This is a genomic window from Williamsia sp. z34, from assembly GCF_059553395.1.
Genome location: NZ_JCANWW010000002.1, coordinates 57,672 through 173,014, shown reverse-complemented (window position 1 = coordinate 173,014; position 115,343 = coordinate 57,672). Strand labels below are relative to the sequence as shown.

The 115,343-nt window shown below is 64.9% G+C and carries 105 protein-coding genes and 3 tRNA genes (2 of these 108 cut by a window edge); 32 read left to right on the top strand and 76 right to left on the bottom strand.

Annotated features, from left to right (window positions below):
• Positions 1-1,946: the 3' portion of an AfsR/SARP family transcriptional regulator gene (locus AC51GT_RS05125; RefSeq protein ID WP_496328096.1), read on the top strand. The gene continues 967 nt to the left of window position 1, outside the view; only the last 1,946 of its 2,913 coding nucleotides appear in the window; the start codon falls outside the window, past its left edge; its stop codon occupies positions 1,944-1,946.
• Here the strand turns inward: AC51GT_RS05125 and AC51GT_RS05120 are convergent.
• On the bottom strand, positions 1,875-2,960 hold the full coding sequence (locus AC51GT_RS05120) for a class I SAM-dependent methyltransferase (protein WP_496328095.1): 1,086 nt from the start codon (positions 2,958-2,960) through the stop codon (positions 1,875-1,877). The genes AC51GT_RS05125 and AC51GT_RS05120 overlap by 72 nt on opposite strands.
• A 109-nt stretch (positions 2,961-3,069) precedes the next feature.
• Positions 3,070-4,179 (bottom strand): dual-specificity RNA methyltransferase RlmN, encoded by a 1,110-nt coding sequence (rlmN, locus tag AC51GT_RS05115; protein ID WP_496328094.1) that lies wholly within the window; start codon positions 4,177-4,179, stop codon positions 3,070-3,072.
• A gap of 85 nt (positions 4,180-4,264) precedes the next feature.
• Between rlmN and AC51GT_RS05110 the strand changes: the two genes are divergently transcribed.
• Positions 4,265-4,657, top strand: a complete 393-nt coding sequence (locus AC51GT_RS05110) for a LapA family protein (protein WP_496325321.1) — start codon at positions 4,265-4,267, stop codon at positions 4,655-4,657.
• 40 nt (positions 4,658-4,697) lie between these two features.
• On the opposite strand, the gene AC51GT_RS05105 is transcribed toward AC51GT_RS05110, so the two are convergent.
• The 5 genes from AC51GT_RS05105 to rpsB all read right to left on the bottom strand — a co-directional run bounded on the left by AC51GT_RS05105 (position 4,698) and on the right by rpsB (position 8,853).
• Entirely contained in the window at positions 4,698-5,570 is an 873-nt protein-coding gene (locus tag AC51GT_RS05105) for a phosphatidate cytidylyltransferase (protein WP_496328093.1), read from the bottom strand.
• Between the two features lie 52 nt (positions 5,571-5,622).
• Positions 5,623-6,180, bottom strand: a complete 558-nt coding sequence (gene frr, locus AC51GT_RS05100; protein ID WP_496325323.1) for a ribosome recycling factor — start codon at positions 6,178-6,180, stop codon at positions 5,623-5,625.
• A 50-nt stretch (positions 6,181-6,230) separates the two neighbouring features.
• Positions 6,231-6,962, bottom strand: a complete 732-nt coding sequence (gene pyrH / locus AC51GT_RS05095; protein ID WP_496325324.1) for a UMP kinase — start codon at positions 6,960-6,962, stop codon at positions 6,231-6,233.
• Positions 6,963-7,128: 166 nt separating this feature from the next.
• Entirely contained in the window at positions 7,129-7,953 is an 825-nt protein-coding gene (gene tsf / locus AC51GT_RS05090; protein ID WP_496328092.1) for a translation elongation factor Ts, read from the bottom strand.
• Positions 7,954-8,010: 57 nt separating this feature from the next.
• Complete coding sequence (rpsB, locus tag AC51GT_RS05085; protein WP_496325326.1) at positions 8,011-8,853, bottom strand: 30S ribosomal protein S2; 843 nt, start codon at positions 8,851-8,853, stop codon at positions 8,011-8,013.
• Positions 8,854-9,185: 332 nt separating this feature from the next.
• Between rpsB and AC51GT_RS05080 the strand changes: the two genes are divergently transcribed.
• Positions 9,186-9,740 carry a M23 family metallopeptidase gene (locus AC51GT_RS05080; protein ID WP_496328091.1) on the top strand — a complete coding sequence of 185 codons (555 nt, stop codon included), beginning with the start codon at positions 9,186-9,188 and terminating at the stop codon, positions 9,738-9,740.
• A gap of 5 nt (positions 9,741-9,745) precedes the next feature.
• Here the strand turns inward: AC51GT_RS05080 and AC51GT_RS05075 are convergent, their stop codons facing one another.
• Positions 9,746-10,645 carry a tyrosine recombinase XerC gene (locus AC51GT_RS05075; RefSeq protein WP_496328090.1) on the bottom strand — a complete coding sequence of 300 codons (900 nt, stop codon included), beginning with the start codon at positions 10,643-10,645 and terminating at the stop codon, positions 9,746-9,748.
• Positions 10,646-10,776: 131 nt separating this feature from the next.
• The gene (locus AC51GT_RS05070; protein WP_496328089.1) at positions 10,777-11,613 is read right to left on the bottom strand and encodes a siderophore-interacting protein; all 837 of its coding nucleotides are present in this window, start codon (positions 11,611-11,613) and stop codon (positions 10,777-10,779) included.
• A 133-nt stretch (positions 11,614-11,746) separates the two neighbouring features.
• Here AC51GT_RS05070 and AC51GT_RS05065 point away from each other — a divergent pair, with 133 nt between their 5' ends.
• Positions 11,747-12,586 carry an SDR family NAD(P)-dependent oxidoreductase gene (locus AC51GT_RS05065; RefSeq protein WP_496328088.1) on the top strand — a complete coding sequence of 280 codons (840 nt, stop codon included), beginning with the start codon at positions 11,747-11,749 and terminating at the stop codon, positions 12,584-12,586.
• 25 nt (positions 12,587-12,611) lie between these two features.
• Here AC51GT_RS05065 and dprA read toward each other — a convergent pair whose 3' ends face one another.
• From dprA to AC51GT_RS05045, 4 genes are all read right to left on the bottom strand, one after another.
• Positions 12,612-13,754 (bottom strand): DNA-processing protein DprA, encoded by a 1,143-nt coding sequence (gene dprA, locus AC51GT_RS05060; RefSeq protein WP_496328087.1) that lies wholly within the window; start codon positions 13,752-13,754, stop codon positions 12,612-12,614.
• Positions 13,755-13,764: 10 nt separating this feature from the next.
• Entirely contained in the window at positions 13,765-15,321 is a 1,557-nt protein-coding gene (locus AC51GT_RS05055) for a YifB family Mg chelatase-like AAA ATPase (protein ID WP_496328086.1), read from the bottom strand.
• 1 nt (position 15,322) lies between these two features.
• A complete protein-coding gene (locus tag AC51GT_RS05050) occupies positions 15,323-15,718 on the bottom strand; it encodes a YraN family protein (protein WP_496325333.1) in 396 nt (131 codons plus the stop codon).
• A 152-nt stretch (positions 15,719-15,870) separates the two neighbouring features.
• Positions 15,871-16,824 carry an alpha/beta hydrolase gene (locus tag AC51GT_RS05045; protein ID WP_496328085.1) on the bottom strand — a complete coding sequence of 318 codons (954 nt, stop codon included), beginning with the start codon at positions 16,822-16,824 and terminating at the stop codon, positions 15,871-15,873.
• A gap of 363 nt (positions 16,825-17,187) precedes the next feature.
• Between AC51GT_RS05045 and AC51GT_RS05040 the strand changes: the two genes are divergently transcribed.
• Positions 17,188-18,762, top strand: coding sequence for a condensation domain-containing protein (locus AC51GT_RS05040; RefSeq protein ID WP_496328084.1), 1,575 nt, complete (start codon positions 17,188-17,190; stop codon positions 18,760-18,762).
• Positions 18,763-18,773: 11 nt separating this feature from the next.
• Positions 18,774-20,507: an MFS transporter gene (locus AC51GT_RS05035; RefSeq protein WP_496328083.1), complete on the top strand. Its 1,734-nt coding sequence runs from the start codon at positions 18,774-18,776 to the stop codon at positions 20,505-20,507.
• Here AC51GT_RS05035 and AC51GT_RS05030 read toward each other — a convergent pair.
• Complete coding sequence (locus AC51GT_RS05030) at positions 20,485-21,426, bottom strand: alpha/beta hydrolase (protein WP_496328082.1); 942 nt, start codon at positions 21,424-21,426, stop codon at positions 20,485-20,487. The two genes, AC51GT_RS05035 and AC51GT_RS05030, sit on opposite strands and share 23 nt — an antisense overlap.
• 470 nt (positions 21,427-21,896) lie before the next feature.
• Here AC51GT_RS05030 and AC51GT_RS05025 point away from each other — a divergent pair, with 470 nt between their 5' ends.
• Both AC51GT_RS05025 and AC51GT_RS05020 read left to right on the top strand, forming a co-directional pair.
• Complete coding sequence (locus AC51GT_RS05025) at positions 21,897-23,333, top strand: condensation domain-containing protein (RefSeq protein WP_496328081.1); 1,437 nt, start codon at positions 21,897-21,899, stop codon at positions 23,331-23,333.
• Positions 23,327-25,036, top strand: a complete 1,710-nt coding sequence (locus AC51GT_RS05020) for a DHA2 family efflux MFS transporter permease subunit (protein ID WP_496325338.1) — start codon at positions 23,327-23,329, stop codon at positions 25,034-25,036. The genes AC51GT_RS05025 and AC51GT_RS05020 overlap by 7 nt, the downstream gene beginning before the upstream one ends.
• Here the strand turns inward: AC51GT_RS05020 and AC51GT_RS05015 are convergent.
• The 14 genes from AC51GT_RS05015 to AC51GT_RS04950 form a co-directional block, all read right to left on the bottom strand.
• Positions 25,033-25,356, bottom strand: coding sequence for a DUF2469 domain-containing protein (locus tag AC51GT_RS05015; RefSeq protein ID WP_496325339.1), 324 nt, complete (start codon positions 25,354-25,356; stop codon positions 25,033-25,035). The genes AC51GT_RS05020 and AC51GT_RS05015 overlap by 4 nt on opposite strands.
• A gap of 92 nt (positions 25,357-25,448) precedes the next feature.
• Positions 25,449-26,114: a ribonuclease HII gene (locus AC51GT_RS05010; protein WP_496325340.1), complete on the bottom strand. Its 666-nt coding sequence runs from the start codon at positions 26,112-26,114 to the stop codon at positions 25,449-25,451.
• 2 nt (positions 26,115-26,116) lie between these two features.
• Complete coding sequence (gene lepB, locus AC51GT_RS05005) at positions 26,117-26,983, bottom strand: signal peptidase I (protein ID WP_496325341.1); 867 nt, start codon at positions 26,981-26,983, stop codon at positions 26,117-26,119.
• 17 nt (positions 26,984-27,000) lie between these two features.
• Positions 27,001-27,342 (bottom strand): 50S ribosomal protein L19, encoded by a 342-nt coding sequence (gene rplS / locus AC51GT_RS05000; protein WP_496325342.1) that lies wholly within the window; start codon positions 27,340-27,342, stop codon positions 27,001-27,003.
• A 96-nt stretch (positions 27,343-27,438) separates the two neighbouring features.
• Positions 27,439-28,359, bottom strand: a complete 921-nt coding sequence (locus tag AC51GT_RS04995; RefSeq protein WP_496328080.1) for a hypothetical protein — start codon at positions 28,357-28,359, stop codon at positions 27,439-27,441.
• A 9-nt stretch (positions 28,360-28,368) separates the two neighbouring features.
• Positions 28,369-28,803 carry a hypothetical protein gene (locus AC51GT_RS04990; protein ID WP_496325344.1) on the bottom strand — a complete coding sequence of 145 codons (435 nt, stop codon included), beginning with the start codon at positions 28,801-28,803 and terminating at the stop codon, positions 28,369-28,371.
• Positions 28,800-29,801 (bottom strand): hypothetical protein, encoded by a 1,002-nt coding sequence (locus AC51GT_RS04985; protein WP_496328079.1) that lies wholly within the window; start codon positions 29,799-29,801, stop codon positions 28,800-28,802. Before AC51GT_RS04985 ends, AC51GT_RS04990 begins: the two co-directional genes overlap by 4 nt.
• Complete coding sequence (locus AC51GT_RS04980; protein WP_496328078.1) at positions 29,795-30,124, bottom strand: hypothetical protein; 330 nt, start codon at positions 30,122-30,124, stop codon at positions 29,795-29,797. The genes AC51GT_RS04985 and AC51GT_RS04980 overlap by 7 nt, the downstream gene beginning before the upstream one ends.
• Positions 30,121-30,501 (bottom strand): YbaB/EbfC family nucleoid-associated protein, encoded by a 381-nt coding sequence (locus tag AC51GT_RS04975; RefSeq protein WP_496325347.1) that lies wholly within the window; start codon positions 30,499-30,501, stop codon positions 30,121-30,123. Before AC51GT_RS04975 ends, AC51GT_RS04980 begins: the two co-directional genes overlap by 4 nt.
• A gap of 29 nt (positions 30,502-30,530) precedes the next feature.
• On the bottom strand, positions 30,531-31,292 hold the full coding sequence (trmD, locus tag AC51GT_RS04970) for a tRNA (guanosine(37)-N1)-methyltransferase TrmD (protein ID WP_496325348.1): 762 nt from the start codon (positions 31,290-31,292) through the stop codon (positions 30,531-30,533).
• Positions 31,289-31,813 (bottom strand): ribosome maturation factor RimM, encoded by a 525-nt coding sequence (gene rimM, locus AC51GT_RS04965; RefSeq protein WP_496325349.1) that lies wholly within the window; start codon positions 31,811-31,813, stop codon positions 31,289-31,291. The genes trmD and rimM overlap by 4 nt, the downstream gene beginning before the upstream one ends.
• Before the next feature lie 12 nt (positions 31,814-31,825).
• Positions 31,826-32,068: an RNA-binding protein gene (locus AC51GT_RS04960; RefSeq protein WP_482139001.1), complete on the bottom strand. Its 243-nt coding sequence runs from the start codon at positions 32,066-32,068 to the stop codon at positions 31,826-31,828.
• Positions 32,065-32,520 carry a 30S ribosomal protein S16 gene (rpsP, locus tag AC51GT_RS04955; protein ID WP_496328077.1) on the bottom strand — a complete coding sequence of 152 codons (456 nt, stop codon included), beginning with the start codon at positions 32,518-32,520 and terminating at the stop codon, positions 32,065-32,067. The genes AC51GT_RS04960 and rpsP overlap by 4 nt, the downstream gene beginning before the upstream one ends.
• 257 nt (positions 32,521-32,777) lie before the next feature.
• Positions 32,778-33,737 (bottom strand): NAD(P)/FAD-dependent oxidoreductase, encoded by a 960-nt coding sequence (locus tag AC51GT_RS04950; protein WP_496328076.1) that lies wholly within the window; start codon positions 33,735-33,737, stop codon positions 32,778-32,780.
• Between the two features lie 79 nt (positions 33,738-33,816).
• On the opposite strand from AC51GT_RS04950, the gene AC51GT_RS04945 reads away from it, so the two are divergent.
• Positions 33,817-34,389, top strand: coding sequence for a helix-turn-helix domain-containing protein (locus AC51GT_RS04945; protein ID WP_496325352.1), 573 nt, complete (start codon positions 33,817-33,819; stop codon positions 34,387-34,389).
• A gap of 8 nt (positions 34,390-34,397) precedes the next feature.
• On the opposite strand, the gene AC51GT_RS04940 is transcribed toward AC51GT_RS04945, so the two are convergent.
• From AC51GT_RS04940 to ftsY, 6 genes are all read right to left on the bottom strand, one after another.
• Positions 34,398-35,474, bottom strand: coding sequence for an amidohydrolase family protein (locus AC51GT_RS04940; RefSeq protein ID WP_496328075.1), 1,077 nt, complete (start codon positions 35,472-35,474; stop codon positions 34,398-34,400).
• A 14-nt stretch (positions 35,475-35,488) separates the two neighbouring features.
• On the bottom strand, positions 35,489-37,075 hold the full coding sequence (gene ffh / locus AC51GT_RS04935) for a signal recognition particle protein (RefSeq protein WP_496325354.1): 1,587 nt from the start codon (positions 37,073-37,075) through the stop codon (positions 35,489-35,491).
• A 4-nt stretch (positions 37,076-37,079) separates the two neighbouring features.
• The gene (locus tag AC51GT_RS04930) at positions 37,080-39,599 is read right to left on the bottom strand and encodes a [protein-PII] uridylyltransferase (RefSeq protein WP_496325355.1); all 2,520 of its coding nucleotides are present in this window, start codon (positions 39,597-39,599) and stop codon (positions 37,080-37,082) included.
• Positions 39,600-39,603: 4 nt separating this feature from the next.
• Positions 39,604-39,942: a P-II family nitrogen regulator gene (locus AC51GT_RS04925; protein ID WP_495516783.1), complete on the bottom strand. Its 339-nt coding sequence runs from the start codon at positions 39,940-39,942 to the stop codon at positions 39,604-39,606.
• A 50-nt stretch (positions 39,943-39,992) separates the two neighbouring features.
• Positions 39,993-41,339, bottom strand: a complete 1,347-nt coding sequence (locus AC51GT_RS04920) for an ammonium transporter (protein ID WP_496325356.1) — start codon at positions 41,337-41,339, stop codon at positions 39,993-39,995.
• Positions 41,340-41,571: 232 nt separating this feature from the next.
• Positions 41,572-43,071 carry a signal recognition particle-docking protein FtsY gene (gene ftsY / locus AC51GT_RS04915; RefSeq protein ID WP_496328074.1) on the bottom strand — a complete coding sequence of 500 codons (1,500 nt, stop codon included), beginning with the start codon at positions 43,069-43,071 and terminating at the stop codon, positions 41,572-41,574.
• A 153-nt stretch (positions 43,072-43,224) separates the two neighbouring features.
• Between ftsY and egtB the strand changes: the two genes are divergently transcribed.
• The gene (gene egtB / locus AC51GT_RS04910; protein WP_496328073.1) at positions 43,225-44,457 is read left to right on the top strand and encodes an ergothioneine biosynthesis protein EgtB; all 1,233 of its coding nucleotides are present in this window, start codon (positions 43,225-43,227) and stop codon (positions 44,455-44,457) included.
• Positions 44,454-45,419 (top strand): L-histidine N(alpha)-methyltransferase, encoded by a 966-nt coding sequence (gene egtD, locus AC51GT_RS04905; RefSeq protein WP_496328072.1) that lies wholly within the window; start codon positions 44,454-44,456, stop codon positions 45,417-45,419. The genes egtB and egtD overlap by 4 nt, the downstream gene beginning before the upstream one ends.
• Here egtD and smc read toward each other — a convergent pair.
• The 10 genes from smc to rsmD all read right to left on the bottom strand — a co-directional run bounded on the left by smc (position 45,404) and on the right by rsmD (position 54,876).
• Entirely contained in the window at positions 45,404-49,042 is a 3,639-nt protein-coding gene (smc, locus tag AC51GT_RS04900) for a chromosome segregation protein SMC (RefSeq protein ID WP_496328071.1), read from the bottom strand. The genes egtD and smc overlap by 16 nt on opposite strands.
• A gap of 17 nt (positions 49,043-49,059) precedes the next feature.
• The gene (locus AC51GT_RS04895) at positions 49,060-49,350 is read right to left on the bottom strand and encodes an acylphosphatase (RefSeq protein WP_496328070.1); all 291 of its coding nucleotides are present in this window, start codon (positions 49,348-49,350) and stop codon (positions 49,060-49,062) included.
• 31 nt (positions 49,351-49,381) lie between these two features.
• Complete coding sequence (locus tag AC51GT_RS04890) at positions 49,382-49,828, bottom strand: OsmC family protein (RefSeq protein ID WP_496328069.1); 447 nt, start codon at positions 49,826-49,828, stop codon at positions 49,382-49,384.
• A 45-nt stretch (positions 49,829-49,873) separates the two neighbouring features.
• Entirely contained in the window at positions 49,874-50,518 is a 645-nt protein-coding gene (locus AC51GT_RS04885; RefSeq protein WP_496328068.1) for a nitroreductase family protein, read from the bottom strand.
• 42 nt (positions 50,519-50,560) lie between these two features.
• Entirely contained in the window at positions 50,561-51,418 is an 858-nt protein-coding gene (gene mutM, locus AC51GT_RS04880) for a bifunctional DNA-formamidopyrimidine glycosylase/DNA-(apurinic or apyrimidinic site) lyase (RefSeq protein WP_496328067.1), read from the bottom strand.
• Entirely contained in the window at positions 51,411-52,145 is a 735-nt protein-coding gene (gene rnc, locus AC51GT_RS04875; RefSeq protein WP_496325365.1) for a ribonuclease III, read from the bottom strand. The genes mutM and rnc overlap by 8 nt, the downstream gene beginning before the upstream one ends.
• Complete coding sequence (locus AC51GT_RS04870; RefSeq protein ID WP_496325470.1) at positions 52,142-52,633, bottom strand: YceD family protein; 492 nt, start codon at positions 52,631-52,633, stop codon at positions 52,142-52,144. The genes rnc and AC51GT_RS04870 overlap by 4 nt, the downstream gene beginning before the upstream one ends.
• 176 nt (positions 52,634-52,809) lie before the next feature.
• A complete protein-coding gene (locus AC51GT_RS04865) occupies positions 52,810-53,583 on the bottom strand; it encodes a DivIVA domain-containing protein (protein ID WP_496328066.1) in 774 nt (257 codons plus the stop codon).
• Positions 53,584-53,810: 227 nt separating this feature from the next.
• Positions 53,811-54,293: a pantetheine-phosphate adenylyltransferase gene (gene coaD, locus AC51GT_RS04860; protein ID WP_496325367.1), complete on the bottom strand. Its 483-nt coding sequence runs from the start codon at positions 54,291-54,293 to the stop codon at positions 53,811-53,813.
• Positions 54,294-54,327: 34 nt separating this feature from the next.
• A complete protein-coding gene (gene rsmD / locus AC51GT_RS04855) occupies positions 54,328-54,876 on the bottom strand; it encodes a 16S rRNA (guanine(966)-N(2))-methyltransferase RsmD (RefSeq protein ID WP_496328065.1) in 549 nt (182 codons plus the stop codon).
• A 190-nt stretch (positions 54,877-55,066) separates the two neighbouring features.
• Between rsmD and ectA the strand changes: the two genes are divergently transcribed.
• The 4 genes from ectA (at position 55,067) to AC51GT_RS04835 (ending at position 58,575) form a co-directional block, all read left to right on the top strand.
• A complete protein-coding gene (ectA, locus tag AC51GT_RS04850; protein WP_496328064.1) occupies positions 55,067-55,588 on the top strand; it encodes a diaminobutyrate acetyltransferase in 522 nt (173 codons plus the stop codon).
• Between the two features lie 180 nt (positions 55,589-55,768).
• Positions 55,769-57,046, top strand: a complete 1,278-nt coding sequence (gene ectB / locus AC51GT_RS04845; protein WP_496325370.1) for a diaminobutyrate--2-oxoglutarate transaminase — start codon at positions 55,769-55,771, stop codon at positions 57,044-57,046.
• Positions 57,047-57,084: 38 nt separating this feature from the next.
• The gene (locus AC51GT_RS04840; protein WP_496325371.1) at positions 57,085-57,483 is read left to right on the top strand and encodes an ectoine synthase; all 399 of its coding nucleotides are present in this window, start codon (positions 57,085-57,087) and stop codon (positions 57,481-57,483) included.
• Positions 57,484-57,663: 180 nt separating this feature from the next.
• Positions 57,664-58,575: a Sir2 family NAD-dependent protein deacetylase gene (locus AC51GT_RS04835; protein WP_496328063.1), complete on the top strand. Its 912-nt coding sequence runs from the start codon at positions 57,664-57,666 to the stop codon at positions 58,573-58,575.
• On the opposite strand, the gene proB is transcribed toward AC51GT_RS04835, so the two are convergent.
• The 11 genes from proB to mobA form a co-directional block, all read right to left on the bottom strand.
• A complete protein-coding gene (proB, locus tag AC51GT_RS04830; protein WP_496325471.1) occupies positions 58,548-59,654 on the bottom strand; it encodes a glutamate 5-kinase in 1,107 nt (368 codons plus the stop codon). The two genes, AC51GT_RS04835 and proB, sit on opposite strands and share 28 nt — an antisense overlap.
• The gene (obgE, locus tag AC51GT_RS04825) at positions 59,648-61,114 is read right to left on the bottom strand and encodes a GTPase ObgE (protein WP_496325373.1); all 1,467 of its coding nucleotides are present in this window, start codon (positions 61,112-61,114) and stop codon (positions 59,648-59,650) included. Before obgE ends, proB begins: the two co-directional genes overlap by 7 nt.
• Before the next feature lie 103 nt (positions 61,115-61,217).
• The gene (gene rpmA, locus AC51GT_RS04820) at positions 61,218-61,481 is read right to left on the bottom strand and encodes a 50S ribosomal protein L27 (protein WP_496325374.1); all 264 of its coding nucleotides are present in this window, start codon (positions 61,479-61,481) and stop codon (positions 61,218-61,220) included.
• Positions 61,482-61,511: 30 nt separating this feature from the next.
• Entirely contained in the window at positions 61,512-61,823 is a 312-nt protein-coding gene (rplU, locus tag AC51GT_RS04815; RefSeq protein ID WP_496325375.1) for a 50S ribosomal protein L21, read from the bottom strand.
• A gap of 171 nt (positions 61,824-61,994) precedes the next feature.
• Positions 61,995-65,303: a translation initiation factor IF-2 N-terminal domain-containing protein gene (locus AC51GT_RS04810; protein ID WP_496328062.1), complete on the bottom strand. Its 3,309-nt coding sequence runs from the start codon at positions 65,301-65,303 to the stop codon at positions 61,995-61,997.
• Positions 65,304-65,646: 343 nt separating this feature from the next.
• Positions 65,647-66,060, bottom strand: a complete 414-nt coding sequence (gene ndk / locus AC51GT_RS04805) for a nucleoside-diphosphate kinase (protein WP_496328061.1) — start codon at positions 66,058-66,060, stop codon at positions 65,647-65,649.
• A 32-nt stretch (positions 66,061-66,092) separates the two neighbouring features.
• Positions 66,093-66,488 carry a hypothetical protein gene (locus tag AC51GT_RS04800; RefSeq protein ID WP_496328060.1) on the bottom strand — a complete coding sequence of 132 codons (396 nt, stop codon included), beginning with the start codon at positions 66,486-66,488 and terminating at the stop codon, positions 66,093-66,095.
• A 141-nt stretch (positions 66,489-66,629) separates the two neighbouring features.
• Positions 66,630-67,061, bottom strand: coding sequence for a DUF4233 domain-containing protein (locus AC51GT_RS04795; protein WP_496325379.1), 432 nt, complete (start codon positions 67,059-67,061; stop codon positions 66,630-66,632).
• Positions 67,058-68,485 carry a bifunctional tetrahydrofolate synthase/dihydrofolate synthase gene (gene folC / locus AC51GT_RS04790; RefSeq protein ID WP_496325380.1) on the bottom strand — a complete coding sequence of 476 codons (1,428 nt, stop codon included), beginning with the start codon at positions 68,483-68,485 and terminating at the stop codon, positions 67,058-67,060. Before folC ends, AC51GT_RS04795 begins: the two co-directional genes overlap by 4 nt.
• The gene (locus tag AC51GT_RS04785; protein ID WP_496328059.1) at positions 68,482-71,157 is read right to left on the bottom strand and encodes a valine--tRNA ligase; all 2,676 of its coding nucleotides are present in this window, start codon (positions 71,155-71,157) and stop codon (positions 68,482-68,484) included. The genes folC and AC51GT_RS04785 overlap by 4 nt, the downstream gene beginning before the upstream one ends.
• 77 nt (positions 71,158-71,234) lie before the next feature.
• On the bottom strand, positions 71,235-71,840 hold the full coding sequence (mobA, locus tag AC51GT_RS04780) for a molybdenum cofactor guanylyltransferase (protein WP_496325382.1): 606 nt from the start codon (positions 71,838-71,840) through the stop codon (positions 71,235-71,237).
• 67 nt (positions 71,841-71,907) lie between these two features.
• Here mobA and AC51GT_RS04775 point away from each other — a divergent pair, with 67 nt between their 5' ends.
• Both AC51GT_RS04775 and fdhD read left to right on the top strand, forming a co-directional pair.
• Positions 71,908-74,205, top strand: coding sequence for an FdhF/YdeP family oxidoreductase (locus AC51GT_RS04775; RefSeq protein ID WP_496328058.1), 2,298 nt, complete (start codon positions 71,908-71,910; stop codon positions 74,203-74,205).
• Entirely contained in the window at positions 74,205-75,026 is an 822-nt protein-coding gene (gene fdhD, locus AC51GT_RS04770) for a formate dehydrogenase accessory sulfurtransferase FdhD (RefSeq protein ID WP_496328057.1), read from the top strand. The genes AC51GT_RS04775 and fdhD overlap by 1 nt, the downstream gene beginning before the upstream one ends.
• 13 nt (positions 75,027-75,039) lie before the next feature.
• Here fdhD and clpX read toward each other — a convergent pair whose 3' ends face one another.
• The 5 genes from clpX to AC51GT_RS04745 form a co-directional block, all read right to left on the bottom strand.
• Positions 75,040-76,317 carry an ATP-dependent Clp protease ATP-binding subunit ClpX gene (gene clpX, locus AC51GT_RS04765; protein ID WP_496325385.1) on the bottom strand — a complete coding sequence of 426 codons (1,278 nt, stop codon included), beginning with the start codon at positions 76,315-76,317 and terminating at the stop codon, positions 75,040-75,042.
• 188 nt (positions 76,318-76,505) lie between these two features.
• The gene (locus AC51GT_RS04760) at positions 76,506-77,135 is read right to left on the bottom strand and encodes an ATP-dependent Clp protease proteolytic subunit (RefSeq protein WP_496325386.1); all 630 of its coding nucleotides are present in this window, start codon (positions 77,133-77,135) and stop codon (positions 76,506-76,508) included.
• A gap of 40 nt (positions 77,136-77,175) precedes the next feature.
• Entirely contained in the window at positions 77,176-77,784 is a 609-nt protein-coding gene (locus AC51GT_RS04755; protein WP_496325387.1) for an ATP-dependent Clp protease proteolytic subunit, read from the bottom strand.
• A 164-nt stretch (positions 77,785-77,948) separates the two neighbouring features.
• Positions 77,949-79,310, bottom strand: a complete 1,362-nt coding sequence (tig, locus tag AC51GT_RS04750) for a trigger factor (protein ID WP_496325388.1) — start codon at positions 79,308-79,310, stop codon at positions 77,949-77,951.
• A 32-nt stretch (positions 79,311-79,342) separates the two neighbouring features.
• Positions 79,343-79,416: transfer RNA gene (locus tag AC51GT_RS04745), tRNA-Pro, on the bottom strand.
• 204 nt (positions 79,417-79,620) lie between these two features.
• Between AC51GT_RS04745 and AC51GT_RS04740 the strand changes: the two genes are divergently transcribed.
• The 4 genes from AC51GT_RS04740 (at position 79,621) to AC51GT_RS04725 (ending at position 83,466) form a co-directional block, all read left to right on the top strand.
• Positions 79,621-79,694, top strand: a tRNA-Gly gene (locus AC51GT_RS04740).
• Positions 79,695-80,137: 443 nt separating this feature from the next.
• Positions 80,138-81,292, top strand: a complete 1,155-nt coding sequence (locus tag AC51GT_RS04735) for a lipase family protein (RefSeq protein WP_496328471.1) — start codon at positions 80,138-80,140, stop codon at positions 81,290-81,292.
• A 50-nt stretch (positions 81,293-81,342) separates the two neighbouring features.
• Complete coding sequence (locus AC51GT_RS04730) at positions 81,343-82,587, top strand: lipase family protein (protein ID WP_496328056.1); 1,245 nt, start codon at positions 81,343-81,345, stop codon at positions 82,585-82,587.
• Between the two features lie 198 nt (positions 82,588-82,785).
• Positions 82,786-83,466, top strand: a complete 681-nt coding sequence (locus tag AC51GT_RS04725) for a L,D-transpeptidase (protein WP_496325390.1) — start codon at positions 82,786-82,788, stop codon at positions 83,464-83,466.
• A 70-nt stretch (positions 83,467-83,536) separates the two neighbouring features.
• Here AC51GT_RS04725 and sthA read toward each other — a convergent pair whose 3' ends face one another.
• From sthA to AC51GT_RS04705, 4 genes are all read right to left on the bottom strand, one after another.
• Positions 83,537-84,973: a Si-specific NAD(P)(+) transhydrogenase gene (gene sthA / locus AC51GT_RS04720; protein ID WP_496325391.1), complete on the bottom strand. Its 1,437-nt coding sequence runs from the start codon at positions 84,971-84,973 to the stop codon at positions 83,537-83,539.
• A gap of 107 nt (positions 84,974-85,080) precedes the next feature.
• Entirely contained in the window at positions 85,081-85,938 is an 858-nt protein-coding gene (locus tag AC51GT_RS04715; RefSeq protein ID WP_496328055.1) for a PE-PPE domain-containing protein, read from the bottom strand.
• 70 nt (positions 85,939-86,008) lie between these two features.
• Positions 86,009-86,806, bottom strand: coding sequence for an Fpg/Nei family DNA glycosylase (locus AC51GT_RS04710; RefSeq protein ID WP_496328054.1), 798 nt, complete (start codon positions 86,804-86,806; stop codon positions 86,009-86,011).
• A 16-nt stretch (positions 86,807-86,822) separates the two neighbouring features.
• On the bottom strand, positions 86,823-87,296 hold the full coding sequence (locus tag AC51GT_RS04705; protein ID WP_496325394.1) for a ribose-5-phosphate isomerase: 474 nt from the start codon (positions 87,294-87,296) through the stop codon (positions 86,823-86,825).
• Between the two features lie 103 nt (positions 87,297-87,399).
• Between AC51GT_RS04705 and AC51GT_RS04700 the strand changes: the two genes are divergently transcribed.
• Entirely contained in the window at positions 87,400-88,350 is a 951-nt protein-coding gene (locus AC51GT_RS04700; RefSeq protein ID WP_496328053.1) for a M48 family metallopeptidase, read from the top strand.
• Between the two features lie 4 nt (positions 88,351-88,354).
• Here AC51GT_RS04700 and AC51GT_RS04695 read toward each other — a convergent pair whose 3' ends face one another.
• Entirely contained in the window at positions 88,355-88,966 is a 612-nt protein-coding gene (locus tag AC51GT_RS04695) for a mycothiol-dependent nitroreductase Rv2466c family protein (RefSeq protein ID WP_496328052.1), read from the bottom strand.
• Between the two features lie 174 nt (positions 88,967-89,140).
• On the opposite strand from AC51GT_RS04695, the gene pepN reads away from it, so the two are divergent.
• The gene (pepN, locus tag AC51GT_RS04690; protein WP_496328051.1) at positions 89,141-91,708 is read left to right on the top strand and encodes an aminopeptidase N; all 2,568 of its coding nucleotides are present in this window, start codon (positions 89,141-89,143) and stop codon (positions 91,706-91,708) included.
• 66 nt (positions 91,709-91,774) lie between these two features.
• Here the strand turns inward: pepN and AC51GT_RS04685 are convergent, their stop codons facing one another.
• The 3 genes from AC51GT_RS04685 to AC51GT_RS04675 form a co-directional block, all read right to left on the bottom strand.
• Positions 91,775-92,248, bottom strand: coding sequence for a DUF5130 family protein (locus tag AC51GT_RS04685; protein WP_496325398.1), 474 nt, complete (start codon positions 92,246-92,248; stop codon positions 91,775-91,777).
• Entirely contained in the window at positions 92,235-92,486 is a 252-nt protein-coding gene (gene ctaJ, locus AC51GT_RS04680) for an aa3-type cytochrome oxidase subunit CtaJ (RefSeq protein ID WP_496325399.1), read from the bottom strand. The genes AC51GT_RS04685 and ctaJ overlap by 14 nt, the downstream gene beginning before the upstream one ends.
• A gap of 120 nt (positions 92,487-92,606) precedes the next feature.
• Complete coding sequence (locus tag AC51GT_RS04675; RefSeq protein ID WP_496328050.1) at positions 92,607-93,296, bottom strand: HNH endonuclease; 690 nt, start codon at positions 93,294-93,296, stop codon at positions 92,607-92,609.
• A gap of 175 nt (positions 93,297-93,471) precedes the next feature.
• Between AC51GT_RS04675 and AC51GT_RS04670 the strand changes: the two genes are divergently transcribed.
• Positions 93,472-93,876, top strand: a complete 405-nt coding sequence (locus AC51GT_RS04670) for a globin (RefSeq protein ID WP_496325401.1) — start codon at positions 93,472-93,474, stop codon at positions 93,874-93,876.
• Positions 93,877-93,940: 64 nt separating this feature from the next.
• Positions 93,941-95,590 (top strand): glycoside hydrolase family 13 protein, encoded by a 1,650-nt coding sequence (locus AC51GT_RS04665; RefSeq protein WP_496328049.1) that lies wholly within the window; start codon positions 93,941-93,943, stop codon positions 95,588-95,590.
• Positions 95,591-95,605: 15 nt separating this feature from the next.
• Here AC51GT_RS04665 and AC51GT_RS04660 read toward each other — a convergent pair whose 3' ends face one another.
• The 6 genes from AC51GT_RS04660 to AC51GT_RS04635 form a co-directional block, all read right to left on the bottom strand.
• Positions 95,606-96,298 (bottom strand): DUF8185 domain-containing protein, encoded by a 693-nt coding sequence (locus tag AC51GT_RS04660; RefSeq protein WP_496325403.1) that lies wholly within the window; start codon positions 96,296-96,298, stop codon positions 95,606-95,608.
• Entirely contained in the window at positions 96,298-101,112 is a 4,815-nt protein-coding gene (locus tag AC51GT_RS04655) for an NAD-glutamate dehydrogenase (RefSeq protein WP_496328048.1), read from the bottom strand. Before AC51GT_RS04655 ends, AC51GT_RS04660 begins: the two co-directional genes overlap by 1 nt.
• 87 nt (positions 101,113-101,199) lie before the next feature.
• Positions 101,200-102,873, bottom strand: coding sequence for an energy-dependent translational throttle protein EttA (ettA, locus tag AC51GT_RS04650; protein ID WP_496325405.1), 1,674 nt, complete (start codon positions 102,871-102,873; stop codon positions 101,200-101,202).
• Between the two features lie 300 nt (positions 102,874-103,173).
• The gene (locus AC51GT_RS04645) at positions 103,174-103,467 is read right to left on the bottom strand and encodes a transposase (protein WP_496328047.1); all 294 of its coding nucleotides are present in this window, start codon (positions 103,465-103,467) and stop codon (positions 103,174-103,176) included.
• A gap of 63 nt (positions 103,468-103,530) precedes the next feature.
• Complete coding sequence (locus tag AC51GT_RS04640) at positions 103,531-104,826, bottom strand: cutinase family protein (RefSeq protein WP_496328046.1); 1,296 nt, start codon at positions 104,824-104,826, stop codon at positions 103,531-103,533.
• Between the two features lie 935 nt (positions 104,827-105,761).
• On the bottom strand, positions 105,762-107,867 hold the full coding sequence (locus AC51GT_RS04635) for a bifunctional copper resistance protein CopD/cytochrome c oxidase assembly protein (protein WP_496328045.1): 2,106 nt from the start codon (positions 107,865-107,867) through the stop codon (positions 105,762-105,764).
• Between the two features lie 88 nt (positions 107,868-107,955).
• On the opposite strand from AC51GT_RS04635, the gene AC51GT_RS04630 reads away from it, so the two are divergent.
• A tRNA-Arg gene (locus AC51GT_RS04630) sits at positions 107,956-108,032 on the top strand.
• A 42-nt stretch (positions 108,033-108,074) separates the two neighbouring features.
• On the opposite strand, the gene AC51GT_RS04625 is transcribed toward AC51GT_RS04630, so the two are convergent.
• Positions 108,075-108,302, bottom strand: a complete 228-nt coding sequence (locus tag AC51GT_RS04625) for a hypothetical protein (protein WP_496325408.1) — start codon at positions 108,300-108,302, stop codon at positions 108,075-108,077.
• Between the two features lie 177 nt (positions 108,303-108,479).
• Here AC51GT_RS04625 and AC51GT_RS04620 point away from each other — a divergent pair, with 177 nt between their 5' ends.
• Complete coding sequence (locus tag AC51GT_RS04620) at positions 108,480-108,878, top strand: DUF6188 family protein (RefSeq protein ID WP_496328044.1); 399 nt, start codon at positions 108,480-108,482, stop codon at positions 108,876-108,878.
• Between the two features lie 20 nt (positions 108,879-108,898).
• Here AC51GT_RS04620 and AC51GT_RS04615 read toward each other — a convergent pair whose 3' ends face one another.
• Positions 108,899-109,591: a lysophospholipid acyltransferase family protein gene (locus tag AC51GT_RS04615; RefSeq protein ID WP_496328043.1), complete on the bottom strand. Its 693-nt coding sequence runs from the start codon at positions 109,589-109,591 to the stop codon at positions 108,899-108,901.
• A 333-nt stretch (positions 109,592-109,924) separates the two neighbouring features.
• On the opposite strand from AC51GT_RS04615, the gene AC51GT_RS04610 reads away from it, so the two are divergent.
• The 5 genes from AC51GT_RS04610 to orn all read left to right on the top strand — a co-directional run.
• The gene (locus AC51GT_RS04610; protein ID WP_496328042.1) at positions 109,925-111,205 is read left to right on the top strand and encodes an HNH endonuclease; all 1,281 of its coding nucleotides are present in this window, start codon (positions 109,925-109,927) and stop codon (positions 111,203-111,205) included.
• An 89-nt stretch (positions 111,206-111,294) separates the two neighbouring features.
• On the top strand, positions 111,295-111,840 hold the full coding sequence (locus AC51GT_RS04605; RefSeq protein ID WP_496328041.1) for a PadR family transcriptional regulator: 546 nt from the start codon (positions 111,295-111,297) through the stop codon (positions 111,838-111,840).
• A gap of 48 nt (positions 111,841-111,888) precedes the next feature.
• Positions 111,889-113,934, top strand: coding sequence for an FAD-dependent oxidoreductase (locus AC51GT_RS04600; RefSeq protein WP_496328040.1), 2,046 nt, complete (start codon positions 111,889-111,891; stop codon positions 113,932-113,934).
• A 24-nt stretch (positions 113,935-113,958) separates the two neighbouring features.
• Entirely contained in the window at positions 113,959-114,762 is an 804-nt protein-coding gene (gene cmrA / locus AC51GT_RS04595; RefSeq protein ID WP_496328039.1) for a mycolate reductase, read from the top strand.
• Between the two features lie 24 nt (positions 114,763-114,786).
• Positions 114,787-115,343, top strand: the 5' portion of a protein-coding gene (gene orn / locus AC51GT_RS04590; RefSeq protein ID WP_496325415.1) for an oligoribonuclease. 43 nt of this gene lie beyond the right edge of the window; 557 of the gene's 600 nt are visible here — the first part of the coding sequence; it begins with the start codon at positions 114,787-114,789; its stop codon lies beyond the right edge, outside the window.

Below are 115,343 nucleotides of genomic sequence, written 5' to 3'. Positions count from 1 at the left end.
TCGGATTGACCAGCGACGCCGGCGATCCCCTGGAGACCTTGCGTCAGGCCCGCGACCTCGATCTGCTCGTGCTCCTCGACAACTGCGAACATGTACTGGACGCGGTCTGCGCGGTGACCGCAGCATTACTCGGCGGTGGCGGCGGTTCGCTGCGCATCATCGCCACCAGCCGTGAGCTACTGGGGATGCCCGGCGAATACGGATGGCCACTGCGGCCATTGGGCACCGACGGCGTCGATCCCGCCGCACAACAGTACTTTTCCATACGCGCGGCCGCGGCCCGCCCGGGGGCGCTCGACGAGGCCGACCCCGCGATCGTCGACCGGATCGTCCGAGGTCTCGACGGTCTGCCCCTGGCCATCGAATTGGCCGCCGCCAGACTGGCAACGCTGGGGGTCGCCGACCTGGCCGACCAGATCTGTTCCGGCACAACGGGGTCCACAGACGCGGCGCCTTTGGCACGTCGCGGCGGCGAACCCAGGCACCGCACCCTCAAGGCTGCCATCGATTGGTCTCGTGCCCTGCTGCCCACCGACGCCCGCGAGGCCCTCGATCAGTGGACTGTGTTCGCGGGATCGGTCCGCGCCGATGACGCCGCCGCCATCCTCCGGGTCGACCCGGCGACGATCGATCTGCTGGCCCGGCAATCGTTGCTGTCCACCGAGATCCGTACCGGCCGAACCTACTACCGCATGCTGCGGACGGTCCGGTCGGTGATCGGGCAGCCGAACGAGGAGACACTGCGAGCGCACCTGCGCCACTACGGCGGCGTCGCGGCAGAGTGTGCACGGACCCTGCACACCGCCGATGAGCGCCGCGCACATATGCGCCTGACCGGGTTGATCGACGAACTGCGTGTTGCCCACGGCCGGGCCCGGGTTCTCGACATCGAAGCCGCCGTGGCCCTGTCGGTGGATCTGCATTGGTTCGGGGTCTCACGTCTGCACACCGAGCTGCTCGGCTGGGCCGGAAAGCTCACTCCGCTGGTCCAGGACCGGCCCGAACTCGCCGCCGCCGTCGACGCCACCTCGGCCTACCGGCTGGTGATCGCCGAGCAACTCGATTCGGCGCGGGCACGAGCCGAATGCGCCTTGCGCACGGGCACCGACGCCCGCACCCGCATGCACGCGCTCGAAGCCCTGGGCGACTGCGACCTGTTCGAGGGTGACCTTCACCCGGCGAATGACCACTATGGCGAATTGGTGGACATCGGTGCCGCAGCCGGCGACGTGTACTACGAACTGATCGGACGTGCCGGACAGATCATGACCCTCGCGTACGGCGGCCGACGGGCCGACGCCGTCGCCGGAGTGCACGCCCTCGACGAGGCCCTGGCCCACCGCGAACTCAGTCCCACGCAGTCCAGCTGGCTGCACTACATCCACGGTGAAGCCGTCCTCGACGATGATCCGAGAACGGCCGGGATGGCATTCGACCGGGCGATCGAGCTCGCGGACTCCGTCGAGAGCCGCTACGTGGCCGGAGTCGCGAGAGTATCTGCGGTCAGTCTGCAGGCCCGTACCGGCGATCCGGCATCGGCGTTGAGGCGGTATGCCGAGGTCATCGAACACTGGCTCGGCACGGGGTCGTGGTCACATCTGCTGACAACCATGCGCAACCTGGCGTCCACGATGGGCGCCATGGGCGCCGACCGTGCCGCCGCCCAGCTCATCGGCGCGTTGTCCGGCCCCGACCTGACCCCGTCTTACGGGAGCGAGGCCACCCGACTCGGGGACGCGGCCACGGCCCTGCGCAGTGCGCTCGGCGCGGAGGCCTTCGACACCGAATACGCGGCAGGCGCGGCCCGCGATCTGGCGACTGCGGGCCGGATCGCGGTCACCGAGATCCGGCGCCTGCTCGATCACCGGACGCCGTCACTGGAGCCGGTAGAACCGGAACAGGTCGTGTTCGATGTCGATGACCGACGCCCCATCGAATCCGGCTGAGCGAGCGTAACTTTCGAGCGTCGAATGTCGCATCACCGTCCCGGTCGCGGCGCTGTCCGGGTCGGACATGCCGTCGGGCAGGCAGCACAGGATCGAGAATCCGTAGAGAAGCTGTTCGACGGGTCCGGCATCGGCGGAGAAGGTTTCCGCGGTGCGCTCGTCCATGATCACCACCGGCGCGGCCTGCGCTGCGATCCGTCGCGCCGTCGCGAGAAAGGCCACCGGGTCGGACAGGTCGTGGACGCATTCGAACGCGAAGACCGCATCGTATCGACCGGACAGCTCCGATTCCCGGAGGTCGGCGATCCGGAACTGCACCCGGTCCCCCACGCCGTGGGCCGCGGCATTACGGGTGGCCGCAGCGATCGACGCGGCGTCGACGTCGAAGCCGTCGACCGTGATCTCCGGGTAACCCAACGCCAAGGCGATCGCCGACCACCCTTCACCGCAACCGATGTCGGCCACCCGGCCGGTCGACTGCAACCGATCGTGCAGGTCGGGCACCTTCGGAATGAACTCCTGCGCCAGCCGGCCGAGGAACAACGGCCGATTGGCGTAGGCCTGCGCCTCTCGGGCATCGGCGCCGAGTTGCTGCCACGACACGCCACCACCGTGGCGGTACGCCTCGATCAGAGCCGGCAGAGCCGCGCCGGTGGCGGCGAAGAAACGTGACATCGACGCCATGTAACTCACGCTGTCCTGGTTCACCAGGACCTCTGCGTGCGCCGGGGGCAGCGCGAACCGGACGGGTTCGTATTCGGTCGACGCGGTGATGTATCCGGCGACGCTTTGATGTTCGAGCCATTCGCGGGCGTACCGGGCGACGGTGCCGGTGCGGTGGGCGAGCTCGTCGGCGGTCATCGGCCCCTCGGCCGCAAGTGTCCGGTACCAGCCGAGTCGATCACCGAGATAGAGCGCAGAGATGTTCTGCGCGCCCAGCAGATCTGCGAACACGGCGTCGGCGAACCGGTCGACCGTTGGATCGGACGTGTCGGGTGAGGCGGTGCTGGTCATGGCGTGACTCCTGGACTCGGATCGGTAATGATTCGAGTTCAACGATCGCGCCGGGAGGTTGCAGCCCGGATGCAGCTCGGTTGCACCCGGCGGACCCGGATGCCGCTGCTCACTTCTCTTCGGCCGCCAACTGTCCGCAGGCCGCGGCGATCTCCTGGCCCCGGGTGTCGCGGACCGTGCACGACACACCCTGGGCGAGAACTCGCCTGACGAACTCTCGCTCGGCGGGTTTCGGGCTGGCATCCCACTTCGAACCCGGTGTCGGATTGAGCGGGATCAGGTTCACGTGGACCAGCGGGCCCAGAGCCTTGCGCAGCTTGTCGCCGAGCATGTCGGCGCGCCACGGCTGATCGTTGATGTCGCGGATGAGGGCGTATTCGATCGACACCCGGCGACCGGTGCTGTCCGCGTAGTAGCGCGCGGCGTCGAGTACCTCTTTCACCGACCACCGGTTGTTCACCGGCACCAGCGTGTTGCGCAGTTCGTCGTCCGGCGTGTGCAGGGACACCGCGAGCGTGACGGTGAGGCCTTCGTCGGCCATCCGGCGGATCGCGGGAGCCAGGCCCACCGTGGACACCGTCACCGACCGCTGGGAGATACCCAGACCGTCGGGAGCAGGCGAGGTGATCTTCCGGACCGCATCGATCACGCGCTTGTAGTTGGCCAGCGGCTCACCCATGCCCATGAACACCACGTTCGACAGGCGGCCGGGCTCGCCCAGCTCTCCATCACGCATCGCCCGGGCCGCCGACCGGACCTGATCGACGATCTCGGCGGTGGAGAGGTTGCGGTCCAGACCACCCTGCCCGGTGGCACAGAATGGGCAGGCCATGCCGCAGCCGGCCTGACTCGAGATACAGAGCGTGGTGCGTTCGGCGTAGCGCATCAGCACCGATTCGAGCATGGTGCCGTCGTGCAGCCGCCACAGGGTCTTGCGGGTCGTGTTGTCGTCGCAGGCCACATGCCGGACCACGGTCATCAGCCGGGGAAACAGCGCCTGACCCACCGGTTCGCGCATCGCCGCAGGTAGATCGGTCATCTCGGCCGGATCGGCGTTGAGCCGTACGTAGTACTGACGGGCCAGCTGGTCGGCACGAAACTTCGGCAAACCGAGTTTTGCGACCGCGGCGATCCGTCCTTCGGCGTCCAGGTCTGCAAGGTGTTGTGGAGGCATGCCGCGTTTGGGCGCGTCAAACACCAGCGGAAGTGGAACTGTCATGGTTAAAGCGTGACGTAGATCGGTCGCAGATGCCAATTTCGACACTGTGATTGTCGTCGGACAAAAGACAGAGGACCATAGACATATGACGCAGCCGACAGATGGATACCAGCAGGAACCCGCGGGTTACGTGAGCCCGGACCACACTCCCCCGGACACGGGGCCGGTGGGCGGGGACGTCCCCGTCGCCGATCACCGGGAGGAACTGCGCCGTCAGGCCCTGGACGACGTGAAGCACACCCGTACCCGCGCCGCCTGGGTCGGCCTGATCGTCGGCGCGGTGATCACTCTGATGTTGCTGGTGTTCATCGTGCAGAATCTCGACAGCCAGAACATCGACCTGTTCTTCTGGACGGTCAATCTGCCTCTCGGGGTCAGCCTGCTGATCGCAGCCATTCTGGGTGCGGTGATCACCGCGATCGTCGGCAGCCTGCGGATGTTGCAGGTCCGCCGGGCCGTCAAGAGGTCGCAACCCTGAGTTCCGGACAGTTCTGAGTCCCGGGCGTCCCTGGCTTCGACTACAGCAGGGCGCCCAGGATCGCCCACACCACAAATGCGGAGGGCAGCAGCGAGTCGAGGCGGTCCATGATGCCGCCGTGGCCTGGCAGCAGGGTGCCCATGTCCTTGATCCCGAGGTCGCGCTTGACCTGGGATTCGACAAGGTCGCCGAGGGTGGCGCAGATGACCAGGACCGGCCCGAGGATCAGTCCGATCCACCACTGGGCGTCCACGACGAACACGATGGTCAGTACGGCCCCGACAACACCGAAGACCAGGGAGCCGGCCATCCCTTCCCACGACTTCTTGGGACTGATGGCCGGCGCCATCGCGTGCTTGCCCAGCAGGACACCGAACACATAACCGCCGACGTCCGAGCAGACCACCACGATCATCAGGGTGAACACGCGGGCGGCGCCGTTGTCTTCGAGGACCATCGACGCACCGAACGACCCCATCAGCGGAAGCCAGCACAGCACCAGTGTGGTGCCGGCAAGATCTTGCAGATAGTTCGTCGGAGCAGCCTGCAAGCCCTGTTCGAGCAGCTTCCAGATCATCGAGACCAGAACGGTCGCGGCCAACGCGACGATCGACGCGGTGACGCCCCAGGGCCAGCTCACCCACATCATGGCCTGACCGCCGACGAGGATCGGGATCAGCGCGACGTTGATGCCGCTCTCGCGCAGCCGCTTGGTGACCTCCCAGCTGGCGATTCCGATGGCCACGGCGACAACCGGGAACCACACCTCGGGCACGAAGATCAGGATCAGGATCAGCGACACACCAAGCGTTCCGCCCACGCCGATGGCTGCGGGCAGATCACGTCCCGCCCGGGACGTGGAGCCCTTGGGCTGCGGGTCCGGTATGCCCTGCGGCCGATTCGTATCGGTCACCTGATGCCCTGCTCCTTCAGTCACCGCCAGAGGTACGTCACCGGTGGGTGACTCAGACCTCAAGCAGTTCCGCTTCTTTGTGCTTGACCAGCTCGTCGATCTGGTTGACGTAGGACGCGGTGGTCTTGTCGAGATCCTTTTCCGCGCGGGTCACTTCGTCTTCGCCGGCTTCACCGTCTTTTTGAATGCGCTTGAGCTCGTCGACCGCCTTGCGGCGCACGTTGCGGATCGAGACCTTGGCGTCCTCGCCCTTCGACTTGACCTGCTTGACGAGCTCGCGTCGACGCTCTTCGGTCAGCTGCGGGATCGAGATCCGGATGATGTTGCCGTCGTTGGTCGGGTTGACGCCGAGATCCGAGTTGCGGATGGAGGTCTCGATGGCCCCCAGGCTGCTGGCCTCATACGGCTTGATGACCACCATGCGGGCTTCGGTGGTGTTGATGGAAGCAACCTGCGTGATGGGGGTCGGCGAGCCGTAGTAGTCGATGGTGACCCGGTTGAACATCGCCGGATTGGCCCGTCCGGTCCGGACCGAGCCCATGTCGTCACGCGCGACACCGACAGCTTTTTCCATTTTTTCCTCGGCGTCCAGGAGCGCGTCGTCGATCATGGTGTCCTCCGTTGTCGTGTGCTGGTGCTGGTGTGGGGTATGGCGACCGGTCAGCTGCTGACCAGTGTTCCGATCTTCTCACCTGCGACCGCTCGGGCGATGTTGCCCTGCTCCAGCAGATTGAACACCAGCATCGGCATCTGGTTGTCCATACACAGACTGAAGGCTGTCGCGTCGGCCACCTTGAGGCCCTTTTCGATGACCTCGCGGTGGGTGATCTCGCGGTAGAGCGTGGCGTCGGGGTCGACCCGCGGGTCGGCGGAGTAGACACCGTCGACGCCCTTGGCCATCAGTACGACCTCGGCCTTGATCTCGAGGGCGCGCTGCGCGGCGGTGGTGTCGGTGGAGAAGTAGGGCATGCCCATACCGGCGCCGAAGATGACCACGCGCCCCTTCTCGAGGTGCCTTTCGGCCCGCAGCGGGATGTACGGTTCGGCGACCTGACCCATCGTGATGGCGGTCTGCACGCGTGTGACGATGCCGCGCTTCTCCAGGAAGTCTTGGAGCGCAAGGCAGTTCATGACGGTGCCGAGCATGCCCATGTAGTCCGAACGTGAGCGCTCGAGGCCCCGCTGCTGAAGTTCTGCTCCGCGGAAGAAGTTGCCGCCCCCGATGACAACTGCCACCTGGACACCCGAGTTGACCACTTCGGCGATCTGGTCGGCAACGGTCGAGACAACATCGGGATCGAGTCCGACCTTGCCGCCGCCGAACATCTCGCCACCGAGCTTGAGAAGCACGCGCTTGAATCCGGTGCGCTCGGGCGTGATGTCCTCGGTCATGTGGGGTGTCCCTTCGTCGTGCCGGTGTGCGTCAACATTGATTCTTGCGCCCCACACATTGTGATCTGCATCTGGGTGATCTGCGTCGGGCTCGATCGTAACGGGACCCTCGCGCAAAAGAACCCCGGCGAATCAGATGATTCGCACGGGGTTCCTTGCACAAAAATCAGGCCTGTCCGACCTCGAAACGGGTGAACGACACTACCTGTGCGCCCGCCTCGTCGAGAACAGCCTTGACGGTCTTCTTCGACTCGGTGACCGAAGCCTGATCGACGAGAACGACGTCCTTGTAGAAGCCGTTGACGCGACCTTCGACGATCTTGGGGAGCGCAGCCTCGGGCTTGCCCTCCTCACGAGCGGTCTGCTCGGCGATGCGACGCTCGGAAGCGATCACATCCTCGGGGACCTCGTCACGGGTTGCGTACTTCGCCTTGAGCGCGGCGACCTGCATCGCAGCGCCGCGAGCGGCCTCTGCAGCAGCTTCGGAGTCACCGGTGTACTCGACCAGGACACCAACGGACGGCGGCAGATCCGACGCGCGCTTGTGCAGGTACGAGGCAACCTTGCCGCCGTGGAAGGCGACGCGACGCAGGACCAGCTTCTCGCCGATCTTGGCCGCAAGCGCCTGAACGAGCTCGTCGACCGTTTTGTCGCCGACCTTGGCGGCCTTGAGGACCTCCACGTCGGACGTCTTCGCGGCAACGGCAGCGTCGAGGACCTGGGCCGCGAGGGCCTGGAACTCGTCGTTCTTCGCAACGAAGTCGGTCTCGGAGTTGATCTCGATCATCGCGCCATCTTTTGCGGCGATCAGACCTTCGGCGGTGGACCGCTCGGCACGCTTGCCGACGTCCTTGGCGCCCTTGATACGCAGCTCTTCGACGGCCTTGTCGAGATCGCCATCATTGGCGGCCAGAGCATTTTTGCAATCGAGCATTCCCGAACCGGTCAGTTCGCGGAGCCGCTTGACGTCAGCGGCGGTGTAGTTCGCCATGGGTGGGCGAGCCTCCTGTTGTCGAATGTTCCTGGAAGTTGTTGGACCAGAAGTGGATCAGGCCTGGGCAGGGGTTTCCGCGTCAGCGGCGGGAGCCTCTGCTGCCGGAGCCTCTGCGGCGGGGGCGGTGGCCTCCGTCAGCAGTTCCTGCTCCCACTCGGCGAGGGGCTCGCCGGCTGCGTTCTCGGGCTTGGTGTCAGACGAACCCTGGCCGGCGCGTGCCTGCACACCCTCGGCAACCGCAGCGGCGATCACGTGGGTCAGCAGTGCGGCGGAACGGATCGCGTCGTCGTTACCCGGGATCGGGTAGTCGACCAGGTCGGGATCGCAGTTGGTGTCCAGGATCGCGATGACCGGGATGTTCAGCTTGCGAGCCTCGGAGACCGCGAGGTGCTCCTTGTTGGTGTCGACGACCCAGATGGCCGACGGAACCTTGGCCATGTCCCGGATACCACCGAGGGTGCGGTCCAACTTGGTCATCTCACGCGTGAGCATGAGGATTTCCTTCTTGGTGCGACCTTCGAAGCCACCGGTCTGCTCCATTGCCTCGAGGTCCTTCAGGCGCAGCAGGCGCTTGTGGACGGTCGAGAAGTTGGTGAGCATTCCGCCGAGCCAGCGCTGGTTCACGTACGGCATGCCGACGCGGGTGGCCTCTGCGGCGATGGATTCCTGAGCCTGCTTCTTGGTACCGACGAAGAGGATGGTGCCACCGTGGGCAACCGTCTCCTTGACGAATTCGTACGCCTTGTCGATGTAGGTCAGCGTCTGCTGCAAGTCGATGATGTAGATGCCGTTGCGATCGGTGAAGATGAATCGCTTCATCTTCGGATTCCAACGACGGGTCTGATGCCCGAAATGAGCGCCGCTGTCCAGCAGCTGCTTCATGGTTACGACAGCCATGTGTTCACTTTCATGTGCAGTTTGACGTCGGCATCCGGTTGGTTGCCGACCCTGGCACCTGTCAGGTGTGGAACCCTCTGCGAAGAAGGACTGCCCACACCCCGTGTCGGACGGACTGACGTCAGCCGACCGCAGGCGCGCGAAGTCACTCCCGCCGAGGCGAGAGCGCCATCTGAGTCTACGCGCGCCGGGCCGGTAGGAGAAATCGCCTCCACGCTTCCCGTACCGCCGGTTGTCAAGACCCTTCGCGCAACTGGGGATGATCACTCCCGTTCTCCCCAAACGGGTCTCTGACCTGGCGCTATCCCCTGCCGCCGGTCAGGCTCGTCACCATGGGCTTCTGGGGGCGACTGCGTAGGGCGGCAGTGTCGACGGGCGCTGTCTTGGCCCTCGTCTCACTGCTGAACGCGCCGTTCACGCCCGCCGCGGCCGGCGCTCCGACCGTCGGCCGCGATCTGGCCTACGGCTGGCCGTTGTCCCCCGTGCCGTCGGTACTGCGCAGATTCGAACCGCCCGCCGAGCGCTGGCTTCCCGGACACCGGGGTGTGGACCTCGCAGCCGTCCCCGGCGCAGTGGTCAGATCCGCGGGTGCCGGGGTCGTGCACTTCTCGGGTCCGGTCGCCGGCAAACCGGTGGTGTCGATCCGGCATGCGGACGGTTTGCTGACCACCTACGAACCGGTTGCCGGCTCGGTGCGGGCCGGCGCCGTGGTCGGGCGGGGATCACCGATCGGGGTCCTCGAATCCGGACATGCCGGATGTCGCACCGGGTGCCTGCACTGGGGTGCCCGCCGGGGCGCCGGGTCCTCAGCGGTGTATCTCGATCCCCTGGCCCTGCTCGGCCTGGTGCGGGTGCGCCTCAAACCGCTGCAGCCGGGCGACGGTTGAGCGCCTCAGGCCCTCGGGTGCGCCTGGTCGTGAACTTTCCGCAGGCGCTCGACGCTGACGTGCGTGTAGAGCTGGGTGGTCGCGAGGCTGGCGTGACCGAGCAGTTCTTGCACCACTCGCAGGTCGGCACCGCCTTCGAGCAGATGTGTGGCAGCACTGTGCCGAAGACCGTGCGGCCCGAGATCCGGCGCACCGGGCAGGGCCCCGAGCACCTTGTGCACCACGGTCCGGGCCATCCGCTGATCGAGGCGTCCGCCTTTGGATCCGACCAGAAGGGCGTCACCGGCCTTGGGTCGGGCCAGCGCCGGACGCCCCCCGCGCAGCCACCGATCGATGGCGGTTGCGGCCGGGGTACCGAACGGCACGGTCCGCTCCTTGTTGCCCTTGCCGATGACGCGCAGGACATTGCGCGAGCGGTCGACGTCCGCGAGGTCGAGTCCGCAGAGCTCGCCGACCCGAATGCCGGTGGCATACAACAACTCGATGATGAGCTGATCGCGTTGCGCGATCGGATCGTCGGGATCGTGGTCGGGCGCTGCCGGGGTCAGGGCGGCGCTCGCCTGGTCGGCGCTCAGGACGCCGGGCAGTGTCCGATGCGCCTTCGGCGCCTGCAGACGGGTCCCCGGATCGGCGGCCAGGACGCCCTCCCGGGTGGCCCAGGCAGTGAATCGTTTGGCCGATGACGCCTGCCGCGCGATGGTCGTCCGCGCGGCGCCGTCTTTGCTGTGGGCGGCCAGCCAGGCCCGCAGGGTGGCCAGGTCGATCGCCGACGGGGCCAGACCCCGCACACCGGCGAAACTGACCAGCGAGCGGACATCGCCGAGGTAGGCGCGCACAGTGTGCTCGCTGTGCCCACATTCGAGCCGCAGGTAGCTCTCGTAGTCGTCGATGATCGATGCACTCACCCGCTCAGCCAACCGATCTGGGCCGACGGCCGCAAGCCGCCACACCCCAACCCCCGATACTGTGCCCTTTTGGTTATGTCGACCTGGGCAAATGCTCGCCAAAACCGCACATCATCGGGGGTGGGAGGTCGTCAGCCGGCGCTCTCGAGGGCGCGCTGACCGGCCTTCCATTGGCGGAATCCCTCTTCGGTGTTCCCACGACGCCAATATCCACTGATCGATGCGTTGACCGCCGGCACACCGCGTTCCTTGCGGATGTACCCGCGCAGGTTCTGCATCACGACCTCGGCTTCACCGTGGATGAACACCTGTACCGAACCGGGCAGCCACTCGGCGTTCCGAACGGCGGCGACGATCGGGGCGTTGGCGCCGCCGAGTTCGTCGGTGATGGCATCGGAACCGACGCCGCGGTGCAGCCAGACGATCTCTGCGGTGTCGGGCGCGATCAGGTCGACCTCGTCTTCGGGTCCGGCGACCTCGATGAAGGCCTTCACGACGGTGCCGTCGGGCATGGACTCGAGGGCTGCCGCCAGCGCCGGGAGCCCGGCCTCGTCGGCAGCCAGCAGATGCCAGTCGACATCCGCCTTCGGGCGGTATCCGCTACCGGGCCCGAGGAACCGGATCTCCTCACCGGGCCGGGCGGCGGCCGCCCAGGGCCCGGCGATGCCCTGCTCACCGTGGACGACGAAGTCAACCGCGATCTCGCGAGCGACGTGGTCGACCCGCCGGACCGTGTAGGTACGCAGGATCGTCGGTTCATCGGCACGAAGCTTTGCTCGGATCCGTTGCAGTCCGCGAGGTTTGGTGATCTCCGCTTCCTCGGCCGGAAACATGAACTTGATGTACATGTCGGTGTCGTCGTTCGCCTGGAAGTCGTCGAATCCGGCGCCACCGAGGTACACCCGCACCAGGTGGGGTGTGAGCTGTTCGGTTCGCTGAACCGTCATCGTGTTCTCGCGCTTCGCCACGCATACGTCCTCTCATCAACGGCGGTGGGCCGACGGTCTTCGTCAGGCGGCTCCGACCACCCGATCTACCGTACCCGAATATAGGTGACCCTAAGTAGTGCGGATCACACCTGCGCGCCGCTACGGTCGTCCCATGCCAACGATCTTGATCACCGGAGCGTCCAGGGGAATCGGACGCGCAACCTCTCTACGACTCGCGTCCGCGGGATGGGATGTATACGCGGGAGTGCGCGACGAGGCAGCCGGCCTCGACCTGAAAAACGCATCGCCGGATCGGATCACGCCGATCCCACTCGACGTCACCGATGCCGATCAGATCCGCGCGCTCGCCGACGTGTTGCCCGATCGCCTCGACGCCGTGGTGAACAACGCCGGCGTCGTTGTCGGCGGTCCGGTCGAGACCATTTCCCCGGACCAACTGCGCCATCAACTGGAGGTGAACGTCGTCGGCCAGCATGCGGTGACACAGGCCGTCCTGCCCCGCCTACGAGCCGCCGAAGGGCGGGTGATCTTCGTGTCGTCGGTCAGCGGCCGGATCGCAACACCGATGACCGGGGCATACAACGCATCCAAGTTCGCCCTGGAAGGACTGGCGGATGCTTTGCGAATCGAATTGCGGCCCTGGCATATCCGCGTCGTTTTGATCGAACCCGGCCAGACCGATACCGATATCTGGCGTGATGCCGAGTCCACCCTCGACAACAGCCTCACCGACCTCTCGGAGGCGAACCGCCGTTTGTACACCAAGCACATCGACGGGTACCGGAAGACGATCTCGGCTGCGCAGAAGGCAGCGGTCCCGGCCGACCTGGTAGCGGCGTCGATCGAGTCGGCCCTGACGACCAAACGTCCCCGCGCCCGCCATGTGGTGGGCGTTGCGAACAAGATCTCGGCACCACTGGTCGGATTGTTGCCGACCGCGCTGTCCGACGTGATCATCGGAATGGTGACCGGCGTTCCACGCCGACCGTGAGATCACCCGATCACTGACGCCGGTGTCACCGACCGCGCGTCAGCCGCCACCCGGAACCGTTGGTGTTGAGCATTCCTCGGGCCTCGAGGACCGCCAACGCCGATCGGACCTTCCGGACGTCGAGTCCGCACGCAAACGAGATCTCGCCGATGGTCAGGGTCCCGGTGGCGGGGACGGCGTCGTAGACGCGCAATTGGTCGGCATCCAGATCGTCGGTGCGACGTCCGAGCGGACCGGCCTCGGGCACCGTGGAACTCGCACCCTCCGGCTGCGCCAGGCGCAAGACGTCCCGCGAATCGGTGACCAGTTGCGCGACGCCGTCTGCGATCATCCGATGGCAACCGACCGACGTCGCCGAAGTGACCGGCCCGGGTACCGCGCCCAGCGGTGTTCCGAGCTTGCGGGCCCAGGCCGCGGTGTTCGCCGCACCGCTGCGCTGACCGGCCTCCACCACAACCACTGCCGAGGACAGCGCCGCCACCAACCGGTTCCGGGTCAGGAATCGATGTTTGGCCGCGGTGGTACCGGGCGCGTACTCACTGACCACCATCCCCGTACGCGCGATCTCGGACAACAGTCGCGCGTGTCCGGCGGGATAGTCACGGTCGATGCCGCACGCCAACACGGCGACCGTGATCCCCTCGCAGGCAAGCACATTCCGGTGGGCCACGCCGTCGATCCCGTACGCCCCACCCGACACAACCGTCCAGCTCTCGGCGGCCAACCCATTCGAGATCAGCGCGGTGACATGCTCGCCGTACCCCGACGCCGCTCGCGACCCCACGATCGCGACCGAACGGTCGACGACCTCGTCGAGTTGCGCCGGCCCGCGCACCCAGAGCGCCAACGGCTCTCCGCCTTTGGCAGCGGTGTCGGCCTTGCTGAGCGCGAGCAGTTGCCATCCCGGCCACTCGGCGTCGTCCGGTGTCACCAACCTGCCACCGAGCCGCGCCACCGTACCGAGGTCTTCGTCCGCGGTGTTCACGCCATAACGCGCCTCGGTCAACGCCAGCACCCCCGCATGCCCGGGCGGGACCACCCGGGTCGCGACGGCCTTGGCCGCCTCCCTCACCCCGACATCGGCGATCAGGGTCCGCAGAGCCGCGCTGGGCGGTTCGGCGACGGCGGACAGGTATGCCCAGGCCCGCCGTTCGTGTTCGTCGAGCACCACTTCCCCCTCAGTTGTATCCGCGGTCGCGGAACATCAATGCCTGTGCCACATGGTCTTCCGACGGCTCCCCGGTGCCGGCCAGATCTGCAAGTGTCCACGCAAGTCTCAGCGCCCTGTCGGCGCCGCGCGCCGTGACGCGACCGTCCCGCAAGAACAATTCGATCGGACGGGTCACGCCGGGTGGCAACCTGAACTCGCCCCGCCGCAGCACTGAACCGGGTACCTCGGAGTTCGTCTGCCACCCCTGTCCACGCCACCGTTCCCGGGCGGCATCACGGGCGGCGATCACCCGCTCACGGACGTCGGCGCTGGTCTCCGCGGCGCCCGCGGTCAGCGCCGCGTTGCCGGGCGGATCCATCCGGACCCGGATGTCCACCCGATCCATCAGCGGACCGGACAACTTCCCGAGATAGCGGCGTCGCGCCGTCGGCGAGCACACGCAGTCCACATCGTTGGCAGGCGCACAGGGACAGGGATTGGCTGCGAGCACCAGCTGGAACCGGGCCGGGAACCGCGCCACCCCGTCCCGTCGGGCGACCCTGACCTCACCGTCCTCCAGCGGCGTCCGCAGCGTTTCGAGAACCTTCACCCCGAGTTCGGCACATTCGTCCAGAAAGAGCACCCCTCGATGAGCCCGGGACACCGCACCCGGTTTGGCCATTCCCGTCCCCCCACCGATCATCGCCGTCACGGTCGTCGAATGGTGTGGGGCGATGAACGGCGCCTCGGTCACCAACGGATGATGTTCCGGCAGACCACCGGCAATCGAATGAATCGCGGTGACCTCCAACGCCTCCGACTCCCCCAGTGGCGGCAGGATTCCCGGCAGCCGGCGCGCCAGCATCGTCTTCCCGATCCCCGGCGGCCCCGTCAACAGCAGATGGTGCGCACCGGCGGCGGCGATCTCCATGGCATACCGCGCCTCGTCCTGACCGACCACGTCCGCAAGGTCCGGAGACATCGGAGCCGGGGCCCGCGCCACCGCTTCACACACCGTGTCCAGTACGTTCGCCCCTCGCAACCACCCCAGCACCTCCCTCAGATGCGACGCCCCGCCGACCTCGATCCCCGACACCAGCGTCGCCTCCGCCACATTCGCCAGTGGCACAACCACATACGCGAACCCGGCCTTACGCGCCGCAACCACCGCCGGCAACACGCCCCGCACCGGCCGCAACCGCCCGTCAAGCGCCAGTTCTCCGATGAACACCGACTTATCGAGCAACTCGGACGGCTTGTCGGAGTTCGCAGCCAACACGGCCAGTGCCAGACCGAGATCGAAGATCGAACCTGCTTTCGGCAACGTCGCCGGCGACAACGCCAGGGTGATCCGCCCTTCCGGCCACTTCTGCACCCCGCCACCGGATTCATCCGTGGACCCTTTGTTCGCCGCGGCGGTATTGGTGATCGCCGCCCGGACGCGGTCTTTCGCCTCCTTGAGCGCCGCGTCCCCCAGGCCCACCAGATGCACGCCCGGCAATCCCTGCCCGATCGACGCCTCGATCTCGACGACGACACCCTCGACCCCGCGCAGTGCCACCGACCTCACGCGACCCAGCTTCATCTCAGAACACTCCACGAAGATGCGAAAACGTCGGCTCCCCCGCCGAGTTCAAGTGCACCGCGATCACGTCGAAACGCACCACCGGCCATCGCCGGTCCTGCTCCTGCAACCACAGAGCGGCCAGCCGCCGCATCCGCTTGTACTTCTCGAACGACACCGCCTCGGCGACATCAGCGAACAGGGCCCCCGTCCGCGCCTTGACCTCCACCACCACCAAGGCGACCCCGTCGACAGCGATCACATCCAGCTCGCCGTAGCGACAACGCCAGTTACGAGCCACCACCGTCCAGCCCGCATCTTCCAAGAACCGGACAGCCAGATCCTCACCCAACTGCCCGACCTCACGGCGCGACCGCCCCGCCCCACCCTGATCCGGTTGATTCCCCGACTGATTCATGAACCAACCATGACCATCGAGGTCGGCACATCACCGGTCACCTCACCCGCCCACCGCCTGCCTGTGGACACAAAACCCGACTGTGGAAAGCCGGTGCTGCTTTCGAGGTCCGCTGTTATCGGATCCCGCGGGTTCCTACGGCCTGCGCATGGTCAAGCGGCCAGTGCCGACCGGAACAGCGGCCATGACCGGTGGAGATCGTCCTGCCAATAGGCCCAACTATGTGTACCGGGATCACCGAGGTCGATCGTGGCCGGAATCCCCAACTGCTGCAGGCGATCCCGCATCTGTACCGAGCAACGGTTCGTCGCCGACTCGATCACCGCTCCGACCGCGATCTGGTCGGCGAGCTTGGGGACATTCCCGTCGATACCCGGTCCGTCGAGCACGTCGTACTCCCCGGGAAGGCCGGTACCGTTCGACAGGTAGATCGCCTTGCCCCGAAGCTTCGCCGCATTGACGTACGGGTCGTTGCGTACCCATTCCGGGTCGGATGGCGGACCCCACATGTTCACGGTGTTACCGCCACCTCGACCCTCGACAGTGAGCCGAACGAATGCCTGCCCCTCCGGGTCACTGGTCATCGCGCACCCGCTATAGGCACCGACAGCCCGGTACAACTGCGGAGCCCGCAGAACCAACTGGAAGACCGATGTGCCCGCCATCGATATCCCGGCAATTGCGTTGCGCCCGTTGCCACTGAATTCCGCATCCATGAGTGGGGGTAGCTCCTTTGTGAGAAAAGTCGCCCACTTCTGCCTGCCCAGCACCGGGTCGTCGTGCCGCCAATCGGTGAAATAGCTCGCGGCCCCACCCATCGGGACCACCACATTCACGTCCCGCCCCGCAAAAAAGGTCCGGATATCGGTCTTGTCGAACCAACTACTCCCGCCCTCACCCCCAGCGGCACCGTTGAGCAGGTAGATCGTCGGGACCGGATGCGATCGGTCGGCAGCCGGAAGGACTTTGACCGTCACGTCCGATCGCATCGCAGCGGAATGGACCACGACATCGACCACCCGGTCTTCCGGCTCCGCATGTGCCGGCCCCACCGCGAGAACGGATCCACCGAGCAGCATCACCGCCATAACGGCAGGTCCGGCCATCGAAATACCTGTTCGCCCGCGCCCTGCCCAGTGAATCGACCGATGAATCACGACTACCCCTCTGCCACCCGTCCCGCGTCCATGGTTGATCAGCAGAATAGAACAGATCAGCGTTTGATGGACCCACTGTCGCACGTCGAAATTGCAAACAGAGCGCGCCGACCGAACTTATGTAAACACTGGGATAACTCCTTGCGAACTATTTGTTTCCATTTGCCCACAGCGTCATTAGCACGTGGCCACCACCAAAGTCTCGACATTTCCCACAATCGGTTTCCATCAATTGATTGACTTTATTGCGAATAAGTTGGAATCCCACCCTCCCGCACCTCTGTGCGGTTGCGCTCGGGTCGTCACTAAAGCATGCTGAATGCAAAGTTCACGCGAATATCTGTGAGCGAATTGCCCGAACACAACGAACGACTATTCGACTCGGTACACCTGTCCTACAACTGTGTACGGTCGACATCGATTTTCGTAGTGCAGGCCGGAAAGGGTTTCATGGTCAGCTTTGGACTCATTGACGATTGGCAGCCGAGGACGGGAAAGTTGACCATCTGGTCAGCGTCCGAGGCCTCATTGGACGCCGCCAGGCGCGCGCCGATTCATCAGACACCGCCATCTCACCAGCAGGAAGAATACCTACGCACGGCGCTGCGAAAACAAAAAGGTGAGGTCAGGGGGTCACGCCTTTATGTGGGCACCTTCGATTCCGGCGAACGGCTCAACCGCTTGGCGATGACCACCACCATCAATACCTTCCTGCGCCGCCATGACACCCATCTGAGCTGGTTCTCCGCCGAAGCCGACGGCTCCATAGCCCGTCACGTAATCCACCCCGACGACGTGGATTTCATTCCGCACGACTTCGGAATGATCGACAGTGCCGAGGACCTTCGAAATCTTGCGCAAAGCAAAACTCCGGGTCCACTCGAATGGAATTGCTTCACATTCGGAACAATTGAGCACGCCGACGGGTTCACGATGTACGGTGCCATCGATCATCTGCATTCAGATCCCCTGTCGCAGGCGATCGCCTTGGTGGACGCGATGACGCTCTACTCGAACGCGGCCAACCCCGAGTCCGCGACCGAGCCGAGGCAACCCGGCAGCTACATCGAGTACTGCCGGCGCGAACGCGAGACGTCGGCGCAGCTCTCGCTCGAATCGGAATCCGTTCAGCGGTGGATCGAACTGGTCCGCGACAACGGCGGCGACCTCCCCACCTTTCCACTGAGTCTGGGTCCGAACCCCAAGACGGAGGCTCGGAGCGCACACCTGACCGCCGAACTGTTCGACGACGACGATGCAAAAGTCCTCGGCCGCATCTGCCGCGACAACCGGGCCGGATTCATTGCCGCAGTCCTGACCGTTGCGGGTCTGGCCGCCCACGAGTTCACCGGCTGCGACAGGTACCTGGCCATCACGCCGAAAAGCACTCGCACCACACCCGAAGAGTTCAGTGCGGTCGGATGGTTCACCAGTCTGATCCCCGTGCCGATCGAGTTCACCGAGGATTCGACATTCTGTTCCCTGGTCCGCCAGACGCAATCGGCGTACGTGGCGGGTCGCAAACTCTCCGACGTCTCCTTCCATCGCGTCCTCGAACTCCTCGACGACACGCCGGAATCGCCGATCACGACACAGCCCGGATGGTCGGTCCCGATGGTGTCGGTGATGGACACCCGTCGAATGCCCGGCGTCGACACGTTCGCCGCGATCAACGCGAAGTTCTACGGCAATCGCGGCACCTCTGAAGAGGTCTATGTCTGGGTCAACCGGTTCACCGATCACACATCGATGAGCCTGCTCTACCCGGACTCGTCCCACGCCCGGGCCTCGGTCAACATCTACATCGACCGGATCCGTCAGATCTTCAAGACCATCGTCGCGGAAGGTGACTACACGCCGACCACGGTGCCGGCCGGTGCAGTGTGACGGTGCCGCCAGTGACCACCGGGGTCGCCGGCCGTTCGGCCACAACCGATCCGAACCGGATCACGCGATCGTCGTGGATGATCCTGGCGTGCTGTCTCATCGCGGTGTCGGTGCAGATGGTCGACATGACCATCGTCAACATCGCACTTCCGAGCCTGGCCTCGGACCTCGGCGCCACCAACGGGCAGCAACTCCTCGTACTGAGCGCGTACACCCTGGCATTCGCGTGCTTCCTGCTGACCGCGTCCCGTCTCGGTGAGCGTTTCGGCCGCCGCCGGGTCTTCATCGTCGCACTGGCGAGCTTCACGGTCGTGTCGGTTCTCTGCGGCGCTGCGCAGGGTCCAACGCAACTCATCATCCTGCGCGCCCTCCAAGGCGCTTTCGCCGCGCTGGCATCCGCCCAGACCCTGGCGATCATCTCCGTCTCGTTCCCGAAATCCAAGCACGGGGTCATTTTCGGTATCTACGGAGCAGTCGCCGGGGTGGCGGCCATGCTGGGACCCACGCTGGGTGGGCTGCTCATCTCGGCGGACCTGTTCGGGCTCGGCTGGCGAACGATCTTCCTGGTCAATCTCCCGTTGGGACTCGTCGCATGTTGCCTCGGGTTCCGGTACCTGCCTGCGCTCACCTCGCCCACCCGGCCGATGTTCGATGTGGTCGGGATCGTCCTGTCCACAACGGCACTCTTCCTGCTGATCCATCCGCTGGCGACCGGACGCGAAAAGGGTTGGCCGTCATGGCAGATCGCCATGCTCATCGCGGCCGTCCTTCTGCTCGCCGTATTCGTGTTGCAGCAGCGCCGACTCACGGCGCGCGGTGGTGATCCGTTGCTGGCGCTGAGTCTGTTCCGCGCCAGGTCTTTCGCGGTGGGCTCCGCGCTGTGCCTGCTGTTCTTCAGTGTGTTCTCGGCGTTCTTCTTCACGGTCTCGGTCACCGCTCAGTTCGGGTTGGGCTACTCCGCCCTGAAGACCGGATTGCTGACCTTGCCGTTCGCGTTCGGCGCCGCAGTTGGATCGGTTCTCTCACCCCTGGTGGTCCGACGGATCGGGTCGCGCACGCTCACCATGGGAGCGATCGCCTTCACCGCGGCACTGGGCTACACCGCATTGATAATCGATCCCGCATCGGCCGCGATCTCGATCCCCGCGATCGTCCCACCGCTGGTTGCCGGCGGCTTCGCGATGGGCTTGTTCGTCGCACCGCTACAGGCCACGATGCTCTCCGGCACATCAGAGTCGAACATCGGATCCGCTTCCGGGACTGTTCCGACCATCCAGCAGATCGGTGCGTCCATCGGACTCGCCGCGATCAGCGTGCTGTTCTTCAATCAGGTGGCCGCGCAGTCGGAATCCGCGGTCTCGAACGCCCGGTCTTCACTGAGCCGCGACCTGACCGTCACCGAGGTCTCAAAGTCGATGCAGCCCTTTGTAATCAACGAATTCGTCCGGTGCGCCACAGCACAACTCGGGTCGGCGCAACCCGACGCACCGGCTCCTGGCTGTCCTGACGCCCGCAAAGATGTATCCGCCGAACCGGACACGCTGCAGTCCAAGGTCGCCGTCGATGCCGAACCCGCCCTGCGCCCCGCCGCGCGGCAGGCCGCCGCACAGACGTTTCTGGGCGCATTCGATGTGGTGTTATGGTCGCTGGCCGCGATGACCATCATCTTGGCGGCGTTCACTTTTGGACTCAAACGGAATGCGGGAACCCCACCGACACCGGTCAGCCCGCCAGCGCTGTCTTGAACACCGGCCAGGACGCGTGCAGATCGTCCTGCCAATAACCCCAGCTGTGCGTTCCGCTCGGACGTAGGTCGATGGTTGCCGGTATTGCCAGCTGCTGCAACCTATCTCGCATCTGGTTCGTACAGTGGTTCGTCGCCGTCTCGATCATCGCTCCGACCGCGATCTGCTCCGAGAGTTTCGACAGGCTGCCGTTGACACCCGGACCGTCGAGTACGTCGTGGCTTCCCGGCAGCCCCGTACCGTTCGAGAGATAGATTGCCTTGCCCCGGAACTTTTCGGCGTTCACGTACGGATCGTTGCGCACCCATTCCGGATCGGTGGGCGGTCCCCACATGTTCACGGTGTTGCCACCACCCCGCACCTCGACGGTGAGGCGCACGAACGCCTGACCGACGGCGTCACTGGTCATCGCGCAGCCACTGTAGGAACCAACCGCCCGATAGAGGTCCGGAGCACGGAGAACCAACTGGAACACAGAGGTCCCGGCCATCGAGATACCGGCAATGGCGTTGCGTCCGTTGCCGTTGAACCGGGCATCGATCAGCGGCGGAAGTTCCTCGGTGAGGAAGGTCGCCCACTTCTGTCGACCCAGCACCGGGTCATCGCTGCGCCAATCCGTGAAATAGCTGGCGGCGCCACCCATCGGAACCACTACGTTCACGTGCTCGCCCGCAAAAAAGGTCGAGACATCCGTCTGGTCGAACCAGCTGCTGCCGCCCTTGCCGCCGGCGGCGCCGTTGAGCAGATATAGCGTGGGTACCGGTTTTGTCTGATCGGACGGGCGCAACACTTTGACCGTAATGTCCGAATTCATCGACGTTGATCTGACAACAACATTTATCACGTCATGTGAACGGCTCGGCTCGGCATGAGCGGGCCCCACCGCGGCCAGCGAAAATGTGAACACAATCGCCATCATGTTTGCCAAGATGATATTAATTCTTATTGATCTCGTTGGTTTACCGACAGCAATAGACCAATGCGGTATCACAAATCCCTCCCTCTGGCCGACCGGCCACTACCGAGCATGACGAGCAGGGTAGAGCACGTTGAACCCTCAGTGCGACTGATGCTTTCGGTTCAATCTCCATTGGGGCACCTACCCCATACCACAGGGTATGGGGGTCTGTCATCGATTTTGCTCAATCAGTTCATATGAACGCGGACTGTTGTCTGTCCCCGCTTTTCGATGTAGTTTTCACCGTGCTCAACAATACTGTGACACCGTCGTGACTGAATTTTAATAAAAACATCGACAGGGATTCGTGCAACTGCGCGATCAGCGGACCCAATCGCTCTTTGCCGCTTTTGGACCAGGGGTCCGAGAATGCCGGCGACTGATCGCCATTGGAATGGCTGACTCCATTCAACGACAGAGGAGCTTGATGAATGGTTAATTTCGGACTGATCAACGAGTGGGAACCCAACCCGGGACGACTGACGAGTTGGGTTGCATCGCTGGCGTCGATCACCGACGCGAACCGCGCGCCGGTACACCCCGTGCCGCCTTCGCACCAACAAGAAGAGTATCTACGGACCGCTGCCCGCAACGAGGACGCCGGCTTCCGATTCTCTCGACTGTGCCTCGTTGCGTTCGACTTCGCCGCACCGCTGAACACCTCGGCGATGACCGAGGCGATCAATGGTTTCCTCCGGCGACACGACACCTTCCACAGCTGGTTCTCCGCCGAACCGGATGGCTCGGTCATCCGCCACGTCGTCGACCCGAGCATCTTCGATTTCGTACCGACAGTGCACGGTGACAAAGACTCACCCACCGAGATCCGCATACACGTCGAGGCCGAGACACCGGGTCCGTTCAACTGGGATTGCTATTCGTTCGGCGCGATCGAGCACGGTGACGGTTTCACCTTCTACGCGGCGTTCGATCATCTGGTCACCGACGGCATCTCTGCCGCCTTGACGGTGGTCGAGTTGCTACAGCTGTACGCGACGGCGGCGTTCGGCGCCGAGGACACCCTCGCCGAGGTCGGCAGCTACATCGACTACTGCGAGCGCGAACGATCCGGATCCGCCGAACTCACGTTGGACTCGCCCCATGTGAAGCGCTGGATCGAGCTCGTGCAGGCCAACGGTGGTGGCCTACCGACGTTCCCGCTCGAGCTGGGCGTGTCGAGCGAGGGCTACGCCCGTACCGCGCATCTGTCCACGGCGCTGTTCAGCGAGGACCACGCCGAGCGGTTCGCCACCGTGTGCCGTGACAACGGTGCCTCCTTTGTGGCCGGCGTCCTGACGGTCGCGGCACTGGCCAGCCATGAGTTCACCGGTCAGGAGAAGTACTTGGGCCTCACACCCAAGAGCACCCGGTCGACCCCAGCCGAACTCAACTCCGTCGGTTGGTTCACCAGCCTCATCCCGGTGCCGCTCAGAATCGACGCAAGCACCACCTTCACATCCGTCGTCGGTGCCGCTCAGACCTCCTACGACGCCGGAAAAGAGCTCACCGACGTCTCGTTCCATCGCGTCCTTCAGCTCGTCGAGCCCTCCAGCGGCGTCAACGTTCCGCCCGGATGGTCGGTGCCGATGGTCTCGTATATCGATGTCCGGAAGTTGCCGGGTGTCGAGGTGTTCGACGCACTCAATGCCGGGCTGTTCGGTAACCGCGGCAGCTCTGAAGAGGTATTCCTGTGGATAAACCGCTTCACTGATGAGACCACGATCAGCCTGTTGTTCCCCGGCACCGACGAGGCCCGCCAGGCGACCAAGCTGTACGTCGACCGTCTCATCGAGATCTTCACGACGATCGCCGACCACGGTGACTACGTGCCATCGCTGGAAGCGGCAGGTTCACATTCACGGTGGTAGTCCCGGAATCTGTTGCGGCCCAGTCCCCCACGCAGACCATCCCGTCCCGCCGGGCATGGCTGGCGTTCGCCGCATGCCTCATCGCGGTGTTCATGCAGATGGTCGACACCACGATCGTCAACATCGCGCTGCCGAGTCTGGCAACGGACCTCGGGGCGACGTATTCCGACCAGTTGCTCGTCGCGACGGTCTATACGTTGGCATTTGCATGCACATTGATGACCGGCTCACGCCTGGGAGAGATGTTCGGCAGGCGCCGGGTCTTCCTCATCTCTCTGGCGGGCTTCACGCTTGCCTCCGTACTGTGCGGAACGGCCGGCGGTGCCACAGAGCTCATCGTGCTCAGAGGCGTCCAGGGCGTGAGTGCCGCGGCCGCCTCGGCTCAGACGATCGCCATCATCTCCGTACTGTTTCCGCGCGTCAGGCACGGCCTGGTATTCGGGATCTACGGCGCCACAGCGGGTGTGGCGGCAATGCTGGGCCCGATGCTCGGTGGTGCCCTCATCACGGCCGACATCGCCGGGCTCGGGTGGCGGACGATCTTCTTGGTGAACCTGCCGTTGGGGTTGATGGCCTGCGTGCTGGCATTTCGCGAGCTACCGGACATCGCCGCCGAGGAACGAGCGCCACTCGACCTGATCGGCATGGCGCTGTCCACCACGGGCCTGTTCATGCTGATCTATCCGCTCGCCGTGGGCCGGGAGAAGGATTGGCCCCGATGGCTTCTGGCGATGCTGGTGGTCGCCCTGCTCCTGCTGGTCGCGTTCGTCGTATACGAACGCAACCTGCAATCGCGTGGAGGGCGGCCACTGCTGCGACTGGACCTGTTTCGCAACAGGAACTTCTCGGTCGGCGCGGTGCTGTCGTTGTTGTTCTTCAGCGTTTTCGCGGCCTTCTTCTTCACGGTGTCCATCGCCGCCCAGTTCGGATTGGGCTACTCCGCCCTGCGAACCGGTGCCCTGACATTTCCTTTTGCCGTCGGCGCCGCGCTGGGGTCGCTTGTCTCCCCCCTGCTCGTCGCCCGGATCGGGCCACGCACCCTCGCCGTGGGGATGCTCGCGTTCACCGTGAGTCTGGGATGGACCGCAACGCTCGTCGATCCCGCGAGTGCCTCGCTGGACGTGGTGCCGCTGCTGCTCCCATTGGTGCTCGGCGGGCTGGGTACCGGTGTCTTCGTCGCTCCGCTGCAGGCGACCATCCTGTCGGGTACCACTGAATCCAACGTCGGGTCGGCCTCTGGTTCGATTCCCACGATCCAGCAGATCGGTTGTTCGATCGGCCTCGCGGTGATCAGCATCTTCTTCTTCAACCAAGTTGCCGCACAATCGAACTCGGCGGTCGACGAGGCGGCCCACCTGTTGTCGCGCGAACTCGCATCCACCACCGTCAACCCGGCTGTTGCGCCGATGGTGGTCGACGAGTTCGCGCGATGTGCGCATGTGCAGTTGACGTCATCGCATCCGGAACAGACGCCCCCGGGATGCGAGGGTGGCCAATCGTCACCGGGTGCCACCGGCTCGAACGACATCCGGTCGAATGTGGCCGCTGCGGCACAGCCTCAGATACAACTGGCCGCCCGCGACGCAGCAGCCCGCTCGTTCCTGGGCGCCTTGTCGGTGGTCCTCTGGGTGATCGCTGCGACCACGGCCGGATTGGCGGCTTTGACGCTGCTGCTCAGGCGATCGGACAACGAGCGCGGCTAGTCGCCGAGCACACCGTTCTCGGGAAGACGCAGATCCTGCTTCTCGAGTTCTTCGATGTTGACGTCTTTGAACGTGATCACCCGCACCTGCTTCACAAACCGGGCCGGACGGTACATGTCCCACACCCAGGCATCGCTCATCCGGACTTCGAAGTAGACCTCTCCGTCGGCATTGCGGGGCACCATGTCCACCGCATTGGCGAGATAGAACCGCCGCTCGGTCTCAACCACGTAGGTGAATTGACCGACGATGTCCTTGTATTCGCGGTACAGGGACAGTTCCATCTCGGTTTCGTACTTCTCGAGATCCTCGGCGCTCATCCTGTAAGGGTAACGCGCCCGCAGCACCTGCCTGTGCACCGAGGACATCTAACGGGGCCGGCCCGACCGCGATCACCGCACCGCGACCACCATCAGGGCACCCGGACACGCATTCGCACGTTGCGATAGGACATCCGATGCTGCTGCGACGGTCCGAGATCGTCGAGGCAGCTCATGTGCATCTGCGTGCTGTAACCCTTGTGGACGGCAAATCCGTACCCGGGGAGCTCGCGGTCCATGGCGACCATGATCCGGTCCCTGGTGACCTTGGCAACGATGCTGGCGGCGGCGATACAGGCCGCGGCCCCGTCGCCGCCGATCACCGGAAGGGATGGAGCTGTCAGTCCGGGCACCACGAACCCGTCGGACAACACGTATCCGGGATTCACCGGCAGACCCGCCACAGCGCGTCGCATGCCCTCGATGTTGGCCACGTGGATCCCGATCCGATCGATCTCTTCGGCGTCGACGATCACGGCGGACCACGCGAGTGCATGACGGGTCACCGATTTGTACAACTTCTCCCGGGTGGATTCGCTGAGCTTCTTCGAATCATCAAGTCCCGCCAGGGAAACCAGCCCGGTCGGCTTGAGGACACAGGCCGCCACGACCAGCGGACCCGCACAGGCTCCGCGTCCGGCCTCATCGACCCCGGCCACCGGCCCGAGTCCACTGCGATTGAGCGCGGCCTCGAAGGTGCGCAGACCGGCCGCTCGTCGAATCGCCACCCGGGGTGGCCACTTCGTTGCCACGGACATCGCTATTTCTGTGGGTTGACGGACTCTACGCCGCCGAAGCGGGAGAACGGGTAGATGATCATTCGGACCTTGCCGCGGATGTCATCGACCGGAACCATGCCGTGCAACTGGTCGTCCATATGGAAACGAGAGTCGGCGGAATTGCCGCGATTGTCACCCATCACCCAGACCTGCCCTTCGGGCACATCGAGCGGTCCGAAATCGGGGCCGAAGCACGAGTTGAGTTCGCCGTTGGTGTCGAGGAGCTCGGCCGGCCGCAGTTCGGCGTTCTTCCGCTGCAGTTCCAGGTCGATGTACGGCTCGACCAACGGCTTGCCGTCGACCTTGGCGCCGGTGCCGTCGGCATTGTGGCATTCGATGCGCTGACCGCCCACGGCGATCACCCGCTTGACCAGATTGTTTTCGTCGGGCGGCGCGAAGCCGAACCACGACAGGGCGTTCTGCGCGCCACGGACCACGGTGTTCGATGAGCGCGGGGACTGCCATCCCAGATCCCACGACGATGTCGGGGCCTTGAAGACGACAACATCTCCGGGCTCGGGATCACCGAAGCGATAGGACAGCTTGTCGATCACGATGCGATCGTTGGTGCATCCGTTGCATCCGGTGAGGGTGGGCTGCATCGATTCCGAGGGAATCACATACTGCCGTCCGATGAACGTCTGCAGCACCCAGGTCAGCAGGAGCACACAGACGATGATGATGGCGGTCTCGCGAAGCAGAGAACCCTTTTTCTTGGGCTTTCGGCCATCATCATCGTCCAGGCTGCGCCAGGGGCGTGGAGAGTCGTCCGATCCGGACGGATTGTCGCTGTCGGGTTCGTGTCCGTAGGGACGTGAACCGTCAGGAGTGCGGGGGGTGTCGACCACGCCGCAAGCCTAGTGTGTCAGCGCTTTTCTTTGATCTTCGCGGCCTTGCCACGCAGGTCGCGGAGGTAGTACAGCTTCGCGCGACGGACGTCACCACGGGTCAGGATCTCGACCTTGGCCAGGTTCGGGCTGTGGACCGGGAAGGTGCGCTCGACGCCGACACCGAAGGAAACCTTGCGAACCGTGAAGGTTTCGCGGACGCCACCACCCTGGCGACGGATGACGACACCCTTGAACACCTGAACGCGTTCTTTCGAGCCCTCGATGACCTTCACGTGAACGTTGAGGGTGTCACCCGGACGGAAGTCGGGGATGTCGTCGCGCAGGGACTTGTTGTCCAAGAAATCCAGAGTGTTCATACTGTCGGTTCCAATCCTGTTGGCGTGAGCAGAGGAACCTAGCGGCCTTGCGGCTCGACTGGTTCGTGCTCTGATTCGTTTGGTCTCCGCGACGGATCAGCGGACAGGAGATCCTGACGTCTGATCGTCGATCGGCAACTGGTCAATTGTGCCAGAAGGACCCCGCCCGTGAGAAATCGTCTCGGCCAGCACCAGCTCGCCGGACTCCCCTGGTGCCGGTGCCGCATGAACCACGACGTCGAGTTCGGCCTCGGCCTCGGCCTTGGCGTGGGCGACGTCGGGTTTACCGGCCATCAGGTCCTGCATGAAGATCTTGGCCCGGATCAGTGGGCGCCGAATGCGGCGTTCACGGCGTACTGCCGCGGCCATCTTCTTCTCGCGTTTGGTGTAACGCCACCGGGCCCAGGGGGATGTCGGGCGCGCCAGCCGGATCGACCCGATGATGAGCAAGGGGAAGATGAACAGCCCGATCAGCCCCGTCCAGATCTTGCCCTTGACCAGAACGATGCCGGTGAGCACCGCGACGACGAGCAGCGAAATTCCCAGCGCCACCAACGAGACCACATCACCGGTGTCGGCGTCATCGATGTCGAAGGGACGAAAGCCCATCAGCAACAGGCCCATGACCGCCAGGGCGACGAACACCGCGTCGATCGATGCCCGGCCTTCTTCGGCCCAGTACACATCGCGCAGATAGAAGATGAGGGCGAACTCGTCGAGTACCAGCGCCGCGCCGATCCCGAACAGGCCGGCGAAGATCGAGAGCACCACTTGCGAACCGTTGATCGACATCGCGATCAGGCCGAGCCCCGAGACCATCGTGAGCACCGTCCCGAACACCACGTGGTGGATGTGCATGCCGCCCGGTGTCACGTTGTTGAACCACCAGCTGACCTCGGCGCGGATCAGGCGGACACTGATCCGGATCCCGAGAAAGCCCAGGATGAAGCCGATATACGCCACGAACAGCGGAAGTCGCCCGTTGTCGACGATGTTCTCCTGGAACCAGTGCGCCATCCGATGAGGTTATCCCCCGATGTGATCACGAAGGACATTTGCGATCAATACGGTCGAACCGGTTGCCGCGCACGCCTCGCAGACGAGTTCGCGCAGCCCGTCGCGCCCCCGACCGGCGATGCCGAACTCCAGCGCGGCCACGGCGCGGGCCCGGCCGAACTCCGCGCGGTGGTCCGTCATCCGGCCCGCCTGCCCCGCCGACAGCGCCGCCCCGTCCAGCCGGGCTCGCATCGACCCGATCGACAGTCGATGCCCCGGGCCGATCGGCCGGTTCGCGCGCCAATCGGTCAGTACAGCGGTGATCACACCGTCGGTCGGGACCGCTGCGGCGTCGAGCGCGGTGACGGTCAGGATCAAACCTGCTCGGCTCACCTGACCGGGTTCGACCCGATCGACCAGGCCGGCAACGCCTGATCCCAGGACATCGATCCGGTGTGCGGTCACTGCCCGGCGTCCTGGGCACTGCCGTCGTCGACGCCGAGGCTGTGGGCTCCGCTCTCGGCGATCTCGGCGGCGACCTCCGGCGGCGGTGGGGTGGCGGCACAGACGGCCAACGGCTCGATGTCGCGGCCGGCGAAGTAACCCATGATCGCGAGTTCGGGTGCACGCCCATCGCCGACGACGACCTCGTGTGGTTCCGGCGATGTACCCGGACGTAGGTATCCACCGAGTTCACTGGTCCCGACCACCACGACGTGCCTGCCGTCGCCGGCGAGGCCGAGGCCGACCGCGATCCGGATCCACGGTGCCACCTCCGGTGGCTGTACAGCGGCCAGGTGCGCCGCCCGCGCGCGCAGCATCGCCAGATCCACTTCGGCGACGTCGAGGTCCGATCGATGATCTGAGCCACGCGCGGGCGCCATCACGCCTGCCAAGGCTCCCGCCATGGCGCCACCCATCGGGGCCATCATCGGCGCTCCCCCGGCGCCGGACCGGGCCTCGCCGCGGTCGGGCTCATCGTGCGATTGCAGGTCGTCGGTGATCTCGCGGGTTCGCCAATCGAGTTGTCCGGCGGCAGCGGTGATCACCCGGGCCGCCGCAGCATGTGCACCCACCAGCCCGGTGGTGTCACCGGTCGCCGTGGCGACGACCTGACCGGCCAGCACGTCTCGATCGGCAATCGCCGCAACGACGGTCAACCGTTCCTGCGTCCGGGCAACCGCATCACCGTAGGCGTGGGTCGCGGTGGCGTGATGATCGATTCGTTCGATGGCGGTCGCGACTTCGACATCGGCGATGCGGCGGGCCTGATCTGCCATGGCCACCACCGCCTGTCCGCCACCGGTCGCGGCGATGTCACGAGCCGCGTCACCGAGAGCAACCTGCACCTGCGACAGTCGCTGCATCAGCAACGTGAACCGCTCGCCTGCCCGGTGTAGCCGTTCGGGATCCGTTGCCGGCCAATGCTTTTCCAGCAGGTCCGGAATCGGCTCGCTCAGCATTGACCGGTCCCGATCCCTGCCGCCGCGGTGGCGTCGGCATCACCGAACTCGGCGGCCGCCCGGGCGAGGTCACTGCTGAACTCGAGAACGGCGGTGCGGGTGGCCCGCAGATGCACCCCGGTGACCTGTGCCGATCGGGTCTGGGCGACGTCGAACCCGGCACCGGTGTGGTGACCGGAGCAGTCGTGCCGGAGGTCGGCGATGATCGAATCGACCTCTGCCAGAGCTGCATCGAGTTCCCCGACCAGCGGCGCGAGCCGACGGGCCGCGGCGACCAGCGCCGCATCGTCGAGCAGCAGTTCACCACCGGATCCCTGGCTCATCGCACCCCCTCCACAGGGGTGATCTCATCGAGATCCCGATAGTGCGGCCCCGGGTTTCTGACGATCTGTTCGGTCAGCTGGTTCCGCTGCCCGGCGAGTTCCCCGTCGGCGCGCGCAGTGAGTTCACAGATCAGCGATGACAACTGGTCGGCGCGATAACGGCGCAGGGCCAGTGGTTCCAGGTGCAGGTCGATCAGGGCGCCGCGGGCATTGGTGACGACCGTGACCAGTCGATCCGTCGAGGTCACCTCGACGGTCATCGTGCGCAGTTGTTCTTCGACCTCGCGCAGTTGTGCACGTTGCCGGTCGACGTCATCGAGCACCGACTCCCAGGCCCGCGTGTTCATCGGCACCGCCCGTGCGGATTCCGTACTCATCGCCCACCCCCCATTGGTGTGCGGCGATCCTAACCCGCGCCGGACTCCGTCGGGCCGGGTGGCAACAGATCAGGTGGCAGGAGATCGGGACGACGCGCGCGGGTGCGTTCGATGGACTGCTCGCGACGCCACCGCTCCTGTTTGGCGTGGTCGCCGCTGAGCAGCACCGGGGGTACGTCCAGTCCACGCCACGACGGCGGCCTGGTGTAGCTGGGACCTTCGAGCAAACCGTCGGAGAACGAGTCCTGCTGATGCGAGTTCGCATTGCCCAGAACCCCGTCGATCAGGCGGACGGTGGCCTCCACCATGGCCATCACGGCCACCTCGCCACCGATGAGTACAAAGTCGCCGATCGAAACCTCTTGGACGCGAACGCGTTTGGCGGCATCATCGATCACTCGCTGGTCGATGCCCTCGTACCGGCCGCAGGCAAAGACGATGTGATGTTCTTTGCTCCAGGCCTGGGCCGTCTGCTGGGTGAACGGGACACCGGCCGGCGTCGGTACCACCAGCAGGGCGTCATCCGGACAGACCTCGTCCAGACAGGGACCCCACACGGTGGGTTTCATGACCATCCCGGGACCGCCACCGTAGGGCGAATCGTCGACGGCCCGGTGTACATCGTGGGTCCAGTCGCGGAGGTTGTATGTGTCGAGCGCGAGTATGCCTCGGTCGATCGCCTTGCCGAGCAACGCCATTCGCATCGGCTCGAGGTATTCGGGGAAAATCGAGACGACGCCGATCCGAAGTGCGGGCTCAGGCGTTTCCGCCTGCGAGGACACCTCGGTCACTCCGGATCCAGGAGGCCGTCGGGCGGATCGATCTCGATGAGGTCGGGACTGACCGTGGGGACGATCGCCGCCACGAACGGGATGAGGATGTCGCGGCCATCGGCCGTCTTCACCGACAGGAGATCACCGCCGGGCATGTGGACGACGTCGGTGACAACACCGACATCGTCGCCGGACACGGTCCGGACCGGGGCTCCTTGGAGCTCATGGTCATAGAACTCGTCCGGGTCGTCGCCGGAGGAGACGGCATCGGAGTCGATGAGGAAGAGCGTGCCCCGCATGTCGGAGGCCGTGTCGCGGTCGGCGACCTCCGCCAGGGTCAGCAACAGCCGCCCGGAATGATTCCGGGCGGCCGTCACCGTGTAGTTGTTCTCGACAAACGTGTTCTTGCCGGTCGACTTGCGCCCACGAAGGACATTGCCGACGGCAAAGCGTTCGCCGGGTTCATCGGTCCGGACGTCGACCACCAGTTCACCGCGCACGCCGTGCGTTTTGGCAACGCGGCCGACAACCAGATCCATGTGTCTTTCCGATCAGCGATCGGTGTCGACGATGTCGACCCGCACACCCCGGCCACCGATACCGGTGACCAGAGTGCGCAACGCGGTGGCCGTACGACCGTTACGGCCGATGACCTTACCCAGATCTTCCGGGTTCACGTGAACCTCGACAAAACGTCCGCGCCGGCCGGTGACGAGCTCAACTCGCACGTCATCCGGGAAGGCGACGATGCCGCGAACGAGATGTTCGACTGCGTCGGCGACAACGACACTCACTTGTCGGTTGCCTCAGAAGCGGGAGCCTCGGCTGCAGCCTCGTCGGCGCTGCTGTCGGCCTTCTTGGCGGCCTTCTTCTTCGGGGTGGTGGCCTCGGCGGCGGGTGCGTTGTCGGCAGCGGCGAGCGCGGCGTTGAACAGATCCAGCTTCGACGGCTTCGGCTCGGCAACCCGCAGGGTGCCCTCGGCGCCCGGCAGGCCCTTGTGCTTCTGCCAGTCACCGGTGATCTTCAGGAGTGCGGCGACGGGCTCGGTCGGCTGTGCGCCGACTCCCAGCCAGTACTGCGCACGCTCGGTGTCGATCTCGATCAGCGAAGGCTCTTCTTTGGGGTGGTACCGACCGATGGTCTCGATGGCCCGGCCATTGCGGCGGGTACGCGCGTCGGCGACGACGATGCGGTACTGGGGATTGCGGATCTTGCCGAGGCGGGTGAGCTTGATCTTGACAGACACGAGTTACTTCCTTCTATGGTCACAGTGCAATTCGGCGACATCTCGGAATTGAGATGCCCGGTTTTGCTGTTCGTGTGGTGTGACCGCCGGTCGGTGTCTAGCCGGGTCCGGCGAACCAGCTGACCATTCTGCCAGAGTCGGGCGCCCGAACTGAAATCACACCCGTTTCTGCCCGGCACCTCCCCCGTCGACCGTGCCGATATCACCGCCGAGCGTGCCTTCGTTGCCGTCGACCGTGCCCTTGTTGCGGCGTCGGGTCAGGTGGTCGCGTTCGAGGCGACTGCTTCGCGGACCTCCTGGGCGATGAGGTCGGCGTTGATCTGGGCGCCGGCCATCGCTCCGGCAGCGACCGCGGCGGACACCTGCGCCATCAGATTGGTGATGTTGCCGGCGACCCAGACGCCCGGCACGGATGTCACCCCGTTCTCGTCAGCCGGGATGTGCTCACCGACACCCATCGGGTGCGCCTGCGATTCCAGACCGAGGTCGGCGAGGAATCCCGCGCGGGCGACAAATCTCGGCGTCACGGTGAGCGCCTCGCGTTCGACGAACGTCCCATCCGCGAGCCGGACACCGGTGAGCCTGTCCCCCGACGACTCCACCGCGACCACCGCGCCCTCGACAACCTTGATCCCCCGGGCCGACAGTGCCGGCGCATCCTCAGCGGACGGTGTCAGCGCATCGTTGAGGAAGAGCGTCACGTCCGGACTCAACTGACGGAACATCTGCGCCTGGTGTATCGCCCAGGCATTGGTCGCGAGGACGCCGATCGCCTGACCGCGCACCTCCCAGCCGTGGCAGTACGGGCAGTGCAGCAGATCTTTGCCCCACCGCTCCCGCAACCCGGGGATGTCGGGCAGTTCGTCGATCAATCCGGTGGTCAACAGCAGCCGGCGCGCGCGGACGGTTCGGCCGCCGGCAACGGTGACGGCAAATCCGGCATCGACGGTGCCGTCGACCTCGACAACCTCACCGTCGGCCAGGTGGACGCCGTACCGGAGGACTTCCTCGCGGCCGATCCCGATGAGCTCGGCCGGGGCGACCCCTTCCCTGGTGAGAAAGCCGTGCACCCCCGCGGCCGGTGCGTTGCGCGGGGCACCGGAGTCGATGACCAGGACCGAGCGCCTGGACCTCCCCAGCATCAAAGCCCCGCTCAAGCCCGCGGCACCACCGCCGACGACCACCACGTCGTATTCACTCTGCATCTGTTCAGTCATGTCCGCCACCCTGCGCCCACCTCGCCGATTCCGGCAAGTTTGTTTGCCATCTCAGCAATATTTGGCAGACTCTCCAGACATGGACGACGACTTGAACCAGGCCCTGACCGCGGTCGGTCCACGACTGCGTGCACTACGTCGCAACCGTGACATCACACTCGCCGACCTCTCCGCGACGACCGGCATCTCCGAGAGCACGCTGTCGCGGCTCGAATCCGGCGGTCGTAAACCCACACTCGAATTACTGCTGCCGTTGGCCAAGGCATACTCGATCCCCCTCGATGAGCTCGTCGGCGCACCCCCGACCGGAGACCCGCGGATACATCTGCGGCCGATCAACCGCCACGGCCGGACATTCATCCCGCTCTCGCGACGGGCCGGCGGTGTCCAGGCGTTCAAACAGATCATCCCCCCGCAGAACGTCCAGCACCCCGACCTCAAGACCCATGAGGGTTATGAGTGGTTGTACGTCCTGTCGGGACGGGTCCGCCTGATCCTCGGAGAACAGGATCTCGAGTTGGCGCCGGGCGAGGTGGTCGAGTTCGACACCCACGTACCCCACTGGATCGGAGCGATCGGGCCGGAACCGGCCGAAGTCCTCAACCTCTTCGGGGCACAGGGTGAGCGCGTCCATGTCCGGGCGCGCGGCTGACCGCGGCTTCAGATGACGTTGCCGCCGCAGACGATGGCCTGCGGCGTCCGCAGCACGGTCAGATCCGAGATCGGATCACCCGAGAGCACAAGGACATCCGCGCGATCGCCCGCATCGAGGGCACCGACGCCGAGCCAGCGGCGCGCCGAACCGCAGGCGGCGTCGATGGCCGCTCGCGCGCCCAGACCAATCCCGGCCAGTGCCACCACCTCGTCGACGATGCGCCCGTGTTCGACGAATCCGCCCGCGTCGGTACCGGCGTAGATGTCGACCCCGGCGGCGGCCGCACTCGCAAATGTTGCCGGCGCATCGGCGTAGAGCTTGCGCATGTGTTTCTGGTATGCCGGGAACCGGTCGGCGCCGTCGGCGATCGACGGGAAGTTCTCCACCTGGATCATGGTGGGCACCAATCCGATCCGGCGCTCCGCCATCACCGCGATGAGCTCGTCGTTGAGCCCGGTGCCGTGTTCGATGCAATCGATGCCGGCGCCGATCAACCCGTACAAGGCCTCGGTGCCGAAGACGTGGGCGGTCACCTTTGCGCCGCGGTCATGCGCGACGGAGATCGCTTCGCGCAGCACATCCTCGGGCCACAGCGGTGCCAGATCGCCGCGGTCGCGGTCGATCCAGTCCCCCACGAGTTTGACCCAGCCGTCTCCTGCGTCCACCTGCCTGGCCACCTCGGCGGGCAGATCCGTGACGTCATCGAGGTCGACGCCGTAGTCACGCAGGTAGCGCTTGGGACGGGCGATGTGCTTGCCCGCCCGGATGAACTGCGGGCAACGGGGATCGGCGTCGAGTGGATGTGTGTCCAGCGGCGAGCCGACCTCTCGGATCAGCGTCGCACCGGCCCGGACATCGGCGTACGCGAAAGCACGGGCCTGCTCGATGGTCACCCCGAGCCCCGGTGCAATACCCACGTGATTGTGGGCATCCACCAGACCGGGCATGATCCAGCCGCCGTCGGTCACGGTGACCGCGCCGGGCACCGACTCGTGCGAGATCACGCCGTCGGATACCCAGAACTCGACCGGTTCACCGGTCCCGACCGCACGACCCCGAAAGTGCAACTGCGACTGCACCATACGTCGGGTTCCGGTTACTTCTTCTTGGGCCGCTGGAACTGACTGACGTCGATACCCTCGAGCCCGGGCGGAAGCTGATCGAGGCCGGCAGGCATGTTCGACAGATCCGGGAAGCCGGCGGGCATTCCACCGGGCATACCGCCCGGGAAACCGCCCCGCACCTTCGGCGGCGTGGGTCCGCGACCGCCCTTCTTGCCCTTCTTGCCGCCCTTTTTGCGATTCACCTTGCGATTGCCACCGGGCATGCCCATCCGGCCGGCCATCTGCGACATCATCTTCCGCGCGTCGAAGAACCGATCGACGAGTTGGTTGACGTCGCTGACGGTGACACCCGAACCATTGGCGATCCGGGCCCGGCGGGAACCGTTGATGATCTTGGGGTTGTCGCGTTCGGCGGGCGTCATACCGCGGATGATCGCCTGCACCTTGTCGAGCTGCTTGTCGTCGACCTGGGAGAGCGCATCTTTCATCTGACCCGCGCCCGGCAACATGCCGAGCAGGTTCCCGATTGGGCCCATCTTGCGGATCATCAGCATCTGTTCGAGGAAGTCCTCGAGTGTCAGCTCGCCCTGACTGATCTTGTTCGCCGCGTCCTCGGCCTGCTGCACGTCCCAGTGCTGCTCCGCCGACTCGATGAGGCTGAGCACGTCGCCCATGCCGAGGATGCGACTCGACATCCGGTCGGGGTGGAAGACGTCGAAGTCTTCGAGCTTCTCTCCCGTGGACGCGAACATGATGGGGCGGCCGGTCATCTCGCGAACCGACAACGCGGCACCACCACGGGCGTCGCCGTCGAGCTTGGTGAGCACCACACCGGTGAAGTCGACACCGTCGGCGAACGCCTCGGCGGTGGCCACGGCGTCTTGACCGATCATGGCGTCGAGGACGAACAGCACTTCGTCGGGGTTGACCGCGTCGCGGATCCCCCGGGCCTGCCGCATCAGTTCCTCGTCGATACCGAGGCGACCCGCGGTGTCGATGATCACCACATCGTGCAACTTCGCCGTGGCTTCGGCGACACCGCCTCTGGCGACCTCGATCGGCTCGGCAAGGCTTTCCGCACCGTCGTGGCCCGAGACACCGAGTTCGCCGGTACCACCGACGCCCTGTCCCGGGTGTGGCGCGTACACCGGCACGCCGGCACGTTCACCGACGATCTGCAGCTGGCTGACGGCACCGGGACGCTGGAGGTCACAGGCCACGAGCATGGGGGTGTGCCCCTGCTTCTTCAGCCAGGCCGCCAGTTTTCCGGCGAGCGTCGTCTTACCGGCACCCTGCAGACCCGCGAGCATGATCACCGTCGGCGGGGTCTTGGCGAACTGGATTCGCCGGGTCTCGCCACCAAGGATGCCGACGAGTTCCTCGTTGACGATCTTGACGACCTGCTGCGCCGGGTTCAGCGCCCCGGACACCTCGGCGCCCTTGGCCCGTTCCTTGACCCGGCTGATGAAGCCGCGGACGACGGGCAGCGCCACGTCGGCCTCGAGAAGCGCGAGACGGATCTCGCGACACGTGCGATCGATATCGGCATCGGACAGCTTGCCCTTGCCGCGCAGATCGGTAAGGACACCGGCCAACCGGCCTGAGAGGGAGTCGAACATGCCCCTAGCCTATCGGGACACCGGATTTACCGGGTTTGTCGTCGTGTTCTCGGGGTGGCGCCGGTGGTGGTACCACCGCAAGAATCGCTTGTTCTAGCTGGTCACGGGTCTGCGAGCCATCTCCGGGCAACCGGATACAGAACGAGTCGACGACCGATCCGCCCATGGTGGCGACCTTCGCCCAGGTGATGTTGGCGCCGTGACGTTCGAGAACGTCACTGACCCGGGCCAGCAGCCCGACCCGGTCACCGGCACGGAGTTCGAGGATGACGCTGCTGTCGTCGTAGCCGTCGAACCAGATCACCTTCGGGGGTGCCTGCGCGAACAGAGCGGGCACCGCGGGCGACACACTGCCGTCCGGTGGCGCCGGCGGCGCGCTGTCGCGTTCCTTGGCGTCCAGGCGGGCGATCACATCGATCCCACCTTCGACTGCCTGGATCAATTGCTGACGAAGCAGCCCCACCTCACCCGGATCACCGAAGATCGGCGACACGAGGAAGGTGTTGACCGCACTCCCGGCGTGCGTCTGTACGACCGCACTGAGCAACCTCAGGCCCCGCAACGACAACACTCCGGCCATGCGGGACAACAGGCCCGGCTGCTCGGGCGCGATCATCGTCACGGCGAAAGTGTGCTGGTTGTCGGTGGACACCATCTCGACGCTGATGCCGCCGGCCTCGGCGAGGGCGATCAGCTCCGGCGTCAGCGGATCGGGGATGGACAGTTCGCCACCCTCCATCAGCCGCAGACAACGCCGGACCAGTTCGCCGATCAGCGAAGCCTTCCAATCACCCCAGACACCCGGCCCGGTGGCCAGCGAATCGGCCTCGGCCAGCGCGGCGAGCAACTCGAGCAAAACCCGTGACCCCCCGAGGGTGTCGACGACACTCTGCACCGTCGCCGGGTCGTCGAGGTCGCGGCGGGTGGCCATCTCCGGCAACAGCAGGTGGTAGCGGACCATCTTCGACAGGATCACCACGTCCTCGGGCCACAACCCGAAACGATTGCCGACCTGGTTGGCGAGTTCGGCGCCGACAACGCTGTGATCGGCGCCGCGCCCCTTGCCGAGGTCGTGTATCAGGGCGCCGAGGACCAGTAGGTCCGGCCTGGACACCCGCGTGGTCAAAGCGCTTGCGTTGGCGGCGGTCTCGACGAGATGCCGGTCGACGGTCCAGGTGTGGATGGGATCTCGGGGCGGAAGGTCGCGCACCGCACCCCATTCCGGGATGAGCCGACCCCACAGACCGGTTCGGTCCAACGCCTCGATCGGCCGGATCATGTGCTCGCCGGACCCGAGTAGAACCAACAGATCGCTCAGCGCGTCCGCGGGCCAGGGTTCGCGCAGTTCCGGCGCGAAATCCGCGAGCCGCGCCAGCGTCGCCGCCGCCATCGGCAGGCCGGTCCGCGCCGACGCCGCCGCGACCCGGAGGATGAGTCCGGGATCCTTGCTGGGGAACGCATTGCGCGCCAGCGCCACTTCGCCCTGGTGCTCGACCACACCTTCGTCGAGCGGGCGCCGGATCGGAGATCGTCGCAACTTCGACAAACCCTTGCGGGGCAAGGAGTTCGACGAGGTGCGCAGACCCACGTCGACGGCGTAGCTGATGGTGCGGGCACTGTCACTGATCGTGCGCGCCAACTCGAACCGATCACCTATCCGGAGTGCGGCACCGATTTCGTCGGCGTCCTGCGCCCGTAGCTGTTCCCGGGGCCGGCCGGTGATCCGGTGCAGTTCGGTACGAACGTCCAACAATCGCGTATACGCCTGGCGCAGACCACCACCGGGCGAATCAGGCCGCAGCGCGGCCATGCCGTCGGTCAGCTGGGCGATTGCGAGCGCGTCGAGCATGTGCACGTCCCGTAAACCGCCGCGGCCATATTTCAGATCCGGTTCGGCCCGGTGCGCGATGTCGCCACTGCGACGCCAGCGATCCCGGGCCTGGTCGACCAATCCGCCGAAGCGCGAGCGGATGTCGGTGCGCCATTGCTGGCGCACACCACCGATCAGGAGCCGTGAGAGATCCTCGTCACCGGCGATGTGCCGGGCCTCGAGGAGTCCGAGCGCCGCAGACATGTCGGAGGCGGCAACCTGCAGGGCCTGCGACACCGTCCGCACGCTGTGGTCGAGTTTGATGTGCGCGTCCCACAACGGATACCAGATCTGATCGGCGACCTCGGCGACGACCGCCGGGTCCATCTCGTCGTGGAGCAGGATCAGGTCGAGGTCTGAGTGGGGTAACAACTCCTGGCGTCCGAGTCCACCGACCGCGACGATCGCAAACCCGCTACCGGGTTTGATCCCGATCTCGGCCGCCTTGGTGGTGAGCCAGAAGTCATGTAGATCGACCAGCACCCGCCGCAGGGCGGGCGCGTCGATGCGCTTGTTGCCATCGGCGCGGGTGAGTAGTTGTTTGCGTGCCGTGACGAGGTCTGTTGCCGCAGCAGGGGTCGCGTGAGACGGCTGCGGTCCTGCCTCCGAGGGTTCCTCGGAAGCAGGACCGCGACCGCCATTGAGAAATGGCACTGTCTTACAGGGCTTCGCTGCCGCGTTCCCCGGTACGCACCCTGATGACGGCTTCCACCGGGGAGACCCAGACCTTGCCGTCACCGATCTTGCCGGTGCGTGCGGCTTCGACGATCACGTCGACGACCTTGTCCACTGCCGCGTCGTCGACGACGACCTCGACCCGGACCTTCGGAACGAAGTCGACCGAGTACTCCGCACCGCGGTAGACCTCGGTGTGGCCCTTCTGGCGCCCGTAACCCTGGACTTCGCTGACGGTCATACCGACAACACCTGCTTGCTCCAGACCAGCCTTGACATCTTCGAGCGTGAACGGCTTCACGATCGCGGTAACTAGCTTCATTTGTTGTATCCCTCCATGAGGATCACGTAGCGAGATTGAGTTTGCAGGACTTAAGCGAAGTCATACGCGCTTTCGCGGTGATCCGTCTCATCGATACCAGTGTCCTCATCCTCGGTGCTGACCCGCCACCCGAGTGGCTTGAGGGCGAAGGCGATGATGGCGGTCATGACCGCGGTGAATGCGACAGCAACCAGGGCGATGACGATCTGGATGACCAACTGCTTTCCGCCGCCGCCGTAGAAGAGACCGGTCTCGGAGGCCAGCAGGCCGATGCCGACGGTGCCCCACAGGCCGGCGACGAGGTGCACGCCGACGACATCGAGCGAGTCATCGAAACCGAGCTTGGTCTTGAGACCGACGGCAAGGGCGGCGAGTGCACCGGCGATCACACCGAGGATCAGCGAACCGATCGGGGTGAGCGCGCCACAGGCCGGGGTGATGGCGACCAGGCCGGCGACGATGCCCGACGCCGCGCCCACACCGGTGGCCGACTTGTCGCGGATCTTCTCCACCACCAGCCAGCCGATCAGGCCTGCCGCGGTGGCCGCGGTGGTGTTGATCCAGACCAGACCTGCCAAAGCGTCGGCGGTGCCTTCGGATCCGACGTTGAAACCGAACCAGCCGAACCACAGGATCGCGGCACCGAGCATCACGAACGGGACATTGTGCGGACGGAAGGCGGTGCGTCCCCACCCGGCGCGCTTACCGATGATCAGCACCAGGACCAGCGCTGCCATACCTGCGTTGATATGAACGACCGTGCCGCCGGCGAAGTCGATCGGGGCGACCTTGGCGACGATGTCACCGTCGACGTCCTCGGTACCGAAGATCCACGACGAGAAGCTGGTCTCGGCGTTCGAGAGCAGACCGCCGCCCCAAACCATGTGCGCCAGGGGGAAATACACCAGGGTGGCCCAGATGCCGGTGAAGACCAGCCACGTCGAGTACTTGACGCGCTCGGCCAGGGCACCCGAGATCAGTGCGACAGTGATCACCGCGAAGGTGAGCTGGAAGCCGGCCCACACGATGGCCGGGACGTCTCCGAAGCCGCCGATGACATTCAGCGTCTCACCGTCGATGTCCTTGGTCTCCATCAGTTGATTGAGGCCGAAGAGCGAGAACGGGTTGTCGAAGATGCCCAGGATGTCGTCGTCGCCGGTCGTCGATGACGAGAACGACATCGAGTAACCCCAGAGCACGTAGATCACGCTCACGACGCCGAGGGAGCCGAAGGACATCATCATCATGTTGATGACGGATTTCTGACGCGATAGGCCACCGTAGAAGAAGGCCAGTCCCGGTGTCATGAAGAGCACGAGTGCGGCGCTCGTCAGGACCCAGGCGGTCGCCCCGACGTCGTAGGGCGCAAACGCATCGTCTGGCAGTGCCAAAACCACTGTAAGAAACCTCCTAGAGTGCGCCGACGGCTCGGCGCCTTCAAAGAGATTGGCGGTCGAGGATTTCGTTTAGGGTCCTCTGGTGTTTCAGGCGTGTGAACCGCCACCCGATTCATGTTTCATCTATGTATACCGGCAGGAACCACGTTGATCAGAGCGCCGGACCGACGTTGATTTGTTGTGTGAGGCTGCCACCGGTCGCGGCGATTGGGACGATCTGAGCCAGAATCTTTCATCCCAGCAGTGCGTCGACGAAGGCCTCCGGTTCGAACGGTGCCAGATCGTCGGCGCCCTCTCCCAGACCCACCAGCTTGACCGGCACACCCAGCTCGCGCTGCACATGGAAGACGATGCCGCCCTTGGCGGTGCCGTCCAGCTTCGTCAGGACCACCCCGGTGATCGAGACGACCTCGGAGAACACCTTCGCCTGGGTCAGGCCGTTCTGACCGGTGGTCGCGTCCAGCACCAACAGCACCTCGTCGACGGCGGCCCGCTTCTCGACGACCCGTTTGACCTTGCCCAGCTCGTCCATGAGGCCGGTTTTGGTGTGCAGGCGGCCTGCGGTGTCGATCATGACCACATCGACGCCTTCGTCGATGCCACGTGAGACGGCATCGAACGCGACCGCGGCGGGGTCGGCACCTTCTTTACCGCGGACCACCTCGGCACCGACCCGCTCGGCCCACGTCTGCAGTTGGTCGGCGGCGGCGGCGCGGAAGGTGTCGGCCGCACCGAGCAGCACCCGGCGCCCGTCGGCTACCAGAACGCGGGCCAATTTGCCGGTGGTGGTCGTCTTGCCGGTGCCGTTGACACCGACCACCAGCAGGACCGACGGCTTGCCGGCATGCGGAAGCGCGCGGATCGAGCGGTCCAGATCCGGCTCGACCTGGGCGATCAACACCTTGCGGAGCAGGGCCCGGACCTCGGCCGCCGAACGGACCGGCGCCTGCGCGAGTTCGGTACGCAGCTGTTCCACGACTGCCATCGTCACCGACGTGCCGAGGTCGGCCATCAGGAGCGTGTCCTCGATCTCTTCCCAGCTGTCCTCGTCCAGGTCGCCGGCGCCGAGCAGTCCGAGCATGCTCTTGCCCAGCGCATTCTGGGACCGGGACAGACGACCACGGAGTTGGCCCAGCCGGCCCGCCGTCGGCGCGATCTCGTCGAGCTTGGGCTCGGTGACCTCGGGCTCGGTCACGACAACGGTTTCCGGCGCCGGCGCCGCAGGTTCTGCGATCACCTCGGGTTCGACGACCTCCGGCGTCACGGTTTCCGGTTCGGCGGGCTCCGGTACGACGGTCTCCGGTTCAACGGTCTGGGGCTCGGCGAGTTCCGGTTCTGCGGTCTTCGGTTCTGCGGTCTCCGGCTGAGCCACGTCGGGCTCTGCCACCGGGGTCTGGGCAGCAGGCGGTTCGACCACGGGGCGTTCGACGACGGGCGGTTCGACGACCCGGGGCTCCGGTGCGACCTCTTTGTGGGGTGCGGTCGGGATGTCCGGGGTCGGCGGCTCGGCGACCGTCGTCCCCGCCCCGCCCTGGGTGAAGGAGAATCCCGAACCGGCCTGATAGCCACCCGATTTGTCGACCTGCCGGGTGCCATCGGAGCCGGTGATCTGATCTTCGCTGTCGCGCAGGGAGATTCGACGGCGGCGCGAGACCACCAGGCCCGCCACCACCAGGGCCAAGAGCAACACGGCAACGACAACGACGATCGCGATTACTGCACCTGAGTTCACCGGCCCAGTCTGCCAGAGGAGCTCGCGGGCGTACGTCCGGACACAGTCGAGCGAACGTTCGCAACCGCACCGATGATCTTGATCTGGGCGTACGGTGATTGTCAGACCCTGCACCCATACTCGTTACGCCCTGACCAAGACCAGGAGACGAACATGAGCATTTCGGTTGACCAGTCCGCTCTGACCACGAAATTCCTCGACGTGCGCGGGCTCACCGACCGTCTCACCGCAGCACTCTCCCCCGAAGACCAGACACCTCAGTCGATGCCGGACGCGAGCCCCACGAAATGGCACCGCGCGCACATCAGCTGGTTCTTCGAGGAGTTCATCCTCCGCGAGCTCCCCGGATACACCGTGTACGACGAGTCGTTCCGCTATCTCTTCAACAGCTATTACGAGGCCGTCGGTGCCCGGCATCCCCGCCCGGAGCGTGGCCTGATCACCCGGCCGGGCCTCGAAGAGGTCACCCGTTACCGCGAACACATCGACCGCGCGCTGGTCCGCGCCCTCACCGAGGACCAGCTCGACGAGGCCGCGATCAGGCTGGTGGAGCTCGGCTGTAACCATGAGCAACAGCATCAGGAACTCATCCTGATGGACATCAAGCACTTGCTCTCCACCCATCCGTTCGGTCCGGTGTACGTCGAACGGACATCCGAGTCGACCGAGACCGCCCCACCCCTGCGCTGGAAGTCGATGACCGGTGGGCTGGTCGAGATCGGCGCCGACGGTCGCGGGTTCAGCTACGACAACGAGGGTCCACGCCACCCGGTCCATCTGCAGGACTACGAGATCGCCAACCGGCAGGTCACCAATGGTGAGTGGCTGGAGTTCATGGCCGACGACGGTTACCGGCGCAGCGAGTTCTGGTTGTCCGACGGCTGGGCCCGCATCCAGGAGACCGGATGGTCCGCGCCCGGCTACTGGAGCAACGATGACGGAACGTGGACCACGTTCACGCTGTCCGGTCGGCGTCCGGTCGTCCTCGACGAGCCCGTTGCGCACGTCTCCTTCTATGAGGCCGACGCCTACGCACGGTGGGCCGGTGCCCGCCTCCCGACCGAGTTCGAGTGGGAGCACGCCGCCGCCGTCACGGGTGGGCGGCGCGGTGGACTGCTCGATCCGCAGCGATGTCATCCTTCGGTCGCCACCGAATCGATGGTCGGCGACGTGTGGGAATGGACAGCGAGTGCCTATCTCCCCTACCCCGGGTTCGTACCGGCCAATGGTGCGGTCGGTGAATACAACGGCAAGTTCATGAGCGATCAGCACGTGTTGCGTGGTGCGAGCGCTCTGACACCACGCGGCCACGAACGGATCACCTACCGCAACTTCTTCCCGGCTCCGTCGCGGTGGGTACTCAGCGGCCTGCGGCTGGCCCGATGACGATGACGGGGTCGAACGCGTCCGTGAATCCAGATCTGGTGGCCGATGCGGTGGTCGGCCTGTGGCAGGATCCGCCGGTCCTGCCGGCGAAGTGGCTGTACGACAAACGCGGCAGCGAATTGTTCGACGAGATCACCCGCCTCCCGGAGTACTACCCGACCCGCCGGGAAACCGAGATCCTGCGGGCGCACAGCGACGACATCGCCGCGGAGTCGGCGGCCCGCACGATGATCGAGCTCGGGTCCGGCACATCGGAGAAGACCCGACTGTTGTTGCAGGCGTTCACCGATCGCGGCGGCGCCTTCACGTACGTACCCCTCGACGTCAGCGTCGAGATGTTGCTCTCGGCCTCCGAGCAGCTCGCTGCCGAGTTCCCAGCCATCGAGGTGCAACCACTTCACGCCGATTTCGGGGATCCGGCGCTGTCCCTGGTACACCATCCCGGTCCGCGGATGGCGATCTTCTTGGGCGGCACCATCGGCAACCTCGAGACCGGCGAGCGCGCCGACTTCTTTCGGCGCATCTCCGGAGCATTGCGTCCCGGCGACTTCTTCCTGCTCGGTGCCGACCTGATCAAGGATCCCGGCCGACTCATCGCCGCATACGACGATCGCGCCGGCGTGACCGCCGATTTCAACCGCAACGTGATCGAGGTCTTGCGGAGTGGTCTGGCCGCCCGGGGCCTCTACGCCGACGACTTCGACCACATCGCGCGGTGGAACCCCGCCGAACACCGGATCGAGATGTGGCTCCGGGCCCGCCGCGACATCTCGGCCGAGTTCGGGACGATCGAACGCAGCTGGGAACTGCGCAAGGGCGCCGAGATCCTCACCGAGATCAGCACCAAGTTCGACCTCGACACCCTGCACGACGAGCTCGCGACCGCCGGCCTCGAGCGCCACCACACCTGGACCGACCAGGCCGGGGACTTCGCGGTACTGCTCAGTCAGGTGGCCGGCTGACCCGCGTCGACGGTCGGCGCCCCGAGATCCTGGCCACGCATCCGCTGCGAGATGACCGTGGTGATGCCGTCGCCCTGCATGCTGACGCCATAGAGCGCGTCGGCGACCTCCATGGTCGGCTTCTGGTGAGTGATGACGATCAACTGTGACTTCTCGCGGAGCTGCTCGAAAAGCGTGATCAGTCGGCGGAGGTTGGTGTCGTCGAGGGCCGCCTCGACCTCATCCATCACGTAGAAGGGTGAGGGACGCGCCCGGAAGATCGCCACCAGCATGGCGACCGCGGTGAGCGACTTCTCACCACCGGACAACAGCGACAGTCGTTTGACCTTTTTGCCGGGCGGACGGGCCTCCACTTCGATGCCGGTGGTCAGCATGTCCGACGGGTTGGTCAGGACCAGACGTCCCTCACCGCCGGGGAACAGGGTCTTGAAGACCTCGACGAACTCCCGTTCGACATCGGCGTAGGCCTCGGTGAACACCTGCAAGATCCGGTTGTCGACGTCCTGCACGACGTCGAGAAGATCTTGCCGGGCCTTCTTCACGTCCTCGAGTTGCGTGGACAGGAAGTTGTAGCGCTCCTCGAGTGCGGCAAACTCCTCCAGCGCAAGCGGATTCACTTTACCGAGGGTGTTCAGATCTTTTTGCGCCTTCTTGGCACGGGCCAGCTGGGTGGCCCGGTCGAACGGGATCGGAGTCGGTGCGACCACCGTCTCGCCGCGCTCCTTGGCCTGGTGGTATTCGGCGATCTCCAGGTCTGTCGGGGGCAACGCGTTGTCCGGCCCGTATTCGGCGATGAGATCGTCGGGACTGATCGCGAAGTCGTTCATGATCTGCTCTTCGAGCTGTTCGATCCGCAGCGACACCTGCGCTTTGGCCACCTCGTCCCGGTGGACCGCGTCCTTCAGCGCGGTGAGCTTGCCGCCGACCTCGGCAGCGGCCTTCTTGGCCACGTCGAGGTGTTCGGTCCGCGTGGCGCGTTCACGCTCGAGCTCATCGCGATACGACTGTGCCTGCGCCACCGCGCTTTCCAGTCGCAGAGCGATCTGCTTCCCGAGCTCCAGAGCAACCGCAGCGACTTCCGCAGCGTGGGCCCGGGCCTTGTTCTGACGTTCTGCGCGCTCGCGCGCCTCCCGCTCGGCGCGGGCGGCCCGTCGCAATGAATCGGCCTTGCCGCGAACCGAGGCCAGGCGCTCCTCGGCACTGCGCAGGACCAGCCGGGATTCCATCTCGACGGCCCTGGCCTCGGCGACCGCGGCCGCTGCCGCATCCCGCTCGGTGTCCGGCAGTTCACCGTCGCCGCCGCGATCGGAACTCTCGTCCCGGGCCATGTGCAAACGCTCTTCGGCGGCCGCGAGTGTGGCCATCGCCTCGGTTCGGCTGTCCTCGATCCGAGCACGCTGCGCCGCCAGACGGGACGATTCCTCCTGCGCTGCCCGGGCCGTCTGACCGAGCCGCGCGAGTTGTTCGTAGATCGCACCGAGCTGGGCGTCCGATTCGTGCAGCGCGGCGAGTGCCTGTTCAGCGGTGTCGCGGCAGTCCGACTGTTGGGCCAGGGCGCCGGACAGGGCGGCCATGAGTTCTTCGCGGCGACGATCGGCCTGCACCAGATCGCTTCGGGCGGCGTCGATCGCGGATTGCACCTCGATGGTAGACGGCCGTGCACCGGTACCGCCGCTCCGCCATCCGGCGCCGATCAGGTCGCCGTCAAGAGTCACGATCCGCAACGAACCAACGTGCGGCACAATATTTTTCGCGTCATCGACTACCAGTTCGGCGACCTCGACGGTGTCGGCGACAACGGTGTAGCCGAGCAGGAGTTCAACAGCACCGGTCAGCGATTCGGGCACTGAGACGACTTCGAGCGCCCACCGGGCACCGGCAGGCAGGGCCGCGTGGCCGCGGCCGTCCGATTCGACCCCGCCGATGAGTACCGACGCCCGTCCACCCTCGTTCTCCCGCAGCGCCGACAACGTCGCACGGGCCCTGGGCAGGTCGGCGGTGGCCACTGCGTCGGCGGCCGGGCCCAGCGCCGCGGCGATGGCGGCTTCGAAGCCTTCCTCGACACGCAGCAGCGAGGACATCGGGCCGAGTAGATCGGCCGAACGGTGCTCCATCAACCAAGCGCCGCCGTCTTTGCGTTCCAGTCCGACGGCCAGGGCGTCGATTCGGGCCTTGAGCGAGGTGACCCGTTGTTCGGCTGCTCGTTCGGCGGCCTGTAGTTCGGCGACCCGCTCGTTGGCCTGGTTGAGCGCGGCCACACTGCGCTCGTGGTGTTCGTCCAGACCCAGTTCGGAGGCATCGAGGTCGGCCACCGTCGCCGCCGCGGCATCGAACTCCTCGCCCGCCGACTCGGCGCGGGCGGCCGCGTTCTCGATGGCAGCACCGAGTCGGGCCGTTTCCGCGTCGATGGTCTCGACCTTCGTGCGCAGGTTGTCTACCTGTCCTTCGAGCCGGGCCAGCCCCTCGCGCCGGTCGGCAACGGCCCGGACGGCCGCCATGTGTGCACGCTGGGCCGCGGCGGCTTCTTCCTCCAGTTCGGCGAGCGCTTCTTTCGCCCCGTCGAGTTGCATGCCTGCCTCTTCGACGGACTCGGTGAGCGCGGCCTCCTCGGCGGCGGCGGCCTCTGCCTGCCGCTCGAGTTGTTCGGGATCGCGGCTCGAGTCGGGTCGCACCGGTTCGGCCAGGTAGCGGCTGCGCTCGGCGGCGATGCGGCAGGTCGCGCCGACCCGTTCGGTCAGCGCCGAGAGGGCAAACCAGGCCTGCCCGGCCTCATTGGCCGCCGGGACGATCTGGGCCAGCGACTTCTCGTTGTCGTCGACCTGGATCTGGAGTTCATCGAGCTGTGCCGCCAGTTCGCCGGTCTGCCTGCGGAGTTCGCTCTCACTGGTTTGCTGCTCGGCCAGCTCGTTGCGCCGGATCACCAGGTCGTCTGCGGCGAGCCGGAGCCGGGCATCACGCAGGTCTGCCTGTACCGTCTGCGCACGCCGGGCGATCTCGGCCTGTCGACCGAGCGGTTTGAGCTGACGGCGCAGCTCCGAGGTCAGGTCGCCCAGCCGGGACAGGTTCGCCTGCATCGCGTCGAGCTTGCGGACCGCCTTCTCCCGGCGCTTGCGGTGTTTGAGGACACCGGCGGCCTCTTCGATGAAGGCCCGGCGTTCTTCCGGCCGGGATTCGAGGATCGAGGCGAGGCGCCCCTGTCCGACGATGACGTGCATCTCCCGGCCGATGCCGGAGTCACTGAGCAGTTCCTGGACATCCATCAACCGGCAGGAACTGCCGTTGATCTCGTATTCGCCGGCTCCGTCGCGGAACATCCGGCGTGTCACCGACACCTCGGAATAGTCGATGGGCAACGCGCCGTCGGAGTTGTCGATCGTCAGCGTCACCTCGGCCCGGCCCAGAGCCGCGCGACCCGATGTGCCCGCGAAGATGACGTCTTCCATCTTGCCGCCACGGAGTGCTTTGGCGCCCTGCTCGCCCATCACCCAGGTCAGGGCGTCGACCACGTTCGACTTGCCGGACCCGTTGGGACCGACGACACAGGTGATACCCGGTTCGAAACGCAGGGTGGTTGCCGACGCGAAGGACTTGAATCCCTTCAGGGTCAGGCTCTTGAGGTGCACAGCGCCTCAGCCTACCGTCAGCGCTCGACGAATCCGGTGAGGTCTCCCCGTGGGGGTTCCCAGTCGGTGACCACCGTGTCGACCGTTCCGGGGCTCTTCCCGGCCTCGATCTGGTCCAGGAGGGCCTGGCATGCGGCGCGCTCGCCCTCGGCGGTGATCAGGACCCTGCCATCGCGTTGATTCGACGCAGACCCCACCAGTCCCAGTTCGAGCGCGCGCGAACGCGTCCACCAGCGAAAGCCCACACCTTGCACGTATCCGTGCACCCAGGCCCGCATCCGCACCAATTCAGACCCCGCGTCCGCCATGACCTACTCCGTTTCGCCTGATCGGCTTCTTCTAGTCGGTGTCGATGGTCAATCCGACCTTGGTGCCCGCCTTGAGGGTGCGGCCGACCGTGCAGACCGCATCGACGGCCCGCTCGACCACCACGAGCAACCGCTGAGCCGCTTCGGGATCGAGTTCGGACAGGTCCACCTCGAGCACCTCGTCGAGCTGCGGGTAGACCTCGTTCTCACGGTCGGCGGCACCACTGACCCGGATGGTGGCGTCGTAGTCGTCGCCGAGCCGACGGGACAGCGGCTTGTCCGAACTCATCCCGGTACACGCCGCCAGCGCGATCTTCAGCAGCTCGCCCGGGGTGAAGACGCCTTCGACCCCGTCCGAGCCGATCAGGACCTCGGCACCGCGGCTACTGTGACCGGTGTACCGACGGGTTCCGGTGCGCTGCACCCACAGCTCCGTGGTCGAGGGCGCGGCGGGCTTGACTGGTTCGGTTGCTGTCATGTCGATATTTAACACCCGCGCTCAGACCACAATTCCACCGCGGTTTCACCAACGATCGATGTGCAGGACGTTTTCGAGCGGTTCCCGCGGCGCCGGCCTGAACGTCTCGCCGGTGAAGTAGGCGGTCGGGATCAACGCGGCCTGGTGGAATCCGGCCGGGATACCCAGCAATTCGGCGATCTCGGCTTCACGTTGCAAATGCAATGTGGTCCAGGCGGTTCCGAGCCCTCGGGCCCGTGCCGCGAGCGCGTAACTCCACACTCCCGGCAACAACGAGCCCCACAAGCCCGCCTGATTGCCCGCCGGGAGGGTCTTTCCGGCCTTGATGCACGGGATCACCAGCACCGGCACCTGACCCATGTGTTCGCCGAGCCAGGCCACGCTGCCACCGATCCGCTGCTGAACAGGCGCGCGGTCGGGGTCGTCGGCGAACAGTTTGGCCGCCGACTGATTCGAGTCGAGGTACTCATCGACGAGCTCGCCATAGATCCGGCCCAGGGTGGCCCGGATCTCCGGATCGGTGATGACCAGCCACTGCCACCCCTGCCGGTTCGAACCGGACGGGGCCTGCAAAGCGATCTCGAGACATTCCTTGATCAGTTCCAGCGGTACCGGCCGGGTCAGGTCGAGGCGTTTACGTACGGTCCTGGTGGTGGTGAGCAATTCATCCGGTGTGAGGTCGAGTGTCATGACACCGATCATGCCCGTACTGCGCCGAGCGTGGTGCGAGTGTCAACCGCGGGGTCGGATCTGGCAGCGCGGACAACTGAACGAACTGCGGTTCATGAATTGCTCGCGTCGCATGGTGGCACCGCACCGTCGGCAGGGTTCCCCTTCGCGGCCATAGGCATTCAGGGATCGCTCGAAGTAGCCGGACTGCCCGTTGACGTTGACGTAGAGGGCATCGAAGGACGTACCGCCCTGCTCGAGTGCTTGCGACATCACATCGGCGGCGTTGTCCAACACCGACCGCAGCGCCTTTGCGGTGAGTTTGTCGGTGAGTCGCCGGCCATGAATCTTGCTGCGCCACAGGGCTTCGTCGGCATAGATGTTACCGACGCCGGATACCACGGTCTGGTCGAGAATCGCTCTCTTGATCTCGGTGTGCTTACCCTTGAGCACTTTTACGACCGCGTCCGGATCATATTCCGGGGCAAAGGGATCGGGCGCGATGTGGGCTATCGATGCCGGAGCGCCCCCGATGAGGTCGTCGACCATCCAGCCGCCGAACGTCCGCTGGTCGACAAATCGCAGTTCTGTTCGGTTGTCCAGGGTCGCGCGGATGCGAAGGTGGGTCTCGTCGGGTGCACCGGGCTGCTGCACCAGCATCTGTCCGCTCATCCCCAGGTGGACCACCACTGCCAGGGGGTCGGCGCGGCCGGCCGGATCCGCTTCGAGCCACAGGTACTTGCCGCGACGATTGGCGGCCGTGATGGTTGCCCCGGCGAGCATTCCGATCAGATCGAGTGCGCCGCCGAGGTGTCTGCGCACCGCCCGCGGGTGCAAGACCTCGACCGAGATGATCCGGTGGCCGACAACATGATCGGTGAGGCCGCGGCGTACCACCTCGACCTCGGGTAGTTCAGGCATCTTCTCCTGTCCCGGAAATCGCTTTCCAGGCAGTGGACGCGGCCAATTGTTCGGCCTCTTTCTTGGTCTTGCCGACTCCGGAACCCAACGGCTGCCCGCCGACGAGAACCGTTGCGGTGAACTCTTTGCAGTGATCGGGGCCAGTGGAGGTGATCTGGTACACCGGCACGCCGAGGGCCTTCTCTGCCGTGAGTTCCTGCAGGGAGGTCTTCCAGTCGAGGCCTGCTCCCAGTGCTGCCGACCGGCTCAGCGCAGAAGCGAAGAGCGAGAGCACCGTTTTGCGCGCGGTCTCCAGACCCAGTTCGAGGTGGATGGCGCCGATCAGCGCTTCCATGCCGTCCGCCAGGATGCTCGCCTTGTCGCGGCCACCGGTCATCTCCTCACCCTTGCCGAGGCGAAGGTGGGCTCCCAGGCCTCCGGGACCCAGACCACGTGCGACATCGGCCAGGGCGTGCATGTTGACCACGCTCGCGCGGATCTTCGCCAGTTCGCCCTCCGCCCGATCCGGGTGGGTGCGGTAAAGGTGCTCTGTGACCACCACACCGAGGACCGAGTCCCCGAGGAACTCGAGGCGCTCGTTGGTGGGGAGCCGGCCGTGCTCGTAGGCGTAGGAGCGATGTGTCAGGGCCAGTTCCAACATCTCGTCGGACAACGACACATTCACCGCCGCCAGCAGATCCCCATGATCAGCCGACGCGCTCACACCTGATCCGACGGTCTCTGTCACGACTTCGACTCTGGATCCTCGGCAAACTTCGATGCCAGGCCGGCCCACCGCGGGTCGATCTTGTCGTGGTGATGACCGGGCTCGGCCACCGCGAGCCGTACACCGCATTCGGGACACAACCCCGGGCAGTCGTCGCTGCACAACGGTGTGGCCGGCAGGTCGAGCGCAACCGCGTCGATGATCGCCTGTTCCAGGTCGAGCTTGTCATCGACGATCCGGTGCATCTCGTCGGCGTCGGTGGTCTCGTCGGTGGCGCTGTCCGGATAGGCGAACAGTTCGGTGAGGTAGACGCTCGCGGTGCCGGTGACGGGTTCCAGGCAGCGGACACACTGACCTTCGGTCTCGCCGCTCACACAACCGGTCACCAGGACACCCTCGGAGACGGCCTCGAGACGGAGGTCGAGATCCACATCACTACCTGCCGGGATCGCGATCATGTCCAGGCCGATGCGGGGCCCGTCGGTGATCGCCCGATGGACTTCCCGCATCGAACCGGCCCGTCTACCCAAACTGCGGATGTCCAGGGAGAACGGGCCATCGACGGGATGGGACTGACGTATTGAACTGCCTTCGCGCGCTGACACAAGGAACCACGATACGCCTCGAATAGCCGCATTCGACAATCCCGACACAACCCGGATCTACATCGGGTATATGCGCTGGTTCAGACGGCCATTCCGGTGCCGAAATCACCGCGACGGACGTGCTCGGCGTAGTCGTGCACACCGGCTCCGGTACGCAACTGCTGGCGCCCGCGATTCACCGACCGGATCGTCCCGGTCAGCAGTTCCTCGAACTCGGCCAGCTTGTTGTCGACGTAGACATCGCATTCGCCGCGCAGGCGGTCGGACTCGGCATGTGCCGCGTCGATGATCCGCTCGGACTCCGAACGGGCGGCCTGCACGACCTCGGTCTCGGAGACCAGTCGCTGCTGTTCGGCGATGCCTTCGGCGATGGAACGCTCGTAGTTGGCGTTGCCGGATTCGATCATCCGCTCGGCCTCAGCGCGCGCCCGTCCGGTCACCGACTCGTATTCACGGCTCGCCGCGGCGGCCAGTCGCTCGGACTCGGCGGTGGCGTCGGCCAGCATCTGACCCGAATGTGACTGTGCTTCGGCGACCATGCGGTCGGCGTGTGACTTGGCCTCGGCCAGGATCCGGTCGGCTTCCGCGCGCGCATGCGCCAGGGTCGAGTCCGCTTCGGCGGTGGCCTCCCCGACCATGGTGTCGGCGTGCAGACGTGCGTCACCCAACAGCTTGTCGCGCTGGTCGAGTACGTCCTGCGCATCATCGAGATCGCCGGGAATGGCGTCTTTGACGTCGTCGAGCAGTTCCAGCACGTCGCCCCGAGGAACAACGCAACCCGCTGTCATCGGAACACTGCGCGCTTCTTCGACGATCGCACCCAATTCGTCCAGCGCTTCGAATACCCGGTACACAGCTACCTCACTCCTCGCCGCAAACCATGACGGCCGTGCCCGGTTGGCACGTGCTCATCGTGTTGCGATCGCTGGTTTTGTGTTATCTCTGTGACTAGTGTGCCCAATGTTGCGGCCGTGACGACGCAACCCGGGCCGGTGTGTCGGGCTCCAGAGTAGGCCGAGTGCCTGGCGAAACCCTGCCACGGGCCGAAAAAAGACCGACCGGACGTCGGCCCCGGGGAGCCTCAGCGGCCCGCGGACAACTTCTCGAGTAGCCGTTCGTGCACCACAGCGGGCAGGAACTCGCTGACGGACCCACCGAGTTTCGCGACCTCTTTCACCAGCGAGCTCGACACGTGCGCCAGGCGCGGGTCCGTGATCATGAAAACCGTCTCGACGCCGGTGAGGTCACGGTTCATCTGCGCCATCGGCAACTCGTATTCGAAGTCCGCGGCACCACGCAGGCCCTTCACGATGGTGTCGACCCCCTGCTCGCGCACATGATCGACCAACAGGCCCTGCCAACTGTCGATGCGCACGTTCGGCAGGTGCGCGGTCACCTTCTCCAGCAATTCGAGTCTCTCCTCGACACTGAACAGTCCCTTTTTGTTGGGATTGATCGTCACAGTGATGATCAGTTCGTCGAATCGGGCCGCGGCACGCTCGAAGACATAGAGATGCCCCGAGGTGACTGGGTCGAACGATCCTGGGCAGACGGCTCCGGACATGACAGAAAGTTATCAGGCCGCGGTGCGCGGCCACTCAACCGAGTTCGGCCATCTCGATCCGGGTCTCCCCGTACTTGCGGACCCGCGTGTCCCCGAACGCCTCCGGCCAGTCCGTGTCCGCACTGCGCACCGATCGTTCGAGCACCACCAGACCACCCGGTGCCACCGGACCCTTCGCCAACAACGCGAGCATCTCGGAGATCTGCTCGTCGGGCAGGTCATAGGGAGGATCGGCGAACACGAGGTCTGCCACCGGAGCACCGGCACGCAGGTAGTCGGCCACGCGGCGGCGGACGAGACGCGCACCGGCCAGACCCGACGACGTGATGTTGCCGCCGATCACCTTGGCCGCCCTGGCATCGGATTCGACAAGAATCGCCGACTGCGCCCCACGGGAGAGCGCCTCGAGCCCCAGTGCGCCGGATCCGGCAAAGAGATCGAGGACGACGAGCCCCGAGAAGTCGAGCCGATTTGTCAGGATGTTGAACACCGACTCACGTACCTGGTCGGTCGTCGGGCGGGTCCCGGCGGCCGGAACCGTCAGGCGTCGGCCGCGGGCTGCGCCGGCGATGATGCGGGTCATGGCGCCCATTGTCCCGCGACACCGCAGGTACCGACGCATCGGGGGATGCAGTGCAAAACCGTTACGCAGGACATGATTTTGTGAGGCACCTCACAAACACATGATGATCAGGCGTTTGTAGCGTGCTTTACGCACCAATTTCGCAGGGCGGGTGACATCGATGTCACGCCTTGTTAACTTCGAATTCGATATGAGCCCAACTCAGATCAGCGCTACCCCAACCGCCGCGCCGGACGCGGTGGCATTTCGATCACCAAAGATTTCTGACGGAGTCCGGCTCTGGGAAATCGCCCGTGACTCAAAAGTTCTCGATCTGAACTCGAGTTACGCCTACGTTCTGTGGTGTCAGGATTTCGCCCAGACATCAGTAGTCGCCGAAGTCGACGGTGAAGTCGTCGGTTTCGTGACCGGCTATCTCCGCCCCGAACTGCCCGACGTCGTGATGGTGTGGCAAGTCGCCGTCGACGCCGACCAGCGCGGGCTCGGATTGGCCGGAAAGATGTTGGCCCAGTTGATGGATCGACTCGAACCGCGCGGGATCACGACGCTGCACACCACCATCAGTCCCGACAACAAAGCCTCGCAGGCATTGTTCCAGGGTCTGGCCGAGCGACGTGAGATGAGCATCCGACGCGAAGATCTCTTCTCGGCCAACGACTTTCCGGACAATCACGAGCAAGAGGATCTGTATATCGTCGCACCGCGACGCTGACCCACGCTCCATCCCATCCGCCTGGCCGGCGGCCTGCGGCGTAGCCATCGCCGCACACACCTTGGCGGAAGCCGGGATCGACCCGCCCGCCCAGCGCTCCCAACTCAGTACGAAATCGACCTGTTGCCCCTGATTCGTTCAGGCGAGAAACGGGCACCTTTCGCACCCATCGGAGGAAATATGACTACCTCAACGCAAGAAACCTTTTCGGCCAACATCTTCGAGACCCGTGAGTCCGAGGTCCGCAGCTACAGCCGCGCATGGCCGGCGATCTTCACCAGCGCCAAGGGCGTGTGGGTCACCGACCGCGACGGCAACCAGTATCTCGACTTCTTCGGCGGCGCAGGCGCATTGAACTACGGACACAACAATCCCGTGCTGAAGGCCGCACTGCTCGAGTACATCGAGAACGACGGGATCACCCACGGACTCGACATGTCCACCACCGCCAAAGGTGCGTTCCTGCAAGCGTTTCAGGACAAGATCCTGCTGCCGCGTGGACTCGACTACAAGGTCCAGTTCCCCGGCCCCACCGGTACGAACGCCGTGGAGAGCGCACTGAAGCTGGCCCGCAAGGTCACCGGACGCACCTCGATCATCAACTTCACCAACGCTTTTCACGGAATGACCCTCGGGGCCCTATCCGTGACGGGCAACTCGATGAAGCGCGCAGGCGCCGGCATCCCGCTGGTGCACGCCACCCCCATGCCGTTCGACAACTACTTCGACGGTGTGGTCGAGGACTTCAGCTGGTTCGAGCGCGTTCTCGACGACTCGGGCAGCGGACTGAACCGCCCGGCCGCGGTGATAGTCGAAACCGTGCAGGGTGAGGGTGGCGTCAATGTGGCCCGCCCCGAATGGCTGCGCGCCCTGTCCGAACTGTGCAAGCGACGCGAGATCCTGCTGATCGTCGACGACGTCCAGATGGGTTGTGGCCGTACCGGCGCCTTCTTCTCGTTCGAGGAGGCCGGAATCGTGCCCGACATCGTCACGCTGTCGAAGTCGATCGGTGGCTACGGACTACCGATGGCCCTGACGCTGTTCAAGCCGCACCTGGACGTGTGGGCGCCCGGCGAGCACAACGGCACGTTCCGCGGGAACAACCCCGCGTTCGTCACCGCCACGAAGGCGATCGAGCACTACTGGTCGGACGACACCTTCGAGAAGGAGACGATCGCCAAGGGCGAGCGGATCCGCGATGCATTCATCTCGCTCTGCAGCACCCACAAGGGCATCAGCACCCGCGGCCGCGGCATGGTCCAGGGCCTGGTCTTCGAGGACCCCGACAAGGCCGCCAAGGTCTGCGCGCTCGCCTACGACCGGGGCCTGCTGGTCGAATCGGCCGGCCCGTCCGATGAGGTCGTGAAACTGCTGCCGCCGCTGACGATCACCAACGCCGAGCTCGATCAGGGGCTGGCGATTCTCAGCCAGGCGACCGCGGACATCCTCCATTCCTGAGTTCTAAACGAACTCTCCTGCAACAGAAAGGTTTTCATATGATCGTGCGCACCACGCAGGAGATCACCGGTACCGACCGCGACATCGAGGCCGAGAACGGCAACTGGCGCTCCAAGCGCATCGTGCTCGGAGGCGACCTCGTCGGGTTCTCGTTCCACGAGACCACCATCAAGGCCGGGACGGTCAACGAGTTCCACTACGCCAATCACGTGGAGGCCGTCTGGCTGATCGAGGGTGAGGGCACGCTGCTCGACCGCGAAACCGGTGAGAAGTACCCACTGGGCCCCGGCTCGATGTACCTGCTCAACGGCAACGAGCGTCACACCGTGACCGCTGATACCCAGATGCGCATGTTGTGCGTGTTCAATCCGCCCGTCGTCGGCAACGAGACCCACGACGAGAACGGTGTCTACCCACTGGTCACCGTCGGCGCCTGACTCGGTTCGGCCGTCGCGGAGCCCTCCGTTGCTTCCGGGCCCGCGCCGGGTAGCGCTGTCCTGGTGCATTGTGCGATGCACCAGTTGCCCGGACGCTTCGGATTTCCCCTTCGGCCGAATCGGCGCAAGATGAACTCGGCACCCCGATAGGGGTGCCGAGTTTTGCGTATCCTGGACGGCGTGCAAACCCGCCCGGTGCAGTGGGAACCCGCAGAGCCCACCGACCCAGACCCCGACCTGCCCGCGCGGGTACGGCAGCTCCGCCAGGAGCTTGCCGGGAAGCGAGCGCTGGTACTGACCGGTGCGGGCATGTCGACCGATTCCGGCATCCCCGACTACCGCAGTCCGGACGCCCCAGCCCGCACACCGATGACCATTGAGATGTTCCTGAGTTCGCCACAGTTCCGCAGGCACTACTGGGCGCGCAATCACATCGGCTGGCGACATATGGATGCCGCCCTGCCCAACGCCGGCCACCGCGCGCTCGCCGCTCTGGAGCGCGCTGGCCGGATCAACGGCATCATCACCCAGAACGTCGACATGCTCCACCTCAAGGCAGGCAACCGGGCCGTCATCGATCTCCACGGAAGTTACGGCCGGGTCCGCTGCCTGAGCTGCGCCCACGTGATGAGCCGCCACCGGCTCGCAGATCTGCTCGAGCCGCACAACGCCGGATTCGTCACCCGCATCCGCGGCCGGGGCGCCATCGAGGTGGCTCCCGATGCCGATGTGGTGGTCGCCGACACCACCGATTTCGTCATGGTCGACTGTCCGGCCTGCGGCGGGATACTGAAACCCGACATCGTGTACTTCGGCGAGAGCGTTCCGAAAAGCATTGTGGAGCAAGGTTTTGCGATGGTCGACGATGCCGATGCCCTACTCGTCCTCGGGTCGTCCCTGACCGTGATGAGTGGTCTGCGTTTTGTTCGACGGGCCTGGCGCAACGGCACGCCGATCCACATCGTCAACCGCGGCCATACCCGCGGCGACGAGTACGCGACGATCAAGATCGACGGGCCCTGCTCACAAGTACTCGAACTGCTCAGCAACGCCGAGGACGACCGCTACAGCGCCACCAGATCGTCGGCATGAACCACCGGCCGGCGAAAGTCCGCCGGCAGGTCTGATGTCGATTTCCCGATCATCTTGGCCACTTCCCCGGCGTCGTAGGCGACAACGCCTCGCGCTCGGGTCTGGCCCTTCTGATCGGCCAGGTCGACCACGTCACCGTTGTAGAAGCGGCCCTTCGTCGCAACGATGCCGGCCGGCAGCAACGAATGCCGAGCCCGGGCGACCGCGCGGATGGCCCCGTCGTCGAGGATCAACCGTCCGGTGGCCTCGGCGGCATGCCGAACCCAGAACTTGCGAGCCGAAAGACGGTGCGGGCGTGGCGCGAACGCCGTACCCACCGACGCGTCGGTCAGCGCGGCAGAAGCATCGGCCGCGGCGGCCAACAAGACCGGAAGTCCGGCATCGGCGGCGAGGCGCGCGGCGGACAGCTTCGACGCCATTCCGCCGGTACCCAGTGCGCCACCGCTACCGGCGATCACACCGTCGAGATCTTCGGGTCCACCCACCTCGGGGATGAATGAGGCGTCCCCTTTGCGGGGATCACCATCGTAGAGACCGTCGACATCGGAGAGCAGTACCAGTGCGTCCGCGCCGGCCAGATGCGCCACCAGGGCAGCGAGCCGGTCGTTGTCACCGAACCGGATCTCGTTGGTGGCCACGGTGTCGTTCTCGTTGACGATCGCGACCGCACCCAGCGAACGCAGGCGATCCAGTGTCCGTTGTGCGTTCGCGTGATGAGCGCGCAGCGAGACGTCGTGCGCGGTCAGCAGGACCTGGCCGACGGTGCGGTCATAACGGGCGAAGGATGTGTGCCAGGCGTGTGCCAGTGCGAGCTGGCCGACGCTGGCCGCGGCCTGCTTGGTCGCGAGATCTTTGGGCCGGGCCTTCAGACCCAGTGGCGCGATACCCGCACCGATCGCCCCGGACGACACCACGATGACGTCCGAACCCGCCCGCATCCGGGCTTCGAGTGCATCGGCGAGCGCGTCGAGCCGTCCGACGTCGAGACCGGTGGTCAGGTCCGTGAGCGCCGATGAACCGATCTTCACAACAATGCTGCGGGCACCCGTGATCTGTTGCCGGGTAACACTGGTCACGATTCGTCCGGATCCTCGAGTTCCACATCGAGGCCGCGGCGCAGGCGCCGCGCGATCTTACGGTCGGCGGCTCCGATCCGATCCGGGCGATCGAGCCGGATGTCCGACCCGCGACCACTCATCGGGAAGTCTTCTGCCACAGCGACTTGCGGCTCCCATTCGAACGACACGTCACCGATGGTGACGATGCATCCGGCTTCGGCACCCTGCTTGACCAGTTCTGCCTCCACACCGAGTCGGCTGAGTCGGTCGGCGAGATAGCCGACCGCCTCGTCGTTTCCGAACTGGGTCTGCTTGATCCAGCGCTCCGGGCGCGTACCGCGGACGATGAAGCCACCGGGCTCGTCCGGATCGGCGATCACCGAGAAGCCGTTGTCGTCGGTCGCGATCGGACGGATCACCGGGCGGCGGGCAACCGGCTTGGGGTGATCGATCCGGTACTGCCGCACCTGGTCGGCAAGTGCGTAGGTGAGTTCTTTGAGTCCCTTGTGGGCGACCGCCGAGATCATGAAGACCGGCCAGCCACGCTGCTCCAGTTCAGGTTTGATCATCTCGGCGAGTTCGAGGGCGTCGGGCACGTCGATCTTGTTCAGGATCACCACGCGCGGACGGCTCGCGAGATCGCCGAGTCCGGTGTCGGACTGCAGAACCGGCTGGTACGCGGCCAGTTCGGCTTCGAGTACGTCGATGTCGGTGACCGGGTCACGACCGGGTTCGAGGGTGGCACAGTCGACCACGTGGGCCAGCACCGCGCAGCGCTCGATGTGGCGGAGGAAGTCGAGGCCGAGCCCGCGACCTTCCGAAGCGCCGGGGATCAGACCCGGGACGTCGGCGATCGTGAAGATGTCCGAACCGCTGTTGACCACACCGAGGTTGGGGCGCAGCGTGGTGAAGGGGTAATCGGCGATCTTCGGCTTGGCCGCCGAGAGCACCGAAACCAGAGACGATTTGCCTGCCGACGGGAAGCCGACGAGTCCGACGTCGGCGACGGATTTGAGTTCGAGGACCAGCTCACGGACCTCACCCTCTTCACCGAGCAGGGCGAAGCCGGGGGCCTTGCGCGCCTTGGAGGCAAGTGAGGCGTTTCCGAGACCACCACGGCCACCGGAGGCAGCGGCAAATGTGGTGCCCTCCCCCACGAGGTCGGCCAAGAGCTTGCCGTCGGGGTCGAGGACCATCGTGCCATCGGGAACCGGAAGGATCAGCGGTTCACCCTTTGCGCCATCCCGGTTGGCACCGGCACCGGGCCTGCCGTTGCCGGCCTTGGCATGTGGGTGGAAGTGGAAATCGAGCAACGTGTGGACCTGCGAATCGACCACCAGGGTCACGTCGCCGCCATTGCCACCGTTGCCGCCGTCGGGACCACCGAGCGGTTTGAACTTCTCGCGATGAACAGAGGAGCAGCCGTGGCCGCCGTTGCCCGCGGTCGCGTGAATCGTCACGCGGTCAACAAATCTAGACATTTTTCACCTTGCGAGAGTTAGGAAATTTCTAAGGGGCGGACCGGATCGAGTGACCCTGCCCGCCCCTTAGGAGCTATAGCTTTGTGGAGCTGGCTGCGCCGGATCAGGCCTGCACAGGCTCCGGGACGATATTGACGGTCTTGCGGCCACGCTTGGCACCGAACTCGACCGCACCGGCAGAGAGAGCGAACAGAGTGTCGTCGCCGCCACGTCCGACGTTGACGCCGGGGTGGAAGTGCGTGCCGCGCTGACGAACGATGATCTCGCCGGCGCTGACCTGCTGGCCACCGAAGCGCTTCACACCGAGTCGCTGGGCATTCGAATCGCGCCCGTTGCGCGAACTGGATGCACCCTTCTTATGTGCCATGACTGTTCTCCTGAGAAGTGTGTGGGCGTGTTACTTGATACCGGTGACCTTGAGAACCGTCAGCTTCTGACGGTGCCCCTGGCGCTTGTGGTAGCCGGTCTTGTTCTTGAACTTGTGGATCTTGATCTTCGGACCCTTGACATGCTCGACGACCTCGGTTGTCACCGAGATCTTCGAGAGCTTGTCAGCGTCGGTGGTCAGATCAGCGCCGTTGACGACAAGCGTCACGGGCAGCGAGACGGTATCACCGAGCTTGCTGTCAATCTTCTCGACCTTCACCAGATCGCCTTCAGCGACCTTGTACTGCTTACCGCCGGTCTTGACGATCGCGTACGTTGCCATCGGAGAGCTACCTCTAACTGTCTGTCGTGGTTCATTCGGGCTCTTGCCCGTTGCCGATCCGGCCGGGCGCTGCATAACAGACACAGCGCTATCCGTCCGCCGAATGGCGACTTGGCAAGGTTACGGGAGTATGGCCGACCAGGTCAAACCAGCTCCCCTATCGAGCGTGTTTCACTCTTCGACCGGCGGTCCTGCCGGTCGTCCGGCCGCCCTGCGTCGCGGCTTGCGACGTACGGCAACTGCCGGTTCGGTGGTTGCTCCCACCGGACCCGACGTGGTGACGGGTGCGGCCGGAGCCACCTCTACGACCACCGCAGGCTGCGATGGAGGCGGAGAAACTGCAGGCTTGCGCCTGACCGCGCGCCGACGCTTGGGCGGCGCCGCGTGCGCGGTGGATGCCGGTGCGGCCTCCGACGATGACTCGCCGTCAGCGGCGGCCGGTGTGTCGATCTTCGTCTCCGGGACCGGTTTCACGGTCGCCGTGACATCCGTCACCGGGGACTCGTCGACCTTCGGTGCGGCGACAACGATCGACTTCGGTGCCCGCTTGTGTTCACGTACCACCGGTGCGGTCTCAGCGACCGCTGTCGGAGCGTTCGTTTCGGTCTGCGGCTGCGGGGCCTGGTCGCCCGTGCCCGAATCGATGTCCGTGCCCGGGGTTTGGGTATCGCCGGCCTCGGTATCGGTGTCCGGGGTGTGGCTCGCCATCGCCCGGAACATCGGATGTTCGGCCGGGCTGTGGGCAGCCGGCTTCGACTCGACGACCTGCGCGACGGCCGGCTGATCCGGCTTGCCGCTCCGACGATTTCGGCGCGGACGCTTCGAATCGATTCCGCCACGGCTGGAATCGTCGCCGCCGGTGGAGATCTCGACGGGGTTCGCGTGCACGATGATTCCGCGGCCGTTGCAGCAGGTGCAGGTGGTCGAGAAGGCCTCGAGCAGTCCGGTGCCCAAACGCTTACGCGTCATCTGCACCAGACCGAGTGACGTCACCTCGGACACCTGGTGCCGCGTGCGATCGCGTCCCAGTGCCTCGGTCAGCCTGCGCAACACCAGATCCCGGTTCGACTCGAGAACCATGTCGATGAAATCGACGACGATCATGCCGCCGATGTCCCGCAACCGCATCTGCCGCACGATCTCTTCGGCGGCTTCCAGGTTGTTACGGGTGACCGTCTCTTCGAGGTTGCCGCCGGAACCGGTGAACTTGCCGGTGTTGACGTCGACGACCGTCATGGCCTCGGTGTGCTCGATGATCAACGTACCGCCGGAGGGCAGCCAGACCTTGCGGTCCAACGCCTTTGCCAGCTGCTCGTCGATTCGGTACACGTCGAAGACGTCAGGTGAGTCCGCGTGTGGCTTCTCGAAGCGCTCGACGCGATCGAGGAGATCCGGGGCGACGCCACGGACGTAGCCCTCGACCTCGTTCCATGCACCGTTGCCCTCGACGATCAACTTCTTGAAGTCTTCGTTGAACAGGTCGCGGACGACCTTGACCAGCAGGTCGGGCTCCTCGTACAGGGCCTGGGGTGCAGCCGTCTTCGACTTGTTCGCCGACGGTGTCGCGGCGTTGATGGTTTCCCACTGCTGCTGCAGACGCTCGATGTCGCGGGTCAGTTCGTCGGCGGAGACGCCCTCGGACGCGGTGCGGATGATCACGCCGGCGTCGTCGGGGACGATCTTCCCGAGGATCTGCTTGAGTCGCTTGCGCTCGGTGTCGGGCAGCTTGCGGCTGATCCCGGTCGATCCGCCACCCGGCACGTACACCAGGTAACGACCGGCCAGGGAGATCTGCGTGGTCAGGCGGGCACCCTTGTGGCCCACGGGATCTTTGCTGACCTGCACCAGGACCGGATCTCCCGGGCGCAGCGCCTGTTCGATCTTTCGCGACCCGCCATCGAGACCGGCGGCATCCCAGTTGACCTCGCCGGCATACAGGACGCCGTTGCGGCCCCGGCCGATGTCGACGAAGGCGGCTTCCATGCCGGGCAGAACGTTCTGAACCCGGCCGAGGTAGATGTTGCCGACCATCGACGACGAGTTCGAGGTGGTCACGAAGTGCTCGACCAGAACGCCGTCTTCCAGCACGGCGACCTGGGTGTAGTCGCGGGTCGCCTGCGAGGCGTCCGACGACGCATGGTCGCCGTGTGCCTCGTGGGTCACGGTTGCGGCCACGCCGGACCGTTCCCGCACGACCATCACACGATCGACCGATTCGCGGCGGGCCAGGAACTCGGACTCGCTCAGGATCGGCGGACGGCGACGACCGGCGTCGCGGCCGTCACGACGACGCTGACGCTTCGCCTCCAGGCGCGTCGAACCCGAGATCCCCTGCACCTCGTCGCGGCTCCGCGACTTGTTGCGGGGTTCACGCTCGTGCACAACCGTATTCGGCGGATCGTCGGTGGTCGTGGCGTCGTCACTCTCGCCACCCTTGCGACGGCGACGGCGGCGACGACGACGGTTGGCAGAACCCGCATCGCCGGACTCATCGGAGTCGTCGGAGTCCGAGTCCGTCGGCTCGCCGGTCCCGCGGTCGTCCGAGCCCTCGGAATCGTCCGCGGATGATTCGGTCGAGGAATCGGTCTTCTCGTCGCCGTCGGTATCGGACGACTCGGAACCGGACGCGGTCACGACCTGCTCCGCGTCGGCATCGACCCGCGGCTTCTTGGAGCGACTGCGCTTGCGGCGGTTGCCGCTGCGGGCCTCGGGCTTGTCCGAGTCGGTCTTGTCTTCGTCGGAGTCCGCGCTCTCGGAGACCTCGGTGTCCACTGCCGGGGTATCGGCCTCGACCGCAGCGTCCGACTCGGTATCGGTATGCGCGTCGGCGGTGTCCTCGTCGGTTCCCTCGGCAGCGATCTCACCGCGCCCGCGGCCACGACCACGACGGCCCCGACGGCGCCGGCGGGAACCTGCATCACCGTCGTCTTCGTCGGTGTCAGAATCCGAGTCCGACTCGTCCCGGTCGTCCACGGCGGCAGCCGGGACCGGTTCTGCGGACAGGAACAACGGGGACCCGGCATGTCCGGGCGCTGCGGCGGGTCGTTCCGGTGCCGGCGCGGTGTCCTCGTCGACAGCGGAGAAGAGATTCAGCGGCTCGGCCGCCTTCTTGCGGGATGCCCGGGGTGCACGGGCACGCGTCGGCTCGGCCTCGAGGGCGGGCTCTGCCGCGGGGGCATCGGCCTCGGCGGCCGGCGGCTCGCTCTGCGCAACGGGGACCTCTGCCTCGGCGGCAGGTACGTCTGGTGCCGGTTCGGCGCCTTCACCAGCAGCGATCTTGTCGCGAACAGCGATGGCTGTACTTCGCACGATGCTCGACTGGGGGCTGCGAGCGGCGATCCCCATGTCTGCCAGGTGCACCAGCACTTCGCGGCTGCTCAGCCCCAGAAGTCTTGCCAGTGCATGCACTCGCATCTTGTGCGGAAACTCTTGTGCCGAACTGCTGTTGTTCAGTTCGTCCGGCGACTGCGTGTCGGCCACGTATTCTCCTCAAGCCCCCGGGCGCGGATAAACGCGGCCACGCGAGGGCTGTGCTATTTACCCGGCCTCGGCCGGGATTGTTAGGTCTCGCTTCGCCCGGTGGATGTGAGACGTTCCCCGCACCCGCCGGCGATGCCTGGCGTGATGATTGACTTTCTCGAGCGCCACGATGTCCACGCCACACCGCATGAGAATCCATGCGACCTGGGGACCGAGCACCCGATCTGATCATCTGGTCGTCGGCGCCCGACGGGCTCGACAACCTCAGCCAGTATCCCACACAACCAGGAGGCCGCGGCCAAGTCCTCCGAGTTCGACGCAAACTCGGAGGACTGCCGGGCGATCAGCCGAGGTCAGGGAACCAGAGCGCGATTTCGCGCTCTGCGGAATCCGGCGAGTCCGAACCATGGACGAGGTTGAACTGGGTGCTCAACGCGAAGTCGCCACGGATGGTTCCGGGAACGGCTTTTTCCACGGGGTCGGTGCCGCCGGCGATCTGCCGGAAAGCGGCAATTGCCCGGGGGCCCTCGAGTACCGCGGCCACCAGCGGCCCCGAGGTGATGAATTCGAGCAACGAGGGATAGAAGGGCTTGCCCTCGTGCTCGGCGTAGTGGCCCGCGGCGATGTCGTCGCTGACGGTCTTGAGCTCCATCGCCACCAGCGACAGGCCTTTTCGCTCGATTCGGCCGATGATGTCCCCGACGAGTTGGCGGTTCACACCGTCGGGCTTGATCAGTACCAGAGTGCGTTCAGTCACCGGGCAAGCCTAACCCGAGACCCCGCGCCGCCTCACGGCTGGCAGTACTCCCCGGCGACCGAGAAGAATCCGTAGCTGAAGACGCCGCCGCCGGTGGGAGCCGGATCGATGACCACCTGTACACAACCGCCCGGTGAGGTCAGCGCCTCGTTCACAGCGATGTCGAACCGGGCCGCCATCGCCAGGTTTGCGAGCTTGTACTCCCCGGGCACCGGTACCGATGCGACGAACTCCGGCAGGTTCATGTCGGCGGCACGCTCGGTGAGCGCATGCGTGGCGATGTATCCCCATTGGCCGTCACCGACCGGAAGCGGTGAACCCACCTCTGCCGAGGCCGCGCCGGTTCCCACGACCAACCCGGCGGCAACGCAGGCAACACCGCCGAGTGCGGCACAGGCGGCAGGAAAAAACTTCGGGGTACGCGACATAGAGAGCACAGACCTTTCGATCACAGAATGGGGGTCAAAGATGACGTGTAGGCGATCTTGTCAGCGCCGACCACTCGGCAACACCCCAAATGCCCGTTTTCCAGGTTACGTTCGAGCAACAACACCCCCGGGCCACGACGATCAGTCGTCGATCGGTTCCTGGCCGTTCAGTTGGCCACTTTCCATCCGCAATCGCACATCGCGTTTGATATATGCGATGTACACCCAGACGATCCCGAATACGACACCCACGACACCGATGGACCAGTGGATGGCCCACCCGGCAATCGTGATGACTTGCAGCGCAAGGTTGTACGGCAGGGCCCAGCTGCGGCCCTGCAGTCCCGAACCGAGAATCATCGCCAGAGTCAGCAGTCCCAGGTAGAGACCCGACCACACAGTCAGTCCCCCGCCGACCCGCCACACGATGGGAAAAGCCAGTGCGATGACGATCGCCTCGAGGATCAGCGTCCCGGCCATCACGCCACGAAGTCCCCGCCAGGGGTCGACGCTGGGCGGGGTGAACCGCTGCGGAGTCGGTCCGCGGGAATCGGTGGGGTCGTTCTCACTCATGCCGGATCCTTACCAAAGAGTGTGCGCGCGGCACCTGCGGTCACCACCGAGCCGGTGATCACCACACCAGTCCCGGACATCATGCCGCTGTCATCGAGGTTCTCCTCGGCGAGTTCGATGGCCGCCTCTACCGCATCCGGCAGGAAGCCGTGCACCTGGACCCGCTCTTCCCCGAAGATCGAGACCGCCACCTCGGCAAGGAGTTCCGGATCCATCGCACGTGGAGAACCGTTGTGGGTCAACACGATGACGTCGAAAATCGGCTCGAAGGCGCGCAGCAGCCCCGCCACATCCTTGTCCGCCATCGCGCTGACGACACCGATCAGACGCCGGAAATCGAACTCTTCCTCCAGTGCCGTCGCCAGCGCTGCCGCACCATGTGGATTGTGCGCGGCATCGAGGAAGACCGTCGGCGCCGAACGCACGCGTTCGAGACGGCCCGGATTGGTGACGGCGGCAAACCCCGCGCGGATGGCCTCGATGTCCAGTTGCCGATCTGCGCCGGCGCCGAAGAACGCCTCCACCGCGGCCAGCGCAAGCGCTGCATTCGACGCCTGATGGGCGCCGTGGAGCGGCAGGAACACCTCGGGGTATTCGCCACCGAGACCCTGCAACGTCAGCAACTGCCCACCGACGGCCGTGCGCCGTTCGAGCACCGCGAACTCGGAACCTTCACGTGCGACAAACGAATCGGCTTCGACAGCCGCCCGGAGTAACACGTCGGCGACCTCGGGTTTTTGCACCGCCAGGATGGTCACCGGATCGGTCGGCACCAGTGAATCGGGCGCCTTCTTGATGATCCCGGCCTTCTCCTCCGCGATCGCGGTCAGGGTGTCCCCGAGAAAGTCTTTGTGGTCCATCGCGATCGGCGTGATGACCGACACCGTGGCATCGATGACGTTGGTCGCGTCCCAGCGACCGCCCATCCCGGTTTCCACCACGGCGACCTCGACCGGGGCCTCGGCGAATGCGGTGTACGCCATCGCGGTGAGGACCTCGAACTTGCTCATCCGGGGTCCGTCCGCCGCGAGCGACCGGTCGTCGATCATGTCGATGTACGGCTCGAGTTCGCGGTAGGTGTCCACGTATGTCCGCGGTGAGATAGGCACCCCGTCTATCGAGATCCGCTCGGTGGCCGATTGCAGGTGAGGGCTGGTGATCCGGCCGGTGCGGCGATGCAGTGCGGTCAGCAGCGCATCGATGATCCGGGACACCGAGGTCTTGCCGTTGGTGCCGGCGATGTGGATCGACGGGTAGCCCTTCTGGGGCGAACCCAGCAGATCCATCAGCGCCGAGATCCGGGCCAGGGACGGTTCGATCCGGGTCTCCGGCCAGCGGGTGTCGAGCAGCGCCTCGACCTCTGCCAGCTCGGCGAGGTCGTCGGCGGTCGGGGCCGGATGGTCGGGATTTGTCGGTTCGGTCATGATCCGGAACCCAGCGCCTCGATCTTGCCGGTGATCCTGGCCACCTCGTCACCGGCGATCTGCTGCCGGGTCCGGATCTTCTCCTTGACCGGTTCGGGCGCCTTCGACAGGAACTGCTCGTTCGCGAGTTTGGCGGTGGTCGTCTCGAGCTCCTTCTGCGCCAGCGCCAGATCCTTTGTCAATCGGCGCTTCTCGGCCTCGACGTCGATGGTGCCCGAGGTGTCGATCTGGACGGTCACGGTGCTCTGGGCCAACCGCACCTCGATCGTCGCGGTCGCCGAGAAACCGTCTTCGGCCCGGTTCAGCTTGGCCAGGGAGTCGATGTAGTCGCGCTGGCCGGCGAGATCGGCCTCGTCGAGGCCGATCAGTTCGGCAGCCACCTTCTGCGACGGCTTGAGGCCCTGATCGCTGCGGAAGCGACGGATGTCGGTGATCAGTTTCTGGGTGTCGGTGACGCGCCTGGCGGCAACGGTGTCCGTCTCGACGCCCGCGGCGGTCGGCCACTGCGCGATGACCACCGATTCGCCGCCGGTGAGTGTCTTCCACAGCACCTCGGTCACGAAAGGCATCACCGGATGCAGCATCCGCAGCAGTTCGTCGAGGACGGTGCCGAGCACGATTTTCGTTGCGGCCGAACGGGCTTCGTCGTCGCGCGCGAATTGAACCTTGGCCAGTTCGAGGTACCAGTCACAGAACTCGTCCCACGCGAAGTGGAACAACGACTCGCAGGCCTTGGAGAACTCGTATGCCTCGAATCCGGCGTCGACGTCGCGGCGGACCTGTTCGAGCCGGTCCAGGATCCACCGGTCGGTGTCGGTGAGGTCCTCACTCGCCGGGAGTTCTCCGACCGCGGCGCCGTTCATCAACGCGAACTTGGTGGCGTTGAAGAGTTTCGTGGCGAAGTTCCGGGACGACTGCGCGAGCGACTCGCCCACCGAGAGGTCTCCTCCCGGGTTGGCGCCGCGCGCCAGGGTGAATCGCAGCGCGTCGGCTCCGTACTGGTTGACCCAGTCGAGCGGGTCGATGCCGTTGCCCTTCGACTTCGACATCTTGCTGCCGTGTTCGTCGCGCACCAGACCGTGCAGGAAGACGTTCCGGAACGGGACCGGCGCATCGTGGCCGATCTCCTTGCCCAGTTCGCCGGCCACATACGTGCCGAACATCATCATCCGGGCGACCCAGAAGAAGATGATGTCGTATCCGGTCACCAAAACCGATGTGGGATAGAACTTCTTGAGTTCGTCGCCGACCTCGGGCCAGCCCATCGTCGAGAACGGCCACAGACCCGACGAGAACCAGGTGTCTAGGACGTCGTTGTCCTGCACGTATCCGGCCGGCGGCTGTTCATCGGGCCCGACACAGACCATGTCGCCGTCAGGTCCGTACCAGACCGGAATCCGGTGACCCCACCACAATTGACGTGAGATGCACCAGTCGTGCATGTCGTCGACCCAGGCGAACCAGCGTGGTTCGAGCGATTTCGGATGGATCACCGTCTCGCCGCTGCGGACCGCGTCGCCGGCGGCCTTGGCCAGGGTCTCCACGCGGACCCACCACTGCATGCTCAGGCGCGGCTCGATCGGCTCACCACTGCGCTCGGAGTGACCGACGCTGTGCACGTACGGACGCACCTCTTTGACGATGCGACCCTGCGCTGCGAGCACTTCGCGGATCTTGGCGCGGGCCTCGTAACGATCCAGACCGTCGAACTCGGTGCCGGTCCCGGCCACGCGCGCCGATTCGTCCATCATCGTCGGCATCGGAAGGTGGTGGCGAGAACCGATCGCGAAGTCGTTGGGATCGTGGGCCGGGGTGATCTTCACCGCGCCGGTACCGAACTCGGGGTCGACGTAATCGTCGGCGATCACCGGGATCTTGCGGTCGACGAACGGGTGCTCGATTTCGGTGCCGACCAGATGCCGGTACCGATCGTCGTCGGGGTGCACGGCGATCGCGGTGTCACCGAGCATCGTCTCCAGCCGGGTCGTGGCCACCACGATGTGCGGTTCGTTGTCGTCGAGGGAGCCGTAACGGAAGCTGACCAGTTCACCTTCGACGTCGGCGTATTTGACCTCGATGTCGCTGATGGCCGTCTTCATCACCGGCGACCAGTTCACCAGCCGTTCGGCGCGGTAGATCAGACCGTCATCGAACATCCGCTTGAAGACGGTCTGAACGGCCTTCGACAGACCCTCGTCCATCGTGAAGCGTTCGCGCGACCAGTCGACGCCGTCGCCGAGACTGCGCATCTGCGTGCCGATGGTGCCGCCGGACTCGGCCTTCCACGTCCAGACCCGGTTGATGAACTCTTCACGCCCGAGGTCGTCCTTGTTCTCGCCCTTGGCGGCGAGCTGACGCTCGACCAGGCTCTGGGTGGCGATACCGGCATGGTCCATGCCCGGTAGCCACAGGACCTCGTAGCCCTGCATACGACGTCGCCGGCACAGGGCGTCCATCAGCACGTGATCGAGCGCGTGTCCCATGTGCAGCGACCCCGTGACGTTCGGCGGGGGCAATACGATCGAGAACGGCGGCTTGTCGCTGGACGGGTCGGCGGTGAAGTACCCGGCGTCGACCCACCCCTGGTAGAGCTCGCCCTCGTACGCACCTGGATCCCAGGCCTTGGGCAGGGCGGTGGGACTGCTGGCGGAATGCGCGGTCGATTCGGTCACCGGCCAATTCTAGGCAGTCGTCCGGCAAGCGAGAAAAGCGCACGTCGGGTATAGCGGTCCGGCCGCCGATCAACAGGTCAGTGAACGCGGAGGCGATGCAGGTCTTCGGGCGCGTTCACGTTGGTCAGCCAGGCCGGATCGCTCAGGGTCACCCGGTGGGTGCGCAGGGCGTCGACGGCGGCGAGCATTCGTCGTTCCCCGGTCTGGACCAGGTCGGCGAGTGTTCCGGCGACCCGGGTGCGGTACACCCCGGCCAACGGGTGGGCCCGCTGCGAATCAACCGCGATCACCGCGTCGTCGGCGTCCGACAGCCCCCGCAACAACTCGTCGATCATGGCCACAGAGATCAACGGCATGTCGGTGGCACACACGAACACCACGTCGCGTCCGGCTTCTGCTGCCGCCGCCAGCCCACGCGCGAGGCCCGCCAGCGGTCCGGCCCCCGGCTTCTCGTCGGTCACCCAGCGGATCTGCTCGGTGCCGGGGTGTTCTTCGGCCAGTCCGAGATAGGCCGGCGACTTGGCCGAGGCGACAACCAGGACCGGATCGCACCGCTCGGCCACCACCCGGGTGACCCGACCCAGCATCGATTCGCCATTCCACGCCAGGGCGGCCTTGTCGCTGCCCATCCGCTTCGACGCGCCACCGGCCAAGACCACTGCGCCCACTGGTGAAGTCTCCATGGGGACAGTTAACGCGAGCGGGGCCTTGCTGTGGGTGGATTCGGGCCGACAGGGGAAGATGATTTGCATGAACACCGAATCGATCCGGGAGCCTGCACGCGACGAACTCGAGCAGCATTCGCCCAAGCAGTGGGCGGCCGGGGTCACCGCGGTTGCCGTAGCTCTCAACCGCGCGGTGAAACAGATGGGGCCGGTGCGCACCGCTCGCACCCTGGTGGGCCTCAATCAGCGCAATGGTTTCGACTGTCCCGGCTGCGCCTGGCCGGAAACACCGGACCACCGAAAGCACGCGGAGTTCTGCGAGAACGGCGCCAAAGCCGTTGCAGAAGAAGCGACCAAACGGACCGTCGGCCCGGATTTCTTTGCTACGCACAGCCTTTCCGACCTGCGCGAGCGCTCGGAATACTGGATGTCGCAGCAGGGCCGGATCACCCATCCGATGGTGCTCACCGCCGGCGACGACCACTATCGCCCGATCGCCTGGGATCAGGCATTTACACTGATCGCCGACGAACTCACAAACCTCGAACATCCCGATCAGGCGGCGTTCTACACGTCGGGCCGGACGAGCAACGAGGCCGCGTTTGTCTACCAGCTGTTCGCCCGGTCGCTCGGTACCAACAACCTTCCCGACTGTTCCAACATGTGCCACGAGTCCTCGGGCAGTGCACTCGTCTCGTCGATCGGTATCGGCAAGGGATCGGTGTCGGTCCCGGACCTCGAGGCCGCGGATCTGATCATCATCGCCGGACAGAACCCGGGCACCAATCATCCGCGGATGCTCTCGGTACTCGAGAAGGCGAAACAACACGGTGCCACCATCATCGCGGTCAACCCACTTCCCGAAGCGGGTCTGTTGCGGTTCAAGGACCCGCAGAAGATCAACGGGGTACTCGGCAAGGGCACCGCCTTGGCCGACGAGTTCCTGCAGATCCGGATCGGCGGTGACATGGCGCTGTTCCGGGGTCTGGGCAAGCTCTTGCTCGACGCCGAGAAAGTTGCTCCCGGAACCGTTTTCGATCACGCCTTTCTGGACGAACACTGCCTCGGGGTACAGGACTATCTGGACGAGCTCGAAAAGACCGACCTCGACGAGATCGTCACTGCCACCGGATTGACCGAGGACTCCATCCGCGCGCTGGCCGATCGGCTGATCGCCTCGGAGCGCACCATCATCTGCTGGGCGATGGGCCTGACCCAACAGGTTCACGGTGTCGCGACCATCGAAGAACTCACCAACGTCCTGCTGCTGCGCGGCATGATCGGCAAGCCCGGTGCCGGAGTGTGTCCCGTCCGTGGACATTCCAACGTCCAGGGCGACCGCACGATGGGTGTGTGGGAGAAAATGCCCGACGAGTTCCTCGAGGCCCTGGACCGCGAGTTCGCGATCGTCTCCCCCCGCAAGCACGGTCTCGACACCGTCGACACCATTCGCGCGATGGCCGCCGGCGACATCCGGTTCTTCATGGCCATGGGAGGCAATTTCGTGTCCGCCTCCCCCGACACCGACGCCACCGCGGCCGCAATGGGCAACTGCCGGCTCACCGTGCAGGTGAGCACCAAACTCAACGCCTCACACCTGCGCCCCGGGACCACCGCCCTGCTCCTGCCCACCCTGGGCCGCACCGACAAAGACATCCGAGATGGTCGCAAACAAGCTGTCACCGTGGAGGATTCCATGTCGGCGGTCCACCTGTCCCGCGGGTCGCTGCCGCCCGCCAGTGATCATCTCCGCAGCGAGGTGTCGATCATCTGCGACATCGCCCGCGCGACCCTGGGTGCCGACCACCCGGTCCCCTGGACCGCGATGGCGGATGACTACGACGTGGTCCGCGACCACATCTCGCGAGTGGTACCGGGCTTCGATGACTTCAACAACCGGGTCCGCCGGCCGGATGGGTTTGTCCTGCCCCATCCGCCCCGTGACACCCGGACGTTCCCGACCCGGACCGGTAAGGCCAATCTGGCCACCAATCCCCTGAACTGGCTGCGGGTACCCGAAGGGCGCGTCATCCTGCAGACCATGCGCAGCCACGATCAGTACAACACCACGATCTACGGACACGACGACCGGTACCGCGGCATCAAGGGTGATCGCCGCGTGGTGCTGCTCAACCCCGAAGACATCACCGGGTTCGGGTTCACCGAAGGTCAAAGTGTCGACCTGGTCTCCGAGTTCGCAGGTCCCACCGGCCTCGAAGAACGCCGGGTGGAGGCGTTCCGGGTCGTCGCCTACCCCACTCCCCGCGGCAACGCGGCGGCCTATTACCCCGAGACCAATCCGCTCGTGCCGCTCGAACATGTTGCGGCCAAATCCAATACACCGGTGTCGAAGGCACTGACCGTCCGATTGGAGCGCCGCTGATGGGCCGCATGAGCACACGCACCAGAGTCCGGCGGATCAGGCCGAGCGGCACGGACTCCCGAGCGGACACCCTGGCCGTCGAAGAACCGCTGGAACTGCGAGTGGCCGGAAAGTCCCTGTCGGTGACGATGCGGACCCCCGGGGCCGATATCGATTTCGCCCACGGCTTCCTGTTGACCGAGGGCATCATCGACGGTGCCGACGACATCGCCACCATCCGGTACTGCGACGGGGTCGACGACCAAGGTCGCAACACCTACAACGTGCTCGATGTGACGTTGCGTGAGAACCGCAGTCTTCCGTCGTCGGCCACCCGCAACTTCTTCACGACGTCGTCGTGCGGGGTCTGCGGCAAGGCCTCACTCGACGCGGTCCGGTTGGCCTCGAATCATCGGCCGGCCGATGACGACGCCACCGTGGACGTCGAGACACTGGCACAGCTGCCGGATCGTCTCCGCGACTCGCAAAAGATCTTCGACTCCACCGGCGGGGTGCACGGAGCCGCGTTGTTCACCACCGACGGCACCCTGCTCGTGGCACGGGAAGACGTCGGCAGGCACAACGCGGTCGACAAGGTGATCGGCTGGGCCCTGCAGCAAGACATGCTGCCGCTGCGAGGCAGCGTCCTGATGCTCTCCGGCCGGGTGTCGTTCGAACTCGTTCAGAAGGCCGTGATGGCCGGGATACCGATCATCGCCGCCGTATCGGCACCGTCATCACTCGCGGTGGACCTCGGAACCGAACAGGGCGTTGCGATCATCGGATTCCTGCGCGGCGAATCGATGAACATCTACTCCGCCGGTCACCGTGTGATCGAGTGACCGGCCCGGCCCGCTAGGCGCTCTTCTCGCGCCGTTCGTCACGGCGCGGCTTGCGCGGCACAATCGTCGGAAGAACGTTGTCGCGCACGGTTTCTCCCGTGACGACAACCTTCGCGACGTCGTCGCGACTCGGGATGTCGTACATCACCGGCTGCAGGACTTCTTCCATGATCGCGCGGAGTCCACGGGCGCCGGTTCCACGGTGGATGGCCTGATCGGCGATCGCCTCGAGGGCCTCGTCGTCGAACTCGAGCTCGACACCGTCCATGTCGAACAGTCGCGCGTACTGTTTGACCAGAGCGTTCTTGGGCTCCGACAGGATGTTGATCAGGGAAGGCTTGTCGAGCTTGGTCACCGACGCGATCACCGGGAGACGCCCGATGAACTCGGGGATCAATCCGAACTTGATCAGGTCTTCGGGCAGGACCTCGGCGAAGTAGTCGCTGCTGTCGTTGTCGTTCTTGGCGACCTCGGTACCGAAGCCGATGCCACGCTTACCGATTCGGTCCGACACGATCTTGTCCAACCCGGCGAATGCACCCGCGACGATGAACAGCACGTTGGTGGTGTCGATCTGGATGAACTCCTGGTGCGGATGCTTGCGCCCGCCCTGTGGCGGTACCGACGCCTGCGTGCCCTCGAGGATCTTGAGCAATGCCTGCTGAACACCTTCGCCGGAGACGTCCCGGGTGATCGACGGGTTCTCGCTCTTGCGGGCGATCTTGTCGACCTCATCGATGTAGATGATGCCGGTCTCGGCGCGCTTGACGTCGTAATCGGCGGCCTGGATCAGTTTGAGCAGGATGTTCTCGACATCCTCACCGACATAGCCGGCCTCGGTCAGCGCAGTCGCGTCGGCGATGGCGAACGGAACGTTCAGCATCTTCGCCAGCGTCTGGGCCAGGTAGGTCTTGCCACAGCCGGTGGGGCCGAGCATCAGGATGTTCGACTTCGCCAACTCGACCGGTTCCACACCGCGTGAGTCCTTGCGGTCGCCCGCCTGGATGCGCTTGTAGTGGTTGTAGACCGCCACTGCCAGCGTCTTCTTCGCGGTGTCCTGCCCGATGACGTAGTTCTCCAGGAAGTCCCGGATCTCAGCGGGCTTGGGGAGCTCATCGAGTTTGACGTCGCTGGTCTCGGCCAGTTCCTCTTCGATGATCTCGTTGCACAGGTCGATGCATTCATCGCAGATGTACACACCGGGTCCAGCGATCAGTTTCTTGACCTGCTTCTGGCTCTTTCCGCAGAAAGAACACTTCAGAAGATCGCCACCATCTCCGATACGTGCCATCTGTTGCTGTCCCTACTTCCGTTACCTGATGCCCCAAAGACCCTGATGCCGACAGACGCTGCCGACTTGCGGCCGTCCCGGCTCACGGGGAGCACAGTACTCACGACCGTACCCGTCGGTGGGCGGAACTTCGACCGATAAAGCCAAATGTCGCGGGCCCACTTCATGGCCCGCGACACTTGGAACCGTTACTTGCGGCCGGACTTCTTCCGGTACTCGAAAACCTCGTCGATGATGCCGTATTCCTTGGCCTGCTCGGCGGTCAGGATGTTGTCGCGGTCGGTGTCCTTGCGGATCTTCTCGGCGGGCTGCCCGGTGTGACCGGCCAGGATGTCATCCAGCCGGCGACGGATGCGCTCGATCTCGGCGGCCTGGATCTCCAGGTCCGAGACCTGGCCCTGGTAGGCCCCACCGGTACGCGGCTGATGGATGAGCACGGTGGCGTTCGGCAGGGCCGCCCGCTTTCCGGGGGTTCCGCCGGCCAGCACGATCGCGGCAGCCGAGGCGGCCTCGCCCAGGCACACGGTCGCGATGTCGCAGTGGACGTACTGCATCGTGTCGTAGATCGCGAGCATCGCCGGCACGCTGCCGCCCGGCGAGTTCACGTACATGATGATGTCGCGGTCGGGATCCTGCGACTCGAGCACCAGCAACTGCGCCATGATGTCGTTCGCGACGGTCTCGTCAATCGGGGTGCCCAGGAAGACAATTCGTTCTTCGAACAGCTTGGCGTACGGGTTGTACTCCCGCGCCCCATTCGGGGTGTGCTCGATGAACGAGGGAAGGATGTACCGCGACTGGGGTGAAAGATTGTTCATATCTTTGGCTCTCTCCGGTGAGGTGACAGGTGGTACGGGCTCAAGCGCGGGTGATCACGTGATCGACGAGACCGTAGGCCTTGGCCTGCTCGGCGGTGAACCACTTGTCGCGGTCGGCGTCCGCTTCGATCTGTTCGAGCGTCTGCCCGGAGAACTCGGCGTTGAGCTTGTTCATCTCTTTCTTGGTCAGCGCGAACTGCTCGGCCTGGATCGCGATGTCGGCCGCGGTGCCACCGATACCGGCGGACGGCTGGTGCATCATGATCCGGGCGTGTGGCAGTGCGTGCCGCTTGCCCTTGGTTCCCGCAGCGAGCAGGAACTGCCCCATCGATGCCGCCATACCCATCGCGTACGTGGAGATGTCGCAGGGAGCGAGCTGCATCGTGTCGAAAATCGCCATTCCTGCGGTGACCGAACCGCCGGGCGAGTTGATGTAGAGGCTGATGTCCTTGGTCGGATCCTCTGCAGAGAGCAGCAGGATCTGCGCGCACAGCCGGTTGGCGATCTCGTCGTCGACCTGGGTGCCCAGGAAGATGATTCGCTCACGCAGCAGACGCTCGAAGACCGAGTCGGTCAGATTCAGTCCGGCCACACCCGAACTCGCGGTTACTCCGGAGAGTGCTGGCGTGTGGATCTTCGGCTCAGTCACGGTACCTACCTTCGCGTCCCGGGATCAGCTCCCGGAATTTTTCGTTCAACGGACTCACAATGATTTTGACTGCTCGCTTCGACAGTAACGAATAGGGACGACGCCGAACCCTCGGCGTCGCCCCTATTCGCTGACAGCAGAATGCTTGCTGGCGTTTTGTCGCTTTATGACTCGTCGGTCGACGCGTCGTCCTCTGCCTCGGCAACCTGCTTCGGGAAGAACTCGTCGGTGTCGACAACGTTGCCGTCGGTGTCCTTGACGGTGATCTCGTTGACGATCGCCGAGAGCGCCTTGCTACGACGGACCTCGGCGTAGACTGCACCGACCTGTCCGGCCTGCTGCAGCTGCTGAGCGAACTCGGCCGGCTGCATGCCGTAGCGCTGCGCCTGGAACATGATCTGCTGCATCAGCTCGTCCTGCGCGACCTCGGTCTCCTGCTGGTCGGCAATGGCGTCGAGCAGCAGCTGGGTCTTGACCGACTTCTCGGCGGCCTCACGCGCTTCGGCCTCGAACTTCTCGCGGGTGGTTCCCTGGGCCTCGAGCAGACGCTCGAACGCCTCTTCGTCGTGGCCGAGGCTGTGGACGACCTGATGGATCTGGCCGTCGACCTCGGCGGTGACGATCGCTTCGGGCAGCGGGATGTCGATGGTCTCGACCAGCTTGGCGACCAGCGCCTCGCTGATGGCGTTGGCCTGTCCCATTTTCTTCGACCGGGCCACCCGCTCGCGCACATCGGCCTTCAGCTCGTCGACGGTGTCGAACTCGCTGGCCAGTTGTGCGAACTCATCGTCGACCTCGGGGAGCTCGCGCTCCTTGACCGAGACAACCTTCACGGTCACGTCGGCTTCGTCGCCACTGTGATCTCCGGCAACCAGGGTGCTCTTGAAGACCTTTTCCTCGCCGGCCGACAGGCCGATGAGGGCCTCGTCCAGTCCGTCGATCAGCTCGCCCGAGCCGACCTCGTGGGACAGGCCGCTCGTTGCCGCTTCTTCGACCTCTTTGCCGTCGATGGTGGCCGACAGGTCGATGGAGACGAAGTCGCCGTCGGCAACCGGACGGTCGACACCGGTCAGGGTGCCGAAGCGGGCGCGGAGAGCCTCGAGCTGCTCTTCGACTGCCTCGTCATCGACGGTGACGGGTTCGACCTCGACCTCGAGGGTCGAGTAATCCGGCAGGTCGATCTCGGGACGCACGTCGACCTCGGCAGTGAACGTGACGCTCTTGCCGTACTCCAGCTCGGAGAGGTCGATCTCGGGCTGGCCGATCGCCTTGATGTCGGCGGCGTCAACGGCTTCGCTGTACTTGGCGGGGATCGCGTCGTTCACGACCTGGGCCAGCACCGCGTCGCGACCGACACGGGCCTCGATCAGCTTTGCGGGCGCCTTACCGGGACGGAAGCCGGGGATCCGGATGTCCCGTGCCATCGTCTTGTAGGTGCGGGCGAAATCCGGCTCGAGTTCCTCGAAAGAAACCTCGACGTTGAGTTTGACCCGCGTCGGGCTGATCTGCTCGACGGTGCTCTTCACTTGACTCCCTTGTAGTGCGTTTCTTTCTTGAGTCGGGATGACAGGATTCGAACCTGCGACCCTCCGCTCCCAAAGCGGATGCGCTACCAAGCTGCGCCACATCCCGTGAGGTCTTCTGCGAAACCAGGCAAGAACCAGCGCCGCTTTCACCGAACGCAAATACTACGTGCCGCCGCCCCACGAACCTAAACCGGTCGCCCCGAACAGCGGCCACGCCGAGACGACCAGGCGATTTCATATCCGCGGGATCGAGACGGTACAGTTCCTTTCGCAGCGGCAACAGTGGCGATCCCATTGATGTCGTATGCACGCGGGTGTAGCTCAATGGTAGAGCCCTAGTCTTCCAAACTAGCTACGCGGGTTCGATTCCCGTCACCCGCTCCATCCTGAAAGCCCTGGTCAGAAGTTTTTCTGACCGGGGCTTTCTTGTGTCCGCCCACGCGGCGCCGTACCCGGACGAACAGGGTCGGCCCACGGTACCGACTTCGGCCACTCCCCCGACCGTCGAGCCACCCCCGGCGAACCGCCTACGGGTCGGCAAAGTCGTTGCGCTCCAAGCCCACCCGGACCACCGCGCCCGATCCTCCCCGGGGTGATGACCGTGTGGTGCATACCTCGCAAAGCGAACAATGTGACGCACTTGACAAACGCGGTCACGGAACGGTTTCATTCCGGTCATCGTCGCCGAGGGGGCCGGCGCTCAAACCCGTTTCGCGACCCGGAGGCTTAATTTGCGCAGGCCGAATAGTGCTGTGTCCCGTTCTCGACTACGACACCGGCTCACCACGTTCGGCGCACTGTGTGCCACCACGTTGGCGCTGGTGACCATGGCTCCGGGCACGGCCGCAGCTGACAACGTTGCGCTGCCGACCCCATTGGCGGACCGGTTCTATGAGGCACCCGGCAATATCGGGGACTTCGCGAACGGTGACATCGTCGCCAAGCGAAAGATGCCGAATCCCCCCGGATTCCTCAACATCGAGACATGGCAGCTCAAGTTCCGCAGCACCGACATGTACGAGCGGCCCATCGCCGCGGTCACCACCCTGTTGCTGCCGCTCAATCGCCGTGTGAACGCACCGGTTCTGAGTTTCCAGGACATCGTGAACGCCCTCGGACTCGAGTGCGCACCATCACGCACGTTGTACTCACAGACCAACAGCCTGACCGCACGCCAGGGACCAGCACTGAACGGCTTGCTCGCACAGGGCTGGGTCATCGCGATCCCCGATCATCTGGGCCCGCGGAGCGCCTACGGGGCCGCCGAGCTCGGCGGCCGGATCACCCTGGACGGCATCAAGGCCGGGAAGAACCTCGATGCGGCGAACATCGCCGGGAGCCCGGTCGGACTGATCGGTTATTCCGGTGGCGGGATGGCCTCGGCCTGGGCCGCGGCCCTGGCCGCCACATACGCTCCGGGCCTTCGTCTGGCCGGTAGCGCCTATGGCGGCGCCCCGATGAACCTGATCAAGATGGCCGAAGGGCTCGGATACAACAATCCGCACCCGGCATTCGGATTGGCGTACGCCGCCGCGGTCGGCCTGTCCCGGGAGTACCCCGACGAGATCCCGATGTGGGACAACCTGACCCAGCTCGGCAAGTCGATGTACCTCGAGATGCAGAATGCCTGCACCACCGAGATCCTGCGCATCGGGGAAGACCACAGCGCCGATGAGATGACACCCGACGTCAAGATCTTCGACGATCCGGCGGTGCGAAAAGTGGTCGAGGCAAACGGTCTCGACACCTTTCCGGGTGTCCCGAACGCCCCCGTGTTCGAATGGCACAGTCCCACAGATGAACTGATCCCGGTCGAGTCGATTGTCGCCACCAACAACCGGTTCTGCCGCGCCGGGGTCCGGGTTTCCAGCCTGTCGACACCGGCACCGAATCACCTGGCCGCCTACCCGTTGGGCATCCCGGGCGCGTTGCAGTGGCTGGGCGACAGATTTGCCGGTCAACCTGCGCCGAGCACCTGCTAGACACCTGCTCGGCGCCATCCCTTCGCCCCTACCGTAAAAGTGAGCGGCCCGTGGACCGACGAGTATCGACAGTTGCCCGCCTATGGCTGATCGCGGTCGCGTCGGTGGCCGCGGTGGTGCTGACCGCGGCCCCGGCCACGGCCGACGATGTTGCCCTGCCCACGCCGCTGCCCGACTCCTTCTACGACGCGCCTGCCGACATCGGCCGCTACGCGAACGGGGAGGTCATCGCGAGCCGCGAGATGCCCGACCCCCCAGGGCTGTTCGCACTGCGCACGTACCAGGTCAAGTTCCGCAGCACCGACATGTACGAGCGTCCGATCGCAGCGGTCACCACACTCCTGGTACCCGATGGTCACAAGGCCGATGGCCCGCTGCTCAGCGTGCAGGACATCGTCAACGCGATGGGCCTGGAATGCTCGCCGTCGCGGCAGCTCTATGCCTCGACGACTGATCTCGATCCCCGCTCCGGCAGCCTGACCGCCAGTCAGCGCCCACTGCTGAACGGGGTTCTCCAGCAGGGGTGGGTCCTGGCGATCCCCGACCATCTGGGCCCACGGAGTTCGTACGGCGCCGCCCAGCTCGGCGGCCGGATCGCTCTGGACGGGGTCCGGGCGGCACAGCGTTTTGCCCCCGCGCGCGTCAAGCAGAGCAGAGTGGGGCTGATGGGGTACTCCGGTGGCGGGATGGCGACAGCCTGGGCATCTGCCCTGGCACCCTCGTACGCGCCCGGACTCGAGATCGCGGGCAGTGCTTACGGCGGCGCCCCGATGAACTTGATCAAGATGGCCGAAGGACTCGGATACAACGATCCACACCCCGCGTTCGGCCTCGCATTCGCCGCGGCGATCGGTTTGTCGCGCGAATATCCGAATGAGATGCCGGTGTGGCAGAACCTGACCCCGCTCGGCAAGTCGATGTATCGCGAGATGCAAAATGCCTGCACCAACGAGATCCTGCTGACCGGGCTCGGTCACAGCGCCAAGGAGATGACCCCGGACGTCAAGATCTTCGACGATCCGGCGGCCCGACGAGTGGTCAACGAGAACAGCCTGGAGTTCTTCCCGGGGGTACCGGATGCCCCCGTTTTCGAGTGGCACAGCCCCATCGACAGCCTGATCCCGATCGACTCGATCCTTCACACCAACTCGCGCTACTGCCGGGCCGGAACAGCGGTGGTCTCTGTCCTGACCCCCTCACCCGACCATTTGAGCGCCGCAGTGATCGGACTGCCACCGGCCCTGGCCTGGATGACCGACCGGATGAACGGTGTTCCCGCTCCCAGCAATTGCTGACGGGATGCGGACGCCAAACGCCGAAATAGAGTGAGTCAGATCACTTTCAGGCCGGCCGACTGGACCCAAATGGTCACTTCAGCAACTCTGACCACAACCTGGTTTGTAACGTTTGGCGGCGTCGGGCCGACATGCAAGTATTGAATCTGCGCTTTCGGGGAGCGCATAAACCTGCACCCAACGTTAGGGTTATACATAGTGTCGACCAGCAAGTTCGCCCGCGGACGCACCGCCAAACGCCTCTTGGCCGCCGGACTCGGTGTCGTCGTGATGGCTTTGGCAGTTCCCACTGCCGCCTCGGCGCAGCCGTCGCCCACCATCCCCGGTCTGCCCGGCGTCCCACTGCCACAGATCCCGGGCCTGACGGTCCCGACGCCGCCGCCGGCACCGCAGGCCACGCCGGAACCGGCACCGGAGCCGCCGAAGCCCGTCGAACCCGCACCCCCGGTGAAGACCGATACGGGCTGGGTTGCCCTCGCCGACGACGCCACCCATGAGTTGACCGTGTGGCACGAGGGCAAGATCGTTCGCAAGATGCCCATCTCGATGGGATCGAACGAGAACCCGACCCCGAACGGCACGTACTACACCAAAGAGAAGTACCGCGACATGTACATGGATTCGTCCACGTACGGGGTCCCGATCGACGCGCCGGGCGGCTACCGCACGTACGTCGAACATGCGATCCGCATGTCCTGGGACGGAATCTTCATCCACGCCGCACCGTGGTCGGTGGAACAGCAGGGCAACACCAACGTGAGCCATGGCTGCATCAACCTGAGTCCGGAGAACGGCCAGTGGGTCTACGAGAACTTCCCCGAAGGCACCCCGATCGTGGTGCAGGGCACTGTCGGCGGGCAGTACGTCCCGGGTAGCTAGTCTCCCGGAGAACATCTGAGAACCCGGCACCGAGAGCAACTCTCGGTGCCGGGTTTTTTCGTCTCTTCCGCTATTCGGCACCGAGATCGTGACCGTTGCCGACGCCGGTGACGCGCGCAATGGCCCGCATCTTGTTCACCGCGTCCAGGGCTGCCACCTTGTATCCCTCGGCCAGGGTCGGGTAGTTGAACACTGCGTCGACCAGGTAGTCGACGGTCCCTCCGCAGCCCATCACCGTCTGTCCGATGTGAACCAATTCCGCAGCGTTGGAACCGAATACGTGTACGCCCAGAATGCTCCGGTCGTGCGCGTCCACAAGCAGTTTGAGCATGCCGTATGCGTCGCCCATGATGGCGCCCCTGGCGAGTTCCCGATAGCGGGCGACGCCCACTTCGAAGGGCACGTTCGCCGCGGTCAGTTCCTCCTCTGTCTTGCCCACGAAGCTGATCTCCGGGATCGAATAGATCCCGATCGGGTACTTGGACGCGTCCGAGTCCCCGACCGGTTCGCCGAAGGCGTCGTATGCGGCCCGTCGTCCCTGCTCCATCGCGGTGGCCGCCAAGGCGGGGAACCCGATGACGTCACCGACCGCATAAATGTGGGGCACCGCGGTGCGGAAGCACTCATCGACCTTGAGCCGACCGCGGTTGTCACCCTCCAGACCGGCTGCGGCAACACCCAATTCCTCGGTGACGCCTTGTCTGCCTGCCGAATACAGCACGGTGTCCGCCGGGACCTTCTTGCCCGACTCCAGCACCGTGACCGTTCCGGACTGGTGCTTCTCGACCATTTTCACCGATTCACCGAACCGGAATGTGACGCCCCGATCGCGCAGTTGGTACTGCAACGCCTCGACGATCTCCCGGTCGACGAAGTCGAGCATGCTCTCCCGCTGCTCGACCACGGTCACCTTGGTGCCCAGCGCGGCGAACATCGAGGCGTACTCGATACCGATCACACCGGCACCGACCACCACCATCGACTGTGGCAACCGGTCGACCCCGAGGATCTGGTCGGAGTCGACGATCGTCGCGCCGTCGAACTCGACCGTGGCGGGCCGCGCCGGGCGGGTGCCGACGGCGATGACCGCGTGGTCGAAGCTGATGTTCTTCCGGTCACCACCCTCCGATTCGACGATGAGTTCGTTGGGTCCGACAAACCTTCCGTTACCGATCAGGAGGGCAACTCGGTTGCGGGACAACTGATTCTGGATGATGTCAATCTCTTTGCCCACCACGTGCGACGTGCGTGAGGACAGATCGGCAACGGTGATATCGGTTTTGAGCCGGTACGACTGCCCGTACAACTCCCGCTGATTCAGACCGGTCAGATACAGCACCGCCTCGCGCAGCGTCTTCGAGGGAATGGTGCCGGTGTTGATACAGACGCCGCCGACCATGTTCCGGCGTTCGACGACCGCGGCCTTCTTGCCGAGCTTGGCGGCGGCTATGGCCGCCTTCTGCCCGGCAGGGCCGGAGCCGATGACAACCAGGTCGTAGTGATCCACGTCGTTTCTCCCAGCGTTGACAGGTCTGGGACTCAGTGTCACCCAACTACGCCCGTCGCACATTTCGGGCGGATGAATTGTTGTCATCGACCCCCGGTGGACACCTGCTACGCGGCGCTCCCGTCCACACCTCGGAAGGGCAGGAATGTCACCTGGACCTGCAACCACTGCGCCAGCAGACCGCAGCCCGACAGGTCGCCGCCGCCAAATGGTTCGGCGGCGTATGCGGTGTGCCGTCCACCGCGACGGTTCACGATCTGCAGACCGCGCCACATCAATCTGCCGGGTAGATATCCCGCGATCTCCCCCAGCGCGACCCGCAGGCGCCGCACATCCCGGCGCCACTGGCGGGGACGGATCGAGGTCCGGTCCGCGTTCTGGAAGTCGTTGCCCTTCAGGACTTGCCAGAGATGACGACACCAGCCACGAACATCATGGATGGACATGGCGGCGGTGAGGTCGGCAAGATCTCGCAGGAACGAGTCACCACTGGCGTTGCAGATGACGTCGGCGGGGTCGGCGATCCAGATAACCGGCAGATCCCCCGGGATCGTCGGGCCCTCGCCGGCAAGTCCGAATCCATCGCAACCGCGCACGGCTCCCGGCGGCTGATGCGGGTCGGCCACCAGTCCGACTGCCACCACAGACTTCGGACTCTCCGGGCCGGCCAGCAGGTTTCGGACCACCACCGCGCCCTGCGAATAACCGATGAGCATCACCGGTCCGGGGGTCGCGTGCAACCGCCCCTGCAGGTTCGTCACACCTTCGCGAACGCTGTCGAGGTAACTCATACCGGTCAGTTCGGGCACCGGGCCGTAGCTCGACGGGTATCCCACCCATCGGCAGTCGAATCGCTCATCGAGCCGGGCGGCCACCGCGGCGAGGAGACCGCCGACCCGCACGCGGGTGTCCCCCGGGTACGACTCCCCGGTTCCTTCGACGAAGAGCACCGTCGCAACTGCCATGGGCTCCATCATGCCGATGAAACCTGTGTGCTTGCTCAGGCGATCACCCACCGGTCGCCGCGAGTCGGGCTCAATCGGCCTGACAGGTCGGGCACCAATAGACCTTGCGGGCCACCATCTCCCCCATCAGGATCGGTGTCCGGCAGATTCGGCATGGTTCACCGGCGCGGCGATAGACGTAGGTCCGCGGCCGACCCGGCCCATAGGCCGGGGCCCCGTGATCATCTTCGGGACGCACGACGTGCATCTTGCCGCGTCGGACACCGATTGCCATCAATGCCACGAGATCCGCCCACAGGCCGTCCCACTCGGCGCGGTCGATCCCGGTGCCGGGTCGATGCGGATTGATCGATGCCCGGAACAGAACCTCGGCACGGTAGACGTTACCCACACCGCACAGCACCTTCTGGTCCATCACGAGTGCACCGACCGCCTTGCGGGAACGGGTTATCGCAGCCCACGCCAGTTCGGGATCGGCGTCCTTGCGCAGTGGGTCCGGACCCAATCGCGCGGTCAGCGCGGTCAGATCCGCGGGGGTGTACAGCTCGCAGGCGGTCGGGCCCCGGAGGTCGGTGCCGTAATCCTCGGTCTCCATGCGCATCCGAACCTGTCCCACCGGTGTGGGCAGCGGTGGCAGGCCTTCGGTGAAAGCTCCGTAGAGGCCCAGATGTACGTGGACGATCTCGCCGTTGCCGTAGCGATGGATCAGATGCTTTCCCCAGGCCTCCGCTCGGAGAAAGGTCTGTCCGTCGATCCGGCCGGCCCCGGCGGCGAAGCGTCCTTGCGGACTGCTGACCGCCACCTGTCGGCCGGCGAACTTGCGATGGTGGACCCGGGCCAGCCGGTGAAGCGTATGCCCTTCAGGCACAGTGTGTTTCGAAGCCTCAGCGCCCGGGCAGCAGCGGCGGTACGCCGGTGCGCTCGTACTCCGAGAGGATGTCGATGCGGCGCTGATGGCGCTCTTCACCCGACCATTCGGTGTTGATGAACGCATCGACGATGGCCAACGCCTCGGCCTTGCTGTGCATGCGGCCCCCGATGCCGATCAGCTGCGCGTTGTTGTGCTGCCGCGCCAGTTGTGCGGTCTCGACGCTCCACGCCAACGCGCACCGGGCACCGGGCACCTTGTTCGCAGCGATCTGCTCGCCGTTCCCGCTGCCACCGAGCACGATCCCGAGGCTGCCTTCGTCGGCGACGGTCCGCAGCGCCGCATCGACGCAGAAAGCGGGATAGTCGTCGAGCGCATCGTATTCGTGCGCTCCACAATCGATCACCTCATGACCCGCAGAGGTCAGATGTTCGGCAATCTGGGCTTTGAGTTCGAATCCGGCATGGTCGCCACCTAGGTACACGCGCATGCCGAACAGTCTGACAGAGTGCGGCCGCGCCTCGGGCACCGACCGGAAACGTCGGGCCCGGACCGGGGTATGCGGCAGCCGCGACAACACTAGATTGGTCAGGGTGAATCCCGACTCCCCTCCGCCCGCAGCGGCGTCGCACTGGCTCACCCCGGCCCCGTTTGCCGGGCCACCGCGACGGCATCCGTGGGAGATTCCGATCCTGGTCCTGGTCCTGGTTGTCGGACTCGGCGGGTACGTGCTGGTCGTGGCCCTGGTGGCAACGGGGTCTCTGAACACCTGGTTCCTGCTGGTCCTGCTCGCGCCGCTGCTGCTGTATCTGATCCGCGGCCTGACCTACGCGATGCCACGTGTCAACGGGGTAAAGATGAGCCCGACCCAGTTCCCCGAGGGCTACCAGATGGTGGTCGAATCGGCCCGCAGATTCGGGCTCGAGTACGTCCCGGACGCCTATGTGGTCCTCGGCAACGGCACAATCAACGCCTTTGCATCCGGCCACGGATTCCGTCGATTTGTCGTCGTCTATTCCGATCTCTTCGAGATCGGTGGGCATGCCCGCAGCCCAGAGGCGTTGCGGTTCATCATCGGACACGAGGTCGGGCACATCGCGGCCGGGCACGTGTCCTACTGGCGGCAGCTCGGTTCGATCATCGGCCTGAATCTCCCCGTGCTCGGCCAGGCACTGTCGCGATCCATGGAGTACACCGCCGACAACCACGGCTACTACAACCAACCATCCGGATCACCCGGCGCCATCGGGGTGTTGGCGGCCGGCAAATACATGCTCACCTCGGTCAGTTTCGACGAGTTCGCCGATCGGGCCACGCTGGAGAAGGGCTTCTTCACATGGTTGACCAATCTGCAGTCGACCCACCCGGTGCTGACCTGGCGAGCAGCGGCCCTGCGCGACCGATCCGGGCCGGGACGGATGTTCTTCCGGCCTCGTCAGATTGTCCGGGGAATCGGGAGCGGACACGTGCAGATGCTGCCGCCGCCGGGCCCACTGCTCATGGCACCGGTCGACCTGACCAAAGATCAGGCCGACCGGAAGTAGCTGCTCAGTCGAACTGCGGATCCTCGTTGCGAGACCGCTTGAGTTCGAAGAAGTGCGGGTAGCTCGACAGGGCCAATGCGCCGTCCCACACCTTTCCGGCGTCCTCGCCCCGCGGGATCCGGGACAGAACCGGTCCGAAGAAGGCCACGTCGTTGATGTGGATCGTCGGGGTTCCGACGTCGTCGCCCACCTTGTCCATACCTGCGTGATGGCTCTTGCGGATGGCTTCGTCGAAGGTGGTTTCGTCAGCGGCCTTGGCCAACTCGGCGGACAGTCCCACCTCTTCGAGTGCCAGCGGGATGACCTCGCCGAAGTCCTTGATGCCCTTGTTGTGGATGAGCGTTCCCATCGCGGTGTACAGCGGAGACAGGATCTCATCGCCGTGTTCGGCCTGCGCAGCGGCGATCACGCGAACCGGGCGCCAGGCCTCCTTGAGCCCTTCGCGATATTCGTCGGGGATGTCTTTGCCTTCGTTGAGCACCGCCAAGCTCATGATGTGGAAGTTCGTCTCGATGTCGCGGACCTTCTCAACCTCCAGAATCCAGCGGGAGGTGATCCAGCACCACGGGCACAGCGGGTCGAACCAGAAGTCAACGCGGTCAGTCGAGGCGGTCATGAGTTGGAGAACTCCTTCAGCAGTAGAACGTCCAGGTATGGCACCGGTGGCACCTTGCACCATTCAACAATCCGGGACGGGTCCCATTCCCTCCTGCCCCGAGCCACGGCAAGAGCCCACACGCAATACGGTAGTTGTGTAGCAACCGGCAAATCTCTCCTGAATCGAGGCAACGTGGCGGCACCAAATTTGACCCGTGATCTGGCGGGCCAACGCTCGGCGAACATCTCGGTCTCCAACTACGCGATCGATCTCGATCTCACCGATGGCGCGGGCAAACCCGGCGAGAAGACGTTCCGGTCGGCGGTGACCATCACCTTCACCGCGACGGCAGGCTCCTCGTCGTTCGTCGATCTCATCGCGCAGACCGTGCACAGCGCCACGCTCAACGGCTCCGACCTCGACGTCTCCGGATACACCGAGGAGGACGGCCTGGCGCTGAACGACCTGGCCACCGACAACACCCTCGTCGTGGTCGCCGACTGCGTGTATTCACACACCGGCGAGGGTCTGCATCGTTTTGTCGATCCCACCGACGATGCGGTGTACCTGTACTCACAGTTCGAAACCGCCGACGCCAAACGAATGTTTGCCTGTTTTGATCAGCCGGACATGAAGGCGACCTTCGACGTCACCGTCACCGCTCCGACGGACTGGAAGGTGATCTCCAACGGGGCCGGCACCGAAACGTCCCCGGGGAAGCACACATTCGCGACCACCCCACTGCTGAGCACCTACCTGGTCGCATTGATCGCCGGCCCCTACGCGGTGTGGACGGACCACTACACCGACGAACACGGCACCATCGACCTCGGTATCTTCTGCCGTTCGTCACTGGCCGAGTTCATGGATTCCGGGCGGCTGTTCACCGAGACCAAACAGGGTTTCGAGTTCTACCACAAGAACTTCGGCATTCCGTATGCGTTCGGCAAGTACGACCAGCTCTTCGTCCCGGAGTTCAATGCCGGCGCCATGGAGAACGCGGGTGCGGTGACGTTCCTCGAGGACTACGTCTTCCGGTCCAAGGTCACCAAATACCTGTACGAACGCCGCGCAGAGACCGTGCTGCACGAGATGGCACACATGTGGTTCGGCGACCTCGTCACCATGCAGTGGTGGGATGACCTGTGGCTCAACGAGTCCTTCGCCACGTTCGCCTCGGTGCTGTGCCAGTCGGAGGCCACCGAGTACAAGAACGCCTGGACGACATTCGCCAACGTCGAGAAGTCCTGGGCGTACCGGCAGGACCAGCTCCCGTCCACCCACCCGGTGGCGGCCGACATCCCGGACATCGCCGCCGTCGAGGTCAATTTCGATGGAATCACCTATGCCAAGGGCGCTTCGGTGCTCAAGCAACTGGTCGCATACGTCGGTCTCGAAGAGTTCCTGTCCGGCCTGCGCGACTACTTCCAGGCCCACCAGTTCGGGAACGCCACCTTCGCCGATCTCCTCGGCGCACTGGAGAAGGCGTCGGGCCGCGACCTGTCGGACTGGGGTTCGCAGTGGCTCAAGACGACCGGGATCAACGTCATCCGGCCGGACTTCGACCTCGACGATTCCGGGGCGTTCACGCGGTTCGACATCCTCCAGGACGGGGCGGCACCCGGCGCGGGCGAAACCCGTACCCACCGCCTCGCGGTCGGCGTGTACGACGATGTAGACGGAAAACTCGTCCGCACCAAGCGAGTTGAACTCGATGTCACCGGGGACCGCACCTCCGTTGCCGAGCTGGTCGGGGTCGATCGCGGACAGCTGATCTTGCTGAACGACGACGACCTGACCTACTGCTCGGTCCGGCTCGATCCCGATTCCCTGGCCACCGCGACCAGCCGGCTCGCCGACATCAGCGAGCCGATGCCCCGCACGCTGGTGTGGTCGGCGGCCTGGGAGATGACCCGGCAGGCAGAGATGCGCGCCCGGGATTTCGCCGCGCTGGTGGAGCAGAACATCGGTACCGAAACCGAGATCGGTGTCGTGCAGCGGGTGCTCCTGCAAGCGCAGACCGCAATCGACGGCTACGCCGATCCGGAGTGGGCAACGAGTGTGGGGTGGCCCCGGTTCAGCGCCCGGCTACTCGAACTCGCCCGGGCGGCGCAGCCCGGTTCCGACCATCAGCTGGCCTTCGTCGACACGCTGCTCTCCGGCGTGCTGGCTCCTGAGCAGACCGATGTGGTCCGGGCGCTGCTCGATTCGGATCCCGCCGATCAGGGGCTGGCCGGGCTCTCCGTCGACACAGACCTGCGATGGTCGATCGTGCAGGCGCTGGCCACCGCCGGGGCCATCGACACCGATCCGGCCGACAGCCCGCTGATCGACGCCGAACTCGCCCGGGACAACACCTCCGCGGGCAGCAGGCAGGCCGCCAAGGCACGGGCCTCACGTCCGCTGGCCGAGGCGAAAGCGCAGGCGTGGACCACCGTGACCGAGGACGACAGCCTCTCGAACACGTTGGGCCGCTCGATCATCGCCGGATTCAACCGACCGGGTCAGAGCGCGCTCCTGGCGCCCTACACCTCGAAGTACTTCGAGGTCGCCCCGCAGGTGTGGCAGCGGCGTTCGAGTGAGGTCGCCCAGACCGTGGTCGTCGGGCTGTACCCGAACTGGGCAGTCGACGAGGACGCACTGGCGCTGGCCGACGAACTGCTGGCGGCCGACCATCCGCCGGCACTGCGCCGGTTGATCTCCGAAGGACGCGACACCGTGGCCCGCACACTCCGGGCCCGCACCTTCGACAAGAGTTAGACAGACACAAAAGGGGCGGGGCAACCGAATTGGTTGCCCCGCCCCTTTTGTCTGTTCAGATCGTGATCAGCGAACGGTGACGGCCGCTGCTATCACGCGGATGGCGGAGATCAATCCGTCGACGAGGTCGCCGGACCGGATGCCCGCGATCGCCGCGGTGACACCGAGCTGGGCGACCCGATCGTTGAGACGGGTGGCGACCTCTTTGCCGGAGACGACCACTACGTCCTTGGTGTTCGGCGACACCGCGATGAGCGCGGCATGTTCCGGTTCCGGAGCACTCGGAAGGATCGCCGCGGCACCGGCGACCGGGTCAGCGCCCAGGTCTCCGATGAACACCGAGAAACGGATACCCGTCTGATCGGTCGCATCGAACAATGCCTCGTCCAGTGCCACCAGTTCGTCCGTCTTGAACGGCGGCGTGGACGGGACGTCCTCCGGGAAACGAGCTGCCGACACCCGACCACTGAGGGTCAGGGCCGAGCCCATGGGGAGCGATTCGGGATCGACGGTCGACTTGACCACATCACCACTTGCCACTTGCCGAGCCTCCGATCAAATCGTCCGTTCCGTGCCCGTGGTACAGCGGGGCCACGGGTGCTGCTTCGGTTGCGCTGAGCAGCAACGGTCCATGCTCCCACTTCTGGTCGATCGTGTAGAACTTCACCTTCGGGTACTTGATACCGCTGGTGAACACCAACGCCATGACAACCAACACCACAGAAATGACAGTGATGATGATGGTCGGCATGCCGATCGCCACAATCAGGTCTTCCATCGTTCCGCCCTTCAGAACCGCTCGACTCTTGTGTCAAAACTTAGCCGACGGCACCGGCGCTGCTTCGCCGAGGTCACCCGGCGCGTCGAAACAAGGTACGCCGATACCCGCCGACCCGGCTCAGGCCGCACCCACATCGAGATAACGCGACCATGCCGGGTCGAAATCCTTCACCGTCGCCAGCAGCCGCCAGTGCCGGCCCTTCGGCGCGGTCAGTGGAGCCTTGAGTGTCCATCCCAGTTCCGAGAGCAGACGATCGGCCTTCTTGTGGTTGCACGAGGCACAACAGGCGACGCAGTTGTCCCAGGTGTGCGTCCCACCGCGACTGCGCGGCACCACATGGTCGATCGTGTCGGCCTTGCCACCGCAATAGCCGCAACGCGTCCGGTCGCGCTGCATCAGTGCGGCCCGCGTCATCGGGATGACCGCGCGATACGGCACCCGCACGTACGTTCGCAGCCGGATCACCGACGGCACGGCCATCGCCATCTCCGCCGAATGAATGAGCGGGCCGGCGCCGTCCTCGTGGATGACATCGGCCCGCTCACGGAGCACCAACACGATCGCCCTGCGTATCGAGATCGCGGCAAGTGGTTCGTAGGTCGCGTTCAGGAGCAGCACACGGTGCTTGCCCCAGCGCGAATTGGTTCCGACGGCCGGCGGCGCACCGATCGCGTCGACGGAGCGGGGTCCGGTGTCCAACGTGGACACACTTGCCTCACCGCGCGATCTGACGCGTCCATCACTTGTGGTCGAGACGCGGTCATACCCCGCGTGGCCCTTCTTACGCTGCGCCTTCGTCCGCGACATCTGACCTCCCGGCCAAACCAACCGACCTCGATGGGAACGATTCAGTTCAACACGGATGCCGAACAAATGCGAGGCAAAATGCGCCTCGCTCGCGGCAATTGTGTGAACTCTGGGTGTCCGGACCCGAAACCGACCGACGGGCGCGGCCGCACCCGAGTGCTCACAGAGTGGAACAATGGGTGCCGTGACTACTTCTCCGCAGACGTTCTACGAGGCGGTGGGCGGCGAACAGACATTCGTCGACCTGGTTGCCCGCTTCTACGAGGAAGTCGCCAAGGACGAGATCCTGCGACCGCTCTACCCCGAAGAAGATCTCGGTCCGGCCGAGCGACGGATGCGCATGTTCCTCGCGCAGTATTGGGGTGGACCGCGAACGTATTCCGACGAACGCGGACACCCGAGATTGCGGATGCGGCACAACCCCTTCCGCATCGGGCCCATCGAGAAGGCAGCGTGGTTGCGATGCATGCACATCGCGATCGCATCGATCGACTCGCAGCGCCTGGACGAGCCCCATCGACAGGCTCTGATCGACTACGTCGAGATGGCAGCAGACTCCATGATGAACTCGCCGATATGACAGCGAGACCTGCTACGGCGATGTGATCGTGACGTTCGGTGGGGCGTGAGGCAAGATAAATCACGTGAGTGACGAGACGAATGATCTTTCCGAGGCCGCAAGCAATGCTTCGACGCAGGATCACCCGCCGGCCGATTCCGGATTTCCCCGGTGGTGGCAGAACGCGATCTTCTATCAGATCTACCCCCGTTCTTTCTCCGACGACAACGGTGACGGCATCGGCGACATCCCCGGTGTGATCGACAAGCTCGGCTATCTGGAGTTGGTCGGCGTGGATGCCATCTGGCTCAGTCCGGTGATGAAGTCCCCGATGGCCGACCACGGGTACGACGTGTCCGACCCACGCGACATCGACGAACTGTTCGGCGGTCTCGAGGCGATCGACGCGCTCATCCGGCAGGCCCACGAACGCGACATCAAGGTCACGATGGACCTCGTCCCCAATCACACCAGCGACCAGCACCCCTGGTTCGTCGAGGCGCTTGCCGCCGAGCCCGGTAGCGCGGCCCGTGAGCGCTACATCTTCCGCGACGGACGCGGCGAGGACGGCAGCGAACCGCCCAACAACTGGAGCAGCGTCTTCGGCGGACCGGCCTGGACCCGGGTCACCGAGGCCGATGGCGAACCCGGCCAGTGGTACCTGCACATCTTTGCCACCGAACAGCCCGATCTGAACTGGGACAATCCCGAGGTCTTCGCCGACCTCGAGAAGACGCTGCGGTTCTGGCTCGACCGCGGTGTCGACGGGTTCCGGATCGATGTCGCCCACGGCATGGCCAAGCCCGAGGGGCTTCCGGACATGGACCTCGAGGGCGTCGGCCTGCTCAGCAACGCCGACGACGATCCCCGGTTCAACAATCCGGGCGTCCACGACATCCATCGACAGATCCGCGCGGTCCTCGACGACTATCCCGATGCGATGACGGTCGGCGAGATCTGGGTGCAGGACAACGAGCGGTTCTCCGAATACGTGCGCCCCGACGAACTCCACCTGGGTTTCAACTTCCGGCTTGCGAAGATCCCCTTCGAGTCGGAGGCCGTCCGTGAGGCGATCGAGCATTCGCTCGAGGCCGTCGCGTTCGTCTCGGGCACCCCGACCTGGACGCTGTCGAACCACGACGTCGAGCGCGAGGTCACCCGGTACGCCTCCGAGGACTCACCGCAGGCCGGTATTGATCGCGCCCGGGCGATGATCCTGGTCGAACTCGCGCTGCCCGGCGCGGTGTTCATCTACAACGGCGCCGAACTCGGCCTTCCCAACGTCGATCTGCCCGATGACGTGCTGCAGGACCCGGTCTGGGAGCGGTCGGGACACACCGAACGCGGACGCGACGGTTGCCGCGTGCCGTTGCCCTGGGAGGGCACCGCTCCCCCGTTCGCCTTCTCGAGCAACCCGGACACCTGGTTGCCGATCCCCGCGGAATGGGCTGCGTTGACGGTCGAGAATCAGCTCGAAGACCTGGGCTCCACGCTGTCGCTGTACCGGCAGGCGATCGAGTTCCGCAAGACACGTCCGGAGTTCGCCGGCGAGGCCATCGAGTGGTACGGCGCCCCGTCCGGATGTCTGGCGTTCCGCCGGTCACTCGGCAGGCTGGTCTGCGCCCTCAACGCCGGGGACGAACCCATCGGGTTGCCACCCGGTGAGGTCCTGCTCTCCAGCGCACCGCTGGTCGACGGCAAACTGCCACCCAATGCGGCGGTGTGGCTCGTCTGAAGCGCCGGGCACCGGCTAGTTGACCGACAGCCCCAGGGGCAGAGTTCGGCGCTGGTAGACCGATCCGAATCGGGCGTCGAGCCTTGCCCATACCGTGGTGGCCCGGACCCGGACCATCTCGGCGTCGTCGATGTCCTCGATGGGTGAGGTCTCGGTGACGTCGCGGTTGTCGGCCGCTCGCACGAAACCCATTGCGGTCAAGGCGAAAACCGAGCGCATCGACACCCCGACGACCTGATCCGACGACTCGGACGAGACATCGAGGACCTGCTGGTCGAGCAGCGAGGTCGGCGACCCGTGTCCGCTGCCCTGTGTGCGCGCCACCTCGGCGCCGGTCCTGGACAGTTGCACCAGCACTCGTGCGGGTATGTCGTCGACGTGCGTGAACCCATCGGTGGACGGCAGCGCACCGCGCCAGGCGCTGTCGAGCGCGAACCCGGTGTCCACGGTGCTCGCCGCGGGGTCATCTCTGTTCGCCCGCAAGACACTTCGCAGTTCGGACGCACCGCACACCACGTCGTCGCCGGACATCGATCCGGCGACCACGCGGCTGGCCAGAACATCGAATCCGGTGTTCACCCAGACACCGAGCAGTCCATCGGGTCGCCGCTTGATCCGGATCACGGCGACATCGTCGGCGCGCAGGGCCCGACCGGCAAACGCCGCCAGATCGGTCCGATCTCGGGCGGACAGTGTCAATTCGGCCATCAGCGGATGATGCTCCTCAGTTGTCGAGCGGCAACCGAAAGGGTTGCCAGATCGAGGTTTCCACTCTCAGCGATGTCTGCGAGTGTCGCGCGGACCCTGGACAGCCTCGAGGTGTTGTGCAGTTCCCACTCGGATATCTTCTCGTCCGCTGATTCGTCGGGTTCACCGGAGTCCAGGATCACCAGACACAGCGATCGCAGCGCCTGGTGCAGATCGTCGCGCAATGCCAGCCGCGCCAACGAGTGCCACCGGTCGATGCGGTCGAGATCCGAGACCGCACTGAGCAGTTTCTCCACCCCGAGATGGTCCATCAGCGCGAAGTAGAGGTCACCGACCTCCATCGGGTCGCGGTCCGAGATCTCCGCGGCATCGATGATGTCGAGGAGGCAGAAGCGATGAAGGCTCAGCGCGACGGCTTCGGCGACGTCCTCCGGGACGCCGTCTTCGTGCAGTCGGGCGGCGTGACTGTTCACGACCTGCGCCGAGTCGTTGCGCAGCCACCCCGGCAGATGCGGTGACAGCTCAGCGACCAGCTCGCCGTACCGGGTGACCTCGGCAGCCATCGCCAGCGGCTGTGGACGTCCGGCGATCATCCACCGGGACGCCCGGAACAGCAGTCGGCGGGTGTAGACGATCATCGCGTCGGTGGTCGGGACCGGGCACGGGGCCGCGGCGATCGCCCACCACAGTGCGTGCAGGCCGAAGACCTCGGTGACCACTTGGTAGGACCGCACCACGTCGACCGGCTCGCCGCCACTGCCCTCGCAGAGACGGAAGACGTGCGTGATGCCACCGTTGTCCACCAGATCGTTGACCACTGTGGTGGTGACGATCTCACGTCGTAGCTGGTGAGTGGCGATCCCCTCGGCGAAACGTTCCCGCAACGCGGCCGGGAAGTAGGCGCTCAGGCGCGAGGAGAACACATCGTTGTCCGGAAGTTCACCCGCGAGCATGTCCGCCTTCAGTAACAGCTTGACGTGTGCCATCACGGTGGCCAGTTCGGGCGAGGTCAAACCCCGACGGCCGGTGGTGTTTCCACGTTTCCTCAATTCGTCCGGACGCGGCAGGGCCTCGAGCCGCAGGTCGATACCGTGCCCCGAGAGTTCCTTGAGCAGTCGGGTGTAGACCTCGGCCGACTCTTCGGCACCGGCCCGGCTGGTACCGAGCTCCGCGTTCTGCGAGACGTTGTCGGCCAGCACCAGATCCCCGACCTCGGTCGTCATCGACTCCAGCAGTGGATTTCGTTGCACAGCGGGCAATTTGCCCGTCGAGACCTGCGAATCGAGCAGGATCTTGATGTTGACCTCGTGATCGGAACAGTCGACACCGGCAGAATTGTCCATCGCGTCGGTGTTCACCCGACCACCGCCGAGCGCGAACTCGATGCGGCCGAGTTCTGTCAGCCCGAGATTGCCACCTTCACCGACGACCTTGGCGCGCAACTCATTCCCGTTGACCCGGATCGCATCGTTGGCCTTGTCCCCCACCTGCTCATGGGACTGGGTACTGGCCTTCACATAGGTCCCGATCCCGCCGTTCCACAACAGGTCGACCGGTGCGAGCAGGATGGCGCGGATGAGTTCGGGCGGAGACAGCGTCGTGATGTCGTCGGCCAGTCCCAGCGCGTCGGCGATCTGGGGGCTGATCGGTATCGCCTTCTGATCCCGGGGCCACACACCGCCGCCCTCGCTGATCAGGTCGGTGCGGTAATCCGCCCACGACGACCGGGGCAGGTCGTACAGACGCCGGCGTTCGGCGAAGGACGCGGCCGGGTCCGGGTCGGGGTCGATGAACACGTGCCGATGGTCGAATGCGGCCACCAGGCCGATGTGCTGGGACAACAGCATTCCGTTGCCGAACACATCGCCGCTCATATCCCCGATCCCGACAACCGTGAAGTCCTCGGTCTGGGTGTCGGCACCCATTTCCCGGAAGTGCCGCTTCACCGATTCCCAGGCACCTCGGGCGGTGATACCCATGGCCTTGTGGTCGTATCCGGCCGAACCACCTGAGGCGAATGCGTCACCGAGCCAGAAGCCATATTGTGCGGCAACATCATTGGCGATATCAGAGAACGAGGCAGTCCCCTTGTCGGCGGCCACGACCAGGTAAGGGTCCTCTCCGTCGCGGCGGACCACTTCCGGGGGCCCGACGACGTCGCCTGACTTCGCGTCGATGTTGTCGGTGACATCGAGCAGTCCGGAGATGAACCGGCGATAGCATTCGATGCCTTCGGCCCGGATCGCATCGCGGTCGGCCGCCACGTCACCGGTCGGCAGCGGTGGGCGCCGGACCACGAATCCACCCTTGGAACCGACCGGCACGATCACCGCGTTCTTGACCGCCTGGGCCTTGACCAATCCCAGGACCTCGGTGCGGAAGTCCTCCTGCCGATCGGACCAGCGCAGGCCACCACGTGCCACCGACCCGAATCTCAGATGTACGCCTTCGACACGTGGCGAGTAGACGTAGATCTCGAACAACGGCCGCGGCAACGGGGTCTGGGGGATCTCGCGGGGCCGGAGCTTGAAACTGAGGGTGTGGTGCTGCTGCCCGTCACGATCGGTGCCGAAGTAGTTGGTGCGGACCGTTGCCGACAGTGCGGAGGCATATGCGTTGACGATCCGGTCGACATCCATGCTGATGATGTCGCCGATCGCCGCCGACAACCGTTCGAGCACCTCGTTGCGGCGGTCCTCGTCGGCGACCCGTGGGTCGAACGAGGCCCGGAAGAGTTCGACCAGCGACTTGGTGACCATCGTGTTGTTGCCGAGTACCGCCGCCACATGTGTTGCGCTGTAAGAACTTCCACATTGGCGCAGATAGCCGGCGTAGGCGCGCAGCATTGCCACCTCGCGCCAGGTCAGACCACATCGGAAGATCAGTTCGTTGAAGTTGTCGACCGCTGCGTCGCCGCGCCAGATCTGCGAGAACGCCTCGGTGAAACGATGTTCGACGTCGGCTACATTCTGCTCGTCGACGGTCATCCCGTCGGCCAGTGAGAGTCCGAACTCGTAGACGAAACACCGTCGGCCGTCCTGGCGCTCGATCGCGAGTGGACGTTCGTCGAGGACGTTGACGCCCAGGCTGTGCAAGACCGGCAAGATCTCCGTCAGAGTCGCCGCGCGCCCGCACAGATAGAACGCGAAGCGCCAGTCCTGACCGCTGCGCGCCGCGTCATCGGACGGCCGGTACAGACGCACGTAGAAATCGCCGTCGTCCAGGGATTCGACGATCGCGATGTCGACGTATGCCTCCGCCGGGCTGCGCACGTCCTTGTAGCTGTCGGGCAGCGTCGCCGCGTAGAACGCGATCTCATCGAGGTCCCCGGCATCGCCCACCGCCACCTCGCGGAGCAATTCGTCCCAACCACGCGCCGCCTCGACCAGCTTGTCCTGCAACGCGATCTGCCCCGGCGTACCCACCGCGAGGCTGCCCAGTGCACGACAGTCGCGGGCCGGGACCCGCATCACCACATGCAGCTGCGCCAGCGCCGATTCGCTGACCCGGGCGGTGTATTCGAGCTGTCCACCGCCGAGTTCGTCGAGCAGCAGTTGCTGCAGGGTCTTGCGCAGCCGGGTCGTGTAGCGGTCGCGCGGCAGATAGACCAGCGCCGAGACGATCTCGCCGGCCGGTTCCGGACGCAAGAACACCCGGATCTGCCGATTGGGGACGGCCTCGAGGACCGCCGACAGGGTCCGCGCCAGTTCGTCGGCGGACATGGAGAAGAGTTCGGTTCGAGGCAGGGTCTGCATCAACTCGAGCATTGCCATGCCGTTGAACGAACTGGGATCGAACTTTGCCTTGGCCAGGACGTCGCCGGCCTTGGTGTCGATCACCGGGATCGCCAGGATGTTCTCGTGCAATGCCGTCGAGGTGAAGCTCCCGACGAAGACGTGATCGCCCTTACGGGTCCCGTCGGTGTCGTAGTCGGCGATCGTGATCAAGGTGGGAAAGTTCGACCGTTGGATCCTGGTCGGCAGATAGAGCTGCCGCACGGTCACCGGGCCGGCTCCGGGATCGGTTCGGTGCGCAGCGGTGTCACCCCGCCAGATCCCCAGACCGGTCTGCGGTCCTGCGGTCCGATTGCCCGCGGTGCCGGTGCAGTGCACGTAGCCATAGGGCGAAAAATGTTGCTCGGCGAGCCAACCGAGCATCTGCGCATGATCCGATGCCGTCGCCCGGTCCAGACCGTCCGGCACGTCGGCCGTCGGATAAGCGCCGAACAGGTCGGCAAGACCGGCGATCAGCCCGATCATGGCGGCTCGATCCTGATTGACGTCGCGGATCCGTCCGACGACGGTGTCGAGTTCTTCCCGGACTCGTTCGAGATCGATCGTCGACGTGGTCGGGGTCGCCTCCACGTAGATCCAGGACTCGGTGATCCGGACACGCGCGGTGGTGCCGCCGGAGACATCGGGACCGTGCACTTCCAGTAGGACGCCGTCGGCGTCACGGACCACGGACAGAATCGGGTGATCGATGCGGACGACCATCAGATCGGCCGCCTCGATGCCGGCCACCACGGACTCGACGAGCAACGGCATGTCGTCGGCGACCATTGCGATCAACACCGACCCGCCGTCGTGGTCGATGTCGATGACCGCCGTGCCCGGTGCCCTGACGTGGCCCAGACCCAGATGCCGGAAGAGCTGGGATCGCTTCGCCGATCCCAGCTCTTCCCACGACGTCTGCCGACGGGTCCCCGGCCCGTGGAAGTACCCACTGATTGCTTGTCCCAGCAGGGCTTTCACAGACTCTGGCAGGTCCTCCGACGGGGTATCCGCGAAATCAGACTGCGTTGATCCGACCATCACCGTCACACTCCAGTTGATCGGTCTCCCCCGGGATCTCCGAGGGGCTGCCTTCAAATGTAGTGACCGCCGACGGTCGGCGAATTGCTAATCGCGGGTCAGCTTGCGATGTGTCACCGAATGCGGACGGGCGGCCTCGGCGCCGAGACGTTCGATCTTGTTGGCCTCATACGCTTCGAAGTTGCCCTCGAACCAGAACCATTTGCCCTCTTCGACGTTGCCTTCCCACGCCAGGATGTGGGTACAGGTGCGGTCGAGGAACCACCGGTCGTGCGAGATGACCACAGCACAGCCCGGGAACAACTCGAGCGCGTTCTCGAGCGAACTCAACGTTTCCACGTCCAGGTCGTTGGTCGGCTCGTCGAGCAGGATCAGGTTGCCGCCCTCTTTGAGGGTCAGCGCCAGGTTCAGGCGGTTGCGTTCACCACCGGAGAGAACCTCGGCCCGCTTCTGCTGGTCCGGTCCCTTGAACCCGAATGCGCTGACGTAAGCGCGTGAGGGCATCTCGTTCTGGCCGACCGTGATGAAGTCCTGGCCGTCGGAGACGACCTCCCAGACGTTCTTCTTCGGATCGATGTTCGAGCGGTTCTGGTCGACGTAGCTGAGCTTGACCGTGTCGCCGACCTTGACCTCGCCCGAGTCGGGTTCTTCGAGTCCGACGATGGTCTTGAACAGTGTCGTCTTACCGACACCGTTGGGGCCGATGACTCCGACGATGCCGTTACGCGGGAGCGTGAACGACAGGTCCTTGATCAGCACGCGACCGTCGAAACCCTTGTCGAGGTGGCTGACGTTGACGACCACATCGCCGAGTCGCGGAGGCGTCGGGATCTGGATCTCCTCGAAGTCGAGCTTGCGCATCTTCTCGGCTTCGGCTGCCATCTCTTCGTACCGGCCGAGACGGGCCTTGTTCTTGGTCTGGCGGGCTTTGGATCCGGACCGCACCCACGCCAGTTCTTCCTTGAGGCGCTTCTGCAGCTTCTGGTCCTTCTTGCCCTGGACCTCGAGACGGGCGGCCTTCTTCTCGAGGTACGTCGAGTAGTTGCCCTCGTACGGGTGGAGCTTTCCGCGGTCGACCTCACAGATCCACTGCGCGACGTGATCGAGGAAGTACCGGTCGTGGGTCACGGCCAGCACTGCGCCCGGGTAGGACGCGAGGTACTGCTCGAGCCACAGGACACTCTCGGCGTCGAGGTGGTTGGTGGGCTCATCGAGCAGCAACAGGTCGGGCTTCTGCAGGAGCAGCTTGCACAGTGCCACGCGACGACGCTCACCACCGGAGAGGTGGGTGACGGGCTCGTCCGCCGGCGGGCAGCGCAGGGCGTCCATCGCCTGTTCGAGCTGTGAGTCCAGGTCCCAGGCGTCGCCGTGGTCGAGGGCTTCCTGCAGCTTGCCCATCTCTTCCATGAGCTCGTCCGAGTAGTCCGTTGCCATCAGTTCGGCGATCTCGTTGAACCGGTCGAGCTGTTCCTTGATCAGACCCATGCCCTCTTCGACGTTCTGTCGAACAGTCTTTTCTTCGTTGAGCTTGGGTTCCTGCATGAGGATGCCGACGCTCGCGTCGGGATCGAGGAATGCTTCGCCGTTGGACGGCTGATCGATGCCGGCCATGATCTTGAGGATCGACGACTTACCGGCACCGTTGGGACCGACCACACCGATCTTCGCGCCGGGGTAGAACGACATGGTGACATCATCAAGAATCACCTTGTCGCCGTGTGCTTTTCGCACCTTTTTCATTGTGTAGATGAACTCTGGCATCTAATGGCCTTCCTACCTGCTGTTCAGGGGTGATGGGCGTAGGGATTGCCCGTGTTCTGCCCTCCGCTGAGCCGGGTCAGTTCCCCGAGATGAAGCGTTGTCCGATTTTGACACGCTGCACACGGAGCTGAGCCGCCTTTGCACCCCACAACCCTATCCAATCGCCGAAGTCGCGTTCGCCCGCCACCGCGCAACCACGGTCGCCGACGGCGCTCATCAGCCCGGGTGGATTCATCATCCTTGAGAGCAACGTCACAACACGCCCAAGGAGTTCCCGACAGTTCTGCACGTGGAGGAACTTCACTTCGAGATGATGCCCTGCGACAAGTACACAACCGCCTGTCGCATCACCTCCACTTCCTGCTCGAGTTCCCTGATCCTGCGGCGCGCTTCCCGCAACGCAGCCGCCTCGTCAGCAACTGAGTCCGGTCTGAGCGCGTTGAGGTGGTCCTCGCGGTCGGCGATCCTGAGCCACCGCTTCAAACACGTTTCGGAGATGCCGTAATGACTCGCGACCTGACGCACCGAGGCCTCGCCTTTACGAGCCGCTTCGATGACTTCACGGCGGAAGTCAAGTGGATATGGCTTGGGCATGACAGCCGCCTTTCAACCCCATACAGATCTCACGCGTAGACCGAACCGGAGCGTGACTTTCGGTCATGGCAGACCCGGAATGGACGGCAAGACATCAGCGAGCGCAGGTGGAACAAAATCGGCAACCGGAGGCGGTAACAGATCACCGACGGCAGGCGGGACGAGGTCGGCGACCGTGGGCGCCGATACATCGTTCACCACATCGTTCACCACGGGCGGAACATCAGTCGGCACCGCGGGCGCACCGGCAGAGACGTCGTCGGTCTCCACCACCGGAACATCATCGGCCACCGCAGCCACGGCAGGCGCTGCAGTCGGGATGTCTTCTACCACCACTGGTTCCACGGGCGGACCATCCTCGGCCACCGACACATCAGTCACTGCGGTGGGCACATCGGTGGCCACCGCAGGCACGATCTCTGGCACCGCAGCGGGCACATCTGCCGCTGCCGGTAGTGCATTGAGGATCGCAGCCACGATGTCACTCCATGCCGCCACCGCCCAGTCGGGTACCGGGGGCGGGACATAGTCGGTCAATACAGCCGGTAATGACGCCGCCACCACCGGAGGAAGGAAGTCGCCGAATCTAGTCGGTACATAGGGTGCATCCAACGGTCGTATTGGTGCGCTGGGCACCAACTGGCCCGTGGCCGGCTCGAGGTCACGTGGATTCGGAACATCGAAAGGCACCGGATACGAGGGGTAGACCGGCTCCGCACAGGGGGCCGGATATGCATGCTGCGCTTGACAATACGTCCCGATCGCGCGTTCGACGAAGGTCAACGGATCCTTCAACGGATTGACCGCATCGCAGTAGAGGTCGCGAAGGTTGCAGATCTCGACTATCGCGGGGCCACCTGCCGGCGCCGCCCGCCAACCCGTGAAATGAAAGCCTGGTATGAAAGTGGGTAAGACACCGAAGATTCCGGCGCCGTCAGCCCCTGGCAAACGTTTGGGATTGCCTTCGGTGATACAGGTCGTGTTCGGGCCCCCCAATCTGTCGCATACGTCCGACACGACTATCGCCCCGAGTGAATATCCGATGATGCTGACACCCGAGCCCGGACATCTGGCACGAAATTCGTTGAGAGCATTGGTCAAACCCTCGGTGCCGAGCCGAACGGACTCGTCACCCGACACATAACCGCCGACCGGCGAAATACTTGCGGGATACACGATATTGGTACGTGGCCCAGCAGGAACATTGGGCACGCCCACGCCGTTCGGGTCCCCGGTCCCGCCGACCACAAAGTTTTGCGAGGCCGGACACACCTGGGCGTTTGCCACAGGCTCTTGGACGACTTGAAATACCAGAGTCGCCAACAAAGTTCCTGTTACAGCAGCAATCAATCGCCTCATCTGAGGTTCACCTACGATTCGTTCAGAGTCTCCGATGGTGATGATGCGCATGTCGGTGGGCATCCCCGACACGCTTACTCACTCGCGGCCAGCTTCCGAAGCCCGAGTTATCGGACGGGGCTTTTCCCCGCATAGGTCAGGACTCATCCATGCCTGACACCGTGGTCCTACTCAGCTGCACTAGGAGCCCTGTCATCACCGCGCGAATCCGCCTATGTGCGAAAGGCGTTGCGCGACGTCAAATACCAATTGGGGACTCGACTGTGAGGATCACACATATTGGATACTAGACCCCAGCTGAGTCCCCTGCTAGGCCTCGGCCGCATTGTGCTCACCTCTTTTTGCGATGGCCGGTCAGCGAACGGGAACTCCGCCATTCGTTGCCGCGATATACATCGCTGCCCAAATCTCCACCGCCACTTGCCCATCCGCCCACCTTGTCACCGTCGACAATGCCGGCCAGGTAACAAGGAAATCCTTTGCCTTCCGCCTGGTTGCGGAATCACCGGGGGCTGCCACTTACGCTTAGGCCTGCCGAAGGTACCACCGATGATGAACACAAGTCAGGCCCGCATATCACGACCGCGGCACTCGAATCGGCACACAGTTCCGCTTGGTCAATCCGGTTGTGTCAGAAAAGACTTCGCATTCCCGACCGCCGGATTTTGCGGAAACGATGGGGCCTGAACATGCGACCAGATCTTGAGCCCGGTTTCACGTCACAGTTTTCAAAATCAGCAAATCGTCTTTTCACGACAACACCACAAGGAAGGACAGAACCACGGCGATGGCCTTTTGACTCCTCCTCGGAGTGCTTCGGTCACCACTGAGATTTACTGCCGCATAAGCGAATTATCCGCAATTTGTCCGTACGCCCGATCTCGGCGACGGGACTCGGACACCCGACAGATCTGCGCACCAGCCCGGCCGGGACGTCAGGAACGGGACCCCGGGGTGGGTTCATGCGCGTCCTGGTCGCCGGAGTCCTCAGACGCCGACGTGTCCCCGACCTGACCTGCCGCGGCCACCGGCGCAGGTTCGTCGGCGCTGGACATCTGCTTCAACATCGCGTTGTAGCTTGCCAACTCGGCATCCTCGTCGCGATCGGCACGCCGGTCGAATTGGCGGGCCTGCCGAAGGTCCTGGCGACTCCATTGCACCAACAGGGCCAACATCACCAGCACGAGCGGAATCTCTCCGGCCGCCCAGGCGATACCGCCGCCGAGCCGCTGATCGCTCATCAGGTCGGGGTTCCACGGCAACATCAGACTCTGGTAGAAGCTGCGTGCAATCACATTGTCGGTGCTCATCAGCGCCACGCCGAAGAACGCATGGAAAGGCAACGAGCCGAAGACCATTGCGAGCTTGGCAACCGGCGACAACGTCCGCGGTGCCGGATCGATCCCGATGACCACCCAGTAGAAGAGGTATCCGCTGACGATGAAGTGGAAGTTCATCGCCACGTGCGCGGCGTGATAGTCGACGAGTGACTCGAAGAGTCCACCCAGGTACAGAACGTAGTAGCTGCCGACAAAGAGCACCGACGCCACCAGCGGATGCGTGATGAACCGCGAGTACGGACTGTGCAGGATGATCAGGATCCACTCGCGGGGTCCGGGCGGTGCCTTCTTGCCGGCCGGGCTCAGGGCCCGCAGGGCGAGCGTCACCGGGCCGCCGAGCACCAGCAGCACCGGCGCCAGCATCGAGAGCGTCATGTGCGCGATCATGTGCAGGCTGAACATCGCCGGTGCGTATTTACCGAGTCCGGACGAGGTGGCGAACAACAGCGCCGCGCAGCCCAGGATCCAGGCGATCGTCCGACCGACCGGCCAGGCATCACCACGGCGGCGCAGACGGATCACGCCACGCAGGTAGACGACCGCCATGACGATCGCCAACGTCCCGAACAACAGGTCGAAGCGCCAGTCGAGGAAGACGCGTGCGAAAGTCGGTTCGTGGTCGATCCGGTAGCCCAGGAGCAATTCGGCCGCAGGCATGTCCGACGGGTTGACGTTGACCGGAGGGGGCGTCCGGGACAGCCCCACGGCGATACCGAACGTTGCCGCGAAGACAAGCAACTCGACCACGGCAAAGCGGATCAGTGGACGCCGGTTGTCATCCTTCTCGATGGCCGGGATGGCGACCTTCCGGTGCCACGCACCGAACCCGCCCAGAACCACCAATGCCGCGACCTTGGCCAGGACCAATTGGCCATAGGTCTCGGTGAACAGCTGGTCGATCTTCACCCGGACCAGCGCATTGATGACACCACTGGCCCCGACGACGACGAACGTCCAGAACGCAACGCGGGAGTAGCGGGTGATCGCGAGCGGTGTGTACCGCCCGCCGCCGCGGGCGTAGATCAGGACTGCGAAGAGTCCACCCATCCACAGGCATGCGCCCACGATGTGCAGGATCAGGCTGTTCGTCGCCACATCGTGGCTGCCACCGGTCGACGAGTGCCCCGCCAGTGCAGTCGGCATCAACGTCAGGATCGACAGGGGCAACACGATCAGGGTCCACGTCCATCGCAGGGCGATGCGCGCCACGATCGCGCAGATCAACGCGAAGATCGCGGTCCACAGCCAGGACCGGGCGTCTGCGACCTGATCGAACGCCGAAATGATCCGGTCGGGACTCAGGGTCTCCGAGAGCGGGTATCCCGACGTGTCGGAAATGGTCAGTGGGATCATCAGCAGCGCCGCGACAGCCCAGATCAGAGCACCGACCGATGCGAACTTGATCGCCCGATAACCGCCGACGTCGAGGATGCCGTCGGACTGCGGCGGCACGAAGAAGGCCGCGAACAATGCTCCGCCGACAGCGACCACGGCGCCGATCTCACCGATCGTCTGAACGGTGGGCAGCCCATACCTCGTCAGCACCCCCGGATCTCCGACACCGGCGAGATCGAGTGCGTCGCCCGCGGAGATCGCGGTGACCGCCACGGCAACCGCTGCTGCCACCCAGGCCAGCACCCAGCCAATGCTTGCCGCCGCGCTGCGACGGATGTCGATCGAATCAGGGCTGGGTGTACTCACCCCTTCAGGGTAGGCACCGGTCGAGTGTGACTCGCGTCGGCCCGGGTTCACCCGTGCCGATATACTCACCTGCGCCGGTCGTCGGCATGCCTCCGTAGCTCAGGTGGATAGAGCAAGAGCCTTCTAATCTCTAGGTCGCAGGTTCGAGTCCTGCCGGGGGCACCACTTTTCGCGAAGACAGGACGCCTGCCCAACCGGGGCAGGTGGTCAGTCCTCGGGAAGCGCCGCAAACGCCTTCTTCGTGCTGCGGTACCAACCCAGGCCCGATACCGGCCGCTTCCACCGGCCCTTCATCTCTTTCAGCGCCTCGTCGTGCGTCAGGTCACCGTTCTCCACCATTTCCCTCAGGTGGCGGTCTTGCGCATGGATCACGTCGTCGGCTTTGTCGCCGCGGAGTTCGACGTCGCACGGCCCACCCAGCTGCTTGCATGTCATCGTCTTCACAGTTCTCGACCTCCCAGATCTACCGGGGACATCGCTTGATCGACGTCCTACCGGCGACGCTATCGGCGGTGCCGGCGCCCACGCTTCTCGATTCCTGATCGATGCGGCTGAGCGGCCTGGAGCGGGGATGTTACCGTCGGATGTGACGTCCGACACACGGAGGCCTCAATGCAACTGTGGATTCAAGGTCACGTCGTCGAACGAGTCACGTTCGACGACAATCTGACGTTCTTCTTCAACAACCATTGCGAACTGGTGCTGTGGACCCCGTTCTCGCTGACGTCTCCCCCCGTGGGCGGCCTCGGCGTCGAGCACGACAGCATCAACCCGGCAAACGTGATCGACGAACAAAGACCTCTCTTCACGATGCTGGGTAGCCGAACCGACGTTGCCGTGTGCAACGACGACGGTGACCTGCACATCGAGTTCGGAGATGGCAGCGCCATCGACCTACCCAGCGATCCCGAACAGACATCGTGGGAACTCTTTGCCAAACGACACGGCTACGCCACGTGTGAAAGGACCGGCCAGATCCGCGTCATCGAGCACAATCACGCATCCAACTGACCGACCCCAGACCCACCGGGTCATGCGATATCACGTCGCGGCGGTCTCTCGATCCAAGATTTTGCATACTCGTCCACATACTCTTGTCCGCTGTGCGCGAGAAGGACTCGCATCAACGCATCGGTCGCCCCTCGATAGTCGTTTGCCGCCACGTAAGGCGAGAGATCGAGCGGGGGCAATATCTCGATGACCACACGACCACGACGCCACCACTTCACGCCGGGCACCCTGCGCGTCCCGATGATTGCCACGGGGATCACCGGGACACCCGTGCGCATCGCAACCCGCATGACTCCGGTTCGACCGCGATACAGCCGCCCATCTGGCGAACGAGTCCCCTCTGGATGTATTCCCCACACGCCCCCGCCCCGCACGATGGCAGTCGCCGCCGTGATCGCCGCCGAAGCCGACTCCCCGCCCGCCCGGTCCACCGGAATCTGTCCCATTGCGCTGAAAAACCACCTCTGTAGGCGACCAACGACGCCGACTCGCGTGAAGTATTCCGATTTGGCCAGAAAGTAGACCTGTCTCCGCGCCGCGAGTGTCAAGTAGAACGAATCCATCACCGCAAGGTGATTGGCCGCCAGTATCACCGGACCCGTCGGCCGAATATTCTGCCGGCCAACGATTTTCGGCCGGCCGATGACGTACAGCGCCGGACCGATCAGCACATGGCGACAAATCCGGTAGACGAACGCACTCGTAAGCGACATAGACAGTGTCTACCCCAAGGCTGCGCCCCGACGATGGTTTCCAACGCATCGCATCCCTCTCGCCTCGATAGCCGAAATCGGCCTGCGCGATCTCGCCGCAGACCTCGAGGCCGCAAAACCTTCAGCCTTCAGGCACCCCGACCGAACGCCGCTCATTCGGCTCGCGAATGCATATATCGCGTCCGCCGGGCGTCGACCGGCATCCATGGCATCGCCGCTCTAGCCAACGTCGCACCGGCCGAGTATGATTCGAACATAGATTCGATCAAGTTGCTCCGGGGGGACCACGTGCTTGAAAGAGACATCAAAGATTTTCGAGACACTCTGCAACGTATGGATTTTGATCTTTCCGCCACCGAGTCGGTAGATCAGATCACCGCGCTCGAAGACCTCAAGGCCGCCTGCGCCGCAGCCCAGGCGAAGGCCACCATGAACCTCGACGCCAAGCGCAGACAGCAACATCGAGAACAAGGACTGCCGGAGAAGAAGGTTGGCGTCGGGCTCGCATCAGAGGTCGCACTGGCCCGACGGGTGTCACCTCATCGAGGAGGGCGCTACCTGGGCTTCGCCCGAGCCGTTGTCGATGAGATGCCGCACACGATGGCCGCACTCGAGGCCGGCCACCTGTCCGAGTGGCGTGCCACCATCCTGGTTCGCGAAACGGCGTACCTCGATGTCGCCGACCGGATCGCGATCGATGCCGCACTGTGCGCCGACCCGGACGCACTGCACGGCCTCGGCGACAAAGCGCTCACGGTTCGCGCCAAAGCACTTGCCTATCAACGAGACCCACATGCGGTGGTCGCGCGGGCGGCCAAGGCGGCCAAAGACCGCCGGGTCACCTCTCGTCCCGCACCCGATTCGATGGCAACAGTGAGTGCCCTCCTGCCGGTCGCCCAAGGCGTCGGCGTGATCGCGGCCCTGCGCAGAGCGGCAGACCTGCACCACGGCGACGGCGACGGACGCTCCCGAGATCAGATCATGGCCGACGTCTTGTTCGAACGGGTCACCGGCAGCGCCGCCGCCGACGGTCCACCGATCACGGTCAACCTGGTCGTCTCGGATGCCACATTGTTGGGCGCGAGCGACGAAGCCGCTCTGGTCGACGGCTACGGCCCCATTCCGGCAGGCATCGCTCGCCAATTGGTCACCGCGACCGCCGACCGCGACGCAAAGCTCACCATCCGCCGACTGTTCGCCAAACAGCCCACCGGCGCCCTGGTTGCCATGGAGTCGGTGGCCCGGGTTTTTCCGAAGGCACTGGCGCTGCTGATCCGTCTGCGGGATCAGATCTGCCGCACCCCCTACTGCGACGCCCCGGTCCGACATATCGACCATGTCGTCCCGCACAGCAAGGACGGACCCACCAACAGCCACAACGGCCAAGGTTTATGCGAGGACTGCAACTACACCAAGCAGGCGCCCGGGTGGCGTTCGGCGACAGAAGAATCGGAGACGCAGCGGCACGCGGTGTCGGTCACCACACCCACCGGACATCGTCACACCTCGATCGCCCCGGCACTTCCGCGCCCGGCAGCCGAGCTCCCGAGAACCCGACGGAGAGAACCCGGGAGTCGGGTCGAATCGAACCTGCGGAAATTGGTGGCGGCATGAAGACGATCAAGTTCGCTGGTCACCCATATGAACCCGTGTGTATATGAACACCATTGCATAGTGCCGCGTTGCATGCGTATGGTGCACAGGTGGCACTCGAACACGCGATCATGACCTCGCTTGCCGAGCGACCGGGCACCGGCTACGAGATCGGCCGGCAATTCAGCCGGTCGATCGGCCACTTCTGGTCTGCCACGCACCAGCAGATCTATCGGACGCTCAAGAAGCTCCACTCCGATGGACTGGTCAGCTTCGAGTCGGTTGCCCAAGACGGCAGACCCGACAAGAAGGTGTACACCCTCTCCGCGAAAGGTCGCGCTGCACTGCGCGATTGGGTCGGAACACCCACCGAGCCCCAACAACTCCGCGACGAGTTGGGCGTGAAGATCAGGGCTGCAGAAGCCGCAGACCTCCCCCAGCTGATCAGTGAACTACGCCGCCAGCGCGCCCTGCACGAAGAACGCCTACGCCTCTACCAAGAGTTCGAGAAGAACGACTTTCCCGATCCGAGCTCGCTGAACCTACGCAAACTCAAACAGCACCTCGTCCTGCGTGGTGGCGTGCGCATCGAAGTCGGCTTCATCGACTGGTGCGACGAAGTGATCGCCGCACTCGAAGGTGTCCTGGACCAGTAACCCACAGCCCACAACACGGCCGGCCCCCGTGACAAAGGAAGGTTCCCGATGACAACTCCATACCCAAAGCTGTTCGAACCGTTGACGATCAACAAGACCGTGCTCAAGAACCGCATCATCATGGGATCGATGCACACCGGACTCGAAGACCGCATCTGGGACACCGACAAGCTCGCCGCCTATTACGCCGAACGTGCGCGCGGCGGCGCGGGCCTGATCATCACCGGCGGCATCGCTCCCACCCGTGCCGGACTTCTCCTGCCTTTCGGTAGCAAACTCACCAACAAGGTCGATGTCCTCCGGCACCGACGCCTCACCACGGCGGTGCACAAAGAGGGCGGCAAGATCGCGATGCAGGTGCTCTACGCCGGCCGGTACGGATATACGCCTCTGAAGTTCAGTGTCAGCTGGGAAAAGTCGCCCGTGCACCCCTTCCGGCCGATCAAGATGAACGATGCGCTCATCAAGCACGCCATCTGGTCGTACGGTCGCTGCGCGAAGCTGGCCAGAGACGCGGGATACGACGGCATCGAGATCATGGGCGGCGAGGGCTACCTGCTCAACACCTTCCTCTGCAAGCGCACCAACAACCGCACCGACAAATGGGGCGGCAGCACGGAGAACCGACAGCGGATCGTCGTGGAGATCGCAAAAGAGATCCGCAAGAAGGTCGGCCCCGACTTCATGGTGATCATGCGCCAGTCGATCGCCGACCTCGTCAAAGACGGTCAGACATGGGACGAAATCGCTTCGCTGGCACGCAAACTCGAGGCCGCCGGGGTCGACGCCATCAACACCGACATCGGCTGGCACGAGGCGCAGGTCCCCACGATCGTCACGTCGGTTCCGCGCGGAGCGTTTGTCGGCTACACGGAGCGTTTGCGCGAAGAGGTGTCGATCCCGCTGATCGCCTCGAACCGGATCAACACACCCGAACTCGGCGAGGAGATCCTGGAGGGCGGCCGGGTCGACGCCATCTCGATGGCCCGGCCCCTGCTCGCCGATCCCGAATTCGCGAACAAGGCGCAGGCCGGTCGCGGTGACGAGATCAACACCTGCATCGCCTGCAACCAGGCCTGCCTCGACCACGCTTTCGTGGGCAAGAAGGTCTCGTGCCTGCTCAATCCTCGGGCCGGGCGCGAGACAGAACTGATCCTCGGCGCCACCCGCAACGCCAAGCGCGTCGCGGTGGTCGGCGCCGGTCCGGCCGGACTCTCTGCCGCCGTTGCCGCCGCCCAGCGTGGACACAACGTCCATCTCTTCGAGGCCGGCGAACACATCGGCGGTCAGTTCTCGATCGCCGCGCGGATACCCGGCAAAGAAGAGTTCTCTGAGACCATCCGCTATTACAAGCGGCAACTCGAAGTCACCGGTGTACAGGTGCACCTGAACACCTGGATCAGCGCCGACGAACTCATCGAGCAGAAGTTCGACGACGTCATCGTCGCCACCGGTGTCACCCCTCGGATGCCCGACATCCCCGGCATCGACCACCCGAAGGTGCTGTCGTACGCCGACGCCGTCCTCGGTCGTGGACAGATCGGCACGACCGTTGCGGTGATCGGCGCCGGCGGAATCGGATTCGACGTGAGCGAGTTCCTGACCGTCGAGGACTCCCCCACATTGAACATCAAGGAATGGGAACACGAATGGGGCATCACCGATGACCTCACCGTCCCGGGGTTTGTCGGAAAGCCACGTCCCGCTCCGGCCGCCCGCAAGGTCTATCTCGTCCAGCGCAAGCCCGGAGGCCAAGGCAAGACCCTCGGCAAGACGTCCGGCTGGGTGCACCGCGCCACCATCAAAATGAAGGGCGTGGAACAGATTTCGGGCGCCGCCTACGACAAGATCGACGACGTGGGCCTGCACCTGAGCTTCGCGCCGAAAGAAGAAGGCGGCGATCGCACCACCCGCATCCTCGCCGTCGACACCGTCGTCGTCTGCGCGGGCCAGGAATCGGTGCGCGATCTGATCGACCCGCTGACCGTCGGCGGCGTGAACACCCACGTCATCGGCGGCGCCGACGTGGCGGCCGAACTCGACGCCAAACGGGCGATCCGCCAGGGCACCGAGGTCGCCGCTGGTATCGCGTGACGTGATCTCGTTACGATCTGCGCCATGGGTATTCCGAAGCCGTCGTTGTCCGCGCGTGCCGTTGTCACCGGAGCGTCATCCGGTATCGGTGCCGCACTTGCCACCGAGTTGGCACGCCGCGGACACGGGCTGATCCTCGTTGCACGTCGCGAAGAGATCCTGAGGTCCACCGCGCTCGACCTCGGGACCGAGTTCGGTGTCGAGGTCGAGGTCCGTGCCACGGACCTGTCCGATCCGATCGCCACCGGCGCACTCTGTGACGAACTGTCCCGGCGAGAGATCTCGATCCTGTGCAACAACGCCGGAATCGCAACCTTCGGCGCACTCGCCGACCTGGACCCCGACTACGAACGAGCTCAGGTCCGGCTGAATGCGGTTGCCGTGCACGACCTCACATTGGCGGTCTTGCCACAGATGGTCGCCCGCGGCTCGGGCGGCATCCTCATGGTCGGTTCCGCCGCGGGCAACATGCCCATACCGTTCAACGCCACCTACGCTGCATCGAAGGCGTTCGTGAACAGTTTGTCCGAGTCCCTGCGCGGTGAGCTCGCCGACGAGGGGGTCAACGTGACGTTGCTGGCCCCGGGACCCGTTCGCACGCAGACCCCGTCACCGGAGGAGGCCAGCACCGTCGACCGCCTGGTCCCGGGCTTCCTCTGGAACTCGAGTGAGTACGTGGCGAAGCTGAGCCTGGACGCGTTGGAACGCAACAAGATGCGCGTGGTCCCGGGTTTGTTGTCGAAAGCGATGTCCGTGGCGGGTGGCTACAGCCCGAGGAAGATCACCGCTCCCATAGTCGGCACCTTCTATCGGAAGTTCGGCGACTGAACACCGAACCACTAGGGTGATGTGATGCAAGACAAACTTGTGTGGATCGACTGCGAGATGACCGGACTGCAATTGGGCAGTGACAAACTCATCGAGATCGCAGCTCTGGTCACCGACAGCGAACTGAACATCTTGGGTGACGGCGTAGACGTCGTCATCCATGCCGACGATGACGCTCTGGCCGCGATGCCGGACGTCGTGAAGAAGATGCATGCCGCCTCCGGCCTGACCGAGGAGGTGAGAGCCTCCACGGTCACCCTCGAGGAGGCCGAGAAGATGGTGCTGGAGTATCTGCGCTCGCAGATCGGCTCCGCCGGCGCCGCACCTCTGGCGGGAAACTCCATCGCCACCGACCGTGGATTCATCACGCGGGACATGCCGAAGCTCGACAGCTACCTGCATTACCGGATGGTCGACGTCAGCTCCATCAAGGAGCTGTGCCGGCGCTGGTACCCGAAGGTCTACTTCGGTCAACCACAGAAGGGCCTGGCACACCGAGCGCTCGCCGACATCCGGGAATCCATTCGCGAACTCAAGTACTACCGCGCAACAGTGTTCGTACCGCAGCCCGGACCGGACGC

Bases quoted from the DNA above. Each gene is read 5' to 3' on its own strand.
- AC51GT_RS05045 (WP_496328085.1), bottom strand. From the start codon at position 16,824: ATGGCCGGACCTGCCGTTATGGCGGTGATGCTGCTCGGTGGATCCGTT.
- AC51GT_RS04885 (WP_496328068.1), bottom strand. From the start codon at position 50,518: ATGACACTCGACCTCACACCGGATGAATTGCTCACCACCACCAGGACC.
- frr (WP_496325323.1), bottom strand. From the start codon at position 6,180: ATGATCGACGACGCGCTCCTGGACGCCGAGGAAAAAATGGAAAAAGCT.
- ettA (WP_496325405.1), bottom strand. From the start codon at position 102,873: ATGCCAGAGTTCATCTACACAATGAAAAAGGTGCGAAAAGCACACGGC.
- rsmD (WP_496328065.1), bottom strand. From the start codon at position 54,876: ATGACCCGCATCATCGCCGGCGCAGCCCGCGGCCGACGCCTGACGGTT.
- AC51GT_RS05040 (WP_496328084.1), top strand. From the start codon at position 17,188: ATGCTGAATGCAAAGTTCACGCGAATATCTGTGAGCGAATTGCCCGAA.
- AC51GT_RS04925 (WP_495516783.1), bottom strand. From the start codon at position 39,942: ATGAAGCTAGTTACCGCGATCGTGAAGCCGTTCACGCTCGAAGATGTC.
- fdhD (WP_496328057.1), top strand. From the start codon at position 74,205: ATGGGCCGCATGAGCACACGCACCAGAGTCCGGCGGATCAGGCCGAGC.
- AC51GT_RS04940 (WP_496328075.1), bottom strand. From the start codon at position 35,474: ATGGTGCAGTCGCAGTTGCACTTTCGGGGTCGTGCGGTCGGGACCGGT.
- AC51GT_RS04600 (WP_496328040.1), top strand. From the start codon at position 111,889: ATGACAACTCCATACCCAAAGCTGTTCGAACCGTTGACGATCAACAAG.
- mutM (WP_496328067.1), bottom strand. From the start codon at position 51,418: ATGCCTGAACTACCCGAGGTCGAGGTGGTACGCCGCGGCCTCACCGAT.
- ectB (WP_496325370.1), top strand. From the start codon at position 55,769: ATGACTACCTCAACGCAAGAAACCTTTTCGGCCAACATCTTCGAGACC.
- AC51GT_RS05110 (WP_496325321.1), top strand. From the start codon at position 4,265: ATGACGCAGCCGACAGATGGATACCAGCAGGAACCCGCGGGTTACGTG.
- tsf (WP_496328092.1), bottom strand. From the start codon at position 7,953: ATGGCGAACTACACCGCCGCTGACGTCAAGCGGCTCCGCGAACTGACC.
- ectA (WP_496328064.1), top strand. From the start codon at position 55,067: ATGAGCCCAACTCAGATCAGCGCTACCCCAACCGCCGCGCCGGACGCG.
- AC51GT_RS04895 (WP_496328070.1), bottom strand. From the start codon at position 49,350: ATGGCGGACGCGGGGTCTGAATTGGTGCGGATGCGGGCCTGGGTGCAC.
- AC51GT_RS04640 (WP_496328046.1), bottom strand. From the start codon at position 104,826: ATGAGGCGATTGATTGCTGCTGTAACAGGAACTTTGTTGGCGACTCTG.
- AC51GT_RS04975 (WP_496325347.1), bottom strand. From the start codon at position 30,501: ATGAGTACGGAATCCGCACGGGCGGTGCCGATGAACACGCGGGCCTGG.
- AC51GT_RS05120 (WP_496328095.1), bottom strand. From the start codon at position 2,960: ATGACCAGCACCGCCTCACCCGACACGTCCGATCCAACGGTCGACCGG.
- AC51GT_RS04995 (WP_496328080.1), bottom strand. From the start codon at position 28,359: ATGGCGCACTGGTTCCAGGAGAACATCGTCGACAACGGGCGACTTCCG.
- ctaJ (WP_496325399.1), bottom strand. From the start codon at position 92,486: ATGGAAGACCTGATTGTGGCGATCGGCATGCCGACCATCATCATCACT.
- rimM (WP_496325349.1), bottom strand. From the start codon at position 31,813: ATGGATCTGGTTGTCGGCCGCGTTGCCAAAACGCACGGCGTGCGCGGT.
- AC51GT_RS04945 (WP_496325352.1), top strand. From the start codon at position 33,817: ATGGACGACGACTTGAACCAGGCCCTGACCGCGGTCGGTCCACGACTG.
- AC51GT_RS04980 (WP_496328078.1), bottom strand. From the start codon at position 30,124: ATGAGCCAGGGATCCGGTGGTGAACTGCTGCTCGACGATGCGGCGCTG.
- pyrH (WP_496325324.1), bottom strand. From the start codon at position 6,962: ATGACCGAGGACATCACGCCCGAGCGCACCGGATTCAAGCGCGTGCTT.
- AC51GT_RS05025 (WP_496328081.1), top strand. From the start codon at position 21,897: ATGGTTAATTTCGGACTGATCAACGAGTGGGAACCCAACCCGGGACGA.
- ffh (WP_496325354.1), bottom strand. From the start codon at position 37,075: ATGTTCGACTCCCTCTCAGGCCGGTTGGCCGGTGTCCTTACCGATCTG.
- AC51GT_RS04660 (WP_496325403.1), bottom strand. From the start codon at position 96,298: ATGGCCGAATTGACACTGTCCGCCCGAGATCGGACCGATCTGGCGGCG.
- AC51GT_RS04715 (WP_496328055.1), bottom strand. From the start codon at position 85,938: ATGGCAGTTGCGACGGTGCTCTTCGTCGAAGGAACCGGGGAGTCGTAC.
- folC (WP_496325380.1), bottom strand. From the start codon at position 68,485: ATGACCGAACCGACAAATCCCGACCATCCGGCCCCGACCGCCGACGAC.
- AC51GT_RS04795 (WP_496325379.1), bottom strand. From the start codon at position 67,061: ATGAGTGAGAACGACCCCACCGATTCCCGCGGACCGACTCCGCAGCGG.
- AC51GT_RS04645 (WP_496328047.1), bottom strand. From the start codon at position 103,467: ATGCCCAAGCCATATCCACTTGACTTCCGCCGTGAAGTCATCGAAGCG.
- rpsB (WP_496325326.1), bottom strand. From the start codon at position 8,853: ATGGCTGTCGTAACCATGAAGCAGCTGCTGGACAGCGGCGCTCATTTC.
- AC51GT_RS04870 (WP_496325470.1), bottom strand. From the start codon at position 52,633: ATGCGGGAAGTCCATCGGGCGATCACCGACGGGCCCCGCATCGGCCTG.
- AC51GT_RS04675 (WP_496328050.1), bottom strand. From the start codon at position 93,296: ATGTCGCGGACGAAGGCGCAGCGTAAGAAGGGCCACGCGGGGTATGAC.
- rplU (WP_496325375.1), bottom strand. From the start codon at position 61,823: ATGGCAACGTACGCGATCGTCAAGACCGGCGGTAAGCAGTACAAGGTC.
- AC51GT_RS04775 (WP_496328058.1), top strand. From the start codon at position 71,908: ATGAACACCGAATCGATCCGGGAGCCTGCACGCGACGAACTCGAGCAG.
- AC51GT_RS04800 (WP_496328060.1), bottom strand. From the start codon at position 66,488: ATGTCGCGTACCCCGAAGTTTTTTCCTGCCGCCTGTGCCGCACTCGGC.
- AC51GT_RS04705 (WP_496325394.1), bottom strand. From the start codon at position 87,296: ATGCGCGTGTACCTAGGTGGCGACCATGCCGGATTCGAACTCAAAGCC.
- rpmA (WP_496325374.1), bottom strand. From the start codon at position 61,481: ATGGCACATAAGAAGGGTGCATCCAGTTCGCGCAACGGGCGCGATTCG.
- AC51GT_RS04760 (WP_496325386.1), bottom strand. From the start codon at position 77,135: ATGAACAATCTTTCACCCCAGTCGCGGTACATCCTTCCCTCGTTCATC.
- AC51GT_RS05080 (WP_496328091.1), top strand. From the start codon at position 9,186: ATGGGCTTCTGGGGGCGACTGCGTAGGGCGGCAGTGTCGACGGGCGCT.
- obgE (WP_496325373.1), bottom strand. From the start codon at position 61,114: ATGTCTAGATTTGTTGACCGCGTGACGATTCACGCGACCGCGGGCAAC.
- AC51GT_RS04610 (WP_496328042.1), top strand. From the start codon at position 109,925: ATGGATTTTGATCTTTCCGCCACCGAGTCGGTAGATCAGATCACCGCG.
- AC51GT_RS04615 (WP_496328043.1), bottom strand. From the start codon at position 109,591: ATGTCGCTTACGAGTGCGTTCGTCTACCGGATTTGTCGCCATGTGCTG.
- AC51GT_RS04950 (WP_496328076.1), bottom strand. From the start codon at position 33,737: ATGACTGAACAGATGCAGAGTGAATACGACGTGGTGGTCGTCGGCGGT.
- cmrA (WP_496328039.1), top strand. From the start codon at position 113,959: ATGGGTATTCCGAAGCCGTCGTTGTCCGCGCGTGCCGTTGTCACCGGA.
- AC51GT_RS04655 (WP_496328048.1), bottom strand. From the start codon at position 101,112: ATGGTCGGATCAACGCAGTCTGATTTCGCGGATACCCCGTCGGAGGAC.
- AC51GT_RS04985 (WP_496328079.1), bottom strand. From the start codon at position 29,801: ATGCTGAGCGAGCCGATTCCGGACCTGCTGGAAAAGCATTGGCCGGCA.
- AC51GT_RS05065 (WP_496328088.1), top strand. From the start codon at position 11,747: ATGCCAACGATCTTGATCACCGGAGCGTCCAGGGGAATCGGACGCGCA.
- egtB (WP_496328073.1), top strand. From the start codon at position 43,225: ATGAGCATTTCGGTTGACCAGTCCGCTCTGACCACGAAATTCCTCGAC.
- AC51GT_RS04735 (WP_496328471.1), top strand. From the start codon at position 80,138: ATGGCTCCGGGCACGGCCGCAGCTGACAACGTTGCGCTGCCGACCCCA.
- AC51GT_RS05010 (WP_496325340.1), bottom strand. From the start codon at position 26,114: ATGTCCGTGGCAACGAAGTGGCCACCCCGGGTGGCGATTCGACGAGCG.
- AC51GT_RS04890 (WP_496328069.1), bottom strand. From the start codon at position 49,828: ATGACAGCAACCGAACCAGTCAAGCCCGCCGCGCCCTCGACCACGGAG.
- AC51GT_RS05015 (WP_496325339.1), bottom strand. From the start codon at position 25,356: ATGAGCGCCGAGGATCTCGAGAAGTACGAAACCGAGATGGAACTGTCC.
- AC51GT_RS05055 (WP_496328086.1), bottom strand. From the start codon at position 15,321: ATGAAGCTGGGTCGCGTGAGGTCGGTGGCACTGCGCGGGGTCGAGGGT.
- AC51GT_RS04695 (WP_496328052.1), bottom strand. From the start codon at position 88,966: ATGACCGCCTCGACTGACCGCGTTGACTTCTGGTTCGACCCGCTGTGC.
- mobA (WP_496325382.1), bottom strand. From the start codon at position 71,840: ATGGAGACTTCACCAGTGGGCGCAGTGGTCTTGGCCGGTGGCGCGTCG.
- rlmN (WP_496328094.1), bottom strand. From the start codon at position 4,179: ATGACAGTTCCACTTCCGCTGGTGTTTGACGCGCCCAAACGCGGCATG.
- AC51GT_RS04670 (WP_496325401.1), top strand. From the start codon at position 93,472: ATGGGTGCCGTGACTACTTCTCCGCAGACGTTCTACGAGGCGGTGGGC.
- coaD (WP_496325367.1), bottom strand. From the start codon at position 54,293: ATGTCCGGAGCCGTCTGCCCAGGATCGTTCGACCCAGTCACCTCGGGG.
- AC51GT_RS05050 (WP_496325333.1), bottom strand. From the start codon at position 15,718: ATGAATCAGTCGGGGAATCAACCGGATCAGGGTGGGGCGGGGCGGTCG.
- rplS (WP_496325342.1), bottom strand. From the start codon at position 27,342: ATGAACACTCTGGATTTCTTGGACAACAAGTCCCTGCGCGACGACATC.
- egtD (WP_496328072.1), top strand. From the start codon at position 44,454: ATGACGATGACGGGGTCGAACGCGTCCGTGAATCCAGATCTGGTGGCC.
- AC51GT_RS05030 (WP_496328082.1), bottom strand. From the start codon at position 21,426: ATGATGGCGATTGTGTTCACATTTTCGCTGGCCGCGGTGGGGCCCGCT.
- clpX (WP_496325385.1), bottom strand. From the start codon at position 76,317: ATGGCACGTATCGGAGATGGTGGCGATCTTCTGAAGTGTTCTTTCTGC.
- AC51GT_RS04840 (WP_496325371.1), top strand. From the start codon at position 57,085: ATGATCGTGCGCACCACGCAGGAGATCACCGGTACCGACCGCGACATC.
- AC51GT_RS04625 (WP_496325408.1), bottom strand. From the start codon at position 108,302: ATGACATGCAAGCAGCTGGGTGGGCCGTGCGACGTCGAACTCCGCGGC.
- AC51GT_RS04620 (WP_496328044.1), top strand. From the start codon at position 108,480: ATGCAACTGTGGATTCAAGGTCACGTCGTCGAACGAGTCACGTTCGAC.